Below are 82959 nucleotides of genomic sequence, written 5' to 3' on the forward strand. Positions count from 1 at the left end.
GTCGGCGCCATCTCGGCGTTCTACCTTCACCTTCCCGCCGCGGTCGGCATCGGCGCCTACCACGTCACCGCGGACTTCAAGGCCGGTGGCGGTCTGTACCAGAACGCCAACGTGACCTACCGCGGCGTCACGATCGGGCGCGTCGAAGAGGTCGGTCTGGACGACAAGGGTGTGGTGGCCAGCATGCGGCTCAACACCGACACGGAGGTTCCGGACAACGTCACGGCGACCGTCAAGAGCGTGTCGGCGGTCGGCGAGCAGTACATCGATCTGGTGCCACCGAAGGATCCGTCGAAGGGTCTGCTGCGGGACGGCTCGAATATCGGAGTCGACCGGACCGCCGTCGGCCAGGACATCGCCGCCCTGCTTACCCAGGCGGAGACGCTGGTCAACAGCGTCGGTGACACCCGGCTGCAGGATCTTCTACGTGAGACGTTCAAGGCGTTCAACGGGTCAGGACCCGAACTGGCTCGCATCATCCAGTCGTCCAGGCTGCTCATCGACGAGGCCAACCACAACTACGGGCAGATCTCCCAGCTGATCGACCAGGCCGGTCCGTTCCTCGACTCGCAGATCCAGAGCGGGGACGACATCAAGTCGCTCGCGGACGGGTTGGCGCGGTTCACCACCGAGGCTGCCCACGCCGATCCGCAGCTGCGGTCGGTGCTGCAGAACGTCCCCGGTGCGACGCAGGCGGCCAACACCACGTTCGACGGCATCAGGCCAAACTTCCCGATGCTGGCCGCCAACCTGGCCAACTTCGGCCGGATCGGCGTGATCTACCACAAGTCGATCGAGCAGGCGCTGGTGATCTTTCCCGCGCTGATGTCGGCGCTGCTGACGGTCGCCGGCGGCGTGCCCGCCGACGAGGGCGGCAAGCTCGACTTCAAGGTCGACCTCGGCGACCCGGCGCCGTGCTCGACCGGCTTCATCCCGCCGCCATTGATTCGTTCGCCTGCCGACACCACGCTGCGTGACCTGCCAACGGATCTGTACTGCAAGACGGCGCAGAACGATCCGTCGGTGGTGCGCGGCGCGCGCAACTACCCGTGCATGGAGTTCCCCGGCAAGCGGGCACCGACCGTTCAGCTGTGCCGCGATCCCCGCGGGTACGTGCCGATCGGCAACAACCCGTGGCGTGGCCCTCCGGTGCCCTACGGCACGCCGGTCACCAACGACCGGAACATCACGCCGCCCAACAAGTTCCCGAACATCCCGCCGGGTGCCGACTACGACCCCGGCCCGCCTGTTGTGCAGCTCCCGCCTGGTGTCCCGCCGGGTCCGGGGCCCGCGCCGAACGCACCCTTCCCGCTGCCCGTGCCGCCGAACGACAACGGCCCGCCGCCGCCGTTGCCGTTCTACGCGCCGCCCGACCAGATCGTGCCGCCGTACGCCAGGACGCCCCCTGAGGCGCCCGCACCGCCGGAGCCGGGACCCCTGCCTGCCGAGGCGCCGCCCCCTGCAGAGGCGCCCCCTGCCGACGCACCGCCACAGGCGAGCGGCCCGGCTGCCGCCACGTACGATTCGAAGACCGGTGTCTTCGTCGACCCCGCCGGGGGAACGGGCGTCTACGCCGATGGCATGGACAAGGTCAGCACCGCGGAGACTTGGGTGGACCTGATGCTGGATCCGAGGCAGGCGTAATTGACTAGCGATGACACGACTTCTGGCGACAACACGAGCGAGTCGCCGGAGTCGGTGACAAGGGCAACCGCGCGCAGGCGCGCGTCGCGGGCTGCGGGCCCGGCGGCCGGAGCGGTCGCTGAAGCCCCTCCGCTCGTCACCGTCGACTCACCGTCGGTCGTCAGGGTGCGGCCCGTCAGGCCGGTGGGGCCACCACCGCGCAGGCAGCCGCACCGCGCGCTGGTCGCCGGCCTCGCACTGGGGGTCACGGCAGTCCTGGTGGCGGCGCTGGCCGGGGTGGTGGCGCTGCTCGTCACCCAGCAGCGGCACGCCGAGGTGGCGGCGGCGCGTGACCAGAAGTTCGTCGACACCGCATCGCAGACCGTGGTGAACATGTTCAGCTACACCCAGAACAACATCGACGACAGCGTGAACCGGTTCGTCAACGGCATTAGCGGCCCGCTGCGCGACATGATGAGCCAGGGCAACAACGTCGAGAACCTCAAGGCGATCTTCCGGGACACGAACGCCACCTCCGAGGCCGTGATCAACGGCGCGGCGCTGGAGAAGGTCGACGACACCGCGGACAACGCCGCCGTTCTGGTGTCCGTGCGCGTGACGGTGACCGACCTCAACGGCGTCAACTCGCCGTCGAAGCCCTACCGGCTGCGGGTGATCGTGCATGAGGACGACAACGGGCACATGACGGGTTACGACCTCAAATACCCCGACGGAGGCAACTGATGGGTCGCCTGCGCGCCAGGCTGGTCGTCCTCGTCGGCATCGTCCTCGCGGCGGCGCTCATCGCGTTGGGCGGCATGGGTGGCACCCTGTACTGGAACCGCGTCGAGCGCGTCGGTGAACAGCAGGCGAGGGCCGAGCTGCCCCAGTTGGCGGCGCAGCAGATCCCCATCATCCTGGGCTTCGACTACCAGACGATCGAGCGGAGTCGTACCGACGCCTACAACCTGTTGGCTCCAGATTTCCGTCGGGAGTACGAGGACGACACCACCAAGAACGTCATACCGCAGGCTCGGATGCGTCAGATCGTCAGCCAGGTCAACGTCGTCGGCGTCGGAATGCTTGATGCGCACCGCGATTCGGGCTCGGTGATGGTGTTCATGAACCGCGTGCTCACCGACAAGACGAAGCAACCGCTGTACGACGGGAGTCGACTGCGCGTCGACTACGAGAAGGTCGGCCGCGACTGGCGGATCAAGGACATCACTCCGATTTAGGGCTGTCTGCACCCTTGGTGGTGGCCAGCGCCTCGAGGAATGAGCGCGCCCACCTGTCGACGTCGTGGGCGAGCACTTGCCGGCGCATCGCCCGCATCCGTCGTCGTCCCTCGTCAGTGGACTGGGCCAGCGCCGCCTCGATGGAGTCCTTGACACCGTCGAGATGATGCGGATTGGTGAGGTACGCCTGCCGGAGTTCGGCTGCGGCGCCGGTGAATTCGCTGAGAACCAAGGCTCCGCCGAGGTCGCTGCGGCAGGCGACGTACTCCTTGGCCACCAGGTTCATTCCGTCCCGTAGTGGCGTCACCAGCATGACGTCGGCAGCGACGAAGAAGGCGATCAGGTCATCGCGCGGTATCGCCTGGTGCAGGTAGTGCACGACGGGGTGCCCTACCTTGCCGTACTCGCCGTTGATGTGGCCGACCTGGCGCTCGATGTCCTCGCGCATCGCAATGTAGCTCTCGACGCGCTCGCGGCTGGGCGTCGCGAGCTGCACCAGCACGGTGTCCTCCGGATCGGCGCGGCCCTCGTCGAGCAGTTCCGAGAAGGCTTCCAACCGAACGTTGATGCCCTTGGTGTAGTCGAGCCGGTCGACGCCGAGCAGCACCTTGCGCGGGTTACCCAGCTCGACGCGAATCTCCTTCGCGCGCTGCCGGATCGAACGGTTGCGGGCCATGGTGTCGAGTTCGGCGGAGTCGATGGAGATCGGGAAGGCGCCGACCTTCACGGTGCGGAAGCCGACCTGGATCTCACCGAATCGCGATCGCACCCCGATCGTGGCGCGTGAGGTGTTGGCGCCGATGAGCCGCCGCGCCAGGATGAGGAAGTTCTGCGCCCCGCCCGGCAGATGGAACCCGACGAGATCGGCACCGAGGAGCCCTTCGATGATCTCGGTGCGCCACGGCATCTGCATGAAGAGCTCGACAGGCGGGAAGGGGATGTGCAGGAAGAAGCCGATGGTCAGGTCCGGCCGCAGCATCCGCAACATCTTGGGAACCAACTGCAGCTGGTAGTCCTGGATCCACACCGTTGCGCCCTCGGCCGCTGCGGCGGCCGTCGCCTCGGCGAAGCGTCGGTTCACGTCGGCGTAGCGGTCCCACCACCTGCGGTGGTAGATCGGCTTGACGATCACGTCGTGATAGAGCGGCCACAGCGTGGCGTTGGAGAAACCTTCGTAGTATTCGGCGACATCGTCGGCCGACAACCGCACCGGCCGCATCTCGAGGTCGTCCTCGAAGATCGGTTCCTCGTCGCCGTCCGTGATGCCGGGCCAGCCGATCCAGGCCCCGCGCCGCCTGCGCAACAGTGGCTCGAGCGCCGTCACCAAGCCGCCGGGGCTGCGCTTGTACGTGGTCGTGCCGTCGGGCAGCCGCTCCATGTCGATAGGCAACCGATTGGCGACGACGACGAAGTCGGACTCGCCCTCCGCGACGAAGTCGGAGTTTCCGGAGTTGGCGCTCAAGCCTCTTGCTTCGCGGGGCCGATGCCGAGCATCGAGAGGAAGACCCGACACTCGTCGGCGTCGGTCGCATACGCGGCGACTACGCGTCGGGCTTGGCGGGCGGTGCTGTCGGCCAAGGGCTCGACGTCACCGATTTCGGCGGGATCTGGTTTAGCAGCCATGACACGACTCTAGGCGACTCGTCGAGCCGCCTAGAGCACGTGGGGGTTACTGGCCGCCGTCGATGCTCGTCGGAGGCTGCACGAACTGCGGAGCGTCCTCCTGAAGGCCGATGCACTGACCGCTGTTCCCGCCCGTGCAGGGGATGCCGTCGATCGACGGCAGATCGGGATTGCCGGGGATGGTCCCGAATGCCGACGCCGGCGCGCCTCCGGTGGGCGAGTTCGGCACGGTGTGGGGCAGGCACGACCCCGAGTACAGGTCTTCCTCCTCGCCTGCGGGGCACGATGCAGCGGGTGCGCCGAGAGCGGTGAAGGGGACTGCGAACGCGGCCACCGTCGGAGCGGCGGCGACGGCAAGCGCGAATCCGCCGGCAAGGATGATTCGTTTGGCAGAGAACTCAAGGGGCGCCATGGTCACGCTTTCTGTGGTGTTACCGACATTATTGACGGCTCGTCGCGTGAATTGTATGGAAGCTGCAAGAAATCTGCACGAGTTCCACCGGTTCACTGAGCGAACGCGGCGCGTTCGCCTAGTTCGTCGAGCCGGTGACCGTCGGGCTGGAACCGACGGACGACTCGGGTGCCACGTACTGCGGTGCGTCCTCGGCCAACCCGATGCACGCCCCAGAATCGTGGCCGGTGCACGGGATGCCGTCGATTTCGGGGATGTCCGGGTTCGCGGCGTTGGTGGTGAATGGCGAGGGCGAGTTGGGCACGGCGAAGGGAACGCACTCTCCGGTGAACTGGTCCGCGTCCTCACCGGAATCGCACGCCGCCACGACTGAACCGGGGACGCCGGGCTGGAGACCGAATGCGGCCACCGCAGGAGCAGCGACGAGTGCGAGCGCGAACCCTCCGGCAAGGATGATCCGTCGTGCGGAGAACTCGGTAGGCGGCATGCTCTTGCTTTCTGTCGTCCTGCACTGCTGGTCGCGAGAATTGTAGAGAAACTGCGAGCATTCTGCGCAGATACCGTCAGTTCGCTGACCACGTGTCGTGGCGGCCGCCGCCCACGCTGGTGGCTAGTTGGTGGAACCGGTGACGGTCGGGCTCGAGCTGACGGTCGAATTCGGTTGCGCGATTGGCCCTTCGGACTGCTGCTCCTCCGAGAGGCCGATGCACTGACCCGAGTTCGCGCCGGTGCAGGGGATGCCGCTGATCTCGGGCAGTCCGCCTGGCGACGTCTGTTGCAGCGCCGGCGAGTTCGGCACCATGTCCGGGGTGCACGCATTGGTGTAGATGTCCTCGGTCTCGCCGTTCGGGCATGCCCCGAACGACGGCGCGACCGACGGAACGGCGAACGCGGCGACTGCGGGCGCTGCGGCGATCGCGACTGCGAACCCACCGGCGAGGACGAGTCGTCGTGCTGAGATCTGAACGGTTGCCATCGCCATGCCTTCTCTAGGTGGGCCCGCTACCGCCACGGGCCGACTGCTTTGCCGACAGTACGCCGCGAAACTCCGAATCACCGGTGGATCGCAGCGGCCGCAACCCCACGTGTTCTCCCGACGAGAAGCGTGGTTCTATGACGAGAACGTGTTCTAGTTCTCTCGTGAGGGGCAATGGTGCAGCTTTCGTTGGAGGATCGGACCTACATCGTCACCGGAGGTGGCAGCGGCATCGGCAAGGGCGTCGCGGCGGCCATCGTGGCGTCGGGCGGCAATGCAATGTTGGTCGGCCGCAACGCCGAGCGACTGGCCAGTGTCACCGACGAGCTCAATTCGAAGGCCGGTGACGGCGATGGGTCGGTGATCTACGAGCCCGCCGACGTCACCAATGAGGATGAGGTCGGTCCGATGGTGGAGGCCGCCACGGCATGGCACGGACGGCTGAACGGTGTAGTGCACTGCGCGGGGGGATCCGAGACGATCGGCCCGATCACCCAGGTCGACTCCGAGGCGTGGCGGCGGACCGTCGACCTCAACGTCAACGGAAGCATGTACGTGCTCAAGCACAGCGCGAGGGAAATGGTGCGCGGCGGCGGAGGGTCATTCATCGGCATCTCGTCGATCGCGGCGAGCAACACGCACCGGTGGTTCGGCGCCTACGGCGTCAGCAAGTCCGCGATCGACCACCTCATGCAGCTGGGCGCCGACGAGCTCGGGGCCTCCTCGGTGCGAGTCAACGCGATCCGCCCCGGCTTGATCCGCACGGAACTGGTTGCGCTGGTGATCGATTCGCCGGAGCTCAGCGAGGACTATCGGGTCAGCACACCACTGCCGCGGGTCGGCGAGGTCGCCGACATCGCGAACGCGGCGGTGTTCCTGCTCAGCGACGCGGCGAGCTGGATCACCGGGCAGGTCATCAACGTGGACGGGGGTCAAATGCTGCGCCGAGGACCTGACTACTCGGCGATGCTGGAGCCCGTATTCGGCGCCGACGGCCTTCGCGGCGTGGTCAGCTAAGAGCTGACCGGGTTCCTACCGCCCGACTCCCACGCCGCCAGCGCCCCGACCGCCGACCAGTCGAGACGCTCACCGCCGTTGGCGAGCAGTGTCAGGAAGCGGTCGCGCAGGAGGCTCGCGACGGGCAGTGGCACCCGTAGTTCCTCGCCCGCGGCCAGCACCAGTTGGACGTCCTTCAAGCCGAGCGGCGCGGCGAATCCTGCGGGTTCGAACTCCTCGCGCGCGATCAGATCGCCGTAGGTCTGGTACACCGGTGCGCCGAACAGCGTCGAGGTGAGGATCTCGAGGAACTGCTGCTTTTCGACGCCTGCCTTGCCGACCAGCGCCATGGCCTCGCCGAGCGATTCGATGACCGAGGCGATCAGGAAGTTGCCGCTGAGCTTGATCAGGCTGGCTGCGGTCGGATCATCGGAGACCACGAAGGTGCGCTGTCCAATGGCGTCGAATATCGGCGAAACACCTTGCACCGCAGCACTAGCGCCAGCGACGACGACGAACAACTTGGCCGCCGCCGCGGCCTCCGGCCTGCCGAACACCGGTGCAGTGACGAAGCTCTGTCCCGCCCCGGAGTGGGCTGCCGTCAGGCACTCGGCGAGCGCGACGCTGATGGTCGACGACGACACGTGCACCGCACCGTCGGCCAGGTTCGCGATGATGCCGTCCGCGCCGAATGACACCGCCTCGACGGCATCGTCGTTGGCCAGCATCGAGACGACGGCCTCGCCACCGCAGGCCTCGGCGACGGTGCGGGCGGGCCGTGCCCCTTGCGCGGTGAGTGCGTCGACCTTGTCCTTGGAGCGGTTGTACACGGTGACCGCGTGCCCGGCCTTCAGCAGGTTCGAGGCCATGCCCGAACCCATGTTTCCCAACCCGACGAATCCGATGTCCATCCGTCCAGTTCTACCCGCGTCCGTCGTATCGAAGCTGTAGGGCCTTAGCTCTGCATCTTCTCCGCTGCGAGGTGAACGGCGTTGACGATGCCCTGGTAGCCGGTGCAACGGCAGAAGTTGCCAGAAAGGCCCTCCCGGATCTCGTCGTCCGTCGGCCGGGGATTGTCGCGCAGCATCGCCGTGATCGACGTGACGAAACCCGGTGTGCAGAAGCCGCACTGCAGGCCGTGGCATTCGCGCATCGCGGCCTGGACGGGGGACAGCTGGCCGTCGGCCCCGGCGATCCCCTCGACCGTGGTCACCTCCTGGCCGTCCACCTGGACCGCAAAGATCAGGCATGACCGCACCGCCTGGCCGTCCAGCAGGACCGTGCACGCACCGCACGCCCCGTGCTCGCACCCGAGATGAGTGCCGGTCAGTCCGCAGTTCTCGCGCAGGAAGTCGGCGAGTGTGACGCGGGGTTCCACGACGCCGTCGTAGTCGCGGCCGTTGACCGACAATTGAACGGACAGTTCATGCATCGAGGGCCTCCGTGGTGGCGTCCGTCCAGGCGCGCGCCACCATCGCGGCGCCGACCCGGGTGCGATACGACGCCGAACCCCGTAGATCGGCGGGGACGTCGTCGAGTCCGGACATCGCCAGCTTCCCGATCTCCTCGGCGGTGACCTCGGTGATCGCCCGGCCCGTGACGGCGTCTTCCGCAAGGGTGGCGCGCCTCGGGGTGGACCCGAGTCCCAGAAGTCCTATGCCACAGCGGACGACGTGGTCATCGCCGTCGAGTTCGAGGGCCACCGTGGCGCCCGCGATGGCGAAGTCCCCGTGCCGCCTGGCGAATTCGTGGATGGAGAATCCGCAACGACCCGACCACACGGGGAAGTGGACCGACGTCAGAATCTCGTCGGCTTCCAGCGAGGTGGTCCACAGTCCGGAGAAGAACTCCGAAGCCGAGATCTGTCTACGCCCGCGTGACGAGGTGGCCTCCATGGATGCATCGAGAGTCAGGGCGACGGCGGCGTACTCGGTGACCGGGTCGGCATGGGCGATCGCACCGCCGAGGGTGCCGCGGGTGCGAATCTGGAAGTGCCCGATGTGCGGCGTCGACAGGGTCAGCAGGGGCACCGAGTCCGCGACTTCGTCGCCCATGCCGACGAAGGCGTGGGGAGTGGCCGCCCCGATGCGGACCCCGCCGTCCTCGAGGTCGATGCTCTGCAGTTCCGCCACCCGCGAGATGTCGACGAGGTTCTCGAAGGAGGTGAGCCGCATGGCCAGCAACGGCACCAGGCTCTGCCCGCCCGCCAGTATCTTCGAGTCGTCCCCGTACTCGTCGAGCAGTGCCACCGCCTCCTCGACGGTGTCCGGACGGTGGTACGCGAAACTCGCCGCCTTCATGACAGCAGCCGCAACAGGGCGGCGTGAAGATCGTCCGGCCGGCGCTTGCGGCGCCCCAGCAGGAATCCGATCAGGCCCGCGGCCGCGGCGGCGGCCAACGCTGGGCCGGCCCGCTTGGCCAGCGGCAGGGCCACGACCTTGAGCAGGTCAACGGAGTCCCCGGAGTCGCCTGCCGTGGCGCCTGCCGCGGACGTCGGCGCAGCCGACGGCGCCGCGCCCCCCAGCAGGTCTGCCTCGAGACTCTTGGCGAACTGGCCGATCAGGTTGGTCGACACGTCGGCCAGCACGCCCCGTCCGAACTGCGCCGCCTTGCCCGAGATGGTCAGGTCGGTGGTGATGAAGACCGTGGTGGCGTCGCCCTCGTCCTTCAACTGTGCCGTCACGACGGCGGCCGCGTTCCCGTTGCCGCGCGTCTCCTTGCCGTTGGCCTTGAGTACCACCCGCTGGGCAGCAGGGTCCTTCTCCTGAAACGCGGCTTCGCCCTTGTACGACACGGTGATCGGGCCGACCTTGACCTTGACCGCGCCGGTGAACTCGTCGCCGTCGACGGACAGCAGGGTGATAACCGCCCCAACGAGAGCGGAGACCCGATGAACACGTGCGGCATCGTTTTGAAGAAGGGCATGACCGTCGTGCTCTGCGCACTCACCGTCGCCGTCGGCGGGACGGCGCTGGCCGGCGTCGCCCAGGGGGCAACGCTCTGGGTTGGCGACTACAACGCCGTACAGAAGATCTCGGGTCAGCCGGACCAGGTGAGCATCTGGAACGTCACGTCGTCGTGTGCGTTCCTGTCCTGTGTGGCGCACGTCGCCAACAAAGCGGGCGGTTCCGACTGGATGTTCGACGGCAAGCAGTGGAATCGTCTCGCAGTCCCTCAGACCGGAGACTGCAACGGCGCGACGGTGCCCGCGAGATCTGCTCGCGAGACCCTCGTGCCGCGGGCCGACGGATCCCTCTCTGGAGAGGTGGCTTCGACGGTGGACTGCAACGGCGTGACCGTCGACATGTCGCAGGCGTTCACCCTGACTCCATTGGAACGATGACACCGGACGACTAGAGCCGAGAGCCCGTGCATCAGTGTGCGCCTGCGGACAGCCCGCGAGCCACAATCCGAGTGTCGTCGACGAGCCCTCCGGCGAGATGATCGCCGCCGCCGCCGCTTCCGGGCCCACGAGGCCGAGGCTGGCCTTCGCCTCTTCAGCGAGGCCGTCTTCGAAATCGCAGCCGGCCGCCGACCCCTTCGGCTTACCCCGCGGATAGGAAAACCTTTCCCATCGACAACTGGAATCTGACTCCCCAGCGATTACGGAACAACTGCTCGATCACAACAATTCTCCTCATGCCCAAACACACGAGGGAAGCCCAGGCCCGATGAAGAAGCTCATGGCACTGCACCGCAATGTCCGGGTCAGGATCGGGTTGGCGTTCGTCCACAAGTTGATCGACGCGATGATCCTCACCTTCATCGCGATCTACCTCGCGGCCAGCGTGGGGATCGCGACCACGGGCGCGTTGATCCTGGTGTTCGCCGTGTTCGCGGTCTTCGGCATGCTGCTCGGCGGTCATCTGTCGGAGCATTGGGGCCGTCGGCCCGTCCTCATCGTCGGGGACGTCATCGGCACCGCCTTCCTGGTGCTGATGTCCGTGGCCTACTTCGCCGACTGGGGCCCGCTCGCCGTTTACTTCAGCTACGCCATCGTCAAGTTCGGTACCAACCTCGCGCTCCCCGCCAACGACTCGACCATCATCGATGTCACCCCGCCCGAGGACCGCAAGTACGTCTATACGGTCAACTACTGGGTGATCAACCTCGCGCTCGGCGGCGGCGCACTGCTCGGCGGCTTCCTCTACGGCTCGCACTTCGGCGCGGTGATCCTGGGCGGCGCGATCGGCATGGGCTTCGCACTCCTCGTCACCGTGCTGCTGGTCGCTGAGACGAAGCCGGAGGCGACCCCGGCCGCCGCACCCGCCAAGCTCCGCGGGTGGTCCCAGTTCACCGAGGGATACCGAGTGGTGCTGCACGACTCGACATTCCGCCGGTTGATCATCGTCGCCACCCTGGTGCTGACCCTCGAAGGGCAGCTGAGCACCTCCATCGGGATCCGGCTGTCGAACGACTTCGGAGTCCAGCACGTGTTCCCCTTCGGCCACGTGGACGGCGTGCAGATGCTCGGCGTGCTCAAGGCGGTGAACACCGTCCTGGTCGTGCTGCTCGCGCTCCAGATCAACACGCTGCTGCGGCGGCTGCCCGACCGGGTCCGGCTCTATACGGGCATCCCCCTGTACGCAGGCGGCTTCGCCGTGCTGGCGATCACCGACACCGCCTGGGTGCTGCTGCTCGCCGCCGTGGTCCTGACCATCGGTGAGCTGATGAACACGCCAGTCCAACAGGGGCTGCTAGCGGAGCTCGCGCCGGAGCAGGGCCGCCCCCGGTACATGGCTGCGTACTACCTGCACATCCGGTTTGGTCAGGTCGTCAACTCGTTGCTGATCAGCCTCAGCGCGGTGCTGAGCACCAAGGGGATGGCCGGGATCTACCTGATCTTCGGCGCCGTGATCCTCGTGCAATACCGGGCGATCCTGGCCCGCCGCCCGGCGCGTGCCGCCGCCCATGCACCGCTGTCCGTCTGACTTTCCACATCTTGGAGGCAATCATGTCGGCACGTTCGAACCACGTCACCGAGGCCTACCTGGCCGAATGCGCGACTCCCAGCAGCCGGCTGCGCCACGCGCTGGCCGAGCTCGATGTGTCGGAGACCATGCGTGCGGCATGGCCGCGGCTGCTGCCCCGCCCGGTCATGGTCGACGAGGCCGAGTTCCGTGCGTTCGGCCGGGATCTCGTCACCATCTTCGACCTGGTCAGCTCACTCCCGCAGCGTTGCTTCGACGGGGACTTCGAACGGTTCCGCGCGGCCCTTGGCATCGACGACCGGCGCGGCGCCTGGATGCGCCGGCTGCTCGGCGACGGCCCGCCGCCGCTATACGGCCGGGCCGATATCTATTACGACGGCTCGTCATTCAAGCTGCTCGAGTTCAACATCGGCAGCGCGCTCGGCGGCCTGGACATGGTCGGCCCGCTGCCGAAGGCCTACCTGCGGATCCCAGCCGTCGCGGAGTTCGCCGCCGAGCACGGCCTTGGCTACCTGGACACGAGCCGGGACCTGGCCGCGGCGCTGCGCAACGCAGGTGAAGCCATCGATGCCGGCGAGCCCGTGGTCGCGGTGGTGGAGGGACCCGGCGGGATGGGCGTGTACGGACACCAGCGACGGGCGATCGCGGAGCTGCTGATCGAGCAGGGCATCGAGTGCCGGGTTGGCGAGATCGGCGACCTGACCTTCAGCGCCGGCAAACCGTACCTTCACGGCACCGGGATCGACGTGATAGTGCGCTATTACGGGCTCGAGGAGATGCTCGCGCATCCCGACGGCGAGGCTCTCATGGAGCCGGTCTTCCGGGCCCACGAGAACGGCACCGTAGTGGTGTGGACGCCGACCAACGTGTTCGGGAACAAGGGCACGCTCGCGATGCTGTCCGAGTTCGCCGAGGACACCTCGGTGTTCTCGGCGCAGGAGCGGACGGTCATCGAGCGGGTGCTGCCGTGGAGCCGCATGCTCGGCCGACGCGGCGCGGAATTGGATGAACGGTTCGTCTCCGAGTGCATGCAGCGCCGGGAGCAGCTGGTGTTCAAGCCAACTGGGCTGTTCGGCGGCGAAGGCGTCTTGATCGGACGGGAGGTGGACCCGCGCACCTGGCGGGAGGCGCTGGCGGCGAGCACGCAGACCGGCTGCCTCGTACAGGAGATCGTGCAGCCGAACGTGGAGCCGGTGATCGAACCGCAGACCGGTGCCCGCTCCGAGTGGTACGCGCTGTGGGCCGCCTTCATGACTCCGGCGGGGCTCGCCGGCGGTGGCGTGCGGGCGGTACCGCCCGGTGGCAGCACCGTCATCACGATGATCAACAACACCCAGGTCCGCAACACATGCCTCGTGACCTGCTGAGCAAGAGGAGTAGCCCGATGACCCGATTCGTCGACCTGACCCACGGCTTCTACGACGGAATGCCGTCCTACCCCGCCGACTGGTTTCCGAAGTTCGCCAGCGAGCGCACGATGACCCCGGAGACCGACCCTTACGGCACCAAGCGCACGTTCTCCTATCTGCACGTGTTTCCGCACAACGGAACGCACATGGAGTACCGGCTGCATTTCTTCCCCGGGGCGGAGGGGATTGACGAGGTGCCGCTGCACACCCTGATCGGCCGCGCCTGCGTCGCCGACCTGTCCGACAAGGGCGAGCTGGAACCGGTCACCGGCGAGGACCTTGAGCGGACGCTGCGCCCGGTGTGGCGGGAGGGTGACCGGCTGCTGGTTCGCACCGACTACCTGCGGAACAACTGGGGCCGCCCCGACTACTGGGACGTGCCGCCCTACCTGACGCCGTCAGCCGCGGAATGGGCCATCGACAACGGCGCCAGCCTGTTCGGTCTGGACTGCCTCACCGAGCGGCCCGGCGACGCCGAGTCTCCCGTGCACCACGCGCTGCTGGCGGCCGGCATCCCGCTGCTGGAGTACGTCACCAACATGCACGAGCTCACCAGGTCGGTCGTTCAGCTCGTTGCGCTGCCCATGAAGGTGGCCGGCGCCGAGGCGGCTCCCACCAGGGTCATCGCCATGGAGGACACCGATGACTGAATCGGGCCGGCCCGCGGTTGCGCTCGCTTCCGCGACCGATGACGCCGCGGTGCCCGGTGTGTTGCACCGGCTGCTCGCGCTGCTCGACGAGCCGCTGGCCGGCCTGCGTCCCGGCGCCGAGGTGCTCATCAAGCCGAACATGTTCCAGACCGCCCCTGGATTTCACGTGAGCCCGGCGCTGCTGGCCGCCATTGCTCGCGCGGTCGCCGAGCACGGGGCCCGGCCGGTGATAGCGGAGCGTACGCATGCCATCTACGAGATCTTGAATGACCACGAGGCCGCCAAGTACGCTCGCGTGGTCAGCTTCGATGACCTGCCGTTGCGCATCACCAACATTCCGGGCGCGACGTCGCTTCGGGTGCCGATCGCGGTGCCCGAGATGATCGAAGACTGCGACTACTTCATCGGGGTGCCGCAGCTGCGCACGCACGCGAGCGTCGTCTACTCCAACGCGATGAAGAACCTGGTCGGGTTGTTGCCCGGCTACACGACCCGAATCGTGCACATGGCTGGGGTCGACGAGTCCACCGTGGACCTCAACCTGATGCGCCCGCAGGATCTGGTCATCTGCGACGGAACCACGGTGATCGAGGGCAACTACCCGATGGACGGGCAAGCGCGCTCGGTGGGCTTCCTGGCGGCCAGCCGAAACGCGGTCGCCCTCGACGTCGCGGTCGGCGTGCTGGCCGGCTTCGACCCGCGCAGCGTCGCCTATCTGCGCGACGCGCACCAGCGCGGGATGGGCCCACTCGCGCTCGAGGACATCGACCTGCGTGGCACGGCGCTGACGGAGCTCGCCTTCGACATGGTCAAGGCGCCGGTCGAGATCGTTCCGCCGCGTGCCGGTATCCACGTCTACGCCGAGCATGCCTGCCCGGCGTGCAGTCGGTTCGTGGCCGCGGCCATGCGTGCCCTCGCCGATGAGCTGTGCGCTTGGGACGGAGAGATGACGATCGTCTCCGGTCCGCAGGTGCAGATGCCGCCGCTGCGCGGTGCGGTGATCCTCGTCGGCAACTGCCTCTACGAGAGCCGCGATCTCGGCATCTTCATCGAGGGTTGCCCACCACGCGCGATCCAGCTCGCCGCGTTCCGGTACGCGATGGGCAAACCGGTCGGCGACCATGAGCGCACCCAGTTCCGGGTGCCGCCACGGCTGGCGGGTGTGGCGGGATGACGATCAGTACGGTCACCTCGCCCGGTTCGGCGTTGCCCGCCGGATCGCGGCTGTACCGCCATGTCATGCCGCTGGCGACGCCGATGAACCCGGTGGCGGCGGCCGCCGCGTTGCGTACCGCCGGTCGGCTCATGCTCACCGCCGGATCCGAGGGTCGCAGCGCAACTCTGGCGGTGGGCGAGCTCGCCGTCCTCTCCCATCCGGGGGGTGCGGGCCACGCGCCGCTGGCCGACGCCGTGGATTTTCTTGCCGCGCTGGATGTTCCAGTGGGCACCCCGCCTGCCGAGACGGCCTGGTACGGCCTGTTGGGCTATGACGGGGTGCGGGACTTCGAGCGATTGCCCTGCCGTCACCCGGCGACCGATCGGCCGGTGTACGAGTTCTTCCTGCCCGAGACACTGGTCCAGTTCACTGACGGGTATGGGCAGGTGATCGGCCGCGGTCCGTCAGCCGCCGCCGCACGCGCCGCGGCCGAGCGGACCGCGAGGAGGTTGGCGGGGCTGACCGTTGCGCCGCTCGGCGTCGTCGCCGTGGGTGCCGGCCGGTTCGGCGCCAGCTACGAGGAGTACGCCGCCGCGGTCGACCGCGCAAAGCACCACATCCTCGACGGCGACGTCTTCCAACTCGTGCTGTCCATCGCCTGGACCGCACCGGCCACCGTGGACGGTCTGGCGGTCTTCGAGCGACTGACGGCGATCAATCCGTCCCCATACCACTTCTGGTACGCCGGGCCGCGGTTCGAGGCGGTCGGCGCCTCACCGGAACCGTGCTTGACGCTGCACGACGGCCGGGCGCTCATCCGTCCGCTCGCCGGAACCCGACCTCGCGGCCACGACGCCCTCGCCGATCTGCGCGCCGAAGCCGACCTGCGCTCGTCGGCCAAGGAACTGGCCGAGCACCGGATGCTCGTCGATCTCGCGCGCAACGATCTGGGCCGGGTGTGCCGGCCGGGCAGCGTCTCCGTCGAGCGGCTGATGGACGTGGAGCGCTACTCCCACGTGATGCACCTGACCTCGGACGTGCACGGCCAGATCCGCGGCGACCTGCGAACCGACGAACTCATCCGGGCAACGTTCCCGGCGGGCACCATGACCGGCACGCCCAAAGTGCGCGCCATGGAGCTCATCGACGAACTAGAGCCGACCCGGCGCTGGCTGTACTCAGGCGCGGTCGGGTCATTCGGACTGTCCCACGTCGACTTGTACCTGACGATTCGCAGCATGGTGCTGTGCGACGGAGAAATTCGCCTGCAGGCGGGAGGTGGCATCGTGCACGACTCCGAGCCGTCGGCCGAGTACGCCGAATGTCTGGCGAAGCTCGGCTCGAGTGCCCGGGCCCTTGGGATCACGATCAAGGGGGCCGCGGCATGATCTGCGTCATCGACAACTACGACTCGTTCGTATACAACCTCGTGCAGTACGCGGGAGATCTCGGCGAGGAGTGTGTCGTATACCGCAACGACGAGGTAACCGTCCAACGGGTGGCCGACCTTGCTCCCGACTTGATCCTCATCTCGCCGGGTCCCGGTGATCCGGCCGATGCAGGCATCTCCATCAAGCTGATCCAGCGGCTGGGCCACGACTTCCCGATTTTCGGAGTATGTCTCGGCCACCAAGCGATCGGCGCCGCGTTCGGCGCCCGGATCCGGCACGCCGCCGCGCCGATGCACGGTAAGTGCTCGGAGATCAGGCACGACGGAATGGGCGTCTTCGCGGGACTGCGGAACCCGCTGACGGTTGCGCGCTACCACTCCCTGGTGATCGAGGCCGACACGCTGCCGGCCGAACTGGTGGCGACCGCCTGGTCGCGGGAAGGCGAGATCATGGGGGTTCGGCACCGGACACTGCCGATCGAGGGTGTGCAGTTCCACCCCGAGTCGCTGTTCACCGAACAGGGCGTCGACATCGTCGGAAATGCGGTGCGTGGCATCCGCAGCCGGCTGGCCGCGGAGGGGGTGGGGGCCGCATGAACGCCGACCGGCTGCTGGCCCGTCTTCGATCACTCGACGGTGTGGCCGTCGCGTTTTCCGGTGGTGTCGACTCCACCCTGGTGCTGGCCGCAGCGTTGCGGGCGCTGCCGGCGAACCGGGTGCTGGCGGTGATCGCCGACTCGCCCAGCCTCGCCCGCACCGAACTCGTCGACGCGCGGCACGTTGCCGCCGATCTGGGCGCGGAGCTGGTCGAAGTGCGGGTCGCCGAGCTCGAGATTCCCGGCTACCGTGCGAATGCGGGCAACCGCTGCTATTTCTGCAAACACACCGTGCTGAGCGCCGTCAGCGAACTCGCGGTCCGGCGGGGTATCGCGCACGTGGCCACCGGTACGCATGCCGACGACCATCGGGCCGTGCACCGACCCGGTCTGCGTGCCGCCCGTGAACTGCACGTGGTCGAACCACTGGCCGATGCCGGGCTCGGCAAGCGCGAGATCCGGATGCTGGCGGCCGCGTGGTCGTTGCCCGTCGCCGACAAGCCGGCGACGCCGTGCCTGGCCTCGCGTATCGCGGTGGGAGTACCCGTCTCCATCGGTCGGCTTGGCCTGGTGGAGCGCGCCGAGATCGCGGTGCGAGCGCGGCTGGCCGGTGTCGGCGTGCAACCGCGTGATCTCCGAGTTCGGTTGCTCGGCGATGGATTTGCCATTGAGCTGGACCGGACGACGCACGCCGCGATGGAGATGTTGCCGGGGTTCACTGCCGAGGTTCTCGCTGCTTTGAATGGCCTCGGCCTGACCGGCGCCGGACGGGTGGGGACATACCGCTCTCCCACACTCGCGCCTCCCATCGGTGACACCGCGGTCACTTCGTGAGATCGTCAGCGAGACACCGGTGCCCCGCACAGCTGAAGGCGGAACCATGACCAGGTCCTCAGAGCCCGATGACCGTTGGAAGCCCGACGAGGCGCTGACCGCCTTCGCCGACCTCGATGTCGACCGTGCAGCCCGACGCGGTTATCCGGAGGCGGTGTACTGCCGGGGCAAGACGGCCGAGCAGGTCCGGCTCATCGCCGGTGCGCTGCGCGGCCACCGAGCGCGCACGTTGTTCACCCGGGCGAGCCCGGAGCAGGCCGCAGCGATTCTCGGCGAGCTGCCCGACGCCTTCCACGACGCAGCCAGCGGGCTGCTGGCGTGGCCGCCCGACCCGCCGGATCCGGTCGGTGGGCAGGTCCTCGTCGTGGCTGCGGGCACGGCCGACCATCCCGTCGCGCGGGAGGCCCTGCTCACCGCCCGGCACCTGGGCCGCAGCGCCGATCTGATCATGGACGTCGGCGTCGCCGGCCTGCACAGAGTGCTGCGGAGGCTTGACGCGCTCCGTTCGGCCAGGGTGATCGTCGTGGTGGCGGGTATGGACGGAGCACTGCCCGGGGTGGTCGCCGGACTGGTCGCGGCGCCGGTGGTGGCGGTGCCGACGTCGACCGGGTACGGCGCGGCGTTCGAGGGCCTGGCGCCACTGTTGACGATGCTCAACAGTTGCGCGCCCGGGGTAGCCGTGGTGAACATCGACAACGGTTACGGCGCAGGCCACCTTGCCGCTCAGATAGCTGCACCATCCTGATCGCGAGGCTCGCCCGACCATGGCGCGCCGGGACGGAGCATCGCGGCGTCGGCGGCCGCGATCGCCTCGTCGAGCACCTGCCGCACCGGTAAGTCGCGGGCCCGGGCCACGGCCGCGGCGTCGTCGAACTCCGGGGTTGCGTGCACGATGCGTCCGGCCCGCACCGCCACCTTGATCCGCACCTCGCCGCCGCGCAGCGCGACGGCCCGCCAGCCTCGGTCCAGGGCCACGCGGGACACCGGATACTCCCGTACGCCGATCGTCGAAGTCAACGCAAAGACGTTGTCGCGCAGTTCTGCCCGCTCGGCGTCCCGGGCGAGCACGCATAGCGTGTGCGCTGGCCGACCCTTCTTCATCACGATCGGCACCAGCCACGCGTCGGCGGCTCCCGACTCGAGCAGTGCGGCCAGCACCGTCGGCCATACCCGCGGATCCAGGTCGTCGACGTTTGTCTCCAGTACCCACATGCCGTCGGCCGTCGGCACATCGGCGATGGGAATGCCGAGGGCCACGCGGACCACGTTGGCCCGCCCCGGGACGTCACGCCCACCCGCGCCCACTCCCACCGCGGTGATCTCCATCGGTCCAATCGACCCGCACTCGTTTGCCAGTGCACGGATCAGAGCCATGCCGGTAGGCGTGGCGAGCTCGCCCTCGCCACCCGCGAGGACACGCCAGCCTCTGGCGAGCTCGAGAACCGCGGGTGGTGGCACCGGCAGATCGCCGTGGGCTGAGCCGACCCGCCCGGAGCCCACCGCTACCGGGCTGGCCGTCACCCGTGTGACAGCGAGCTCGGCCAGCGCGGCGCACACGCCGACGATGTCGGCAATCGAGTCCCACGAACCCACCTCGTGGAAATGCACGTCATCGGGTGCGACTCCGTGCACCCGCCCCTCCGCGTCGGCAAGCCGTGCGAACGCCGCGAGCGCGGTGGTGCGCACCGCGCTGGGCAGCTCAGCGTCTTCGAGCATCGAACGGATGCGTGCCCACGAGCGGTGCGGATGATCCTCGGCACGACTCTCGACGTCAATCTTCAACGCGCGCAGGCCGGCTCGGTGCACTGTGCTCGTTCGTAGTGCGACCTCGCCGGGCACGACGGCGGACACTGCGGATTCGACCCGGTCGAGCGGGGCGCCGGCGTCGATCAATGCGCCCATCAACATGTCACCCGCGATGCCCGCGGTGGCGTCCACCCACAGGTGCAAGCCCGCACTGTGCCCCATGACCGCCACGCTATGCCGTCGACCCGGCCGCGGTGATGACAGTCGCTAATTCGGTTGTGCCGCAGGATGTTCAGTGCCGAACCTGAGGCAGCCGCAGCACATCGAACGAGCCCGGTGCTTACCCCACGGATAGGAAAACCTTCCCATCGACACGTGGAATCTGGCTTCCCGGCGATTACGCGAGCACGTCGCGATCACCACCATTTCAGTCATGACCCCGTACACACACAAGACGGTCCTGACCCCGGAACTGAGGGCCAAGGTGGCCGCGGACTCCGGCATCGGCGGCGGCAACCTGCTGCACTCGATGCTCGCCATCAACCCGTATCCGGATGAGCCGTTCATCCACTCGCTGACTCCGGTGCCCTACACCGACGGTGAGACGCGGACCGAGTTCAGCCTCCGCGACCTCGACCACCTGGTCCAGAGCTGGTCGGTGTGGTACCAGGCGCAAGGCGTGCGGCCGAAAGACCGGGTCGCGATCTTTCTGCCCGACTCCATCGCATATTTCGTGCACTACTCGGCCATCGCCCAGCTCGGCGCCATCGCCGTGCTCATCAACTGGAAGGCGCCGCGGGAGAGTGCGATCGCGTTGTGCGAGCGGACCGGCGCGATCGGCCTGTACACCGATCTGGAGCGATTGGACCGGATCGGGCCCGATCTGGACAAGCTGGCGCTGCGGTGGATCAGGACCATCGAAGAGATGCCGAGTCCGGCTTCGGCGACGCTGAGCGACGAGGCACGGTTTAGGCATCATCCCGAGGACCCGGTGGGAATGATGCACTCGTCGGGCACGACGGGCCTGCCCAAGCCGGTCATCCACACCCACCGCACGATTCTGGAGGGTCCCAAGTTCCGTGCCGTCGACTACAAGGAGGAACCCGACGCACTGATCATGACCGCGCTTCCGCAGTCGCATCAGGGCACCATCTCGTTCACCTCCTACGCGGTCCTGACCGGACAGCCGTTGCTGGCCTGGCGGGATGTCACCGGCGAGGAGCTGGCGGCGGCCATCCCGGAGCACCAGCCGACGATGGTGATGGCCTTCGGCCATGCCTACCCCGAGCTCGCCGCGCTGGAGACTCCTACCGGCGCCCTCGACTCAGTGAACATCTGGGTCTCCATGGGGGATGCCGTGCACGAGCGGCACCTGAAGAACGTCCTCGCGCGCCGCTCTGCAGACCTCCCACCAGCTGCCTTCCTCGACCGCCTTGGCACCACCGAGCTGGGATGGGGCGTCTTGATGCATCCACGCACCCTGGCGACCCAGCGCAACGACCGCTGCGTCGGCCGCTCGGTCGGCTTCGCAGAGGTCGCCATCCTTCGGCCGAACGGCACTCTCGCCGCACCGTACGAGTGCGGGTTCCTCGGGGCGAAACCACCGTCCATGACCGTGGGGTACTGGGGCAACCAGGAGACCTATTACCGGAGCATCCTCGCCGGTTACTGGCTGACCGGCGACGTCGCCTTTCGCGACGACGACGGCTACTTCTACCAGGTCGACCGCGCGGTCGACGTGGTGCACACCGCGCAGGGGCCCGGCTACTCGGTGCAGATGGAGGAGCTGGTCCTCAACGAGGTCGTCGGCGTCGAGGACTGCACGGTCGTCGCCGGCGGATATCGAAACGAGACGGTGGCCGTCGCCGTGGTGACTGGAGCGGACATCGACCCGGAAAAGGTGCTGTCAGCGGCCAATGATGCGTTGCGCGCGACCGGGAAGCCGGAATTGGCCATGGTCGAGGTCGCGAACGCCGACGGCGACTTCCCACTCGGCGTCACTGGTAAGTCGCTCAAGCGCTACCTGCGCGAGAAGTACGAGGACCTCGTCGTCTACCTCGGCGATCACCAAAGCAAAAACCTCGCCACGAGCCCTGCGCTCGCCTAATTCGATTGGGAACCGCCATGACTACATCAGACATTCTGCTCGTCTTCGACAAGACCGTTACCCCCGCCGGCGTCGAGGGATGGATGCGGCACCTGGAATCTGCCAACGCACCCACCGATGTGTACCGGCTCGGCACCACTCACGTCCTGTCGGTATCCGATGTGGACCTCATCCACCGGGGGGGGCCGGTGCTTCCCGAGCCCACCCACCAGGTGCTGTGGAACACCGACGTCTGGTTGGGGCGCAGGGAACTGCGCCCCGGCGGGACAGTGGTTTCCTTCGGCACGACCACGATCGGCGACGGTTCCGTCGCGGTCATCGCCGGACCGTGCGCGGTCGAATCTCCCGAGCAAACGCACGCCACCGCGGCCTTCGTCGCCGAACACGGCGCCGTCGGCCTGCGGGGTGGCGTCTTCAAACCGCGGACCTCGCCGCATTCCTTCCAGGGCCTGCAGTGGGACGGCCTTGACCTGCTTGCCGAAGCCGGGGAGCGGACCGGCCTACCCGTCGTCACCGAGGTGGTCGACCCGGAGCACGTCAAGCGGCTGGCCGCGGTGGTCGACGGGTTCCAGATCGGGGCCAGAAACATGCAGAACTTCGCGCTGCTGACCGCGGTGGGTCAGAGCGGCCTGCCGGTCGTGCTCAAGCGCGGCTTCGGCTGCACCATGGAGGAAACACTCGCCGCGGCCGAGTATCTGCTGGTCGAGGGCAACGACCAGGTGGTGCTGTGCGAGCGGGGGATCCGCACGTTCGAACCGTCGGCGCGCTTCACGCTGGACCTCACCGCGGTCGCGCTGTGGAAACAGCGCACCCACCTGCCGGTGATGGTGGATCCCAGCCATTCCGGTGGCCTGCCCGAACTCGTGGAACCGCTGTCGCTGGCCGCGGTCGCGGCCGGCGCGGACGCGCTACTGATCGACGTCCACGTTGCGCCGGAGAAGGCGTTGTGCGACGGCAACCAGGCACTTCGCCCACAACAGTTCGCCGACTTGATGACCCGGCTCGCCCCGATGGTGGCCGGACTCGGCCGCCACATGAGCAGCGGCGGGTAGGGCAGTGACCCCATGTCCACTGAGAAGCTACAGCTGGCAATCGTCGGATTCGGCCCACGCGGCTTGTCGGTCGCGGAACGCCTCTGCGCCAACGTCGAGTCGCTCCTGCCGGACGGTCGGGAACTCGTCATCCACCTCGTCGACCCGTACGTGTTCGAGGGCGGCCAGGTATGGCGAAGCACGCAGGACCAGGCGCTGTTGATGAACACGGTGGCCTGCCAGGTAACCATGTTCGTCGACGACACCGTCGACTGTGCCGGGCCGGTGGTGAGCGGGCCGAGCCTCTACGAGTGGGCCCGCTCGATCGCCCTGATCGGCATCCCGAACGTACCGGAGGCGGTTCGCGCCGAAGCCGCCACGCTCGGGCCGGACGATTATCCGTCTCGGGCGTTCTACGGGAGTTACCTGCAGTGGACGCGCGACCGGATCATCTGGTCGGCGCCCCCGGCGGTCAGCTTCATCTCGCACCAGGCGACCGCCGCCGACGTTCGGGATACCGCGCCTGGTTTGCAGGAAGTCGTACTGGACTCCGGGGAGACCATCGGCAATCTGGACGCCGTGGTGCTCGCGCTCGGTCACATGCCGCATCGTCTCGGCAAGTCCGAGGCGGCCCTCGGCCAGTTCGCCGACCTGCACGGCCTGCGGTATGTCGCACCGAGCAACCCGGCCGACGTGCCACTGGACGCGATCGGAGCGGGTGAGTTGGTGATCTTGCGCGGCATGGGCCTCAACTTCTTCGACTACATGGCGCTGTTGACCATCGGTCGTGGTGGCACGTTCACGCGCGAACTCGGCGGCACCCTGAGCTACCTGCCGTCGGGTCGGGAACCGCGCCTGGTTGCGGGATCACGGCGTGGAGTGCCCTACCAGGCTCGCGGCAAGAATCAGAAGGGGCCGTCCGGCAGGCACGAGCCGCGGTACCTGACCGCCGAGGTGATCGAGCGGCTGCGAGCCCGCGCCGACGCCGGGGTACCCGCAGGCTTCCGGCGGGACATCTGGCCGATGATCGACCAGGAAGTCCGCACGGTGTACTACGCGACGCTGGTGCGGGAGCGTCGCTGCACCTGCGACGCCGAGGAGTTCACCGCCCTGTTCGCCGCGGCGGAGCGCGCGCTGGTGCCGACCCTCGGAGATCCTCTGGCCATCCAGGAGAGCGACGCCCAGCGCACCGTGCTCAGCAAGTTCGACATCTATCCCGACGAAAGCTGGGACTGGCGCAAGATCGCGGCGCCGTTCGTCGACGACGATCTCCGCTCGACCCAGAGCTTCCGCAGCTGGCTGCGGTCCTATCTGGACAGTGAAGTCCGGGAGGCCGGGAAGGGGAACGTGGCCGGTCCGCGCAAGGCCGCCCTGGATGTGCTGCGGGACCTGCGCAACGAGATCCGGTTGCTGGTCGACCACGGTGGCCTTTCCGGCGACTCCTACCGGGACGAACTGCAGCGTTGGTACATGCCGTTGAACGCCCACCTCTCCATCGGGCCACCGGCCGAACGCATCGAGCAGTTCGCCGCGCTGGTGGATGCCGGCGTGCTCGAGGTCCTCGGCCCGGACCTGCGCGTCGACTGCTCGGACGGACACTTCGTCGCGTACTCCCGAACCTGTCCCGACCTCACGGTGCGGGCTACCACGCTGATCGAGGCGCGCCTGCCGGAAGTCGACCTGCACCGGACGACAGATCCCCTGCTGCGGACGCTGCTGGACCGGGGCGAGTGCCAGCCGTACCGCATGCCGATCCGCGGCGGCGGTCAGTACGTGGCAGGTGGTGTCGCGGTCACCCGGCGGCCGTACCGGCTGCTCGACGCTGCAGATCGCCCGCACGCGCGGCGTTTCATGTTCGGCGTGCCCACCGAGTCGGTGCACTGGGTGACCGCGGCGGGCATCCGTCCCGGCGTCAACTCCGTGATCCTCGGTGATGCGGACGCCATCGCCCGGTCCTGCCTGCGACCGCTGCTGCTCGCCGATGATCGCGGCGACCACCGGACCGAGACATCGGCGTGACCGCCCGAAGGCGACCGCGAGTGAGGATCGCAGCGAGGGACGAGCGAGGACCGGAGCGAGTGGGAGCGGAGGCATGACTATGGACTATGGAATTCTGGCGCCCGCATGGGCGGCGACGGGAGCGGCTGACCTCGTCGACGACAACGCATTGCTGACAGCCATGCTCGCTACGGAAGTCGCCCTGGCCGAGGCGCAGGCCGAGTTGGGCGTGATTCCGGCCGGCGCAGCGAAGGCGATCAGGGTCGCCGCCGTGCCCGCCGCCATCGACCTTGCAGTGGTGGCTGCGGGAGTGCGGGAGACGGCCAACCCCGTCGTATCGTTCGTCGAGCAGCTCACCGCTGCGGTCCGGTCCGTCGACACGTCCGCCGCCGAGTATGTACACCGCGGCAGCACCAGCCAGGACATCCTGGACACCGCACTGACCCTGCTGTGCGCGGCGACGCTGAACCGAATCGAAAGCGACCTACTGGCGTGCGCCGACAGCCTGGCTGGACACGCCGATCGACATCGCGCGACACCGATGGCCGGGCGCACCCTGACCCAGCACGCCGTGCCCGTCACCTTCGGGCTGAAGGCGGCCACCTGGCTGCATCTGGTGCTCGACGCCGTGGAGCGGGTGCGCCGGACCCGCGCGGCGCTGCCGGTCTCGCTGGGCGGCGCGGCGGGCACGCTTGCCGCATACCACCAGTACGCGGTCGACACCGGCGATCCGGTTGACGCGACGCTGCGCTTGCCCGAGTTGGTGGCCCGTCGCCTTGGGCTGGCCGAGCCGACCCTTCCCTGGCACGGCATTCGCACGCCCCTGGCCGACGTTGCTGCGAGCTTGATGGTCACCACCGGAGCGCTCGGCAAGCTGGCCGCCGACGTCCTGGTGCTCACCCGGACCGAGATCGGGGAGGTCACCGAGGAACCGGCGCCGGGACGGGGCGCGTCCTCGGCCATGCCGCAGAAGCACAACCCGGTGTTCTCGACGCTCGTCGCGACCGCGGCCCGCCAGCTGCCACCGATCGCCCTCGTGCTGTTCGGTTCCATGGCCGTGGAGGACGAGCGGTCTTCGGGTGGGTGGCATGCCGAGTGGCAACCTCTGCGGGAGTGCCTGCGCATCGGTGCCGGTGCCGCCGCCAATGCCGCTCACCTCGCGGCATCGCTTCGGGTCTCACCCGAGGCGATGGCGGCGAACCTGCGGCTGACCCGTGGCGCCATCGTCTCCGAGCGCGTCAACGTGGTTCTGGCGCCGTTGCTCGGCAAGGCCAAGGCCAAACAACTGCTGACCGAGGTGACCGCGGCGGCCGAGCGGGACGGTGCCGACGTCGCCGACCTGCTCGCGGTCGCGCTTGAGGAGGCCGGAGTAGCTGTCCCCAACGTGCCGGGACTGTTCGATCCGTCCGGCTACACCGGGGTGTCCGGTCCGCTGGTCGACCGGGCGCTCCAGCGTTTCGACGATGTCTTGAAGGAGATCTCCCATGGCTGATGTCGCCCCGCTGGAGTTCGACTGGCAGCGTGCACGGCCGATCCCGGCCAGGCGGCGGGCAGAACTGCTCGCGCTGCCGGGGTTCGGCGACACCTACTCCGATCACATGGTGACCGTGCGGTGGAATGCCGAGCTGGGCTGGCACGACGCCGGGATCGGCCCGCTTGCCGCGTTCGCACTGCACCCCGCCACCATGGCGTTGCACTACGGCCAGACGGTTTTCGAGGGCTTGAAGGCCTTCTGGCGCCCCAACGGTCACCGGGCCTTGTTCCGGCCCGTCGACCATGCCCGCCGATTCGCCCGCTCGGCGCGCCGGATGGCCATGCCCACGCTGCCCGAGCAGGACTTCGTCGCGGCATTGGAGGCGCTGCTGCGGGCCGACGGTGACTGGGTACCTCGCACTCGAGGACACAGCTTCTATCTGCGGCCGTTCATGATTGCGTCGGAGGCGCAGCTGGGCAACCGCCCCGCCGAGGAGTACCTGTTCGCCGTGATCGGCGGCCCGGCACGGCCCCCATCCGCGGAGCCGAAGCCGATGCGGTTGTGGGCAGCCACCGAGTACATCCGTGCGGCGCCGGGCGGTACCGGTGCGGCCAAGTGTGGCGGCAACTACGGCGGCTCCTACATCGCCCAGCGACAGGCCGCGGCCAACGACTGCGACCAAGTCGTGTGGCTGGACGCGCGGGAGCGCCGGTACATCGAGGAAGCGGGCGGTTCCAACCTGTTCTTCGTGGAGTCGACCACCGAAGGCCCCCGCCTGCGCACGCCTCCGTTGAGCGGAACCCTGCTGGCGGGCGTCACCCGGGACACGATCCTGCGGTTGGCGGGACGACTCGGTTACCCGGTCGCCGAGGAGCCGCTCACGCTCGACGAGTGGGAGCAAGGGCTGCCGAGACGGGCGTATCACCGAGACCTTCGCGTGTGGCACCGCCCGGGCCATTGCCCCGGTCGGGCACGTGGTCTCCGCGCAGCGGGACTGGCCGGTGGGGGACGGCACTGCGGGGCCGGTCACGTCGCGGCTGCTGAAGGCATTACTCGACATCCATTGCGGCCAGACTCCAGACGAATTCGGCTGGATACGTCTCGTCGACACCTACGGCGAGGCCTCCACACCCCGCCTCGAGGAGGGATGATCCATGTCCACGACTCCCAAGGTCGACTTCTACTTCGACCCGGCCTGCCCCTTCGCCTGGATCGCCTCCCGGTGGATTCTCGAGGTGGAACACAGGCGGAAAATCGATCTGCGGTTCCGGGTGATGAGCGTGTCCGTGCTCAACGAGGATCGGGAGATCTCCGAGTGGTACCGGGACTTCTGCGACCGTGCGTGGGGGCCCGCGCGGGTCTGCATCGCCGCCACCCAGCACCATGGCGAGGAGGCGCTGCGTCACCTCTACACCGCGCTCGGCACCCGAATCCACAACGGGCGCAACAAGAACTACCCGGAGGTGGTCGGGCAGGCCCTCGCCGAGGTGGGCCTGCCAGCCGAGCTCGCCGAAGCGGCTGACGGGACCGACTACGACGAGGTCCTGCGCAAGAGCCACGCGGCGGCGCTGGAACCCGTCGGTGCGGATGTCGGCACCCCGACGATCCACATCGACGGCATCGGGTTCTTCGGGCCGGTGCTGACCGCCATACCGCGGGGCGTCGAGGCGGCACGCCTTTTCGACAGCGCCAGGACGCTGGCCGCCAACCCTCATTTCTTCGAGCTGAAGCGGGCTCGCTCCGGCGACCTGAACTACGACTGACAGAACGGACGTGTGCACATGAAACGTATCGGGATTGTGGAGTCGAACCGCTCCGGATCCGGGTTCGACACCTTACGGGCGGCCAGGAAGCTGGGTTTGCACGTCACCTTCTTCAGCTGCGGGCTGGATCGCTACCACGCGACGCCCGGTGGCACGGAGGTATTGCGCACCTGCGTCGACGAGGTCGTTTCCTGTCCGACCCACGAGCTGGCGCCGTTGCTGGCGGCGGTGAAGGAGGTCGACGCCACGCATCCGCTCGACGCGTTGCTCTCGGTCGCCGAGTACGAGGTGGTTCAGACCGCCGAGGTCGCCCGCCAGCTCGGCCTGCCCGGCCCGGATCCGGACGCCGTCCGGATCGCGCGCAACAAGGCCGACCAACGACGGCGCTGGGCCGAACGCGGCGTGCCCATCCCGGCATTTCGCGCCGTGACCACGGCTGAGCAGGCGGCGCGGGCCGCCGAGGAGATCGGGCTGCCGTGCGTGGTCAAGCCCGTCGACGAGACCAGCGGGGCGAATGTCGTCCGGTGCACGACCGTGCCCGAGGTGATCGACGCCTTCTCGGCGGTGCGGTCCGAACCGACCAACCGCCGCGGTCAGCCCCGCCATCCAGAGGTGCTCGTCGAGGAATGCCTGGTCGGCTTCGAGGTCAGCGTGGAGGTTCTGGCCGAGGCCGGATCCGTCCGCGTGCTCGGGGTGACCGACAAGCTGGTCGGGGGCGGCAACCGGTTCATCGAGCTCGGACACAGCTTCCCGACGGCACTGCCTGCACGGATTCGGGACGAGCTGGAACAGGCCGCGGTGGCCGCGACCATGGCGGTGGGCTTCGACCTCGGCATCGCGCACGTCGAGCTCAAGTACACCGCCACGGGTCCCACGCTGATCGAGATCAATCCACGGCCGGCCGGTGACCAGATCACCGAGCTGATGGACCGCAGCCTCGGGCTGTCCACCATGGAGCTGTTGATTCGCCAGTACCTTGGCGAGTTCGTCGGCGCCATCGAAGCGGATCCGGTACGGGGCGCGGCGATCCGGTACCTCACCGCACCTGCCGGTGTCGTGAGCAGCGTGACCGGATTGGAGATCGCCGCTGCCGTGCCCGGGATCTGCGAGGCCGTGGTGTCCATCGAGCCCGGTGGGCGGATCAACCCGTTGCGGGTGAACGAGGACCGGATCGGCCACGTCCTGGCCACCGCCGACGATCCATACCTGGCCGGCCGGATCGCCGAGGCCGCGGCCCAGCAAATCGAGGTGCGAGTCCTAGGAGTAGCGACATGACGAACTTGGTGATGGTGATGCCCTACCAGGCATACATACGGAAGGCCCAAGCCGAAGGGTTCCGGATCCACGCGATCTGGGACCCCGCCGAGGCCGAGCGACTGTTCGGTGCGGAATCCGCCCAGTACCTCCGGGACGTCGAGGCACTCGCCGACGGCTTCCGGTTGGTGGACTTCACCGATCACGCCGCCTATGCCGACGCGATCCGCGCGGCTGTGCGAGAGACCGACGCCGACCACGTCTGGCACGTCGGCTGCGAGGAATCGATGATGCTCGCCTACGAGGTAGCCGACGATCTGGGAAGAGCGGTCAACTCACCGCGGTCGGTCGAGCTGCTCAACGACAAGCTCGCCATGCGCACCCTCCTGCGCGACAAGGGCGTCTCCGCGGTCCGGTTCGCCATCGCGGAGCACTGGTCCGACGTGGCGGCACTGCTGGCGGACTTCACGCTGCCCGTAGTCGTCAAGCCGACCACGTTGTCCGCCAGCCGGGGGACCTACTTGCTCACCGACCCCGCCGACTTGCCTGCTTGGGGCGAGTCGCTGACCGCCTACCAATATGACGGGCCGCTGCTCGTCGAGGAGTACCTGCGCGGCCCGGAGTTCAGCGTAGAGACGTTGACAGTGCGCGGCGAGCACCACGTCATCGGCGTCACCCGCAAGCTGCTCGGCCCGCTGCCGCACTTCGTGGAGCGGGGGCACCTGTTCGGCGCGGCGGCCACGGCGGAGACCAGCCGGGTGGCCGCCCTCGCGGTGGAACTGCTCGACGCCGTCGGGTACCAGTGCGGCCCGGCGCACACTGAGATCATCCTCACCGCGGACGGGCCGCGGATCGTGGAGTCGCAAGCTCGGCTCGGCGGGGACAAGATCCCCGACATCATCCAGATCGCCCGGGGTTTCGACATCAAGCGGGCGATGTTCGGCGCCCTCGCCGGCAGGGCGCCCCGGCCGGCGAGGGCGCAGTCCATCGGGCACATCGCCTACCTGAGCTTCCCCAGTGGGGTTCTTCGGTCGGTGTCCGGCCTCGACGAGGCCCGCGGGCTGGATTTCGTCGCCACCCTGAACTTCCCGTTCGCGGTCGGGGACGTGCTCCCGGAGACGGTGAGCTCGAAGACCCGGCACGGCTTCGCGATCCTCACCGCGTCCGAGAATGCCGCGCAGGCCTTGGCTCGCGCGGACCGGGTGCGCGAACTGATCAGGGTCGAGGTGTCGGCACCCGGTTGCGAATGACCCGCTCAAGCGCCGCAATGTCGGATTCGATCTGCCGCGACAGCCAATACACCAGTACGAACCCGGCAATTCCGCCGATACACAGCATTCTGATCGCCACGATGATTTCGGCGATCTCGGGGGCGGTCAGGAAGCTCACTGCCACGATGCCGAGCAACGGCACCGAGGCCGCGACTGCCAAATAGCGTGACAGCCGACGGCGGAGTGCGCGAAGCTGTTCTGCCTCTCGTGGATCGGTCTGTCCGTGTGCCACCAGTTCCGGATAGACGCTGCGCACGATGTAGAAGGTGAACAGGAAGAACGGGTACGCGATCGCGATTGCGCCACACACCGCAAGCGATCCCACGAAGTGGATTGCCGACGTCCCGGGGATTCCACCCGCGACGAACTGCAAGGTGATCGCAAACGTCAGCCCGGCGAGCAACCACATCCCGAACACCACGAACACCACCCGATCACTTGCGACGAGACAGTCGTGGCGCGCTCGGGCCAAGGTCTCTCCGGGCGGTGCAGGCCCACGCCGCAGGCGCCGCGGGACAAGGATCACGTAACGGCACCAGTAGACCAGCACCACGAAGGCAAGCGGAAAGAAAATAACGTTCAGCAGTGTCATGACCAGGTCGAAGCGGCCCTGGCCCTGCTCGGAGAGCTTGCTGACGATGAGGAGCTGATTGTGGTTGATGTTGTATGCGGTGGCCAGCAGGTTGGGAATCAGGATGGCCAGCGAACCAATCGGCAGAAAGAACGGCCGCAGCCGCAGCCGCCAACTTCGGGCGGGCGGATCCACCAGGTCACGGGCTTGCGGATCAAGGCACAACTGCAGGTGCTCGGCGAGTTCAGCGCCCGATGCCCAGCGCTGATCACGATCGGCGCTCAGTGCCTTCAGCAGCACTCTGCGTAGCGCGGCAGGGCAGTCCGCCGGTAGCGCGGCGAGTGCCTCCGAGGAAATACCTTGGCTGCGGGTGGCAAGCATCAGCTCTAGCGCGGTGGTGTCTGAGACCGATCCGCCCGAGCGCGCCCGAGCGGCTTGCGCCTCGGAATCATCGAACGGTTTCAGGCCGGTCAGCAGTTCCCACAGCACGACCGCCAGCGAGTAGATGTCGCTGCGGGTATCGAGCTTCGCCGCATCTTGCATGTGCTCGGGCCGGCAAGCCACGAGCTGCTCGGGCGACATATAGGACAGTGAGCCGCCGAAATAGGTGAACGGGCTTGCGCCGGATATGTTGCGGGCGAAGCTGATGTTGAAGTCCGCCAGTTTGGGGGTGCCATCGGGTGCGAGTAGGACGTTCGCGAGCTTGACGTCGCGGTGCAGGACACCCCGTGAAGTCGCATAGTGCAACGCCTGAGCTAGTCGTTTCCCCAGCCACGCGACCGTCTCGGGCCAGGATAGGGTGGCGAGCTCAGCGCGGGTCGATGAATCGGTTGGCCGGATCTCGCCGCGCGACTCCAGTGACTCGTCGACCGCGTCGAGCAACGCCTGACCGGAGTCGGGTGTTCGCCCCGCTCGGCGTATGGCTTGAACGACGTTGAGCAGCGTTCCGCCTGGCAAATACTGCATGTACAGCAGCCGCCAGTCTCGATCGCGGACGATTCGCTGGTCGAAGACCCGGACGATGTAATCGTGATCAAGCTGGGCCAGGGTTTGTGGTTCGTCGCCTCGGTTCGCGGAGATCTTGACTGCCACCAGACGTTGCAGCGACCGTTGCCGGGCCAGAAAGACTCTTGCGAATACGCCGCTGCCGAGTTCGATGAGCAAATCGAAGTCGTCGAGTCGCTGGCCGACCTCGATCTCGGTGAGGCGGGTGCATGGGGTGGTTATGACAGACGATGATCCGAGTGTTCCGGTGCCGTTTTCCGTCTCGTCGACGGTGTGGGCCGCCGTTTGAGTCGCAGTGAGCTCGGCGGGGTGGGTGGCAGTCGGATCTGTCGTCATGGAAACCTCGTTCCAGGTCACCTAGATCGTAGGAGCCAGGGCCGCCCGGCATCGGGGAAATCGTCGTGATCAGGCGTGGTCCGCTAACTACCCAATAGGCTATCCACATGCCGTCCCACCTGGAAATCTGGAAACCGTCAGGACGGGAGCTGATCACTCTGAGCGGCCAACGGGTGACCATTGGCAAGGCCGCGACCAACCTCGTGTCGCTCAAACACGATTCGACCGTCTCACGCTTGCATGCCGTCTTGGACAACCTCGGGTTCGCTTGGTCGGTACGGGATGTGGGCAGCCGCAATGGCACCTATCTCAACGGCGAGAAGATCTCTGCCGAACGGGTCATGCGTTCCGGGGACGAGTTGCGAGTCGGCAAGTCACGGTTGGTCTTCTGGGAGGTGAAGGAAGGCGACGAAGCCACAGCGGACGCGACGATGTCTGCCGCCCCCACCCAGCTCCCGCCCCGCCTGACCCGGCGCGAACTCGAGGTCCTGATGGTGTTGTGTCGCCCGCTGGTTTCCGAGGACCCATTTCCCGAGGCGATATCCGTTCGTCAGATGGCTCAGGAGCTGTTCGTCACCGAGGCAGCCATCAAGCAGCACCTGCAAAACCTGTACGACAAATTCGCGATCCCCACCGAGGGAGAGCGCCGGGTCCGTCTCGCCAATGAAGCCATCCGGCGTGGGGCTATCACCATCGCCATGCTGCGCGATACCGGTACTCCCGAAGAGTGAGCGCACTCATGATGACGTTCATTGAGGAGTCGCGCAGCGGGCTACTCGCGCATTGCCTGCGTGGGTTCTCACTGAATGTGGTGTGGTGGTGACGAGTTGAGCCCCCTGTCAGGATTGAACTGACGACCTTTCGCCTTCTGGCCGGCGGGTCTGCGAGGCAGCCGCACGACGCGGCGACCGCGACGGCTAGGGCCCCGGTTCGAGCTGGCCGCGCGACTTCAGGAATTGCCCCGTCGTAGAATCATCACGGCTCATCAAGCCGGACCGCCGCGTTAGCTCAGTTGGTAGAGCGTCGCTCTTGTAAAGCGGATGTCGAGAGTTCGAATCTCTCACGCGGCTCCACTTGTTGGCACTCGTAGTCATCGTTCAACTGTGTCGACGACTTGTCTCGGGTGCGGCGCCTGCTCTTGGCTGCCTGGCTCGAGTCCGGCGTCTGCGGCCTTCGGCGACCGATTCCCGGCAGCAGAAACCCACTGATGAAAACCGCCGAAACACCGTTGCGGAGATAGTCCCCCACTAGCCGTGAACGCGCCGAGCCGGGTCGACTGCCTGGCCGGGGCGCACCGACTACTTGATTCGAAGTGCCGAGAAGTCCTCCACGAACACCACATGGCTGTAGGCCGCGTCGAAGTCGATCCGGTCGGAGACGAACGTGGCGTACAGCTCATTCCCGTAGGGCGCCCACACGGCCTGTTCCATGTATGACCTGTCCAGGGCGGCGTATTGCTTCTCCACGTCATCGCTCAGCTGGGCTTCCAGCAAACGATCCATGATCTCGTCGAGCTCGGGAAGCGCCGTCTGTGAGTGGTTGCTGCTGTTGGTGGGCAAGATGCTCCCTCCGTTGAGTAGCGGCCGGAAGAAGTCGTCCGGGTGTGGGAAGTCTTGGAACCAGTTCGCGAAGCCAGTGTCCAGGTCGGGTGTCGTCTGGTTGCCGATGGTCGTGAAGTAGACGTCGCCTGCGATGACCTTCAGCGTGGCGTTGAAGCCCAACTGCGCGAGCACGTCGTGGTAGTACTCGCCGATGTGCCTGCGGTTGGGCTCGTCGTCGGTCCACACCGTGATGTTCATGTCGGCAGGCTTGGCCTCGGCGATCAGCGCCTTGGCCTTGACCATGTCGGGGCCGGGGTAGAGCTCGTACTCCTCGTACCCGGGCATACCCGGCGGGAGGATCTGCTGGGTCGCGTGCAGTCGGCCGCCGAAGATCCGGTTGAGCGCCTCGGGATCGATGGCGTAGTTGATCGCCTGGCGGACCTTGAGGTCGTTGAACGGCGCGGTCTGACCGTTCATCCAGAAGTAGTAGGTGTTGATCGACTCCTCCAGCCGGAACCGGTTGCCGTACTTGGCCTTTATCTCTGGCAGCCGGTCGGCGTCCGGCGGATCGCTCATGAAGTCGACGCTGTTCTGCATGACCCCGGTCACCTGAGCGCTGTTGCTCTTGTTCTGCGTCACCGTGATGGTGTCGACCTGGGCATCCACCACATCGGTGGCACCGGCGTCCTTGACTGTCTGGAAGTGCGGGTTGCGCTTCATCGTAAGATGTTGCGGCGCTTCGACTTCAGTGATCTCGAACGGACCGCTGGCCGGCGGAGGGTTGTTGGTGGCGTCTTCGTTCAGCGGGGTCGACGGTGGGACCGGCGCGGCGAATGGCAATGCCAACACGCTGTCGAAGGTTCCATTGGGCTCTTCGAGACGGATCGTGATGGCGCCCGTCACGTCGTCGGCCGTGATCCCGGTGATCTGATCCTGCTGTCCGTCGGCGAAGGGGACCGCGCCGACGATGCCTTCGAAGAACACCGATCCGCCGGAGTCCGTCTTGAACAGCCGTTTGATCGCGTAGGTGAAGTCAGAAGCCTTGATCGGGGTGCCATCCGAGTACTTCATGTTCGGGCGCAGGGTGAGCTCGTAGGTCTTGCCGTCGTCCGATATCCGGGGCATCCCGTCGGCCAGCCCGGGAACGACTTCGGTCCCCGAATCGCCCTTGGCGTGCTTGTAGGTGAGCAACGGCACGTAAACGTTCCAGAGCACCTCCCAACCCTGAACCGTGTACGAGAGCTGAGGGTCGACGTGGTCGGGGAACGACGTCATGGTGACGTTGATGTCACCGTGTGCTGGCCCGACGCCCTCGTTGTTTCTTGAAGGCCCACCGCACGCAACGACGCCGAACGCCATCAACGCGTTGACGCTACCGATCGCTAGGACCGCCCGCAGCTTCTTCATCGTCCCCCCCGGGATTGTTGCCATCGGATGCCGACGCGCATCCGACACTCCGTTCGAAGGGTTCCCTCGCGACGCGGAAATTTCAAGGCCTGCGCATTCGTGAATCATGCGAACCGACCGGCGGGTCTTTGTCAGCCGATCGACGACGAGTTTGCTTGGGACAGCGGGGACCTCGCAGATGACGGTGGCGAGAGCCATTGTCGGCAAAGGTTCAACAAGTCATGAAAAGGGTCCGGGTCGGACGATATGCTTGACGCCGAGCGGCTAGGAGGAGCACGTGGGCTCAGGTGGGCGTGATGCGTCGCTCGATGTCCCGGATGGTCGTCCTGGGCCGGACATTGCCCAGGGCGGAGATGCGTCCGAGGTCTCGCGGCCGAGGCGGTCCTTCCATCTTCCAGAACACGAGGGCGCCGCCGATTTGCTGGCCTATCCGGCTGATGCCGGCCAGATGCGCCGGCTGACGATCCTCTTCGCCGACCTCGTCGACTCGACCAGATTGTCCACCCGCGTGGAGCCCGAGATCTATCGGATGCTCGTCGGCAGCTACCGGGACGAAGTGGTCCAAAATGTGAACCGCTATGAGGGCCATATCGGTTCGACCAAGGGCGACGGTCTGCTCGCAGTGTTCGGCTACCCCACCGCGCACGAGGACGACGTTCGGCGTGCTGTGCTTGCCGGGCTGGCGATCGTTCGAGAAGTGGTGCGCATCTGCGAGATATCCAAGCGGCAGTGGGGGATTGAGATCGCCGTGCGTGTCGGAGTGCACCGTGGACACGTGTACTTGGACACCGCGCAGGATGACGTGTACGGGCTGGCGGCCAATCTGGCGGCGCGCGTGTCGGGCTTGGCGCCGCCCAACTCGGTGGTGATCTCCGACGCTGTAGAACCCTTGGTGCGCCGAGACTTTGATTTGGAGGAACATACGCCGGCCGTGGTGAAGGGAGTCCGGGAGCCCATCGCGCACTACCGGGTTCTCGGCGAGCGGCTGGAACCCGAGAAGGTGCAGGATCGACCAATGGTGGGCCGGCAACGGCAGCGTGGCCGGTTGCGGGAGGCTTGGGCGCAGGCGGGGGACGGGACTCTGTCGACGCCGGGAATCGCGTTCGTCGGTGAGCCGGGAATCGGGAAGTCCCGCCTCGCTGGGCTGGCCGTCGCCATGGCGGAGCGTTCGGGGGCAACGGTTCTCGAGATGAACGGTTCGGCGTTTCACTCGAGTGCAGGCATGCACCCGGTACGCACCCTCCTGGAACGCCGCAGCGGAATCAACCGCTTGACCGATCAGACCGAGCGGTTGCGACTGCTTACCGCTGAAGTAGCCCGACGGGGACTGGATCCGTCGGCCGTCGCGGCCCTGGCGCCGGTCGTCGGCATCGCGCCGGAAGCCGGCTACGACCCGCTCGAGGTCGAGGGGGTGAAGTTGTATCACCTGATCGCCGCGTCCGTTCAGGAGTATCTTCTGGCGAGTCTCGGCGGTGGCCCTGGTCTGGTGGTGGCCGAGGACGTGCACTGGTTCGACCCGTCCACGTTGGAGGTTCTCGGGTCGTTGCTCGGCGCTGCCGACGGTCGACTGCTCGTGGTCATGACCGCAAGGCCTGGGGCGGCTCCGGACGACGGCTGGCCGGTGAAGGTGATCAAACTCAAGGCACTGACGCACAAGCAGACGGATGCCTTGATCGTGTCGTTGAATCCGCTACTGACGGTCGGTGAGCGAATGGCCGTGCATCATCGCTGCGACGGGGTGCCGTTCTACGTCGAACAGCTGGTGGCCGGGCTGGGTGGGCCGGGAGTTCCCGAGGCGCTCTACGATCCGTTGTTCGCCAGGCTGAGGGCGAGCGCCAATGCGGTGCCGGTGGTCGAGGCAGCGGGCATCATCGGCCGCAACGTCGACCGTGTACTGCTAGGGACGGTATGCACGCTGAGCGATGCGGAAGTCAACGAGGTCATCGACGAGCTCGAGAGGGCACTGGTCTTCGAGCAGCAGGGCACCGACGGATGGCGGTTTCGACACGAGTTGCTGCGCGAGGTAGCGGTGGAGCTGGCTCCCCCGAGCGTGCGCAGGGGACTGCACGCGAGGGTCGCCGATGCCTTGGTCGACACGGGCGGCGATCCCGACTGGGGAGTTGTGGCAGGTCACTACGAGCGTGCCGACCGATTCGGCGACGCGGCAAAGGCGTACTGGGAGGCCTCGACGATCGCGCGCCGTCGTGGCGCCCTTGTCGAGGCGCGTGGCTATCTGACGCGGGCCCTTGCACTGCTCGAACGCGTGGCGCCGGGCACCATGCCCAACCAGACCGAGACGGCGTTCCGGATGGAGCGCGGCTTGCTCTTTGCCGCCGCCGACGGTGCGTTGAGTGAGGATGCCGCCGCCGACTTCGCACGGAGCGTTGAACTCACCGAGGTCGATCGGCTGAACGAAGGGGTGCTGGAGACACGGCTCGATCTAGTGGAGTCATTCGTCATGCGGGCGGATCTGCGCGGAGCGTCCCAGCTGCTGGCGACACTGCGCCAGGACATCGGGATCGGGCGTTCGTGGATGCAGATGATCGTCGACATCTGGTCGGGGGTCGTGGCGTGTCTTCGTGGCACCTTCGACTCGGCGCTGACCCAACTCACTGCGGCGACCACCAGATTCGCCGCGGCCAGCCCCGACGACGTCGAGGCCTATGCACTCAACGTGTTGATCGTGCAGGCCTACACCCAGCTGGCATCGGTCTACCTGGTTCGCGGTGACCTCGCGAGTGCGGGAACCGAATTGAGCCGCGCAGAGCAGCTGCTCCAAGGGCTCGGCTACCCAGAGGGCCCATTCAACATCGCCTACGTGCGATTCGGGCAGATCTGGCTGCTCGTCGAAGCTGGTGACCTCGACCGCGCCGCGGGGGTGGCGGCCGACGTGACGGCACTCGCAGAGCGACACGGCCTCGATGTACTTCAACTCTTCGGCGCCACCTGGCAGGCAAGCATCCGCGCCCTTGCCGCTGTCACGAACGACACACCGCACCAGCCGAATTCGCTGACTGACCCCGTCGCCGCCGTGACCGACCTGGTTGACGCGTTGCGCGCAGTCGAACTCAACGAGGTGGTCATGTACTTCTGCGGCATCGTTGCCAGGGCCATGACCGCCGCAGGTCAGCCCGAGCAAGCCCGGGCGCGCCTCGACTCTGCGCTCCAGATCGCCGAAGACACCGAATTGTGTTTCTACAAATCCGAATTGCTACGGCTGCGCGGTCACACCCAGGCCGACGGGGAAGCCCGCAGCGCCGACTTCGCCGCTGCTCGCGAGCTCGCTCGGGCACAGGGCGCGACCTTGTTCGAACTGCGCGCAGCGCTCGACGAGTGCGACGCCGGTGCCGCGCACGTCCATGTGCGGGACGTGATCGGTCGCTTCCCGCAGGGAAGCGATTCTCCGGAATTCGCTCGAGCCCGAGCATTGCTCGACGACTGGCTCGAGTGAGTTCGCCATTCTTGAACATTCGAGGATTCGAGGAGTCTGCATGCCCGCTGCATACCCGAAGAGTTCTATACACGGGGCCATTCCCGGCGTAGCGTACGGCATGTTGTTGATCTTGAATAGTGCTGCAATTGTGGCCGAGCATCGGGGGATGAGAAATGGACGAAGTTGATACGACCCAGGTCGTGGGGAATGCTCTTGGGGACGTGGAGGATATCGAGCTTCCCGTCCATACGCCGGCGAAGAATGACACGCCAACGGGCGTGCTCTTCGTTCCGGATACGTTCAAACCAGGGGACAGGTTGAACATCCAGGTGGTGAAGGTCGTGGAAGACACGTACAACGACTTGGCCCGACGCCGTACCTAGTAATCGTCGAGAACCGCCGCCTTCGCGGGCCGTCGGTGAATAACGAGAACCGCGTCGTATTCGAATTGGATACCGCGCCGGCGACGGTCGATCCATTGGTGGCAGGCGACTATGTGGAGCGTTGCATGTCGTCGGCGCTCCATTGTCCAGTGCTGCTGCTTTCTTCGGCGAGCGCGGCTCGTGACGAGTTCACGTTCGTCGTGGCCGAGGACCGTCGGTTCTCGGATGGCTCGAGAGTGCTCGTCGACGACGTTCTCCGCACCCTGGTACGGAGTGCGTCGTCGCCGTTGTGGGCGCGTTGCATCCGGTACCTCGAGCGGGCCGAGGTTGCGGGCGACCGCCTTCGGCTGACGATGCGGCAACCCGCCGCCTTCTTCCCGGACATGTTGCAGGCGATGGACTTCGCGCCGACCCATCCCGATGGCGTACTGGGCAACGGCCCGTACCGACTGATGAATGAGTTCAACGCCGATGAGCGCTGTCATCGTCTGACACCGAACCCGTTCTTTCCCGGTGCATCGAGCAGGCCGGACGTGGTCTTCATCGTCCAGGGAGACGTGGACGGGACCCCCGACCGATTTCTGCGCGGCGAGGTAGACATCACCTGTAACACCGCCTTTCCGCTCGGTCGACTGGCCGACTGGCAGGACCACCCGGCCTTGCGAACTGCGTCGACGGGGATCTACATGCAGCTGGAGCCGAATCCGACGGGCGGCGCACTCGCGGATCCCCGTATGCGACAGACACTTCGGGATTGTCTCGACCTCGCCGAGATCGCGGCCAGGTTCGATGGTGGGTTTCGGCCTACGACGTACCGCCGCCCAAGGGACCGGAAGTCGCAGTCGCGAAACCGATTTCGCCAACGGGTGCGGATCGCCTATCACGACTTCCCGCCCAATCGTGAGGTACTGGAGGAGGTGCGCGGTCAGTGGCGGGTGCGCTTGGGAGTCGATACTGAGCTCGTCGAACGCGACTATGCCGATCGGTCCCGCGCGGGCGTCGACGCGTCATTCGTCCTGGGCTACGCCGCCTTCACACATCCCTATTCCGAGTTCGATCAGTACGCCGGCCCGTTGAGAGATCCGGAGTTCGATCGACTGTTGCAAGCCTTTGCCGCTGAGGCGCCCGGATCGCGGCATGCACTCGAACATCACATCGACACCGCGGTTCCCGTGATTCGGTTGTTCGAGGTGATCGGGCACTGGCTGGCGAGTCCGCGAGTCGAGGGCTTCGATTGGCCCACCGATTCGATGTTCGACTTCACCGGACTCCGACTGGTTGATCGAGGACAGTCGTGATCCGCCTGTCGCCCGCGATGACCTGGAGCCGCAGGGACGCCGAAGTCTTCGTCCACGGGGAGACTCAGATCCTATTGGTGAGCGATTGTCCACCCGACGTCGACGCCATGATGCGGTTGCTCGTGCGCGGTTGCGACTCGACGGCCTTCGCCGGACTGGACATCGAAACATCCTGTGTGACCGGCATCTTGGAAATTCTTCGTGAGGCCAACTGCCTGATCGACGTCAGCTCCGACCGGTGGGCGGGCACCGCGCTCGAACGCCAGGCGGACTACTTCGCCGCGCTGGGAGCCGATCCGGACGAGGTTCACGCGAACCTCGGGACGGCGACCGTTGCGCTACTTGGCCTCGGCGGCATCGGTTCGATGACGTTGGCGCATCTCGTGTCCGCCGGATTGCAGCGGTTCACGCTCGTCGATGGCGACGTCGTACAGATCCACAACCTCAACCGGCAGTTCCTCTACCGGCCATCCGACGTGGGTCGGCGCAAGGTCGATGCCGTGGCCGACTGGGTGCGTGAGCGACATCCGACGGCCGTGATCCGCTCTGTGCCGCGGATGATCACCGAGCAGTCGGAGTTGACGTCGCTCCTGGGGGAGCACACCGCATTGCTCGTCCAAGCCGCGGACTCGCCGAGTGACATCGCCTTGCTGGCTGCCCAGGCGTGTCTCGCCACCGGTACTCCGTTGATCAGTGCGGACTGCGGGTTACGAACGGCGAGCTGGGGTCCACTGGTAGAAACCGCGGACCTCCAGACCCATACGTCGGCGCTACTCGAACGACGCGGTCGTGCTCCCGTTCCACCTGCCGCGCAGGCGATGAGCGCGTCATTTGGTCCCACGAATGCGATCGTCGCCTCGTACCTGGCGAAGGAGATTCTGTCGTGGTTCGCCGGGCTGCCGGTTGCTTCTCGTGGGGTAAAGGTGGTGGTCGACCTCGATCAGTTCCGCAGGCTGCAGTGAGTCACTCATCGGTGTCCATGACGCGTTGTGAGCTCACCGGCCGGGGCGTCGACCTGCGACCGGACCGTCGCCCTGGCAGCGGAATCCGGTTGGCGATGTTGCTCAGCGGATTCACCACCTGGCTCAGGGTGATGACGGCCTCGTGCAGGGCATCGATCGTTGGTGCCAACGCTTCGAGGCCCGGGGCCAGGCGGTTGAGCGTGTCGGCGACGTCCGCCAGCTTGAGCAGCGGCCCGTCCTCGGCCGTGATGGTATCGAGCAGGCCGCCCTCGGCAAGAAGGCGGTCGGCAACGCCGTCCTCTCGGAGCACCCGCTCGAACAGGCCGTCATTGGCCAGCAGCTGATCGGCGAGACCACCTGGCGCGATCACCCGCGACACGGCACCGTCGTCGGTGGTCAGCCTGTCGATCAGCCCACCCTCGGATGTCACCTGATCGATCAGCCCACCGGGAGCCACCGCGCGCGCGACGGGCCCGTTCTCCGTCGTCAACCGGTCGAGCAGCCCACCCTCGGCAGTTAACTGGTCCACGATGCCGCCGGGTCTGAGCAGTCGGTTGATCGGGCCATCCGGCGCCAACGCGCGTCCCAGCGGCGCGTCGTCGTCCATCAGGTGCGCCAATCGATTGGCGCGCTCGACCGCGTCCTCGAGCCCAAGCAGCTGCGCGAACGATGAGCCGCTGTTCAGCGACTTTCCGTCGCTGAGCCCCCGCTGGACGACGCTGATCGTCTCACCGGCAATGCCGAGGCCCACGTCGGCGACGGCGAGACCGATGCGTACCGGTGCGGTGGCCATGTCGACCAGGGCTTTGCCGAGATTCATGCGATCAGTCTATGGCGGGGGTCACATCGGCGAACCTGAGAATGAACTCACAGGAAGCTCACAGCGTTCCTGCAGCGTCAATGCAACCGAATGGGAGGACATTGTTGACATGGCCATGGCTGCAGTCCCCGAGTCCGTACCCGAAGCGCGGGTTCTCGTCGTCGACGACGAAACCAACATCGTCGAGCTGCTCTCGGTGAGCCTGAAGTTCCAGGGCTTCGAGGTGTACACCGCCTCCAGCGGACCAGCTGCGCTGGACAAGGCGCGCGAGGTGCGGCCGGATGCCGTCATCCTCGACGTGATGATGCCCGGGATGGACGGCTTCGGAGTGCTGCGCCGGCTGCGCGCCGACGGCATCGACTCGCCCGCGCTGTTCCTGACCGCTCGCGACTCGCTGCAGGACAAGATCGCCGGGCTCACCCTCGGCGGCGACGACTACGTCACCAAGCCTTTCAGCCTTGAAGAGGTGGTGGCCCGGCTGCGCGTCATCCTCCGCCGCTCCGGCCGGGGCGTCGAGGAGCCCCGCAGCGCACGGCTGACGTTTGCCGACATCGAGCTAGACGAGGACACCCACGAGGTGTGGAAGGCCGGCGAGCCCGTCTCGCTGTCACCGACCGAGTTCACCCTCCTGCGTTACTTCATCATCAACGCTGGGACGGTGCTCTCCAAGCCCAAGATCCTCGATCACGTCTGGCGTTACGACTTCGGCGGCGACGTCAACGTCGTCGAGTCCTACGTGTCGTATCTGCGGCGCAAGATCGACACCGGCGAGAAGCGCCTCCTTCACACCCTGCGCGGTGTGGGATACGTGCTGCGCGAACCGCGCTAGCCCCACCAATGCGTGAGTTCGCCAGCCATCGGCCACGCTTCTTGGACAATGGGAGGATGGCGAGTCTTCGCGGGCGGGGCATTCCACTCCGAGTCGGGCTGGTCGCGGCGACCTTGGTGCTGGTGGCGTGTGGCCTGCTCGCCTCGGGCATCGCCGTCACGTCGATCATGCGGCACAGTCTGATCAACCGCGTCGACGAGACGTTGCTCGATGCCTCGAGGGGCTGGGCACAGGCGCCCCGGCGGATGCCCACCACTCCCGTCGAGGACCCGAACCCCGCCAGGCCACCGTCGAACTTCTACGTCCGCGGTATCGACTCCGATGGGCGCATCTGGATGGCGGTCAACGACCGCGAGGCCGAGCCCGCGCTGCCCGACAGCAACGACGTCGGCCCGGTGCCCGTCACGGTCGGATCCGTCGACCACTCGAAGGTGGAGTGGCGGGCGATGACCGTGCGCGGTCTGCACGGCGAACTCACCACCGTCGCCATCGATCTCTCTGACGTGTCGTCGACCGCCGACGCGCTCCTGTGGTCGCAGGTCGGCATCGGCGTCGCGGTGCTCCTGGTACTCGGCATCGCCGGATATGCAGTGGTACACCGCAGTCTCAGACCGCTGGTCGAGGTGGAGCAGACGGCGGCGGCGATCGCGGACGGTGAGCTCGACCGACGCATCCCGCAGCGCGACTCGCGCACCGAGGTCGGCCGATTGTCGTTGGCGCTCAACGGAATGCTCGCACAGATCCAACGAGCCGTCGCGTCGTCGGAGGCATCGGCGGAGAAGGCGCGCACGTCCGAGGACCGGATGCGACGGTTCATCACCGATGCCAGCCACGAGCTCCGCACACCGCTGACCACCATCCGCGGCTTCGCCGAGCTGTACCGCCAGGGCGCCGCCCGAGACGTCGAACTCCTGATGAGCCGAATCGAGAGCGAATCCCAGCGCATGGGCCTGCTCGTCGAGGATCTCCTGCTGTTGGCCCGCCTCGACGCGCAACGGCCCATGGAACGTCGCCGCGTCGACCTGCTGGCGCTCGCCAGCGACGCCGTGCACGACGCCCGTTCGATCGCCCCGAAGCGCACCATCTCGATGGAGGTGTTCGACGGCCCTGGTATCCCCGAGGTGCTCGGGGACGAAGCGCGGTTGCGGCAGGTTCTTGGCAACCTGGTGGCCAATGCGCTGCAACATACCCCGGAGTCCGCCAGCATCGCGATCCGGGTCGGCACCGAACAGGACAGCACCATCCTGGAGGTGTCCGACGAGGGTCCGGGGATGAGCCGCGAGGATGCGCACCGCGTGTTCGAACGCTTCTACCGAACCGACTCCTCGCGGGCACGCACCAGTGGAGGCACGGGTCTCGGGCTCTCGATCGTCGACTCGCTGGTCTTCGCACATGGCGGCACGGTGAGCGTCACCACCGCGCCCGGTCAGGGCTGTCGTTTCACGGTGCAACTGCCCCGTATCGCCGACGTGCCAGCACCCGTCACCTGACGGTCAGGCATCTCCCCGAGTCGCTTCGCTCTCCCCCTCGAGCGGGGGGACCCCCAGCGCCGAATCCAGTTCCGCGAGCGCCGCTTTGATCTTCTCCTGCGCCTCGTCGAGTGACTTCTGCGACGGGTTTCGGTCCACGTTCGCGAAGCCGAAGTCGGCGAGATCGCGGGCCGGGAAGACGTGGACGTGCAGATGCGGCACCTCGAGGCCGGCGATGATCACCCCCGATCGCTGCGTGCCGAACGCCTTGCTGACGGCCTTGCCGATGCGCTGGGACACCGCCATCACGCGGTTGAAGGCCGCGGGGTCGACGTCTTGCCAGTTGTCGATCTCGGCACGCGGCACGACGAGCGTGTGCCCCTGCGTCATGGGTTCGATCGTCAGGAACGCGACGACCTCATCGTCCTCGTAAACGAATCGACCAGGGATTTCACGGTTGATGATCTTGGTGAAGACGGACGCCATGGCATCGAGCATGCCAGACGGCTCATGCAGGTAGTTGCCAGCTCCGCGCCAGACCCGTGGCAGCTTGCTCGGCGACGGTAGACGCCATGACCGACCTGGCGAATTCGCGCTCGGCCGGGGTTCAGTCACGCCCGTCGCGACTCTTCGCCCCCGGCAGCAGCTATGTCCTGGATATCGTCATTCCGGTGTACAACGAGGAACGAGATCTCCCGGGAAGCGTCCGTCGGCTGCACCACTTTCTGGCCACCGAGGTGCCCTACGCCGCGCGAATCACCGTGGCCGACAACGCCAGTACCGACAGCACCCTGGACGTGGCGCGCCGGCTCGCCGAGGAGCTGCCGCACGTGGACGTCATCCACCTCGACGCCAAAGGCCGCGGGGGAGCGTTGCGCGCCGCGTGGACGTCGTCGACGGCCGAGGTGGTCGCGTACATGGACGTCGACCTCTCGACCGATCTCACGGCGTTGATGCCGCTGGTCGCACCATTGGTCTCCGGACACTCCGACGTCGCCATCGGATCGCGCCTGTCGGCGTCGTCGCGGGTGGTTCGTGGGCCGAAGCGTGAATTCGTCTCGCGCAGTTACAACTTGATCCTCCGGAGCATGCTGGGTGCACACTTCTCCGATGCTCAGTGCGGGTTCAAGGCGGTCCGAGCCGACGTGGCGCGGCAGTTGCTGCCGCTGGTGGTCGATACCGGCTGGTTCTTCGACACCGAGTTGCTGGTGATCGCGGAACGCGCGGGCCTGCGCATTCACGAGGTACCCGTCGACTGGATCGACGATCCCGACTCCAGGGTCGACGTCGTGCGCACCGCGATCGACGACCTCAAGGGCTGCTGGCGGGTGGGCCGCGCGCTCGCCACCGGCGCGCTTCCATTGTGCGAGCTGCGGGCTGCCCTCGGCCGTGAGCCTCTGGTGCCGGGTGTTCCCAAGGGGATGGTCGGGCAGCTGGTCCGCTTCGGGATCATCGGCGTGGCAAGCACACTCGCGTACGCGCTGCTCTATCTGGTGTTGCATCCCGCGGTGGGTGCGCAGGCCGCCAACCTGGTCGCGTTGCTGATCACCGCGGTGGCCAACACCGCGGCCAACCGGGCATTCACGTTCGGCGTGCGCGGCCACGATGGGGCGGGTCGCCACCAGTTGCACGGGCTGGTCGTCTTCGCGTTCGGCCTGGCGATCACCAGTGGGTCGCTGTTCGTCCTGCACCGGTTCGACCCGACGATCGACAAGGTCGCCGAACTGTCCGTGCTGGTGGTTGCGAACCTGGTCGCGACGATGGTGCGGTTCGTCGCGCTGCGACGGGTGTTCGGAGTGCACCGCCGTTAGAACGGTGGCGGATCCGGATCCTTGGTGAAGGTGTCTTGGTAGGCGATGTGTTCGTCGTAGCCGGGGTGTTTCCTTGGGGCGGTGCGTTCGGGTTCCTGGCCGAACATCGGCGGGAGTTGTCTCCCGATGAGACGTTCGAGATTGTTCCCCAGCGGTCGGGGCCGGCTCAGGGTCCCTGCTGACGTCCCTGCTGACGGGGTGGCCGCGGTGATCACGCTGCAGGCTTGCACGGCTTGTCCGATAGCGGAGACCGCAGACGCGTTGACCTTTGATCTGCGGTGGAAGACCGCGTGCGGGATGGTTGTCACCGATGTTGGGCTTCATGCCACGACGTTGTGGCATTGGGGGCGCCGGTTGGCGGTCTCGCAGTCCCTGAACCACTGGTGCTCGAGATCAGGGATCGATACTTGACAACTTCAGATCCAATATCCAGAATCAAATCCGCCGCCAAGGCGGCGGGGCGCGGAACCCTGGGCGTGCTGAGTGCTACCCACACATGTACGACGGAAGGAAACTCTGTTGCCGATGGTCTGCGGGCGTCTAGTGAGGTCCCTTTCAGCTGTCGCGATCGGCACCGCCCTGGTGGCCGGGTGCTCCGGCGGCAACGCCCCGGCACCGTCGGGACCATTTGGCGCGACGGCCGATGAAGCCTGTACGGCCGCCGCCAAGGAGAGCGGTGCGGTGAACTATGTGGCGTCCACCGACGCCGCTGTCTTCGCCAAGGAGATCGAAGCCTTCAAGGCGAAATACCCCGACATCGCCGTCTCCTACACCAACCTGCGCTCGCAGGATGCCAGCCAGCGGCTGCTCGCCGAATCGCAAGTCGGGCGGGGCCTTTCGTTCGATGCGCTGGCCGGCGAGCTACCCGGATTCCAACCTCTGTTCGACGAGGATCTGGTGCTCAAGGTGGATTGGCCCAAGCTCGGTCTCGGAGAGGATCTAGTCATCGAACAGGGGAAGGCCAACGCATTCCGGAACTATCGGTTGCTCACTGGTCTCGGGTACAACACCAACCTGGTCAAGCCGGAGGAGCTGCCCACCACCTGGGCCGAGCTCGTCAACCCGAAGTGGGCGGGCAAGGTGATCGTCGACCCGCGTGGCCAATATCTTGGGACGATGGCGCCCGCAGTCGGTCAGCAGGAGACCATCGATTGGTTCAAGAAGTTCATGGACGTGGACAAGCCGCTGATCATCCAGGGTGCGACCGCCTCTGCGCAGAAGGTCATCTCCGGTGAGGCACTGTTGACAACCAGCGCCGCCGACGCCAACGTTCGGGAATCACAGGCGGCCGGGGCGCCGATCGGCATCAAGTACCTTGACTTCGTACCCACCAGCGACTACTACACGCTGGTGATGAAGGACACGCCTCGGCCGAACAAGACGGCCTGCTTCCTGGCTTGGCTGGGCGGTCCGGAGGGACGCGCGCAGAAGGAGAAGCTGGAGTTCCAGAAGAACGAATCCAAGCCCACCGAACTCCCGGTCGGCTCCACGCTCGTCCTCACCGACACCCCGGAGGCGCGGAAGACCTCGGCTGACACGTCAGACGCGCTGGCGAAGATCATGGCTGGATAGATGGCAGCAACCCCCGCGATAGCAGCGACCCCCGGGATGGCAGCGAACGAAACTCACCCGAACGCGGCACCCATGAGGGGACGGCGACGGTGGCTGACCGGCCGCAAGATCTTCATCGCCGTAACACTGCTGGTGTTGCTCTACCTCGTACTGGGACCGCTGGCGGTGCTGATCATCGCCAGCGTGCAGAAGACGACGCTCGGCCTCGATATCAGGCCGCCCGTGGTGTGGACCCTGCAGAACTACATCGACGCGTTCCTCAGCTCGGAGTTCTTCGGAGTTCTGGGGACGACGGTGATCTTCACCGTGGGCAGCCTGTTGTTCGCGTTCGTGTTCAGCTTCGCGTTGTCGATGCTGATCGAGCGCACCGACATCCCGCTGCGCAACGTGATGTTCCTGCTCGTCGTCGCGCCCTCGGGCATCCCGGCAGTCATCCTGGCGATCTCGTGGAGCCTGCTGGTGAACCCGACCAACGGTGTCCTGAACGTGCTGTTGCGGAGGGTTTTCGGACTCACCGGTGATGCCGGCCCGTTCAACGTCTACTCGGTGCCCTGGATGATCATCGTCCAGGGGATGGCGCTGGTGCCGTTGACGTTCCTGCTGATCACCGCGTCGCTGCGAGGTATGAGCAACACTCTGGAAGAGGCGGGGCGAACATCCGGCGCTCCCGCTTCCGTCGTGCTGCGCACCGTGACCATCCCGCTGCTGAAGCCGGCTCTGGTGGGTGCGCTGGTGTATCAGTTCGTCACGGTGGTGTCCGTGCTGGACATCCCGCTGCTTCTCGGCAAACCCGGTGGCGTGTCGGTGCTGAGCACCAGGATCTATGACGCCTCCAACCCGGCGACCGGTCTGCCCAACAACGGCGTCGCGAGTGCCTACGGCGTCTTCCTGCTGCTTGTCTCGCTGGTGCCACTGTGGGTGTACAACCGCATAATCAGCCGGACGGGCGCCTATGTGACGGTCACCGGGAAGAGTCGGCCGCCACGACGGCTTGTGCTCGGCAGATGGAAACCGGTGGCGTTGATCTTCGGCATGGGGTACATCGCAGTGTCGTTCGTGCTGCCTGCACTCATCCTGTTGTGGACGAGTACGCAGCCCTACCTGGGCGCGTTGACGCTGGACAGCTTGCAGCACACCACGCTGGCGGCCTACCGAAGCACCCTCGGCGACAGCCAGTTCCATCTGTCGCTGTGGAACACCTTCGTGCTCGGTGTCACCGCATCCGTAGTGGCGATGGTGATTTCGACGGCGGTGTCCTGGATCATCGTCCGGGTCAAGTCGCGGTACACGCCGCTCGTCGATCTACTGGCCTTCATGCCGCACGCCTTTCCCGGAGTCGTGATCGGCCTGGCCACCCTGTTCGTCTATCTACTGCTTCCGCTGCCCGTGTACGGGACCATCTGGATCATCGTGCTGGCGATGGCCACCCAGTTCATCGGGCTCGGAACCCGGATCACGACCAGCGGCATCGCCCAGATCCAGGTCGGCCTGGAGGAGGCATCGTACATCTCGGGTGGCTCGGGATTCCAGACGACATGGCGGGTCCTGGTGCCAATCCTGCGGCCCGTTCTGTTCAACGGGTTGCTGGTGGTGTTCCTCGCGAGCATCCAGAACCTGACGCTGCCACTGATGCTTGGTAGCGGCAACAACATCGTGATGTCGACGCTGATCTACGGGCGGTGGTTCGCCGGCGACGGGCCAGGCACGGCTGCGCTGGGCGTGGTGCTGACCATCGCCACCCTGGCGATGACGCTGTTCCTGCGCCGCTCATCGGAAGTCAGGGTGTGACAGCGTTATCCGCGCATCGGTCCATCAACGCTTACATACGAATCGATTCGAGAGGGTGACCCAGTGACGGCGATTCGGGTGAAGAACCTCTTTCACAATTACAGCACCAATCCCAACGACCGCCCGTCGGTGGATGACGTCTCCTTCGAGGTGGCCGACGGCGAGTTCTACACACTGCTCGGCCCGAGCGGCTGCGGAAAGACGACTACGCTGAGATGTATTGCAGGCCTTGAGGACCCGTCGAGCGGGCTGATCGAGCTCGACGGACAGCCGGTGGTCTCGGGTAAGTACGTCATCGCTGCCAACAAGCGCGACATCGGCCTGGTGTTCCAGGACTACGCGGTGTGGCCGCACATGACCGCGTTCGAGAATGTCGCCTACCCGCTGCGGGTGGGGCGCAAAACGCCGCGGGCCCAGATCAAGTCCAAGGTCGAGGAGGCCCTGACACTGGTCGGGCTGGAGCAGTTCGCCAGCCGGCGCGCCACCCAGCTGTCCGGTGGTCAGCAGCAACGGCTTTCGCTGGCCAGAGCGCTGGTACGACAACCAAAGGTACTGCTGCTCGACGAGCCGTTGTCCAACCTGGATGCCACCTTGCGCGAGCAGATGCGCGTGGAGTTGCGCTCGATCCAGCGTCGGCTCAAGATCGCGACGTTGTTCGTAACCCACGACCAGGTCGAGGCGTTGTCGATGTCGAACCGGATCGCGGTGATGCGCAACGGGAAGATCGTGCAGGAGGCCGCACCGCGGGAGATCTATCACGAGCCGAACAGCGAGTTCGTGGCCCGGTTCGTCGGCGTCGCGACGTTCATCCGCGGCACCGCGGTCGAAGGCGCTGCCGAATCCGCCCGGGCGTCGGTGCTGACCTCGATGGGCACGCTGCAGATCACCACCAACCGCGCGGTGAGTGCGGGTGAGCCAGTCACCGTGGTGATCCGGCCGGAGGATGTGACAGTCGTGGAGGCCGCGGCGTCGCCGCAGATCGAAACGCAGAACGGGTTCGACGGTGAGATCGAGTCATTCTTCTTCGTCGGCGACGCGGTCGACTACCGCGTGCGGGTGGGCGATGAGGTCTTGCGGGCGCGGGGCCAGGGTCGGGACAGCTTGCGGCGCGGCGACCGGGTGCGGATCACCGTGCCTGCGGCGGCCTGTGCGCTGCTGCGCGACGACGAGCCGACAACTCATTCGGTCGGCAACGCGGTGTCGGTGTGACGACGACCGACTTCTGGGTCGATTCCGGTGGAGTCGTCATCCACGGGGTGGATTGGGGTGGTGCCCCCGACGGTGCCCTGATTGTCATGCTGCACGGGATCGGCGGCACTGCCATGTCGTTCAACATGCTAGGTCCACGTCTGGCCGCCTCGCTGGGCGATCGATACCGCGTCATCTCAATTGACCAGCGCGGCAGTGGCGATAGCGATAAGCCTCGGCGCGGTTACGAGCAGGAGTTCTTTGCGGCCGACGTGCTGGCCGTGATCGAGGCGACCGGCGGGGGCGGTGCCGTGCTGGTCGGCCATTCACGTGGGGGCTGGCTCGCGCCCTACGTCGCCGCGAAGGCGCCTGGAGTTGTTGAAAGGCTTGTCCTCATCGACCCGGCCCGCATGTCCTACGACTCCGCCCAGGCTCAGGACGCGTTCTACTCACGGGTCCGCGAGGGACTTGGGCCGTTCACATCGGTCGGTGACGCGCTGGACCGCGCGATCCGCGATACCCCGGACGCGTACTGGGGCGAAGAGCGCAAGCAGTCCGTGCTGGCCGGGCTCTATACGGCGTTCGACGGGACTCTGTTTGGCAAGATGCCGCAACGGGTGCTCGACGAACTGGAACGTGTTCGCGGCGATGATGTGCTGCGGCCCCTGACCGCAACCGTCACCGCGCCGACACTGCTGCTGGTGTCGTCGCGGTCTGACGCGCACCGGCAGTCACAGAAGCTGGAGTACGCCGAGCGCATCCACGGCACGAGGGTGGTGATGCTCGACGGCACGCACAGCCTCCAACACGACTGTGTACAAGAGGTGGTCGCGGAGATTGAGACGCACCTGACGGAACCCCTGCCGATTGGGCGTTAGCCCGATTCGAACGCGAGTGTCTTCGCTGTGACGCCGCTCCACACGTACGAGAACGTCCCACTTCAAACGCTGGATCGAGCGGTTCCTGGCCACGGTCGACGACCTGCACCTCGAAGTGCTCGAGTCGTTCCAAAACGCCGACGGCAGCCGGGTGACTTCGCGCTGGCTGTTGACCGGCAGGAACAACGGCGTCCTTGGCACGCAGACGGACAAGCGGGACATCGCGATGACCGGAACCGCCGTCTGGGCCGTCCGAGAGGACGGGAAGCTGCTGACGAACTGGGTCGAGCGTTCGTCGTGGGAGCTGCATCGGCGGCTTACCGCTTCTGAATGACCCCGTCCAGCTCGGCGATGGACCACGGAGGCGAGTCGTGGTGATCGCGATAGGCGACGATGCTCGGAGTCTGTCGGCCGAAGCGGCCTACGAATCCTCCTGCGGCGATGAAGATCTGACCGGTCACGTCCTTGGCGAGGTCACTCGCGAGGTATGCGTAGACGGTTGCGGCGTACTCGGGCGGGGCGGCGTCGAGTGCCCCCTGCATGCTGACTTCGTCGAGCAGGCCGCGCTGGTGCAGATCCACGATCTGGGCTTCGTAGTCGGCGCCGGTGGACAGCCGCGTTCTGGCGCCGGGGCACACCACGTTCGCGCGCACGCGCTCAGTCTTCAGCTCGGCGGCGATGGCGAGGGTCAGCCCATTGACTGCGCCCTTGCCAGCCGGATACCCGGTGCCGCCGTAGTCGCCGAGGAACGCGAACGAGCTGGTGTTGACGATCGCGCCGCCGCCTTGGGCGACCATCTTCGGCGCGGCCGCCCGGCAGGTCTCGAAGACCGTACCGAGATGTGCGTCGAGCAGGTCGCGAAACTGGCCCGAGGTCACGTTGAGGATCGACGAGCCCGCCGGCTCGGCCGTCCCCGCGCAGTTGATCAGCGTGTCGATGCCACCGAATTCACTGACGCACTTTGCGATGAGGGCATGAGCGGTCTTCGGATCGGCGGGTGAGCCGGGGAAGCCGATCGCGCGGCCCCCGACGCGTGTGACGGCTTCGTCGACCGCGACGTCGTCACGACCGTTGATGACCACCCCTACGCCGTCGGCGGCGAGGAGTTCTGCGACCGCCAGGCCGATGCCGCGGGAACCGCCGACGACGACCGCGCCGGTCAGCTCTCGTCCTCCTGGCCGAACTGCATCGCGTCCATGTTCCAATAGCCGCGCAGGTTGATGATCAGACCCTCATCGTTGACCCGGTAGGTGAACACGCCGCGCACAGCGGCGGTGAAGCCGTTCGGAAACTTGGTGTGCAGCACCAGGATGTAGGCGATCTCGGTCGGCGAACTCGATGGGAAGGTCTCCTCGCGAGTCACCGTCAACTGATTCGGCCCGATGTTCGCGTCGTAGAAGGCCGCCACGGCCTCCTTGCCGCGCACGCCGGTGCCATCGGGGTTGGTGACGGACTCGCCGATCGGATCCTCGATCACGACGTCGTCCGTCATCAGGGCCAGCCAACCCTCACGGTCGCCTGACTGAACGCACCGCCACGACGATTCCGAGGCGACGAGCACCGGTGACTTCTCGGCTGTCTCCTGGGACATGATTACCTGTCGGCGTCGGTGTAGCGGATGATGCCGCGGATGTTGCGGCCCTCCAGCATGTCCGTGTAGCCGTCGTTGATCTGTTCGAGCTTGTACTGGCGGGTGACCATGTCGTCGAGGTTGAGCTTGCCCGCCTTGTACATCGACAGCAGCTGAGGAATGTCGAAGTGTGGGTTGCCACCGCCGAAGATGGTGCCCTGCAGGTTCTTCTGCATCAGGGTCAGCATCGCCAGGTTCAACGTCACCTCGGTGTCCGTCATGCTGCCGATGGCCGTCAGGACTGTGGTGCCGCCCTTGGACGTCAGGTTCACGTAGCTGTCGACGTCCTTGCCGTGCAGTTCGCCCACAGTGACGATGACCTGCTTGGCCATCAGTCCCTGGGTCACCTCGGCGACCCCCGCGAACGCGGCCTCCAGGTCGGGATAGGCGTGCGTGGCACCGAACTTCAGGGCAGCGTCGCGCTTCCACTCCACCGGCTCGATGACGAAGACGTTGCGCGCGCCCGCGTTGACCGCTCCTTGCAGCGCCGACATGCCGACACCGCCGACTCCGATCACCGCGACGTCGTCGCCGGGCCGGACGTTGCCCGCCCGGACGGCGGAGCCGTAGCCGGTCGTGACACCGCAGCCGACCAGGCAGGCCACCTCGAACGGAATCGACTCGTCGATCTTGACGACGGAGCTGCGGTGCACCACCATGTACGGGCTGAACGTGCCGAGCAGCGTCATCGGGAAGACGGGCTGGCCCTTGGCGGTGATGCGGTGGGTGCCGTCGGAGACCGCGGTGCCGCTGAGCAGACCGGCACCCAGGTCACACAGGTTGCGCAGGCCGGCCTGACAGGACGGGCACTTGCCACACGACGGGATGAACGACAGCACGACGTGGTCACCCGGCGCGAGGTCCTCGACGCCTGGCCCAACCTCGGTGACGATGCCTGCGCCCTCGTGGCCGCCGAGCACCGGGAAGCCCATCATCGGGATACCGCCGGTCACCAGGTGGTGGTCGGAGTGGCACATGCCCGCCGCTTCCATCTGGATCTTGACCTCGTCCTTGACGGGGTCGCCGATCTCGATGTCCTCGACGGACCACGGCTGGTTGAACTCCCAGATGAGAGCACCTTTTGTCTTCATCGGTACGTGCCTTCCGCTAGAGCCAGTGAAGCCAGACTAGAGCCATTAGTTAGGTGCGTCACAAGCACCCCCAAGCAACCGCTTGGCCGGGAGGTCACCAGATCGGGATGGGACTTTGGCCGAGCGGGTAGTAGCCAGGAAGCTTCTCTCCGGCGACGCTGCGTTCGATGCGCTTCTGCATGGTCGGGGTGAGGTCGCCGGATTCGATGAGCTTGATGAACGCCTTCTGCACATGGCCGAAGTCGAAGAAGTCGCGCTGCCACTCGATCAGCAGGTCGTCATTCAGCCGGAACCAGCTGCCGCCGATGCCGTAGATCTCGTCCCGGGCGCCGTCGCTCTTGTTGGCGATCTGCTTCCAGAACCCGACGATCTCGCCGACCTTCTCGTCCACGATCACCTTCTGGTACTCGTAGGCCCAGTTCTCCAGACCTTGCATCTCCAAACCCAGTGCGACATCGCGGATTTCATCCTTGCCGATGCACATCACGTCTTCCTTCGGGCCGATGTTCCAGCCGTAGGTGGCGTCGTCAGTGTAGAAGTCCGCCAACGGCCTCCAGTCGCCCGCGGCCTCGGCGTCGCGGTTGACCTGCAACCACCGCTCCACCCAATCGTCCAGTTGAGCACGTGTAAACGACGCCATTGTCTAGTCCTTTTCTCTGATGAGAAGCGCTTGGGTGGGGCACATATCGACGGCCCGCTCGATCTCGTCGCGGGCGTCGTCTGGTGGCTCGGCGTCGAGGATCTCGACCTTGCCGCGCCTTGGCACCGTGAAGTAGTCCGGGGCCTCGAGTTCACACATCGCGTGGCCCTGGCACAGGTCCAGGTCCACTTCCACACGAAATCCCATCGTGGCCTCTGCTCTCGGCCTGGCGCTTGCGGTAGCGAACCTTGGCAGGTCGATCCAGCTGGACCACCATCTTCGTGTGGTCGTTGCGGTAGGTGTCGGCGGATTGTGTCATCTCGAACTCGTACTCGCGCAACAGAACCGAGAAGATTGCCTTGATCTGCATGGTGGCGAACGCGGCGCCGACGCAGCGGTGCCGGCCCGCGCCGAACGGGATCCAGGTCCACCGGTTGACGACGTCGGCCTGCTCGGGCTTGTTGTAGCGGTCCGGGTTGAACGCGTCCGGGTCGGGGAAGTCCTCCGAAATCCGGTTGGAGATTGCGGGGGAGGCGGCGACGAAGTCGCCCGCGTGAATCGGGAAGCCCTCGACCTCGAACTCGCCCTTGGCCACCCGCATCAGAATGATCAGCGGCGGGTGCAGCCGCAGGGTTTCCTTGACGACGTTGTCCAGCAACGGAATCTGGCGCAGCGCGTGAAAGCTCACCTCCTGGCCGTCGGCGTAGAGCTCCTCGAGTTCGTTGACGATGTCGGCGTAGACGTCGGGGTGTCGGAGCAGTTCGATCAGCGTCCACGACGAGGTGCCCGAGCTGGTGTGGTGGCCGGCGAACATCAGCGAGATGAACATGCCGGTGACCTCGTCGGCCGAGAATCGGGGGGTGCCCTCTTCGTCTTTGATCGACACCAGCACGTCGAGCATGTCGCGGTCCGCCTTGTACGTAGGCGGGTTGGCGATGCGGCCGTTCATGATTTCCTGAACCAGCGCAACGAGTTTCACGCGAGACTCATCGCGAATCCGGAAACTCTCGATGTCCAGGTAGGGATCGACGTAGCACAGCGGATCGGTGCCGCGCTCCAGCTCGTGGTAGTACTGCGCGAATCGACTGTCGAGCTGCTCGCGGAACTTCAACCCGATCAGGCATGCCGTCGAGGTGTAGATGGTCAGCTCGGAGAAGAAGTCGAGGAGTTCGATCTCGCCTTCATCGCCCCAGTCGGCGATGATCTTCTTGACCTCGCCCTCGATGGTCGCCGCGTGACCCTTCATCTGCTCACCGCGCAGCGCCGAGTTGTGCAACATCTCCTTGCGCCGCTCGGGGCTGGCGTCGAACACCACACCCTCGCCGAAGATCGGCGTCATGAACGGGTAGGCCTCGGCCTGATCCAGATCCTCGTCGCTGGAGCGGAAGAAGAACTCATTCGCCTCGGCGCCGGAGAGGAACACGACGTGCTTGTCCACCAGCTGGAACCAGCCGACGTCGCCGCATTCCTCGCGAATGCGGTTCATCAGGGCGATGGGGTCGGTGCGGAACTCCTCGAGGTGGCCGTACTCCTCCTCGCCGCCGGAAACCCGCTGGACCTCTTTGGTAATCGTCATGAAGGAATACCTTCCTCACCGAGCTTGAGCTGTTGACGTTCCTTCACCGTGGCCAACGGAGCCTCCGGCTGCAACTCCATGTTGGCGATGAAACCGCCGCGCGGAGTTTCGGCGACGAATGTGATGGCGCGCGCCAGATCCGATGCGCGCAGGAAGTAGTCGTGCCGGGCCTGGCCCCACTTGGCCCAGTCCTCCAGCGCGGGCCCGATGGCATCTGCGGGCAGGCTCCAGCCCATCGACGTCTTGGTCGGTCCCGGGTGCACGATCGACGCGCGCACCCCGGTGCCCTCGAGCTCCATCTGGTAGTTGGTCACCATCGCGACCAGCGCAGCCTTGGCCGCCCCGTAGGCGCCCATGTGGGGACGTTGGCGCAATGCGACGTCGGAGCCGACGAAGATCAGGTCGCCGCGCTGGCGCTCGATCATGCCCGGCAGGACCGCGCCTGCCAGTCGGTTGGCCCCGACCAGGTGGATTTGCAGCTGCGAGTTGAAGTCGTCGGTACTGATCTCGGCGAGCTTGCCGAAGTAGGTGTCGCCCGCGCCTGCCACCAGCACCTCGATGTCACCGAGTGCGTCAACGGCACTGGCCACGAACGACTTCACCGAGTTGGGGTCGGTGACGTCGAGATGGAATCCGACGGCTTCGCCGCCATCGGCGCGGATCTTCCCGACGAGGTCGTCGAGCTTCTCGACTCGGCGGGCGCCCAGCGCGACGGGAAAGCCACGCGCGGCGAGTTCGATCGCGGTGGCCTCACCGATGCCTGCTGAAGCGCCGGCCACGATGGCGGGTCGACGGTCGGGGAGCGGTGCGAAACGTGGCATCTAGCGGGCCTTCACGGCGATGGGCAGATGGGCGAAACCGCGCACGTTGCTCGAGTGGACGCGGACGGAACCGGCCTCGTCCACCTCGTAGCCACGAACGCGCTTGAAGAACTCGGTGAGTGCGACCTGGGCCTCCATGCGTGCCAGGTGTGCCCCGAGGCAGAAGTGCGCCCCGCTGCCGAAACTCACCAGCTTGGAACTGATGTCACGGCTGATGCGATAGGTGTCGGGGTCGGAGAAGACGCGGTCGTCGCGGTTGGCCGAGCCGGGCAGCAGCAGCAGGACGTCGCCGGCGGGAATCGTGGTGTCGTACAGCGTCATGTCGGCGGAGACGGCGCGGGCCAGAATCTGGCTCGACGTGTCGTAGCGCAGCGTCTCCTCCACCCATGGCTTCACCAGTGCGTGATCGTCGAAGACCGGGGCGAGCTCGTCGGGATTCTTGAACCCCCAATAAACGGCGTTGGCAAGCAGTTTCGTGGTGGTCTCGTTACCCGCTACGACCATCAGGAACAGGAACGCCATGATCTCTTCGTCGGTGAGCCGGTCACCGTCGATCTCGGCCTCCACGAGCGCCGAGGTCAAATCGTCCGAGAGCTTCTCGCGTCGCTGCGCAACCATGTCGGAGTAGTAGATCAGCAGCTCGGCCGAGGCCTGCATCGCCTCGGCGGGTACGTCGGACACGCCGTCCTCGCGATGCATCACACCGTCGGCGAGAGCGCGGATCCTGACCCTGTCCTCGTCGGGCACGCCCATGAGTTCGGAGATGACGTCCATCGGCAGCTTGCCTGCGAAATCGTCGACGTAGTCGAACTCCTCCGACTGGAGCGCCGCGTCGAGGTGCTGTACCGCGATTTCGGTGACCCGCCCCTCCAGTTCGCGAATCCGCCTCGGAGTGAAGCCCTTCGAGACCAGGGTGCGCAGTCGGAGATGGCCAGGATCGTCGAGCGCGAGGAACGACATCACCTTGTGCGCGTGCTCGTTGCGCGAGATCGGGTCCAGCGATACGCCGTGCTTGTTGGACAGCGACGTGCTGTTGCGGAAGCCCTGCGCGACGTCCGTGTGGCGGGACACCGCCCAGAACTTCAGGTCCGCGTTGTGGTAGAGCGGCGCCTCGTCACGCAATCGGCGGTAGTACGGATACGGATCTTCGTGGAAGTCGTAATCATACGGGTCGAGCAACACGGCGGACGTGTCGACTGTCATACGTGTTCTCCCAAGATTAGGCCGACCGCGTAGGTCAGCCGATCGGCAATCTGGTGGTAGCTGAAGTAGCCGCTGCCTGCCTGGACCAGGGCGCCGAAGAACGTCATCTCCAGTGCCGACAACACGCGCTGGTCTGGATCGGGGCCGTACGCCGACGTGATGCGACGGTGGATCTCGGCACCGATGCGTTCACGCACGCGGCCCACGGCGTCGTCGTTGCCGCCGCCCAGCAGTGCGGTGGTGCAGGCAGCAGCGACCTCGGGTTCGTCGGCGACTGCCAGAGCCAACGAATGCAGCGTGCGGTCCAGGCGCGTCAACCTGCTCTCGTTGACGTCGGTGAAGTACGGCGTCTGGCGGACCAGGTCGAGGTAGACCTCCGCGATCAGGTGGTTCTTGGAGGAGAAGTAGGTGTAGGCGGTGGCAGGCGCGACCTTGGCCCTGGCGGCGACGGCGCGCACGGTGAGGTCGGTGTACGACGATTCGCGCAGCATCTCCACGCCCGCGGCGAGTACCTTGCGGAAGGTCTCCTCCTGGCGGCGGTTGCGCGGAATCTCGCCGGGGTCGGCGTCGATCACCTCTGTGGTCGCGACCACTGCATCACTGGACACATGTCCAAGTTATCCGACGGCGCCGCATTTAGGCAAGCCGATCAGTCGAAATCCCTGTACAAACGCTATTTCACAAAATTCGTCCCAGCTAGGTCACGTCCAACCTTGCCACCGGCAGGTCGCTGCGGTTATGGTTCGACACAATACAGTCGGACAGTTGTCCAGAAGATGAACGGGAGTTCGAATGGCGCTACTGGGCGATCGCGAGAGTCGACTGCTCATCGACGGCAAGCTGGTGGCCGGAAGCGGGGGAACCTTTCCGACGCTCAATCCAGCTACCGAGGAGGTTCTCGGCGTCTCGGCCGATGCGAGCGCCGATGACGTGGAGGCGGCGATCGGGGCCGCGCGTCGGGCGTTCGACGAGACGGATTGGGCCACCAACGTCGAGCAACGGGTGCGTTGCATTCGCCAGTTGCAGCAGGCGATGCGCGATCATGTCGAGGAACTGCGGGACCTGACGATCGCCGAGGTCGGCGCGCCGCGCATGCTCACTTCGGGTGCGCAACTGGAGGGCCCGGTCGAGGATCTGAGCTTCTGCGCGGACACGGCTGAGTCCTATCGGTGGACCACCGACTTGGGCATTGCGTCGCCGATGGGCATGAAGACTCACCGCACGGTCGCAAGGGAGGCGATCGGCGTGGTTGGAGCCATCACGCCGTGGAACTTCCCGCACCAGATCAACCTGGCCAAGATCGGGCCTGGGCTGGCCGCGGGAAACACCCTGGTGCTCAAGGCCGCTCCCGACACACCCTGGGCTGCCGCCGTTCTCGGCGAACTGATCGCGGAGCACACCGACTTCCCCGCGGGCGTCATCAACATCGTCACCGCCAGTGACCATGGCGTCGGGGCGCTGCTGTCGAGGGACCCGCGTGTCGACATGGTGTCGTTCACCGGTTCCACGAACACCGGGCGGGCCGTCATGTCCGACGGCTCGGCCACGCTCAAGAAGGTGTTCCTCGAGCTCGGCGGTAAGTCGGCGTTCCTCGTGCTCGACGACGCGGATCTGGCTGGGGCGTGCTCGATGTCGGCGTTCACGGCTGCCATGCATGCCGGGCAGGGCTGTGCGATCACCACCCGCCTGGTGGTGCCCCGCGCCCGCTACGACGAGGCGGTCGAAGCCGCCGCGGCCACGATGGCCGGGCTGAAGCCGGGCGATCCGAACGAGCCGGGCACCATCTGCGGTCCGGTGATCTCCGAGCGCCAGCGTGATCGCATTCAGGGCTACCTGGATTCGGCGATCGCCGAGGGCGGCAGGTTCGCCTGTGGCGGTGGCCGGCCGGCCGACCGCGACACCGGGTTCTTCATCGAGCCGACCGTGATCGCCGGCCTCGACAACGGCGCGAAGGTCGCGCGGGAAGAGATCTTCGGTCCGGTGCTGACGGTCATCGCGCACGACGGCGACGACGACGCGATCCGCATCGCGAACGACTCGCCGTACGGCCTGTCCGGCACGGTGTTCTCGGGCGACGACGAGCGCGCCGCGGGGATTGCCGCACGCCTGCGCGTCGGCACGGTCAACATCAACGGTGGCGTCTGGTACTCGGCGGACATGCCGTTCGGCGGCTACAAGCAATCCGGGATCGGCCGGGAGATGGGGCTCGCTGGCTTCGAGGAGTACCTCGAGATCAAAGCGATTGCCACGCTGGCGAATTAGAGAAAGCAGAGGGCTTGTGCATGGGTCTTTATGGTGATCAGTTCAAGGACAAGGTGGCGATCGTCACCGGTTCCGGCGGCGGCATCGGCCAGGCGTACGCGGAGGCGCTGGCGCGTGAGGGCGCCGCGGTGGTGGTGGCTGACATCAACACTGGCGGCGCACAGAAGGTGGCCGACGCGATCAAGGGCGAAGGCGGCACCGCACTCGCCCTGCGGGTGGACGTCAGCGATCCCGATTCCGCCAAGGAGATGGCCGCGCAGGCCCTTTCCGAATTCGGCGGTATCGACTACCTGGTGAACAACGCCGCGATCTTCGGCGGGATGAAGCTCGATTTTCTCGTCACCGTCGACTGGGACTACTACAAGAAGTTCATGAGCGTGAACATGGACGGCGCGCTGCTGTGTACCCGTGCCGTCTACCGCAAGATGGCCAAGCGTGGCGGCGGTGCCATCGTCAACCAGTCTTCCACTGCAGCGTGGCTGTACTCGAACTTCTACGGTCTGGCCAAGGTCGGCATCAACGGCCTGACCCAGCAGCTGGCCACTGAACTCGGCGGACAGAACATCCGGATCAACGCCATCGCGCCGGGGCCCATCGACACCGAGGCCAACCGGACCACAACGCCGCAAGAGATGGTCGCCGACATCGTCAAGGGAATTCCGTTGTCGCGCATGGGACAACCGGAGGATCTGGTCGGCATGTGCCTGTTCCTGTTGTCGGATCAGGCCAAGTGGATCACCGGGCAGATCTTCAACGTCGACGGTGGACAGATCATCCGATGACCGAAACGCCTGACAATGAGGTCAAGCTCGGGTACATCGGGCTCGGCAACATGGGCGCGCCGATGGCCAAACGGCTCGTCGAATGGCCCGGCGGTGTCACCGTCTTCGACATCCGCACCGAGGCCATGACGCCGCTCGCCGAACTCGGTGCGACACTGGCCGACAACGTCGCCGACGTGGCCGCCGCCGACATCGTCAGTGTGACGGTCCTCAACGATGCGCAGGTCCGTGAGGTGGTAGCCGAGCTGGCCGCGCACGCCAAGCCGGGCACCGTGATCGCGATCCACTCCACGATCAGTCCCGAGACGGCCGTCGAGCTCGCGGCCGAGCTGAAGCCCAAGGGAATTCACGTCGTCGACGCGCCCATCAGCGGTGGCGGCGGAGCAGCTGAAAAGGGTGAGCTGGCCGTGATGGTCGGTGCCGACCGCGAGGTCTACGAGCGGATCAAGCCTGCGTTCAAGCAATTCGCGTCGGTCGTGATCCACGCCGGAGAGCCGGGTGCGGGAACGCGAATGAAGTTGGCCCGCAACATGTTGGCGTTCACCAGCTACGTTGCCGCGTGTGAGGCGATGAAGCTGGCCGAGGCCGCAGGCATCGACCTGAAGCAACTGGGCCGGGTCGTCCGTCACACCGATGCGCTCACCGGCGGGCCCGGCGCGATCATGGTGCGGGACGACACGTCCAACCTCGCCCCCGATCACTGGCTTCATGACACGTTCGTCCACACCCGCGGTCTCGGCGAGAAGGATCTGAGTCTGGCGTTGGCCCTCGGCGAGGCGACGGGCACCGAGCTGCCGCTCGCCGAAGTGGCGCTCAAGAACCTGGCAGCGGGACTCGGCGTGCCGCATGCCGCGCAGAGCACGAAGGAGTGACCATGGACGACTTGCGCCGCAAGGGCCTCGAGAAGATGAACGAGGTCTACTCGTGGGAGATGCCGAACATCGAGGGCGACCCCTACTTCGATCTCACCGTCGATCACCTCTTCGGCAGCATCTGGACCCGCCCTGGCCTCTCGATGCGCGACAAGCGGCTGATGACGCTGACCGTGGTCACCGCACTCGGGCTGCAAGACCTGACCGAGGTCCAGGTGAACGCCGCGCTGGCGAACGACGAGCTCACCGAGGAGGAGCTCAAGGAGATGTCGATATTCCTCACCCACTACGTCGGCTTCCCGTTGGCCTCGGGGCTCAACGGGGTGGTGGGCCGCGTGGTGGGCAAGCGTAGTAAGGCTGACAAAGCCGGTAGCGGGAAGGACACGGCCGAGGATAGGCGAGCGAACGTCAACGCGGCCGTCAAGATGAATACCGGGAAGCCACTCGATGATGAGTAGATATGCCGCGCTGTCGCGCGACGAACTGGCGACCCTGGTCCCCGAGCTGCTGCTGATCGGTCAATTGATCGACCGGTCCGGAATGGCCCACTGCATCAGCGCGTGGGGCCGCGACGAGATGTTGCAGATCGCGATCGAGGAATGGGCCGCGTCCAGCCCGCTCTACACCAAGCGGATGCAGAAGGCGCTGAAGTACGAGGGCGTCGACGTCATCACCATCTTCAAGGGGCTGCAGCTCGACATCGGCGCCCCACCGCAGTTCATGGACTTCCGGTACACCGTGCACGACCGGTGGCACGGCGAGTTCCACCTCGACCACTGTGGGGCGCTGCTCGACGTCGAGCCGATGGGCGAGGACTACGTCCAGGGCCTGTGCCACGACATCGAGGACCCCACCTTCGACGCGACCGCGCTGGCCACCAATCGCAAGACCCAGGTCCGGCCGATCCACCGGCCGCCGAGGACGCCCTCCGACCGGCACCCGCACTGTCGGTGGACGGTCATCATCGACGAGTCCTATCGCGAGGTGGCGTTCATCCCGGCGATGGACGTCGTTGGCGCCAGCCGCGCGTACTCGTGCGAACTCGACCCGATCGATCCGAATGACGAAGGCATGGAGGACTATTCGGGCCCGCTGTTGTCCGACGTCGACTTCGGCGCGTTCTCCCATTCGGCGCTGGTCCGCATCGCCGACGAGGTGTGCCTCCAGATGCATCTCCTGGTGCTGTCCTTCACGCTCGCCGTCAGGGCGCGTGCGGGTGGCGACGTGGCGCTGGAGGAATCGATCCGCACCAAGCAGTTGATCGGCATCGCAGGCATCGCCGCCGAGCGTATTCACGAGGCGTTGAAGCTGCCCGGCGGAGTCAAGGGCGCGCTCCGCGTCCTCGAACTGCACCCGCTACTGAACCCGGCGGCCTATGTGTCGGTGGACGTCGACTCCGAGTTCCTGCACGTTCGCCGCTCACCTGCCTACGAGGACGGTGCCTGGATCTCGCTGGTCTCCCCGGTGGCCGACAAGCCGCTGCAGGCCATCGTCAACGCCGTCGATCCGTACCTGCGGGCGGAGGTCACCGGCACGGGATCCGACTGGACGGTGCGCGTGATCGAGACCGACACCCCGGCAAAGGAGTTGGGCGAGGTCGCCGTGACTAGGTTCTCAGGCGGTGCGTCGTGGGTCTTCGAGAATCGGAAGTCGTTGCCGCTTACGGTTGTTTGATCAATCGATCACCGGCCCAGACGGCGAGGGCGACTACGGCGAACGCGGTTCCGACGATGCTCGCCCCTGTCCATCCGGCATGGGCGTAGGCGACGGTGGCCGCGACGGCCCCAGCGCCGGTGCCGATCGAGTAGTAGACCATGTAGCCGCCGATGAGACGGGTGGTCGCGGTGGGGTCGGACTCCACTATGAGGTGCTGGTTGATGACGTGAATTGCTTCGCCGGCGAAGTCGAGGACGACGAGGCCGATCGCGAGCACTAGTAGCGAATTCGGGGTTTGGGCGATGGCCAGCCACGACCCGAGGAAGGCGATGAGCGTCGCGCCGGTGGCGACCTCGGCGCGGCCGCGGTCGGCCCACCGGCCCGCGCCCGACGCGCCGAGCGCCCCTGCCGCCCCGACGATGCCGAAGAGTCCGATCTGCGACGTCGTCAAGTCCCACGGTGCGGCAGCCAGTGGCAACGCCATCGACCCCCATGCCGCGCCGAAACTGGCGAACATCAGTCCGCCGATGAGGCTTCGTGTGCGAAAAGTCCTGTCGCGCATAGTCAGCACCACGACCGTGGCAACGGCGAGGTGGTACGGCACGACGTCCTTGGCGATGGTGTCGCGCGGCAGCGCAAAGGCCAGCCATCCGGTGACGCCGAGCATGACCACCGCGGCGATTCCGAAGACCGCACGCCACCCCAAAAGGTCGGCGATGGACCCGGAGACGGTGCGCGCCAGCAGGATACCGATGACCACGCCGCTGGTCACCACGCCGACGGTGCGTCCGCGTCGGCCGGATGGACTGGCCGCTGCGGCGAACGCGGTGATCACCTGAACAACCGTGGATGCGGCACCGAAGATTGCGGAGCAGACGAGGAACGTCCATGCCGATGGCGCGACGGCGGCGCCGAGCAACCCGACGGGGGTGACGACCAACTGGATGAGAATGATGCGGCGCCGGTCGAACCGGTCACCCAGCGGCACCACCATCACCAGGCCCAGGAGATAACCACCCTGCGTCGCCGTCGTCACCCAGCCCAGCGCGGCAGTCGACATCTGCAGTTGCGTACCGAGGTCGGTCAGCAGCGGTTGAGCATAGTAGACGTTGGCCACGGCAGCGCCGCTGACGAACGCCAGTAGTAGGGCCATCCGGGAACCGATGGTCTGGGACGTCCGGCTGTCGAGGGCGGCCGTGCATGTCATTCGATCGGCCCGTTTCCAGCGAAGCCTCGGCGTGGCAAAGAACATCCTGTCGGCGCGGTTGAGTCAACTGGTCGAGGCTGGCGTGCTTTCGACCCGACCCGACGCGGGCGGCTCTGCATATCACGAATACGTGCTCACGCCCAGGGGTGAAGCGCTGTTCCACCTAGTGGTCGCGCTACGGGAATGGGGCTCTGACAACGGCTTCGACGACGAGGAACCGCGCAGCACCTACGCCGACGCGCGGAGTGGAGGATCGCTGCCGCGGCTGCGATACGAGACGCCCGACGGCGACCAGATCCGGCCCGAGCACACTCATCCGGTCAGACCGGCCGGCTGGACCTCGCCGTGAGCAGAGCCGAGCCGACCCACCGTCGCATGTAGTCGCGTAGCTCCCCGCCGGTGCGCGGCGGCCTACCGGGGTCGATGACGAACGACTGGATGATCCGCAACAGGTGCTCGGCCAACTCGTCGAGGTCGCGGTCGCCGTAACCCGCTGCGGCCCAATCGACGTTGAAACGACCGAGCATCGACTTGGCGAACTCCAGGGCGATGTCGGAGGTGACCGACTCGGTGTGCGCGTCAGCACGGCCCGGCACGATGAGCAGGCCGATGTGCTTGTCCTTGGGTAGCCATTCCAGTGCGGTCGCGATCGCCTCGACGACGGCTTCAACGGGATCGGTGATGCCCCGCAGATGATCGGCGAGCCGTTCGAGAAAGTCGACGGCCGCGTGCTCTGCGGCGGCTACCAACAGCGCGTCCGTACTTGGGAAGTAGCGATACACGGTCTGGCGCGTGACGCCGAGGGTGCGGGCGACGTCGGCGATGCTCAGGTCGGCGCCCCGCTCGTCGATGGCCCTGCTTGCGGCATCCAGAATCCGCGCGACGGCCTCGTCATCCGTCGCGGGCGTGGATCCCGACCAGCCATGGGTACGCACCCCGGAATACTAGCCGGGCCCGACTTCAGCCCCGGTAGGAGACCGACAGCTCCTTGACCCCGTTGATCCAGCCCGATCGAAGCCGTTGTGGTTCTGCAATTTTGGCGATGTCCGGAATCTGGTTCGCGAGCTCGTTGAAGATCAGTTTGATCTCCATTCGGGCCAGGTTGGCTCCGATGCAGAAGTGCGCACCGTTGCCACCGAAGCTCAGGTGCGGGTTGGGATTTCGTAGGATGTCGAATTCGAAGGGCCGGTCGAAGACGGACTCGTCGAAGTTGGCCGAACTATAGAACAGACCGGCCCGCTGCCCCTCGCGGATGGTGACGCCGCCGAGCTCCACGTCGGCCTGCGCCGTGCGCTGGAAGCAATGCACCGGGGTGGCCCAGCGGACGATCTCGTCGACCGTCGTGTCGGGTCGCTCTTTCTTGAACAGCTCCCACTGGTCGGGGTTGTCGAAGAACGCATTCATGCCGTGCGTCATGGCGTTGCGGGTGGTCTCGTTGCCCGCCACCGCGAGCAGGATGACGAAGAACGCGAACTCGACGTCGTCCATCGACTCACCGTCGATGTCGGCCTGGATCAGCCGGGTGACGATGTCGTCGGCGGGGCAGCGCCTGCGCTCCTCGGCCATGTTGTACGCGTAGCCCATCAGCTCGGCGTTGGCGACCGTCGGGTCGGAGTTGAAATCGGGGTCGTCGGTGTTCATGATGCAGTTGGTCCAGTGGAACAACTTGCCGCGGTCGGCCTCGGGGACGCCGATCAGGTCCGCGATCGCCAGCAGCGGCAGCTTGGTCGCGACGTCGTCGACGAAGTTGCCGCCGTCCTTCGTGGCCGCCTCGGCGACGATCTCGCGCGCCGCCACCGCGAGCTTCTCCTCGAGCGCCGCCACGGCGCGCGGCGTGAACAGCCTGGAGACGATCTTGCGCAGCCGGGTGTGCTCGGGAGCGTCGTGGTTGATCAGCAGCGCCTTCGTCAGGTCCAGCTGCTCGCTGGTGACGCCGTCGGGCAGTCGCATCACTGCGCCCTTGCGGTTGGTCGACCAGTCCTCACCGTTGCGGGAGATGGACTTGATGTCCTCGTGGCGGCTGATCACCCAGTAGCCACCGTCGTCGAAGATCGACCCCTGCTGCTCGTTCCACCAGACCGGTGCGGTCTTGCGAAGTTCGGCGAACTCGGTGACCGGGATGCCCCGGAGCAGGACCTCGGGATCGGTGAAGTCATACCCCGGGGGCAGGAGCGAAGTGACTCGGGGGGAAGCACTGCCCGGGGGCAGGAGCGAAGCGACTCGGGGGGAAGCACTGCCCGGGGGCAGGAGCCCGTTGGCTCCGAGTGGACAGCCGCTCTTCATGCTCGTCATGGCGACACCTCCTGGGTGTGACGTAGTGCACTGTCGATCTTGACCATACACTGGCGATCAGAGTGTATGCCCGCAGGGAGGATTAGGGTTGTTGACCGTGCGCGTCCTCGTGATTGGATCCGGTGCCCGTGAACATGCACTGCTGTTGGCGCTACGCCGGGACCCCGAGGTAGAGGCGCTCGCGGCAGCACCAGGAAACGCGGGAACCGGGGCGCTCGCCGAGCAGTACGACGTCGACATCACCTCCGGCGACGAGGTGGTCAAACTGGCGCAACGCTTCGGCGCCGATCTCGTGGTGGTCGGCCCCGAGGTGCCCCTGGTTCTCGGCGTGGCCGACGCCGTGCGGGCTGCCGGGATCGCCTGCTTCGGACCGTCGAAGGGCGCCGCGCGCATCGAGGGCGCCAAGTCCTTCGCCAAGGACGTGATGGACGCCGCGGGGGTGCGCACCGCCAGGAGTGAGATCGTCGACAACCCGGCACGCCTCGACGCGACGCTGGACCGGTTCGGCACTAGCGCGGGCGATCCCGCGTGGGTGGTCAAGGACGACGGGCTTGCCGCGGGCAAGGGCGTGGTGGTGACGGCCGACCGCGACGCCGCCCGCGCGCACGCCGCGAGCCTGCTCGACTCCGGTCACCCGGTGCTGCTCGAGTCGTTCCTCGACGGGCCAGAGGTGTCGCTGTTCTGCGTGGTCGACGGCGAGACGGTGGTCCCGCTGCTGCCAGCACAGGACTTCAAGCGTGTCGGCGACGGCGATACCGGTCCCAACACCGGAGGCATGGGCGCGTACACCCCGTTGGACTGGCTGCCGGCCGACGTGGTCGCGTCGATCGTCGAGGACGTCGTGAAACCCGTTGCCGCCGAACTCGTCAGGCGCGGCTGCCCGTTCTCCGGGTTGCTGTACGCAGGCCTGGCCATCACGTCCCATGGCCCCGCGGTAGTGGAATTCAACTGTCGCTTCGGCGATCCCGAGACCCAGGCCGTGCTCGCGCTACTCGACAGCCCGTTCGGGCAGCTGCTGCGTGCGGCCGCGACCGGAGAACTCGCGGCCCATCCGCCAATGCAGTGGCGCGACGGCGCCGCGGTGGCCGTGGTGCTCGCCGCCGAGAACTATCCGGGGCGCCCCCGCGTCGGCGACGTCATCGCCGGCTCGGAAGCCTCCGGCGTCCTGCACGCCGGAACAACCCGGCGTGACGACGGCGCCGTGGTGTCCTCGGGTGGGCGGGTGCTCTCGGTGGTGGGCACCGGAGCCGACCTGGCCGCGGCGCGCGAGGCCGCGTACGCGCTGATTGGCTCGATTCGATTGCCGGGCAGTCACTTTCGCACGGACATCGGGCTCGCCGCGGCAGAGGGCCGGATCAGCGTCTAGCTCAGCTCAAGCGACGAGGATCGGCGCCGTCCACTCGATCTCGGCCGGAAGTTGCGAACTCCAGAACGCACCGTCGTGCCCGCCGGGGGAGAAGCCGCCGGACGGCGGGGTGGGCAACTGCCCGATGTACTGCTTGGTGGCCGAGTAGAAGGGATCGCTGTTGCCGCAGTCGATCCTGACGGGGATCGACGCCAGGTTCGGCAGACCCCACACGCTGTTGGCTGCGTAGTCGCCCGCGCCGTCGAAGGCGCCAGGGGCCGTCGCCCCCGAGGACGTCCACAGCGCCGGGCTCACCGCGCAGATCGACGCCGTGCGCGCCGGACCCAGCCGCGAGCCGAGCAGCAGCGCGCCATAGCCGCCCATCGACCAGCCGAGGAAGCCGACGCGCGACGTGTCCAGGCCTTGGGAGCTCAGCATCGGGATCAGTTCGTCGAGGACCATCGCCCCCGAGTCCTCGCCCGAGGCCCGCTTATGCCAGTAGCCTCCGCCACCGTCGACGGCCACCACGGCGAACGGCGGGATGCCCGCCGCGACTGCCTGCGCCAGCCCGTCCTCGACGCCGCCTGCCATCACGCCCTCCGCGTCTTGACCCTTGCCGTGCAACGCGATGACCGGACGAAGCGTCCCGGTCTGGCCAGGGGGCCGCGCGATCGCCCAGTTGGTCGAGACACCGCCGCGTGCCGCCGACACGAACGACCCGGTGAGGTAGGTCGGGGCGGCCGTCGGCGGTGGCTGCAGTGGCGGTGGTGGAGCGAGCGGAGCGCCGACTCCCGCCATCGCGACCGGCGGAGTGGTGACCCGTGGTTCGCGCAGCGTCGAGCCGAGTGCGTATGCGCCCGCGGCGCCCGCGGCGGCGCCGACGCCGAGTCTCAGGATCGCTCGACGGCTCAGGTCTGACACGAGGGCCATCATGCCATCGCTCCGCCGCTTACACCCAAACCCGTCGCCGGGACGGACTTCGGCGAGTAGAGGCTTGCAGTTGGCCGAAAGTCCAATGCCACAGTTCCGTTGCTGGCAGCATGCAAGGCGTGACGGCAGCGGTCACCCCCAAGGGTGAAAGGCGGCGGTACGCGCTGGTCAGCGCGGCCGCCGATCTGCTATGCGAAGGCGGCTTCGACGCCGTCCGGCATCGTGCGGTCGCACGCCGCGCGGGGCTGCCGTTGGCGTCGACGACGTACTACTTCTCCTCGCTCGACGACCTCGTCGAGCGAGCCGTCGAATACGCCGGTATCCGTGAAGTCGAATTGCTCGGCACGAGGGTCGCCGCGCTGTCGCGACGCAAGCGCGGCGCCGAGTCGACGGCGGACGTCCTTGTCGATCTGTTGGTCGGCGACGGTCCCGGCACACGGGTGTCCGAACAGTTGATCTCGCGCTACGAGCGCTACATCGCGTGCGCGCGCCAGCCGGCGCTGCGCGACGTTCAGCGCCGCATCATGAAGCAACGCACCGAGGCCGTCGTCGAGGTGGTGGAGCGTTCGGGGCGCTCGGTGCGCGCGGAGTTGATGACGGCACTGGTGTGCGCCGTCGACGGCGCGGTCGTCGCGTCGCTCGTCGGTGTCGGGGACGGCCCGAGGGCGACGGCACGCGCGACGCTCGTCGACGTCATCGACGTGCTCGCGCCTTACGACTAGTTTCGCCGGCGCCCTGGACGCGATGGCGAAGTCCTTCCCCGAACTCGGCGCGACCATGCATCTGCTGGGCCGCAACCCCGAGAAGCGCTCTACGCTCACAAGGCCTTCGGCATTCACTTCGTCACGTTCCTGGTCGCCTTCGTCGTCATGTGCTCGGGCATCACCTCGGCGTCCACGGCATCGCGCTTCTTCGCGTCGAACTTCTTCAAGGGGTTCGGGTTCGACTGGGGGACAGGCGGAATCGTCGCCGTCGCCCTGCTCTTCATGGTGATCGTGGCCGCGGTCAACCTGCGCCGCGTCGGCGAGAGCGTCAAGTTGAACGTGGTCCTGACCATCGTGGAGATCACCGGCCTGATGCTGGTGATCTTCGTGTGCTTCTGGGCCTTCACTCAGGGCGGTGACGTCGACTTCTCCCGCGTCGTCGCCTTCGACACCGCCGAGGACAAGAATGCGTTCCTCGCGGTCACGACGGCGACGTCCCGGGCGTGCTTCACCATGGTCGGTTTCGAGGACTCGGTCAACATGGCAGAGGAGACCAAGGACCCGGTGAAGATCTTCCCGAAGATGCTGTTGACGGGCCTGGGCATCGCAGGCGTCGTCTCCATCATCGTCGCCGTCGTCGCGGTGGCACTGGTCCCCGTCGGCACGCTCGAGGCCAGTGAGACGCCACTCGTCGAGGTGGTCAAGGCCGGGGCGCCGGGCCTGCCGATCGAGCAGATACTGCCATTCATCTCGATGTTCGCGGTCGCCAACACGGCGTTGATCAACATGCTGATGGCCAGTCGCCTGATCTACGACATGGCCAAGCAGCACGTCCTGCCGCCGGTGCTCGGCACCGTGCATCCCTCGCGCCGGACCCCGTGGGTCGCCATATCGTTCACCACCGCAATCGCTTTCGGGCTCATCCTGTACGTCACGGCGTTCGCGGGAGACTCCGCGATCTCCACCCTTGGCGGGACCACGTCGCTCTTGCTGCTCGCGGTATTCGCAGTCGTGAACGTCGCCGTGCTGGTGCTGCGCAAGGACGTCCGCGCCGACGGAGCGCACTTCAAGACGCCGACGTGGCTGCCCGTCGTGGGATTCGTGGCGTCGCTATATCTGGTGTTACCGCTGTCCGGTCGGCCGCTGCAGCAGTACGTGCTCGCCATCGCGCTGGTCATCCTCGGCATCGTCCTCTTCGGCATCACCTTGGCCATCAACCGCGCCGTCGGGATTCGCGGTTCCGGGATCACGGACGTGGAGAAGCTGGATGCCGAGCCTTAGTCGGTGAGCTTTTCCAGCCGCGCTTGCAACTGCGTGACGCGATGCGCGTTCCCGGTCAGGCCGACATAGCGATCGCCGAACCGGGCCAGCAGGGCATCGTCGAGCCGGCGGACGGCGCCCGCCGGATAGCGGTAGTCCATCTTCGCGTTGACCGCATCGGTGTCGAACGTGTCGAGGAGCTCGTCGAGCTCGTCGAGTGAGTCGATGCCGAGTTCCAGCAGCAGCCCGGCGATCCACGCGTAGTGGTCGGTTCGCGACCAGCCCGCGTCCGGAAAGCGGTTGCCCAGGTACGTCGCTAGGACCGGTGTGCCGATGCGGGGATCGCTGGACTGTTCGGACTGCTGCGCGGGCGGCGAGCTCTTCAGCCGCTCGCGGATCGCCGAGAATTCCCGGTCGGCCAACTCCAGCAGCCCGGCCGCCAGGGTGAACCGGCGGTCCAGGTCCGGCGCGTCCTCCTCGGGAATCGAGCCCTTGTAGCGGATGTCGTGCTCGAACTCCGCCCACGCGTGCTGCAGGACGGTCCGCACCTGGATGGACGCCGGCTGCTGCTCGCCTTCGACGGCGACCAGCAGATGCCTGCTCGCGTAGCCCCATCTGCCCTCGCGGGCCGTCTCCTGGCCCATGTCCCGGTCGTCGAGAAGTTGCATCTCCTCGGCCAGCAGATTGGCCACCGTGGTGACGTCGTCGCGCAGGAACGTGATCACCCGCAGCCCGATCTGGTCGGTGATCTCGGACAACGGATCGGTGTAAAGACGCTGACCGTCCACGCTGCGGTCCGCCTTCTGGGCGAACGACGTCACGCTCTTGGTGCGGGCGGTGACGTTGAGGTAGTTGATGCCTGCGTCGTCGAGCAGCGTCGTCACCAGGGCGAGATAGCGGTCGGTCGCGCCCAACAGCCCCTGGCGCCGATCGGCATACTGTGCGATCGCCTCCCGCACCGCACCGGGCGTCGGCTCCGGCGGAGCCGGGAACAGGTCGGCGGGCAGCGTCGGCGTGATGGTGGCGCCCGACTCGACGTCGCCGTAAGTCGTCACGTCGTCGGGCCTGCGGGTGGCGAACAACCCCACGTAGGCGCAGATGACGGCGTCGACGGGATCCTCGACCCGACGCAGCTCGCTCTTCTTCTCGGCGGTCTCCACCGCAATCCGAAGCCCGCCCCAGCCGTCGTGGTCGGTGACCCGCAGCGGGGGGTCGGCCTGGGCCAGCGACTCGACGAGCTCCATCAGGCGCAGCAGTTCCGAACGCAACTGGGCGAAGCTGCGGCCCGGCTTCGACTTGTACTTCAGGGTGCGGCCCAGCCGAAACAGCGCCACCGTCGCGGGATGCGGGTAGACCTCGATGGCACGCCGGCATGCCTGGGAATCCGGGTCGATGTCGAGGTCGAGTGCCGTGGCGAGCCGGGCGGCGCGTGGTGTGCCCGCGAACTCGGGCTTTCCGGTGTTGGTGGGGTGGGCGCCCGCCTCGAACTTCGCGAAGTCCCGGTTGAGCGCCGCCTCGCTGGGACGTTGGCCGGTCGGGTTGTTCACCACCAGGGGTGCGTCGAAGGCGACGAGGCAGTCCCCTTGCACGTACGGCGCGATCGCGGCCCTGATGCTGGTGTCATCCTGCGCGACGCCGAGGTGCACCAGCACCCCGGCATCGTCGACGACGGCGACGCCCGTGGGCTTGCGTTCCCCCCACGCGAGGTCCAGCCCGACGAAGTGCACGGCTCTAGCTTGCCCCAGCCGGGTCGTAAGCTGTGTATTCGTGACGATTCCCGTGCCTATCCCAAATGTCCTGGCGAACCGGTACGCCAGCGACGAGATGGTGGCGATCTGGTCGCCGGAGGCCAAGATCGTCGCCGAGCGGCAACTGTGGATCGCCGTCCTGCGCGCGCAGGACGAGTTGGGCGTCTCGGTGCCCGACGGCGTGATCGACGACTACGAGCGGGTTCTGGAGCAGGTCGACCTCGCGTCGATCAAGGCCCGCGAGCGAGTGACTCGCCACGACGTCAAGGCGCGCATCGAGGAGTTCAACGCCCTCGCCGGACATGAACACGTGCACAAGGGCATGACGAGTCGCGACCTCACCGAAAACGTCGAACAACTACAGATCCGTCGCTCCCTTGAACTCGTCCACGCGCACGGTGTCGCGGTCCTCGCGCGGCTGGCCGAACGCGCGGCCCTCTACCGAGATCTGGTGATGGCGGGCCGCAGTCACAACGTCGCGGCGCAGGCGACAACGCTCGGCAAGCGATTCGCGTCGGCGGCCGAGGAGACTCTCGTCGCGCTGACTCGCCTGTCCGAGCTGATCGACCGTTATCCGCTGCGCGGCATCAAGGGGCCCATGGGCACGGCGCAGGACATGCTCGACCTCTTCGACGGCGACACCGCCCGGCTGGCGGAGCTCGAGCGGCGGGTAGCCGAATTTCTCGGCTTCGCAGATGTTTTCACCAGCGTCGGGCAGGTGTACCCGCGGTCGTTGGACCATGACGTCGTGTCCGCGCTCGTTCAATTGGGGGCCGGTCCTTCCTCGTTGGCGCACACCATTCGGCTGATGGCGGGCAACGAACTGGTCACCGAGGGCTTCGCGCCCGGCCAGGTCGGCTCCTCGGCGATGCCACACAAGATGAACTCGCGTTCGTGCGAGCGCGTCAACGGTCTGCAGGTCGTGCTGCGTGGGTACGCATCGATGGCCGCCGAACTCGCAGGCGCACAGTGGAACGAGGGCGACGTGTTCTGCTCGGTGGTGCGTCGCGTCGCGCTGCCCGACGCGTTCTTCGCCGTCGACGGCCAGATCGAGACGTTCCTCACCGTGCTCGACGAGTTCGGCGCCTACCCCGCAGTGATCCAGCGTGAGCTCGACCGCTACCTGCCCTTCCTGGCCACCACCCGGATTCTGATCGCCGCGGTGCGCGCCGGCGTCGGCCGCGAAACGGCCCACGAGGTGATCAAGGAACACGCCGTCGCCGTGGCCCTCGCCATGCGCGAAAGGGGTTCGGAGCCAGATCTTCTGGACCGACTGGCCGCCGATCCGCGATTGCCTCTGGATCGGGCTGCCCTCGACGCGGCGCTGGCGGATAAGGAGGCGTTCACCGGTGCGGCCAGTGCGCAGGTCGACGCCGTCGCCGCGGCCGTCGAGGAGTTGGTGAGGCGGTACCCCGAAGCGGCGAAGTACACCTCGGGCGCCATTCTGTGACCCTGGCGGCGGTCGACTTCACCGATCTGAACAACTTCGCGGCGGGTTTCCCGCACGAGTTGTTCGCGGTGCACCGCCGCGAGGCTCCGGTCTACTGGCACGAACCCACCGAACACACCCCCGACGGCGAGGGTTTCTGGTCGGTGGCGGTGTTCACCGACGCGGAGGTGTTCGGCGTGGCGCGAAAGCCCAACCCACACTTGGGTTTCGGGCAAGGGGTGCACTACTGCCTTGGTGCGATCCTGGCGCGCCTCGAGTTGCGGGTGCTGTTCGAGGAGTTGCTGACGCGGTTCCGCGTCGCCTCGTTGCTCAAGCCCGTCGAGTGGACCCGCAGCACCCGGCACACCGGCATCCGGCACATGGTGGTCGAACTTCGGCGATGAGGCCGACGCATTCGCGGCCGTGATGGCGACGGCCATCGTGTCGGTCGCCGCCGCCGATCACGGCATGACCGTGGTCAGTGTGGCGCTGGCGGTCATCGCGGTTGTGGCGCTGCCGGTGCTCGTGTTCGTGACGTCGGTCGTCTGGAAACGGGATTCGTGGAAGCTCGGCGACCTGGACACGGCGATCGGCTTGCTCACCTACGTCGCCGCGTGCTGCGTGCTGGCGGCCAGGTTCGATTCACACCCGGTGGTGGTGCTGGTTCTCGGCGGCCTGGCTCTACAAGGGTGGCTGTGCTTGACACCGTTCATCGTCAGGGGAATGCGTGATGACGGCACTCATCGTGTGGCGGGCCACGCAAGAGCCCGCGGCACGGCGCAACGTCCCGCCCGACCACTGGATCCTGATGGGCGGTCTGGCGGTCGCGACGCTGGCGGGTGAGCACGTCCACCACGCGCTCCATCCCGGTCCCATTGCCGATGCCGTGCGCGGTGTGACGATCGTGACGTGGGTGCTGGCGTCGCTGTGGATCGTCCCGCTGGCCGCCATCGGCTGGCGCCGGATTCGCGATTGGCCCGCGGTGTTCCCGCTCGGCATGTACTCGTCGGCGACCTTTGCGATGGCGGCCGAGACGGGCTGGACCTGGTTGAGGGGCGTCTCGTCGGCGTTGTTCTGGCTCGCGTTCGCGCTGTGGCTCGCCACTTCCACACCCCTTGCGATTTCGGCGCGCTCAGTTGCGTCTGCCGCTACTCACCGCGCCCAATCGCGTGGCGGATGGTGGCGATGACCCGTTCCGGGTACTCAGTCAGGTCCAGCCAGGTGAATCGAAGCACCTGCCAGCCGGCCAGGGCGATGGCGTTCTGACGCACACGGTCGTTATGGAAGTCATCCGCATCACTGTGAAAAGCCAAGCCGTCGGTTTCGACCGCGACCTTGCACGCTGGGAAACCGGCGTCGACGCGGTATCCGACGACTGGGTAGTTTGCCACCCACCCGGCGATCCCAGCCTGCTTCAACAGTTGGATCAATAGACGTTCTGCCGCCGAGCGAGCGCCGTCATCCGCCGCTTGCAGCATTCGGCGCGCTGCGGGCGAACCGTATCGCCCCTTGTTCCGCAGGTGGGCAGTCCACAACGGAGGCAGCTCGACATGTCGCTGCAGCGCGGTGTCCAACAACTTTGCGCCTCCCCCTCGTCTAACGGCCGCTTCGATGGCGGTGAGTGCGATGGCGGTCACCTGCAAGCCGCGACGCTCGACGATGTCCGCGCTCTTCAAGTCGCGGCGACGAACTCGCGAACCAGCGTGGCAACGGCCGTGACTATTGCGTGGCACCGTCACCTCCACGGTGTCGGGCGCGAACTTGGTGACGCCGTGCCACCATGCGGCGGCCAGACCACTCGCCGCGGCTCGCTCGCCATAGCTCCACACCGCGGCACGAATTCGTGCCGCGTCATCGAACGGCCTGTCGTCTGCGAAATAGACTCCCGTTGCGCACTGGCGCCATTCACCGGTCCTTATGCGCCGGTGGACGGCGTACTTGCTGAGCCCGGCGCCGCGGGCCTGCGCCAGCGTCACGACCCCGTCGTGCCTTCGAAGTAGTTCGTTCAACACGCAGGGGTTGACGTCGAGGACGGCGATCTGGTTCCCCATCGGTCGACTTCGGCGCGGCGGGTTGCGGCGATCGCAACTGACCGCGCCGAAATCGCGGGGGGAAGGGGGCTAGGTGCGGCGGATGCCTGACGAGCGGAGCTCGAGGTTCGCCAGGCCGCGGATCGCGATCGCGTCGTCGCGGCGCCAGGCGCCCACGGGGTCGATGCTGACCGACGCGAGCTTGGCCAGCGGCCGGTTGGCCAGCGCGCGCAGCGCCAGCAGTTGCTCGCCCGCCGGGGTCGCCGCCAGCGTGATAGCCGTCCACTTGCGCCGGAAGAACCGGATCCGCAGCACCAGCCATGGCATCGCGACGAACAGGATCGGCGGCGCGGCGACGGCAACCCCCAACACGACCGCCAACCAGGTCGCGGTCGTGTCGAGGCTTACGCCTGCACCCGCGATGTCGAGAGCTGCCCTGCTCGCCGCCCGCAACGGCTTGCTCAGCTCGTCACCGATCAGGGGAAGGCCGTCGGTGCTGTCACCCGCCGAGTTCAGGTTCTTCGAGACACCGGTGGCGCCCTCGCCCACCTGCCTGCCCACCTCGGCGATCGTGGACACCGCGGAATGCACCGCCAGGCCGACGAACACCCACACGGTGCTCCACAGCACGACGACGACGTCGCTGACCAACTGCCAGAGCAGACGACCGGGAGTGGTGGCGTAGGGGATGTAGCGAGAGCTCATGGGTGTGATCCCAGCACAGATGGACCGATAGTCTTGCCCGATGCGCCCAGCTCTGACCGACTACCGACATCTGGCCAGCGGCAAGGTTCGCGAGCTCTACAGCATCGACGCTGACCACCTGCTGTTCGTCGCCAGCGACCGCATCTCCGCGTTCGACTACGTCCTCGACACCGAGATCGGAGACAAGGGCCGCATCCTCACCGCGATGAGCGTGTTCTTCTTCGACTTCCTCTCCGAACACACGGGGGTGCCCATCCACCTGGCGGGGCCCGCCGACGACGAGCGGATTCCCGTCGAGGTGCTCGGCCGCGCGCTCGTCGTGCGACGGCTTGAGATGATGCCGGTCGAGTGCGTGGCCCGCGGCTACCTCACCGGATCCGGCATCATCGACTACCGCGCGACGGGTCGGGTATGCGGCATCGCGCTTCCGGACGGGCTAACCGAGGCCAGCAAGTTCGCCGAGCCATTGTTCACCCCCGCGTCGAAAGCCGAGCTGGGAGAACACGACGAGAACATCAGTTTCGACGCCGTCGTCGACCTGGTGGGAGCTGAGCGGGCCGCCCAGTTGCGCGACCAGACGTTGGGCATCTACTCCCAGGCCGCCGAGCACGCGCTGGGCCAGGGGATCATCCTCGCGGACACCAAGTTCGAATTCGGGGTCGACGGGCACGGTGACCTGGTGCTCGCCGACGAGGTGTTGACCCCCGACTCGTCGCGGTACTGGCGGGCCGACGACTACCAGGAAGGCGTCGTGCAGCCCAGCTTCGACAAGCAGTTCGTCCGCAATTGGCTGACCGGGCCCGAATCTGGCTGGGACCGCGGCAGTGACGTGCCACCCCCGGCTCTGCCCTCCGACATCGCCGAGGCGACCAGGGAACGCTACATCGAAGCATACGAACGTATTTCAGGATTGAAGTTCGCAGACTGGATCGGAGCCAAATGACCGGCACACCGCCGATTGCCAAGCGTGTCGACCATCGCCGTGAACACCACGGCGATGTCTTCATCGATCCCTACGAGTGGCTCAGGGACAAGTCCGATCCCGAGGTCATCGCCTACCTGGAGGCCGAGAACGCCTACGCCGAGCAGCGGACCGAGCACCTGGCGCCGTTGCGGCAGAAGATCTTCGACGAGATCAAGGCCCGCACCAAGGAGACGGACCTCTCGGTGCCCACTCGCCGCGGGGAGTGGTGGTACTACGGGCGTAGCCTCGAGGGCAAGCAGTACGGAATCCACTGCCGTTGTCCGGTAACCGATCTCGACGACTGGACACCACCTCAGCTCGACGAGAACAGCGACGTGCCAGGGGAGCAGGTACTTCTCGACGAGAATGTCGAAGCCGAGGGGCACGAGTTCTTCTCGCTCGGCGCGGCGTCGATCAGCGTGGACGGGCACACGCTCGCCTACTCGGTCGACGTCCTCGGCGACGAGCGCTACACCCTGCGGTTCAAGGACCTGCGCACCGGCGAGCTCTACGAAGACACCATCGCAGGCATCGGCGCCGGGGCGACGTGGGCGGCGGACAACCACAGCGTCTACTACGTCACCCTCGACGACGCGTGGCGCCCCGACACCGTGTGGCGTCACCGGTTGGGCGCGGGGATTCCCGCCACCAAGGTCTTCCACGAGCCCGACGAACGGTTCTGGGTCGGGGTGGGGCGGACGCGTAGCAACAAGTACGTTTTCATCGCAGCGGGCAGCTCGGTGACGGCCGAGGTTCTCTACGGCGACGCCGCAGACGGAGACGCCGAGTTCGTCCCGGTGCTGCCGCGTCGTGAATCGGTTGAGTACTCGGTCGAACATGCCGTCGTCGGGGGTGAGGACCGCTTCCTCATCCTGCACAACGACGGCGCCGAGAACTTCACGCTGGTCGAGGCTCCAGTCAGCGATCCGACGGCGTTCCGTACGCTCATCGAGCACCGCGAGGACGTCCGTCTCGATGGCGTCGACGCCTTCGCGAGCCAACTCGTCGTGAGCTACCGTAGCGAGGCTCTGCCCCGTATTCAGTTGTGGCCCATCGATGCCGACGGCAACTACGGCACGCCCGAGGAGATCACCTTCGCTACGGAGCTGACGTCGTCGGGGCTGTCGGGGAATCCGAACTGGTCGGCGCCGGTGCTGCGGGTCGGGACGACGTCGTTCATCGTGCCGGTGCGTGTCTACGACATCGACCTCGCGACGGGTGAGCGGACGATGTTGCGTGAGCAGACAGTGCTCGGCGACTACCGGCCCGACGACTACGTCGAGCGGCGGGACTGGGCGCCTGCGCCCGACGGCACCCGGATCCCAGTGTCCATCATCTACCGTGCGGGAGTGCAGTTTCCGGCGCCGACGCTACTCTACGGGTACGGCGCCTACGAGTCCTGCGAGGACCCGCGGTTCTCGATCGCGCGACTGTCGCTGCTGGACCGCGGCATGGTGTTCGTCATCGCGCACGTGCGTGGCGGCGGTGAGATGGGCAGGCCGTGGTACGAGCACGGCAAGATGCTGGAGAAGAAGAACACGTTCACCGACTTCATCGCGGTGGGCGCACATCTTGTGGGCACCGACGTGACCCGCCCCGAGAGCATGGTGGCTCTCGGCGGAAGCGCGGGTGGCCTGCTGATGGGTGCGGCGGCGAACATGGCACCGGACCTCTTCGCGGGCATCCTCGCCCAGGTGCCGTTCGTCGACGCCCTCACCACCATCCTGGACCCGTCGTTGCCCTTGACGGTCACCGAGTGGGACGAATGGGGAAATCCGTTGTCCGACGAGGACGTCTACCACTACATGAAGTCCTACACGCCGTACGAGAATGTGGAGGCCAAGGACTACCCGGCCATCCTGGCCATGACTTCGCTCAACGACACCAGGGTCTTCTACACCGAGCCGGCCAAATGGGTTGCCGCACTGCGTCATATCAAGACCGATGACCATCCGATCCTGTTGAAGACGGAGATGGTCGCCGGCCACGGCGGGATCAGCGGACGCTACGAGCGGTGGAAGGAAGCGGCATTCCAGTACGCCTGGGTGTTAGCCACCGCAGACCGCGACAACCACGGCAACGGACAGGTAGACGACCTCCTGAGCAGTCCGGACGTCTAATCGGGACGTCATCGACTTCGGCGCGAGCGGCGATGCTGCCACGGAGTAGCGCCATGACTGCGGCCATCACGAACCTCTTCGACTAGACAGTGACAAGAAGACGATGGCAACGATCCAGCCACTGTCAAGATTGCTGCCTATGATGATCCGATGAGCAAGGAGTCCTATCACCACGGCGATCTCAAGGCGGTGATCCTGGGGCAGGCGGCGACTCTGGTGGCCGAACGCGGTGCCGACCGCATCTCGCTCCGCGAGCTGGCGCGTGCCGCGGGCGTCTCGCACGCCGCTCCCGCCCACCACTTCACCGACCGCCGCGGGCTCTTCACTGCGCTGGCCACCGAGGGCTACCGGCTCCTGACTGTCGCGCTCACCGATGCCCGACCGCGTTTCATCGACGCGGCACGGGCCTACGTACGGTTCGCTCTCGACCACCCCGGCCACTACGAGGTGATGTTCGACAAGTCGCTGTACGACGATGCCGATCCCGAGCTGATTGCGGCTGCCACCGCGGCCGGTGCCGAACTCAACCGTGGCGTCGGTACCCTCACCGACGAGCACGCAAAGGACGACCCCGAAGGCGCCGCGCTCGCGGCTTGGTCACTGGTGCACGGGTTTTCGCTGCTCTGGCTGAACGATGCGGTCGACACCGCGGGCGATCCGGTGGCCACGATCGAGCGCCTGGCAGGCATCCTGTTCGACGATTAGTGCGACGGGGTAGCGTCGCGTTCATGAGCCTGACCGACATTTCACTGACCACCCTCGATGGCAAGCCGGCCTCGCTGGCCGAATTCGCCGACGGCGCCGTGCTCGTCGTCAACGTGGCGTCGAAGTGTGGTCTGACACCGCAGTACACCGCTCTGGAACAGCTGGCCAAGGACTACGGCGAGCGCGGGCTGACGGTGATCGGCGTGCCGTGCAACCAGTTCATGGGCCAGGAGCCCGGCTCGGCGGAGGAGATCCAGTCGTTCTGCTCCACCACCTACGGCGTGACGTTCCCGCTGTTGGAGAAGGCCGACGTCAACGGCGCCGACCGGCATCCGCTCTACGCCGAGCTGACCAAGACCGCCGATGCCGAGGGCGAGGCGGGCGACGTGCAGTGGAACTTCGAGAAGTTCCTGTTGGCGCCCGGCGGCGGGATCGTCAACAGGTTCCGCCCGCGCACGGTCCCCGATGCGCCAGAAGTGATCAGCGCGATCGAGGCCGTTCTGCCCCGGTAACGGCACTGTGCTGCTGGTCCCACCCACCACCCAAAACGCCATCTCCCGCCCACGTGTCCGACACCGTTGGGACACCTGACGTTGCCATACTTCGTTGCGTGGCTGGAGAACTGATCGTCTCGATCTCCGGGATAAGGGACCGCACGCTGGCCGACGTCGACGCGTTCCGTCAGGAGCTCTCCGCCCGGGGGGTGCCCGCCTCGTACCTGGTGGCACCGCGGCTCAAGGGCGGCTACCGGTTGGATCGCGACGATGCGACCGTCGAGTGGCTGGCGCGGCACCGCGCCGCGGAGGACGCCGTCGTCCTGCACGGCTACGACGAGGCCGCCACCAAGAAACTCCGCTGCGAATTCGCCACGTTGCAGGCACACGAGGCCAACCTTCGGCTGATGGGCGCCGACCGGGTTCTCGAACATCTCGGCCTGCGCACCCGGCTGTTCGCCGCCCCGGGGTGGACGGTATCCCATGGCACGGTCATTGCGTTGCCGCGCAACGGATTCCGCCTCGTCGCCGGACTGAGCGGTATCACCGATCTGGTGCGTGGAACGACGTCGAGGGCCAGGGTGGTCGGCATTGGCGAGGGCTTCCTCACCGAGTCGTGGTGGTGCCGGACGCTGGTGCTGTCGGCCGAGCGCACCGCCCGGCGGGCGGGGACCGTCCGCGTCGCCGTGGCCGCGGGACAGCTGCGCCGACCTGGTCCGCGCCA

At 66.7% G+C, this 82959-nt stretch carries 77 protein-coding genes, 1 tRNA gene and 6 pseudogenes; 54 read left to right on the top strand and 30 right to left on the bottom strand.

Features of this window, described 5'->3' with window-relative positions:
• The 3 genes from QOI01_RS04830 to QOI01_RS04840 form a co-directional block, all read left to right on the top strand.
• A partial coding sequence (locus QOI01_RS04830) for an MCE family protein (RefSeq protein ID WP_526379055.1) occupies positions 1-1644 on the top strand: 1644 nt, incomplete at its 5' end.
• Positions 1645-1698: 54 nt separating this feature from the next.
• Entirely contained in the window at positions 1699-2367 is a 669-nt protein-coding gene (locus QOI01_RS04835; protein ID WP_526379056.1) for an Rv1363c family protein, read from the top strand.
• Positions 2367-2861 carry a mammalian cell entry protein gene (locus QOI01_RS04840; protein ID WP_526379057.1) on the top strand — a complete coding sequence of 165 codons (495 nt, stop codon included), beginning with the start codon at positions 2367-2369 and terminating at the stop codon, positions 2859-2861. Before QOI01_RS04835 ends, QOI01_RS04840 begins: the two co-directional genes overlap by 1 nt.
• Here the strand turns inward: QOI01_RS04840 and QOI01_RS04845 are convergent.
• From QOI01_RS04845 to QOI01_RS04865, 5 genes are all read right to left on the bottom strand, one after another.
• Positions 2848-4323 carry an alpha,alpha-trehalose-phosphate synthase (UDP-forming) gene (locus tag QOI01_RS04845; protein ID WP_526379058.1) on the bottom strand — a complete coding sequence of 492 codons (1476 nt, stop codon included), beginning with the start codon at positions 4321-4323 and terminating at the stop codon, positions 2848-2850. The two genes, QOI01_RS04840 and QOI01_RS04845, sit on opposite strands and share 14 nt — an antisense overlap.
• Entirely contained in the window at positions 4320-4484 is a 165-nt protein-coding gene (locus QOI01_RS04850) for a hypothetical protein (protein WP_526379059.1), read from the bottom strand. Before QOI01_RS04850 ends, QOI01_RS04845 begins: the two co-directional genes overlap by 4 nt.
• A gap of 46 nt (positions 4485-4530) precedes the next feature.
• Positions 4531-4896 carry an intersectin-EH binding protein Ibp1 gene (locus tag QOI01_RS04855; RefSeq protein ID WP_526379127.1) on the bottom strand — a complete coding sequence of 122 codons (366 nt, stop codon included), beginning with the start codon at positions 4894-4896 and terminating at the stop codon, positions 4531-4533.
• 118 nt (positions 4897-5014) lie between these two features.
• Positions 5015-5383 carry an intersectin-EH binding protein Ibp1 gene (locus QOI01_RS04860; RefSeq protein ID WP_526379060.1) on the bottom strand — a complete coding sequence of 123 codons (369 nt, stop codon included), beginning with the start codon at positions 5381-5383 and terminating at the stop codon, positions 5015-5017.
• A gap of 123 nt (positions 5384-5506) precedes the next feature.
• Positions 5507-5872 carry an intersectin-EH binding protein Ibp1 gene (locus tag QOI01_RS04865; RefSeq protein WP_526379061.1) on the bottom strand — a complete coding sequence of 122 codons (366 nt, stop codon included), beginning with the start codon at positions 5870-5872 and terminating at the stop codon, positions 5507-5509.
• 177 nt (positions 5873-6049) lie between these two features.
• On the opposite strand from QOI01_RS04865, the gene QOI01_RS04870 reads away from it, so the two are divergent.
• Entirely contained in the window at positions 6050-6889 is an 840-nt protein-coding gene (locus QOI01_RS04870; protein WP_526379062.1) for an SDR family oxidoreductase, read from the top strand.
• Here QOI01_RS04870 and QOI01_RS04875 read toward each other — a convergent pair.
• The 4 genes and pseudogenes from QOI01_RS04875 to QOI01_RS04890 form a co-directional block, all read right to left on the bottom strand.
• Entirely contained in the window at positions 6886-7779 is an 894-nt protein-coding gene (locus tag QOI01_RS04875; protein WP_526379063.1) for an NAD(P)-dependent oxidoreductase, read from the bottom strand. The genes QOI01_RS04870 and QOI01_RS04875 overlap by 4 nt on opposite strands.
• 44 nt (positions 7780-7823) lie before the next feature.
• Positions 7824-8300, bottom strand: coding sequence for a (2Fe-2S)-binding protein (locus QOI01_RS04880; RefSeq protein ID WP_526379064.1), 477 nt, complete (start codon positions 8298-8300; stop codon positions 7824-7826).
• The gene (locus QOI01_RS04885; protein WP_526379065.1) at positions 8293-9168 is read right to left on the bottom strand and encodes an FAD binding domain-containing protein; all 876 of its coding nucleotides are present in this window, start codon (positions 9166-9168) and stop codon (positions 8293-8295) included. Before QOI01_RS04885 ends, QOI01_RS04880 begins: the two co-directional genes overlap by 8 nt.
• A pseudogene (locus QOI01_RS04890) lies at positions 9165-9764 on the bottom strand (SRPBCC family protein); the annotation flags it as partial. The pseudogene QOI01_RS04890 and the gene QOI01_RS04885, both read right to left, overlap by 4 nt.
• Here QOI01_RS04890 and QOI01_RS04895 point away from each other — a divergent pair.
• The 9 genes from QOI01_RS04895 to larB all read left to right on the top strand — a co-directional run bounded on the left by QOI01_RS04895 (position 9759) and on the right by larB (position 18579).
• A complete protein-coding gene (locus QOI01_RS04895; protein WP_526379131.1) occupies positions 9759-10211 on the top strand; it encodes a hypothetical protein in 453 nt (150 codons plus the stop codon). The pseudogene QOI01_RS04890 and the gene QOI01_RS04895 overlap by 6 nt on opposite strands.
• A gap of 328 nt (positions 10212-10539) precedes the next feature.
• Positions 10540-11799: an MFS transporter gene (locus tag QOI01_RS04900; RefSeq protein WP_526379066.1), complete on the top strand. Its 1260-nt coding sequence runs from the start codon at positions 10540-10542 to the stop codon at positions 11797-11799.
• Positions 11800-11822: 23 nt separating this feature from the next.
• The gene (locus QOI01_RS04905; RefSeq protein ID WP_526379067.1) at positions 11823-13166 is read left to right on the top strand and encodes a hypothetical protein; all 1344 of its coding nucleotides are present in this window, start codon (positions 11823-11825) and stop codon (positions 13164-13166) included.
• 17 nt (positions 13167-13183) lie between these two features.
• Positions 13184-13858 (top strand): cyclase family protein, encoded by a 675-nt coding sequence (locus tag QOI01_RS04910; RefSeq protein WP_526379068.1) that lies wholly within the window; start codon positions 13184-13186, stop codon positions 13856-13858.
• Positions 13851-15032, top strand: a complete 1182-nt coding sequence (locus QOI01_RS04915) for a DUF362 domain-containing protein (RefSeq protein WP_526379069.1) — start codon at positions 13851-13853, stop codon at positions 15030-15032. Before QOI01_RS04910 ends, QOI01_RS04915 begins: the two co-directional genes overlap by 8 nt.
• Positions 15029-16402, top strand: a complete 1374-nt coding sequence (locus QOI01_RS04920) for an anthranilate synthase component I family protein (RefSeq protein WP_526379070.1) — start codon at positions 15029-15031, stop codon at positions 16400-16402. Before QOI01_RS04915 ends, QOI01_RS04920 begins: the two co-directional genes overlap by 4 nt.
• Entirely contained in the window at positions 16399-17001 is a 603-nt protein-coding gene (locus QOI01_RS04925; protein ID WP_526379071.1) for an anthranilate synthase component II, read from the top strand. Before QOI01_RS04920 ends, QOI01_RS04925 begins: the two co-directional genes overlap by 4 nt.
• Positions 16998-17834, top strand: a complete 837-nt coding sequence (gene larE / locus QOI01_RS04930; protein ID WP_526379072.1) for an ATP-dependent sacrificial sulfur transferase LarE — start codon at positions 16998-17000, stop codon at positions 17832-17834. The genes QOI01_RS04925 and larE overlap by 4 nt, the downstream gene beginning before the upstream one ends.
• Before the next feature lie 46 nt (positions 17835-17880).
• Entirely contained in the window at positions 17881-18579 is a 699-nt protein-coding gene (larB, locus tag QOI01_RS04935; RefSeq protein WP_526379073.1) for a nickel pincer cofactor biosynthesis protein LarB, read from the top strand.
• Here the strand turns inward: larB and larC are convergent.
• On the bottom strand, positions 18558-19784 hold the full coding sequence (gene larC / locus QOI01_RS04940; protein WP_526379128.1) for a nickel pincer cofactor biosynthesis protein LarC: 1227 nt from the start codon (positions 19782-19784) through the stop codon (positions 18558-18560). The genes larB and larC overlap by 22 nt on opposite strands.
• A gap of 229 nt (positions 19785-20013) precedes the next feature.
• Here larC and QOI01_RS04945 point away from each other — a divergent pair, with 229 nt between their 5' ends.
• The 8 genes and pseudogenes from QOI01_RS04945 to QOI01_RS04980 all read left to right on the top strand — a co-directional run bounded on the left by QOI01_RS04945 (position 20014) and on the right by QOI01_RS04980 (position 30457).
• Positions 20014-21687, top strand: coding sequence for a class I adenylate-forming enzyme family protein (locus QOI01_RS04945; RefSeq protein ID WP_526379074.1), 1674 nt, complete (start codon positions 20014-20016; stop codon positions 21685-21687).
• Positions 21688-21704: 17 nt separating this feature from the next.
• On the top strand, positions 21705-22739 hold the full coding sequence (gene aroF, locus QOI01_RS04950; RefSeq protein WP_526379075.1) for a 3-deoxy-7-phosphoheptulonate synthase: 1035 nt from the start codon (positions 21705-21707) through the stop codon (positions 22737-22739).
• Positions 22740-22751: 12 nt separating this feature from the next.
• On the top strand, positions 22752-24737 hold the full coding sequence (locus QOI01_RS04955) for an FAD/NAD(P)-binding protein (protein ID WP_526379076.1): 1986 nt from the start codon (positions 22752-22754) through the stop codon (positions 24735-24737).
• Positions 24738-24810: 73 nt separating this feature from the next.
• Positions 24811-26208: a class-II fumarase/aspartase family protein gene (locus QOI01_RS04960; protein ID WP_526379077.1), complete on the top strand. Its 1398-nt coding sequence runs from the start codon at positions 24811-24813 to the stop codon at positions 26206-26208.
• Positions 26201-27341, top strand: a pseudogene (locus QOI01_RS04965) (branched-chain amino acid aminotransferase). The gene QOI01_RS04960 and the pseudogene QOI01_RS04965 overlap by 8 nt, the downstream one beginning before the upstream one ends.
• 3 nt (positions 27342-27344) lie before the next feature.
• Complete coding sequence (locus tag QOI01_RS04970) at positions 27345-27953, top strand: mycothiol-dependent nitroreductase Rv2466c family protein (RefSeq protein ID WP_526379078.1); 609 nt, start codon at positions 27345-27347, stop codon at positions 27951-27953.
• Between the two features lie 18 nt (positions 27954-27971).
• Entirely contained in the window at positions 27972-29228 is a 1257-nt protein-coding gene (locus QOI01_RS04975) for an ATP-grasp domain-containing protein (RefSeq protein WP_526379079.1), read from the top strand.
• Positions 29225-30457, top strand: coding sequence for an ATP-grasp domain-containing protein (locus QOI01_RS04980; RefSeq protein WP_526379080.1), 1233 nt, complete (start codon positions 29225-29227; stop codon positions 30455-30457). Before QOI01_RS04975 ends, QOI01_RS04980 begins: the two co-directional genes overlap by 4 nt.
• On the opposite strand, the gene QOI01_RS04985 is transcribed toward QOI01_RS04980, so the two are convergent.
• A complete protein-coding gene (locus QOI01_RS04985; RefSeq protein ID WP_526379081.1) occupies positions 30423-32390 on the bottom strand; it encodes a serine/threonine-protein kinase in 1968 nt (655 codons plus the stop codon). The two genes, QOI01_RS04980 and QOI01_RS04985, sit on opposite strands and share 35 nt — an antisense overlap.
• Before the next feature lie 107 nt (positions 32391-32497).
• Between QOI01_RS04985 and QOI01_RS04990 the strand changes: the two genes are divergently transcribed.
• Both QOI01_RS04990 and QOI01_RS04995 read left to right on the top strand, forming a co-directional pair.
• On the top strand, positions 32498-33121 hold the full coding sequence (locus QOI01_RS04990) for an FHA domain-containing protein (protein ID WP_526379082.1): 624 nt from the start codon (positions 32498-32500) through the stop codon (positions 33119-33121).
• 266 nt (positions 33122-33387) lie between these two features.
• A tRNA-Thr gene (locus QOI01_RS04995) sits at positions 33388-33463 on the top strand.
• Between the two features lie 225 nt (positions 33464-33688).
• On the opposite strand, the gene QOI01_RS05000 is transcribed toward QOI01_RS04995, so the two are convergent.
• On the bottom strand, positions 33689-35338 hold the full coding sequence (locus QOI01_RS05000) for an ABC transporter substrate-binding protein (RefSeq protein WP_526379083.1): 1650 nt from the start codon (positions 35336-35338) through the stop codon (positions 33689-33691).
• A 277-nt stretch (positions 35339-35615) separates the two neighbouring features.
• Here QOI01_RS05000 and QOI01_RS05005 point away from each other — a divergent pair, with 277 nt between their 5' ends.
• The 4 genes from QOI01_RS05005 (at position 35616) to QOI01_RS05020 (ending at position 41414) form a co-directional block, all read left to right on the top strand.
• A complete protein-coding gene (locus tag QOI01_RS05005) occupies positions 35616-38789 on the top strand; it encodes an ATP-binding protein (RefSeq protein WP_526379084.1) in 3174 nt (1057 codons plus the stop codon).
• 155 nt (positions 38790-38944) lie between these two features.
• Positions 38945-39154: a hypothetical protein gene (locus tag QOI01_RS05010; RefSeq protein WP_526379085.1), complete on the top strand. Its 210-nt coding sequence runs from the start codon at positions 38945-38947 to the stop codon at positions 39152-39154.
• A gap of 149 nt (positions 39155-39303) precedes the next feature.
• A complete protein-coding gene (locus QOI01_RS05015) occupies positions 39304-40452 on the top strand; it encodes an ABC transporter substrate-binding protein (protein WP_526379086.1) in 1149 nt (382 codons plus the stop codon).
• Complete coding sequence (locus tag QOI01_RS05020; protein ID WP_526379087.1) at positions 40449-41414, top strand: HesA/MoeB/ThiF family protein; 966 nt, start codon at positions 40449-40451, stop codon at positions 41412-41414. The genes QOI01_RS05015 and QOI01_RS05020 overlap by 4 nt, the downstream gene beginning before the upstream one ends.
• A gap of 1 nt (position 41415) precedes the next feature.
• Here QOI01_RS05020 and QOI01_RS05025 read toward each other — a convergent pair whose 3' ends face one another.
• Positions 41416-42234, bottom strand: coding sequence for a hypothetical protein (locus QOI01_RS05025; protein ID WP_526379088.1), 819 nt, complete (start codon positions 42232-42234; stop codon positions 41416-41418).
• Positions 42235-42343: 109 nt separating this feature from the next.
• Here QOI01_RS05025 and QOI01_RS05030 point away from each other — a divergent pair, with 109 nt between their 5' ends.
• Together QOI01_RS05030 and QOI01_RS05035 are read left to right on the top strand one after the other, a co-directional pair.
• Positions 42344-43063 carry a response regulator transcription factor gene (locus tag QOI01_RS05030; protein ID WP_526379089.1) on the top strand — a complete coding sequence of 240 codons (720 nt, stop codon included), beginning with the start codon at positions 42344-42346 and terminating at the stop codon, positions 43061-43063.
• Between the two features lie 56 nt (positions 43064-43119).
• Complete coding sequence (locus QOI01_RS05035) at positions 43120-44553, top strand: sensor histidine kinase (RefSeq protein WP_526379090.1); 1434 nt, start codon at positions 43120-43122, stop codon at positions 44551-44553.
• A 3-nt stretch (positions 44554-44556) separates the two neighbouring features.
• Here the strand turns inward: QOI01_RS05035 and QOI01_RS05040 are convergent, their stop codons facing one another.
• Positions 44557-45018: an HIT family protein gene (locus tag QOI01_RS05040; protein ID WP_526379091.1), complete on the bottom strand. Its 462-nt coding sequence runs from the start codon at positions 45016-45018 to the stop codon at positions 44557-44559.
• Between the two features lie 86 nt (positions 45019-45104).
• Here QOI01_RS05040 and QOI01_RS05045 point away from each other — a divergent pair, with 86 nt between their 5' ends.
• The 7 genes and pseudogenes from QOI01_RS05045 to QOI01_RS05075 form a co-directional block, all read left to right on the top strand.
• Positions 45105-46343, top strand: coding sequence for a bifunctional glycosyltransferase family 2/GtrA family protein (locus QOI01_RS05045; protein WP_526379092.1), 1239 nt, complete (start codon positions 45105-45107; stop codon positions 46341-46343).
• 65 nt (positions 46344-46408) lie between these two features.
• Positions 46409-46721, top strand: a pseudogene (locus QOI01_RS05050) (IS5/IS1182 family transposase); the annotation flags it as partial.
• A gap of 165 nt (positions 46722-46886) precedes the next feature.
• Positions 46887-47915, top strand: a complete 1029-nt coding sequence (locus tag QOI01_RS05055; protein ID WP_526379093.1) for an extracellular solute-binding protein — start codon at positions 46887-46889, stop codon at positions 47913-47915.
• Positions 47916-47987: 72 nt separating this feature from the next.
• Entirely contained in the window at positions 47988-49703 is a 1716-nt protein-coding gene (locus tag QOI01_RS05060; RefSeq protein WP_526379094.1) for an ABC transporter permease, read from the top strand.
• A gap of 63 nt (positions 49704-49766) precedes the next feature.
• Complete coding sequence (locus tag QOI01_RS05065; RefSeq protein ID WP_526379095.1) at positions 49767-50912, top strand: ABC transporter ATP-binding protein; 1146 nt, start codon at positions 49767-49769, stop codon at positions 50910-50912.
• A complete protein-coding gene (locus QOI01_RS05070; RefSeq protein ID WP_526379096.1) occupies positions 50909-51769 on the top strand; it encodes an alpha/beta fold hydrolase in 861 nt (286 codons plus the stop codon). Before QOI01_RS05065 ends, QOI01_RS05070 begins: the two co-directional genes overlap by 4 nt.
• Before the next feature lie 64 nt (positions 51770-51833).
• Positions 51834-52103 (top strand): annotated as a pseudogene (locus QOI01_RS05075) (nuclear transport factor 2 family protein); the annotation flags it as partial.
• Here the strand turns inward: QOI01_RS05075 and QOI01_RS05080 are convergent.
• The 9 genes from QOI01_RS05080 to QOI01_RS05120 all read right to left on the bottom strand — a co-directional run bounded on the left by QOI01_RS05080 (position 52087) and on the right by QOI01_RS05120 (position 59338).
• Positions 52087-52974 carry an SDR family NAD(P)-dependent oxidoreductase gene (locus tag QOI01_RS05080; protein ID WP_526379097.1) on the bottom strand — a complete coding sequence of 296 codons (888 nt, stop codon included), beginning with the start codon at positions 52972-52974 and terminating at the stop codon, positions 52087-52089. The pseudogene QOI01_RS05075 and the gene QOI01_RS05080 sit on opposite strands and share 17 nt — an antisense overlap.
• Entirely contained in the window at positions 52929-53360 is a 432-nt protein-coding gene (locus QOI01_RS05085; protein ID WP_526379098.1) for a nuclear transport factor 2 family protein, read from the bottom strand. The genes QOI01_RS05080 and QOI01_RS05085 overlap by 46 nt, the downstream gene beginning before the upstream one ends.
• A gap of 2 nt (positions 53361-53362) precedes the next feature.
• Entirely contained in the window at positions 53363-54490 is a 1128-nt protein-coding gene (locus QOI01_RS05090) for an NDMA-dependent alcohol dehydrogenase (protein WP_526379099.1), read from the bottom strand.
• Between the two features lie 94 nt (positions 54491-54584).
• Positions 54585-55130, bottom strand: coding sequence for a nuclear transport factor 2 family protein (locus tag QOI01_RS05095; RefSeq protein ID WP_526379100.1), 546 nt, complete (start codon positions 55128-55130; stop codon positions 54585-54587).
• Between the two features lie 3 nt (positions 55131-55133).
• Positions 55134-55337 carry a ferredoxin Fdx gene (gene fdx, locus QOI01_RS05100; protein ID WP_526379101.1) on the bottom strand — a complete coding sequence of 68 codons (204 nt, stop codon included), beginning with the start codon at positions 55335-55337 and terminating at the stop codon, positions 55134-55136.
• Positions 55282-56706, bottom strand: coding sequence for a lanosterol 14-alpha demethylase (gene cyp51 / locus QOI01_RS05105; RefSeq protein WP_526379102.1), 1425 nt, complete (start codon positions 56704-56706; stop codon positions 55282-55284). The genes fdx and cyp51 overlap by 56 nt, the downstream gene beginning before the upstream one ends.
• Positions 56703-57527, bottom strand: a complete 825-nt coding sequence (locus QOI01_RS05110; protein ID WP_526379103.1) for an SDR family oxidoreductase — start codon at positions 57525-57527, stop codon at positions 56703-56705. The genes cyp51 and QOI01_RS05110 overlap by 4 nt, the downstream gene beginning before the upstream one ends.
• Positions 57528-58730, bottom strand: coding sequence for a cytochrome P450 (locus QOI01_RS05115; protein ID WP_526379104.1), 1203 nt, complete (start codon positions 58728-58730; stop codon positions 57528-57530).
• Positions 58727-59338 carry a TetR family transcriptional regulator gene (locus tag QOI01_RS05120; protein WP_526379105.1) on the bottom strand — a complete coding sequence of 204 codons (612 nt, stop codon included), beginning with the start codon at positions 59336-59338 and terminating at the stop codon, positions 58727-58729. The genes QOI01_RS05115 and QOI01_RS05120 overlap by 4 nt, the downstream gene beginning before the upstream one ends.
• A 184-nt stretch (positions 59339-59522) precedes the next feature.
• Here QOI01_RS05120 and QOI01_RS05125 point away from each other — a divergent pair, with 184 nt between their 5' ends.
• Genes QOI01_RS05125 through QOI01_RS05145 form a run of 5 tightly spaced genes read left to right on the top strand, consistent with a single transcriptional unit; the run spans position 59523 to position 64320 of the window.
• On the top strand, positions 59523-60992 hold the full coding sequence (locus QOI01_RS05125; RefSeq protein ID WP_526379106.1) for an aldehyde dehydrogenase: 1470 nt from the start codon (positions 59523-59525) through the stop codon (positions 60990-60992).
• Between the two features lie 20 nt (positions 60993-61012).
• Positions 61013-61774, top strand: coding sequence for an SDR family oxidoreductase (locus QOI01_RS05130; protein WP_526379107.1), 762 nt, complete (start codon positions 61013-61015; stop codon positions 61772-61774).
• Positions 61771-62646, top strand: coding sequence for an NAD(P)-dependent oxidoreductase (locus tag QOI01_RS05135; protein ID WP_526379108.1), 876 nt, complete (start codon positions 61771-61773; stop codon positions 62644-62646). Before QOI01_RS05130 ends, QOI01_RS05135 begins: the two co-directional genes overlap by 4 nt.
• 2 nt (positions 62647-62648) lie before the next feature.
• The gene (locus tag QOI01_RS05140) at positions 62649-63104 is read left to right on the top strand and encodes a carboxymuconolactone decarboxylase family protein (RefSeq protein ID WP_526379109.1); all 456 of its coding nucleotides are present in this window, start codon (positions 62649-62651) and stop codon (positions 63102-63104) included.
• Positions 63094-64320, top strand: a complete 1227-nt coding sequence (locus QOI01_RS05145; RefSeq protein ID WP_526379110.1) for a hypothetical protein — start codon at positions 63094-63096, stop codon at positions 64318-64320. Before QOI01_RS05140 ends, QOI01_RS05145 begins: the two co-directional genes overlap by 11 nt.
• Here the strand turns inward: QOI01_RS05145 and QOI01_RS05150 are convergent.
• On the bottom strand, positions 64307-65455 hold the full coding sequence (locus tag QOI01_RS05150; RefSeq protein WP_526379111.1) for an MFS transporter: 1149 nt from the start codon (positions 65453-65455) through the stop codon (positions 64307-64309). The genes QOI01_RS05145 and QOI01_RS05150 overlap by 14 nt on opposite strands.
• 10 nt (positions 65456-65465) lie before the next feature.
• Between QOI01_RS05150 and QOI01_RS05155 the strand changes: the two genes are divergently transcribed.
• Entirely contained in the window at positions 65466-65858 is a 393-nt protein-coding gene (locus QOI01_RS05155) for a winged helix-turn-helix transcriptional regulator (RefSeq protein WP_526379112.1), read from the top strand.
• Here QOI01_RS05155 and QOI01_RS05160 read toward each other — a convergent pair.
• Together QOI01_RS05160 and QOI01_RS05165 are read right to left on the bottom strand one after the other, a co-directional pair.
• A complete protein-coding gene (locus tag QOI01_RS05160; protein WP_526379113.1) occupies positions 65830-66444 on the bottom strand; it encodes a TetR/AcrR family transcriptional regulator in 615 nt (204 codons plus the stop codon). The genes QOI01_RS05155 and QOI01_RS05160 overlap by 29 nt on opposite strands.
• 25 nt (positions 66445-66469) lie before the next feature.
• Positions 66470-67801 (bottom strand): cytochrome P450, encoded by a 1332-nt coding sequence (locus QOI01_RS05165; protein ID WP_526379114.1) that lies wholly within the window; start codon positions 67799-67801, stop codon positions 66470-66472.
• A 97-nt stretch (positions 67802-67898) separates the two neighbouring features.
• Here QOI01_RS05165 and purD point away from each other — a divergent pair, with 97 nt between their 5' ends.
• A complete protein-coding gene (purD, locus tag QOI01_RS05170) occupies positions 67899-69167 on the top strand; it encodes a phosphoribosylamine--glycine ligase (protein WP_526379115.1) in 1269 nt (422 codons plus the stop codon).
• Positions 69168-69173: 6 nt separating this feature from the next.
• On the opposite strand, the gene QOI01_RS05175 is transcribed toward purD, so the two are convergent.
• Positions 69174-70079 carry an alpha/beta hydrolase gene (locus QOI01_RS05175; RefSeq protein WP_526379116.1) on the bottom strand — a complete coding sequence of 302 codons (906 nt, stop codon included), beginning with the start codon at positions 70077-70079 and terminating at the stop codon, positions 69174-69176.
• A 107-nt stretch (positions 70080-70186) separates the two neighbouring features.
• Between QOI01_RS05175 and QOI01_RS05180 the strand changes: the two genes are divergently transcribed.
• A complete protein-coding gene (locus QOI01_RS05180) occupies positions 70187-70798 on the top strand; it encodes a TetR/AcrR family transcriptional regulator (RefSeq protein ID WP_526379117.1) in 612 nt (203 codons plus the stop codon).
• 84 nt (positions 70799-70882) lie between these two features.
• Positions 70883-72061 (top strand): annotated as a pseudogene (locus tag QOI01_RS05185) (amino acid permease); the annotation flags it as partial.
• On the opposite strand, the gene relZ reads toward QOI01_RS05185, so the two are convergent.
• Positions 72058-73767, bottom strand: a complete 1710-nt coding sequence (gene relZ, locus QOI01_RS05190) for a bifunctional ribonuclease/(p)ppGpp synthase (RefSeq protein WP_526379118.1) — start codon at positions 73765-73767, stop codon at positions 72058-72060. The pseudogene QOI01_RS05185 and the gene relZ sit on opposite strands and share 4 nt — an antisense overlap.
• Positions 73768-73819: 52 nt before the next feature.
• Between relZ and purB the strand changes: the two genes are divergently transcribed.
• From purB to QOI01_RS05210, 4 genes and pseudogenes are all read left to right on the top strand, one after another.
• A complete protein-coding gene (purB, locus tag QOI01_RS05195) occupies positions 73820-75238 on the top strand; it encodes an adenylosuccinate lyase (protein ID WP_526379129.1) in 1419 nt (472 codons plus the stop codon).
• 152 nt (positions 75239-75390) lie between these two features.
• Positions 75391-75621 (top strand): annotated as a pseudogene (locus QOI01_RS05200) (cytochrome P450); the annotation flags it as partial.
• A gap of 22 nt (positions 75622-75643) precedes the next feature.
• On the top strand, positions 75644-76060 hold the full coding sequence (locus tag QOI01_RS05205; protein WP_526379119.1) for a hypothetical protein: 417 nt from the start codon (positions 75644-75646) through the stop codon (positions 76058-76060).
• Entirely contained in the window at positions 75948-76406 is a 459-nt protein-coding gene (locus tag QOI01_RS05210; protein ID WP_526379120.1) for an SLAC1 family transporter, read from the top strand. Before QOI01_RS05205 ends, QOI01_RS05210 begins: the two co-directional genes overlap by 113 nt.
• Here QOI01_RS05210 and QOI01_RS05215 read toward each other — a convergent pair.
• Together QOI01_RS05215 and QOI01_RS05220 are read right to left on the bottom strand one after the other, a co-directional pair.
• Positions 76366-77229, bottom strand: a complete 864-nt coding sequence (locus QOI01_RS05215) for a type IV toxin-antitoxin system AbiEi family antitoxin domain-containing protein (protein WP_526379130.1) — start codon at positions 77227-77229, stop codon at positions 76366-76368. The two genes, QOI01_RS05210 and QOI01_RS05215, sit on opposite strands and share 41 nt — an antisense overlap.
• Positions 77230-77337: 108 nt before the next feature.
• On the bottom strand, positions 77338-77952 hold the full coding sequence (locus tag QOI01_RS05220) for a hypothetical protein (RefSeq protein WP_526379121.1): 615 nt from the start codon (positions 77950-77952) through the stop codon (positions 77338-77340).
• Between the two features lie 40 nt (positions 77953-77992).
• On the opposite strand from QOI01_RS05220, the gene QOI01_RS05225 reads away from it, so the two are divergent.
• The 5 genes from QOI01_RS05225 to QOI01_RS05245 all read left to right on the top strand — a co-directional run.
• Positions 77993-78895 (top strand): phosphoribosylaminoimidazolesuccinocarboxamide synthase, encoded by a 903-nt coding sequence (locus tag QOI01_RS05225; RefSeq protein WP_526379122.1) that lies wholly within the window; start codon positions 77993-77995, stop codon positions 78893-78895.
• A complete protein-coding gene (locus QOI01_RS05230; protein WP_526379123.1) occupies positions 78892-81036 on the top strand; it encodes a S9 family peptidase in 2145 nt (714 codons plus the stop codon). The genes QOI01_RS05225 and QOI01_RS05230 overlap by 4 nt, the downstream gene beginning before the upstream one ends.
• Before the next feature lie 150 nt (positions 81037-81186).
• Complete coding sequence (locus QOI01_RS05235; RefSeq protein WP_526379124.1) at positions 81187-81741, top strand: TetR/AcrR family transcriptional regulator; 555 nt, start codon at positions 81187-81189, stop codon at positions 81739-81741.
• 23 nt (positions 81742-81764) lie between these two features.
• A complete protein-coding gene (locus QOI01_RS05240) occupies positions 81765-82253 on the top strand; it encodes a glutathione peroxidase (RefSeq protein WP_526379125.1) in 489 nt (162 codons plus the stop codon).
• 98 nt (positions 82254-82351) lie between these two features.
• On the top strand, positions 82352-82959 hold a 608-nt coding region (locus QOI01_RS05245; RefSeq protein ID WP_526379126.1), incomplete at its 3' end, for a DUF2334 domain-containing protein.

The sequence above is a fragment of the Mycobacterium sp. genome (assembly GCF_032162605.1).
In the GTDB taxonomy this organism is placed as follows: domain Bacteria; phylum Actinomycetota; class Actinomycetes; order Mycobacteriales; family Mycobacteriaceae; genus Mycobacterium.

Bases quoted from the DNA above. Each gene is read 5' to 3' on its own strand.
- QOI01_RS05125 (WP_526379106.1), top strand. From the start codon at position 59,523: ATGGCGCTACTGGGCGATCGCGAGAGTCGACTGCTCATCGACGGCAAG.
- QOI01_RS05135 (WP_526379108.1), top strand. From the start codon at position 61,771: ATGACCGAAACGCCTGACAATGAGGTCAAGCTCGGGTACATCGGGCTC.
- QOI01_RS04875 (WP_526379063.1), bottom strand. From the start codon at position 7,779: ATGGACATCGGATTCGTCGGGTTGGGAAACATGGGTTCGGGCATGGCC.
- QOI01_RS05155 (WP_526379112.1), top strand. From the start codon at position 65,466: ATGGTCTGGGACGTCCGGCTGTCGAGGGCGGCCGTGCATGTCATTCGA.
- QOI01_RS05035 (WP_526379090.1), top strand. From the start codon at position 43,120: ATGGCGAGTCTTCGCGGGCGGGGCATTCCACTCCGAGTCGGGCTGGTC.
- QOI01_RS05040 (WP_526379091.1), bottom strand. From the start codon at position 45,018: ATGGCGTCCGTCTTCACCAAGATCATCAACCGTGAAATCCCTGGTCGA.
- QOI01_RS05025 (WP_526379088.1), bottom strand. From the start codon at position 42,234: ATGAATCTCGGCAAAGCCCTGGTCGACATGGCCACCGCACCGGTACGC.
- QOI01_RS04975 (WP_526379079.1), top strand. From the start codon at position 27,972: ATGAAACGTATCGGGATTGTGGAGTCGAACCGCTCCGGATCCGGGTTC.
- QOI01_RS05060 (WP_526379094.1), top strand. From the start codon at position 47,988: ATGAGGGGACGGCGACGGTGGCTGACCGGCCGCAAGATCTTCATCGCC.
- larB (WP_526379073.1), top strand. From the start codon at position 17,881: ATGACCAGGTCCTCAGAGCCCGATGACCGTTGGAAGCCCGACGAGGCG.
- QOI01_RS04915 (WP_526379069.1), top strand. From the start codon at position 13,851: ATGACTGAATCGGGCCGGCCCGCGGTTGCGCTCGCTTCCGCGACCGAT.
- QOI01_RS05220 (WP_526379121.1), bottom strand. From the start codon at position 77,952: ATGAGCTCTCGCTACATCCCCTACGCCACCACTCCCGGTCGTCTGCTC.
- QOI01_RS04980 (WP_526379080.1), top strand. From the start codon at position 29,225: ATGACGAACTTGGTGATGGTGATGCCCTACCAGGCATACATACGGAAG.
- QOI01_RS05150 (WP_526379111.1), bottom strand. From the start codon at position 65,455: ATGGCCCTACTACTGGCGTTCGTCAGCGGCGCTGCCGTGGCCAACGTC.
- QOI01_RS04945 (WP_526379074.1), top strand. From the start codon at position 20,014: ATGACCCCGTACACACACAAGACGGTCCTGACCCCGGAACTGAGGGCC.
- QOI01_RS04925 (WP_526379071.1), top strand. From the start codon at position 16,399: ATGATCTGCGTCATCGACAACTACGACTCGTTCGTATACAACCTCGTG.
- QOI01_RS04900 (WP_526379066.1), top strand. From the start codon at position 10,540: ATGAAGAAGCTCATGGCACTGCACCGCAATGTCCGGGTCAGGATCGGG.
- QOI01_RS05090 (WP_526379099.1), bottom strand. From the start codon at position 54,490: ATGAAGACAAAAGGTGCTCTCATCTGGGAGTTCAACCAGCCGTGGTCC.
- QOI01_RS04865 (WP_526379061.1), bottom strand. From the start codon at position 5,872: ATGGCAACCGTTCAGATCTCAGCACGACGACTCGTCCTCGCCGGTGGG.
- QOI01_RS04840 (WP_526379057.1), top strand. From the start codon at position 2,367: ATGGGTCGCCTGCGCGCCAGGCTGGTCGTCCTCGTCGGCATCGTCCTC.
- QOI01_RS05175 (WP_526379116.1), bottom strand. From the start codon at position 70,079: ATGATGGCCCTCGTGTCAGACCTGAGCCGTCGAGCGATCCTGAGACTC.
- QOI01_RS04960 (WP_526379077.1), top strand. From the start codon at position 24,811: ATGACTATGGACTATGGAATTCTGGCGCCCGCATGGGCGGCGACGGGA.
- QOI01_RS05130 (WP_526379107.1), top strand. From the start codon at position 61,013: ATGGGTCTTTATGGTGATCAGTTCAAGGACAAGGTGGCGATCGTCACC.
- QOI01_RS04955 (WP_526379076.1), top strand. From the start codon at position 22,752: ATGTCCACTGAGAAGCTACAGCTGGCAATCGTCGGATTCGGCCCACGC.
- QOI01_RS04905 (WP_526379067.1), top strand. From the start codon at position 11,823: ATGTCGGCACGTTCGAACCACGTCACCGAGGCCTACCTGGCCGAATGC.
- QOI01_RS05110 (WP_526379103.1), bottom strand. From the start codon at position 57,527: ATGCCACGTTTCGCACCGCTCCCCGACCGTCGACCCGCCATCGTGGCC.
- QOI01_RS05095 (WP_526379100.1), bottom strand. From the start codon at position 55,130: ATGGCGTCGTTTACACGTGCTCAACTGGACGATTGGGTGGAGCGGTGG.
- QOI01_RS05010 (WP_526379085.1), top strand. From the start codon at position 38,945: ATGGACGAAGTTGATACGACCCAGGTCGTGGGGAATGCTCTTGGGGAC.
- QOI01_RS04990 (WP_526379082.1), top strand. From the start codon at position 32,498: ATGCCGTCCCACCTGGAAATCTGGAAACCGTCAGGACGGGAGCTGATC.
- QOI01_RS05045 (WP_526379092.1), top strand. From the start codon at position 45,105: ATGACCGACCTGGCGAATTCGCGCTCGGCCGGGGTTCAGTCACGCCCG.
- QOI01_RS05205 (WP_526379119.1), top strand. From the start codon at position 75,644: ATGGCGACGGCCATCGTGTCGGTCGCCGCCGCCGATCACGGCATGACC.
- QOI01_RS05030 (WP_526379089.1), top strand. From the start codon at position 42,344: ATGGCCATGGCTGCAGTCCCCGAGTCCGTACCCGAAGCGCGGGTTCTC.
- QOI01_RS05000 (WP_526379083.1), bottom strand. From the start codon at position 35,338: ATGAAGAAGCTGCGGGCGGTCCTAGCGATCGGTAGCGTCAACGCGTTG.
- QOI01_RS05240 (WP_526379125.1), top strand. From the start codon at position 81,765: ATGAGCCTGACCGACATTTCACTGACCACCCTCGATGGCAAGCCGGCC.
- QOI01_RS04920 (WP_526379070.1), top strand. From the start codon at position 15,029: ATGACGATCAGTACGGTCACCTCGCCCGGTTCGGCGTTGCCCGCCGGA.
- QOI01_RS05210 (WP_526379120.1), top strand. From the start codon at position 75,948: ATGACGGCACTCATCGTGTGGCGGGCCACGCAAGAGCCCGCGGCACGG.
- larE (WP_526379072.1), top strand. From the start codon at position 16,998: ATGAACGCCGACCGGCTGCTGGCCCGTCTTCGATCACTCGACGGTGTG.
- QOI01_RS05145 (WP_526379110.1), top strand. From the start codon at position 63,094: ATGATGAGTAGATATGCCGCGCTGTCGCGCGACGAACTGGCGACCCTG.
- QOI01_RS05235 (WP_526379124.1), top strand. From the start codon at position 81,187: ATGAGCAAGGAGTCCTATCACCACGGCGATCTCAAGGCGGTGATCCTG.
- QOI01_RS05140 (WP_526379109.1), top strand. From the start codon at position 62,649: ATGGACGACTTGCGCCGCAAGGGCCTCGAGAAGATGAACGAGGTCTAC.
- QOI01_RS05165 (WP_526379114.1), bottom strand. From the start codon at position 67,801: ATGACGAGCATGAAGAGCGGCTGTCCACTCGGAGCCAACGGGCTCCTG.
- QOI01_RS04910 (WP_526379068.1), top strand. From the start codon at position 13,184: ATGACCCGATTCGTCGACCTGACCCACGGCTTCTACGACGGAATGCCG.
- QOI01_RS05180 (WP_526379117.1), top strand. From the start codon at position 70,187: ATGCAAGGCGTGACGGCAGCGGTCACCCCCAAGGGTGAAAGGCGGCGG.
- QOI01_RS04860 (WP_526379060.1), bottom strand. From the start codon at position 5,383: ATGCCGCCTACCGAGTTCTCCGCACGACGGATCATCCTTGCCGGAGGG.
- cyp51 (WP_526379102.1), bottom strand. From the start codon at position 56,706: ATGACGATTACCAAAGAGGTCCAGCGGGTTTCCGGCGGCGAGGAGGAG.
- QOI01_RS04895 (WP_526379131.1), top strand. From the start codon at position 9,759: ATGAACACGTGCGGCATCGTTTTGAAGAAGGGCATGACCGTCGTGCTC.
- QOI01_RS05230 (WP_526379123.1), top strand. From the start codon at position 78,892: ATGACCGGCACACCGCCGATTGCCAAGCGTGTCGACCATCGCCGTGAA.
- QOI01_RS05115 (WP_526379104.1), bottom strand. From the start codon at position 58,730: ATGACAGTCGACACGTCCGCCGTGTTGCTCGACCCGTATGATTACGAC.
- aroF (WP_526379075.1), top strand. From the start codon at position 21,705: ATGACTACATCAGACATTCTGCTCGTCTTCGACAAGACCGTTACCCCC.
- QOI01_RS04880 (WP_526379064.1), bottom strand. From the start codon at position 8,300: ATGCATGAACTGTCCGTTCAATTGTCGGTCAACGGCCGCGACTACGAC.
- fdx (WP_526379101.1), bottom strand. From the start codon at position 55,337: ATGGGATTTCGTGTGGAAGTGGACCTGGACCTGTGCCAGGGCCACGCG.
- QOI01_RS04985 (WP_526379081.1), bottom strand. From the start codon at position 32,390: ATGACGACAGATCCGACTGCCACCCACCCCGCCGAGCTCACTGCGACT.
- QOI01_RS04970 (WP_526379078.1), top strand. From the start codon at position 27,345: ATGTCCACGACTCCCAAGGTCGACTTCTACTTCGACCCGGCCTGCCCC.
- QOI01_RS05085 (WP_526379098.1), bottom strand. From the start codon at position 53,360: ATGTCCCAGGAGACAGCCGAGAAGTCACCGGTGCTCGTCGCCTCGGAA.
- QOI01_RS04855 (WP_526379127.1), bottom strand. From the start codon at position 4,896: ATGGCGCCCCTTGAGTTCTCTGCCAAACGAATCATCCTTGCCGGCGGA.
- QOI01_RS04885 (WP_526379065.1), bottom strand. From the start codon at position 9,168: ATGAAGGCGGCGAGTTTCGCGTACCACCGTCCGGACACCGTCGAGGAG.
- QOI01_RS05225 (WP_526379122.1), top strand. From the start codon at position 77,993: ATGCGCCCAGCTCTGACCGACTACCGACATCTGGCCAGCGGCAAGGTT.
- QOI01_RS04850 (WP_526379059.1), bottom strand. From the start codon at position 4,484: ATGGCTGCTAAACCAGATCCCGCCGAAATCGGTGACGTCGAGCCCTTG.